General features: G+C 66.5%; 117 protein-coding genes, 3 tRNA genes and 1 pseudogene (1 of these 121 only partly in view). 61 read left to right on the top strand and 60 right to left on the bottom strand.

Annotation, left to right across the window (positions count from 1 at the left end; all coding sequences use genetic code 11):
• Positions 1–411: 411 nt before the first annotated feature.
• From mprA to QTN24_RS16160, 4 genes are all read right to left on the bottom strand, one after another.
• Positions 412–2040, bottom strand: coding sequence for an MprA protease, GlyGly-CTERM protein-sorting domain-containing form (gene mprA / locus QTN24_RS16175; protein ID WP_313838214.1), 1629 nt, complete (start codon positions 2038–2040; stop codon positions 412–414).
• A 123-nt stretch (positions 2041–2163) separates the two neighbouring features.
• Positions 2164–2640, bottom strand: a complete 477-nt coding sequence (locus QTN24_RS16170) for a hypothetical protein (RefSeq protein ID WP_313838213.1) — start codon at positions 2638–2640, stop codon at positions 2164–2166.
• A gap of 40 nt (positions 2641–2680) precedes the next feature.
• Positions 2681–4429, bottom strand: a complete 1749-nt coding sequence (gene recN, locus QTN24_RS16165; protein WP_313838212.1) for a DNA repair protein RecN — start codon at positions 4427–4429, stop codon at positions 2681–2683.
• Between the two features lie 42 nt (positions 4430–4471).
• The gene (locus QTN24_RS16160; RefSeq protein WP_124684803.1) at positions 4472–5389 is read right to left on the bottom strand and encodes an NAD kinase; all 918 of its coding nucleotides are present in this window, start codon (positions 5387–5389) and stop codon (positions 4472–4474) included.
• Positions 5390–5488: 99 nt separating this feature from the next.
• On the opposite strand from QTN24_RS16160, the gene hrcA reads away from it, so the two are divergent.
• The 3 genes from hrcA (at position 5489) to QTN24_RS16145 (ending at position 8188) form a co-directional block, all read left to right on the top strand.
• A complete protein-coding gene (gene hrcA / locus QTN24_RS16155; RefSeq protein ID WP_124684802.1) occupies positions 5489–6541 on the top strand; it encodes a heat-inducible transcriptional repressor HrcA in 1053 nt (350 codons plus the stop codon).
• A 113-nt stretch (positions 6542–6654) separates the two neighbouring features.
• Complete coding sequence (gene hemH, locus QTN24_RS16150) at positions 6655–7770, top strand: ferrochelatase (RefSeq protein ID WP_313838209.1); 1116 nt, start codon at positions 6655–6657, stop codon at positions 7768–7770.
• Positions 7771–7792: 22 nt separating this feature from the next.
• The gene (locus tag QTN24_RS16145; RefSeq protein ID WP_124684800.1) at positions 7793–8188 is read left to right on the top strand and encodes an RNA-binding S4 domain-containing protein; all 396 of its coding nucleotides are present in this window, start codon (positions 7793–7795) and stop codon (positions 8186–8188) included.
• A 67-nt stretch (positions 8189–8255) separates the two neighbouring features.
• Here QTN24_RS16145 and QTN24_RS16140 read toward each other — a convergent pair whose 3' ends face one another.
• Positions 8256–8411 (bottom strand): hypothetical protein, encoded by a 156-nt coding sequence (locus tag QTN24_RS16140; protein ID WP_172966083.1) that lies wholly within the window; start codon positions 8409–8411, stop codon positions 8256–8258.
• A 292-nt stretch (positions 8412–8703) separates the two neighbouring features.
• Here QTN24_RS16140 and grpE point away from each other — a divergent pair, with 292 nt between their 5' ends.
• Complete coding sequence (gene grpE, locus QTN24_RS16135) at positions 8704–9264, top strand: nucleotide exchange factor GrpE (protein WP_124684799.1); 561 nt, start codon at positions 8704–8706, stop codon at positions 9262–9264.
• 79 nt (positions 9265–9343) lie between these two features.
• Positions 9344–9778 carry a thioredoxin family protein gene (locus tag QTN24_RS16130; RefSeq protein WP_124684798.1) on the top strand — a complete coding sequence of 145 codons (435 nt, stop codon included), beginning with the start codon at positions 9344–9346 and terminating at the stop codon, positions 9776–9778.
• Here the strand turns inward: QTN24_RS16130 and QTN24_RS16125 are convergent, their stop codons facing one another.
• Entirely contained in the window at positions 9779–11089 is a 1311-nt protein-coding gene (locus tag QTN24_RS16125; RefSeq protein WP_409559038.1) for a phospholipase A, read from the bottom strand.
• Between the two features lie 144 nt (positions 11090–11233).
• Positions 11234–11665 (bottom strand): DUF1841 family protein, encoded by a 432-nt coding sequence (locus tag QTN24_RS16120; protein WP_124684796.1) that lies wholly within the window; start codon positions 11663–11665, stop codon positions 11234–11236.
• 91 nt (positions 11666–11756) lie between these two features.
• Here QTN24_RS16120 and QTN24_RS16115 point away from each other — a divergent pair, with 91 nt between their 5' ends.
• Together QTN24_RS16115 and QTN24_RS16110 are read left to right on the top strand one after the other, a co-directional pair.
• The gene (locus tag QTN24_RS16115) at positions 11757–12695 is read left to right on the top strand and encodes a DMT family transporter (RefSeq protein WP_313838202.1); all 939 of its coding nucleotides are present in this window, start codon (positions 11757–11759) and stop codon (positions 12693–12695) included.
• An 87-nt stretch (positions 12696–12782) separates the two neighbouring features.
• Entirely contained in the window at positions 12783–13370 is a 588-nt protein-coding gene (locus QTN24_RS16110) for a malonic semialdehyde reductase (protein WP_124684794.1), read from the top strand.
• A 73-nt stretch (positions 13371–13443) separates the two neighbouring features.
• On the opposite strand, the gene QTN24_RS16105 is transcribed toward QTN24_RS16110, so the two are convergent.
• The 3 genes from QTN24_RS16105 to QTN24_RS16095 are packed head-to-tail and all read right to left on the bottom strand — an operon-like array spanning position 13444 to position 16701.
• Positions 13444–14169, bottom strand: coding sequence for a Coq4 family protein (locus tag QTN24_RS16105; RefSeq protein WP_313838199.1), 726 nt, complete (start codon positions 14167–14169; stop codon positions 13444–13446).
• A gap of 31 nt (positions 14170–14200) precedes the next feature.
• Positions 14201–15169 carry an alpha/beta fold hydrolase gene (locus QTN24_RS16100; RefSeq protein WP_313838222.1) on the bottom strand — a complete coding sequence of 323 codons (969 nt, stop codon included), beginning with the start codon at positions 15167–15169 and terminating at the stop codon, positions 14201–14203.
• A gap of 5 nt (positions 15170–15174) precedes the next feature.
• A complete protein-coding gene (locus QTN24_RS16095; protein WP_313838197.1) occupies positions 15175–16701 on the bottom strand; it encodes an NAD(P)/FAD-dependent oxidoreductase in 1527 nt (508 codons plus the stop codon).
• Positions 16702–16776: 75 nt separating this feature from the next.
• Between QTN24_RS16095 and QTN24_RS16090 the strand changes: the two genes are divergently transcribed.
• Positions 16777–17397 carry a TetR/AcrR family transcriptional regulator gene (locus tag QTN24_RS16090; RefSeq protein ID WP_124684791.1) on the top strand — a complete coding sequence of 207 codons (621 nt, stop codon included), beginning with the start codon at positions 16777–16779 and terminating at the stop codon, positions 17395–17397.
• On the opposite strand, the gene nth is transcribed toward QTN24_RS16090, so the two are convergent.
• Both nth and rsxB read right to left on the bottom strand, forming a co-directional pair.
• Positions 17394–18038 (bottom strand): endonuclease III, encoded by a 645-nt coding sequence (nth, locus tag QTN24_RS16085; RefSeq protein WP_124684790.1) that lies wholly within the window; start codon positions 18036–18038, stop codon positions 17394–17396. The genes QTN24_RS16090 and nth overlap by 4 nt on opposite strands.
• Positions 18038–18862 carry an electron transport complex subunit RsxB gene (rsxB, locus tag QTN24_RS16080; RefSeq protein WP_313838195.1) on the bottom strand — a complete coding sequence of 275 codons (825 nt, stop codon included), beginning with the start codon at positions 18860–18862 and terminating at the stop codon, positions 18038–18040. Before rsxB ends, nth begins: the two co-directional genes overlap by 1 nt.
• A 201-nt stretch (positions 18863–19063) precedes the next feature.
• Between rsxB and QTN24_RS16075 the strand changes: the two genes are divergently transcribed.
• Positions 19064–19699, top strand: a complete 636-nt coding sequence (locus tag QTN24_RS16075; RefSeq protein ID WP_124684788.1) for a TetR family transcriptional regulator — start codon at positions 19064–19066, stop codon at positions 19697–19699.
• Between the two features lie 87 nt (positions 19700–19786).
• Here the strand turns inward: QTN24_RS16075 and QTN24_RS16070 are convergent, their stop codons facing one another.
• Complete coding sequence (locus tag QTN24_RS16070) at positions 19787–21034, bottom strand: polyhydroxyalkanoate depolymerase (protein WP_124684787.1); 1248 nt, start codon at positions 21032–21034, stop codon at positions 19787–19789.
• Between the two features lie 232 nt (positions 21035–21266).
• Positions 21267–22463 carry an amino acid aminotransferase gene (locus QTN24_RS16065; protein ID WP_124684786.1) on the bottom strand — a complete coding sequence of 399 codons (1197 nt, stop codon included), beginning with the start codon at positions 22461–22463 and terminating at the stop codon, positions 21267–21269.
• 207 nt (positions 22464–22670) lie between these two features.
• Here QTN24_RS16065 and uvrB point away from each other — a divergent pair, with 207 nt between their 5' ends.
• The 11 genes from uvrB (at position 22671) to iscX (ending at position 31468) form a co-directional block, all read left to right on the top strand.
• Positions 22671–24749: an excinuclease ABC subunit UvrB gene (gene uvrB / locus QTN24_RS16060; protein WP_313838190.1), complete on the top strand. Its 2079-nt coding sequence runs from the start codon at positions 22671–22673 to the stop codon at positions 24747–24749.
• Positions 24750–24871: 122 nt separating this feature from the next.
• Positions 24872–25093 carry a hypothetical protein gene (locus QTN24_RS16055; RefSeq protein WP_124684784.1) on the top strand — a complete coding sequence of 74 codons (222 nt, stop codon included), beginning with the start codon at positions 24872–24874 and terminating at the stop codon, positions 25091–25093.
• 33 nt (positions 25094–25126) lie between these two features.
• Complete coding sequence (locus QTN24_RS16050; protein WP_124684783.1) at positions 25127–25366, top strand: hypothetical protein; 240 nt, start codon at positions 25127–25129, stop codon at positions 25364–25366.
• 292 nt (positions 25367–25658) lie between these two features.
• Positions 25659–26213 (top strand): Fe-S cluster assembly transcriptional regulator IscR, encoded by a 555-nt coding sequence (gene iscR, locus QTN24_RS16045; RefSeq protein ID WP_124684782.1) that lies wholly within the window; start codon positions 25659–25661, stop codon positions 26211–26213.
• A gap of 74 nt (positions 26214–26287) precedes the next feature.
• Positions 26288–27508 carry an IscS subfamily cysteine desulfurase gene (locus tag QTN24_RS16040; protein WP_124684781.1) on the top strand — a complete coding sequence of 407 codons (1221 nt, stop codon included), beginning with the start codon at positions 26288–26290 and terminating at the stop codon, positions 27506–27508.
• Positions 27509–27562: 54 nt separating this feature from the next.
• The gene (gene iscU, locus QTN24_RS16035; RefSeq protein WP_061956036.1) at positions 27563–27964 is read left to right on the top strand and encodes a Fe-S cluster assembly scaffold IscU; all 402 of its coding nucleotides are present in this window, start codon (positions 27563–27565) and stop codon (positions 27962–27964) included.
• A gap of 81 nt (positions 27965–28045) precedes the next feature.
• Entirely contained in the window at positions 28046–28366 is a 321-nt protein-coding gene (iscA, locus tag QTN24_RS16030; RefSeq protein ID WP_124685157.1) for an iron-sulfur cluster assembly protein IscA, read from the top strand.
• A 105-nt stretch (positions 28367–28471) separates the two neighbouring features.
• Complete coding sequence (hscB, locus tag QTN24_RS16025; RefSeq protein WP_124684780.1) at positions 28472–28990, top strand: Fe-S protein assembly co-chaperone HscB; 519 nt, start codon at positions 28472–28474, stop codon at positions 28988–28990.
• Positions 28991–28999: 9 nt separating this feature from the next.
• Positions 29000–30865, top strand: coding sequence for a Fe-S protein assembly chaperone HscA (gene hscA, locus QTN24_RS16020; protein ID WP_313838184.1), 1866 nt, complete (start codon positions 29000–29002; stop codon positions 30863–30865).
• 47 nt (positions 30866–30912) lie between these two features.
• Entirely contained in the window at positions 30913–31251 is a 339-nt protein-coding gene (gene fdx, locus QTN24_RS16015; protein WP_124684778.1) for an ISC system 2Fe-2S type ferredoxin, read from the top strand.
• 22 nt (positions 31252–31273) lie between these two features.
• Positions 31274–31468 (top strand): Fe-S cluster assembly protein IscX, encoded by a 195-nt coding sequence (gene iscX, locus QTN24_RS16010; protein WP_124684777.1) that lies wholly within the window; start codon positions 31274–31276, stop codon positions 31466–31468.
• Positions 31469–31557: 89 nt separating this feature from the next.
• Here iscX and QTN24_RS16005 read toward each other — a convergent pair whose 3' ends face one another.
• The 4 genes from QTN24_RS16005 to prfB form a co-directional block, all read right to left on the bottom strand.
• Positions 31558–32211, bottom strand: a complete 654-nt coding sequence (locus tag QTN24_RS16005; RefSeq protein WP_313838182.1) for a glycine zipper 2TM domain-containing protein — start codon at positions 32209–32211, stop codon at positions 31558–31560.
• Between the two features lie 257 nt (positions 32212–32468).
• Positions 32469–34004: a lysine--tRNA ligase gene (gene lysS / locus QTN24_RS16000; RefSeq protein WP_124684775.1), complete on the bottom strand. Its 1536-nt coding sequence runs from the start codon at positions 34002–34004 to the stop codon at positions 32469–32471.
• Positions 34005–34053: 49 nt separating this feature from the next.
• On the bottom strand, positions 34054–34824 hold the full coding sequence (locus QTN24_RS15995; RefSeq protein ID WP_124684774.1) for an SDR family oxidoreductase: 771 nt from the start codon (positions 34822–34824) through the stop codon (positions 34054–34056).
• A 112-nt stretch (positions 34825–34936) separates the two neighbouring features.
• A protein-coding gene (gene prfB, locus QTN24_RS15990) for a peptide chain release factor 2 (protein ID WP_124684773.1) occupies positions 34937–36041 on the bottom strand; the annotation gives its coding sequence in 2 pieces (ribosomal slippage) (positions 34937–35959 and positions 35961–36041; 1104 coding nt in all).
• Between the two features lie 210 nt (positions 36042–36251).
• On the opposite strand from prfB, the gene QTN24_RS15985 reads away from it, so the two are divergent.
• Complete coding sequence (locus tag QTN24_RS15985) at positions 36252–36998, top strand: peptidoglycan DD-metalloendopeptidase family protein (protein ID WP_313838178.1); 747 nt, start codon at positions 36252–36254, stop codon at positions 36996–36998.
• A 40-nt stretch (positions 36999–37038) separates the two neighbouring features.
• Here the strand turns inward: QTN24_RS15985 and recJ are convergent, their stop codons facing one another.
• Positions 37039–38739: a single-stranded-DNA-specific exonuclease RecJ gene (gene recJ, locus QTN24_RS15980; protein WP_124684771.1), complete on the bottom strand. Its 1701-nt coding sequence runs from the start codon at positions 38737–38739 to the stop codon at positions 37039–37041.
• A 15-nt stretch (positions 38740–38754) separates the two neighbouring features.
• Positions 38755–39882 (bottom strand): hypothetical protein, encoded by a 1128-nt coding sequence (locus QTN24_RS15975; RefSeq protein ID WP_313838174.1) that lies wholly within the window; start codon positions 39880–39882, stop codon positions 38755–38757.
• Between the two features lie 105 nt (positions 39883–39987).
• Between QTN24_RS15975 and QTN24_RS15970 the strand changes: the two genes are divergently transcribed.
• The 4 genes from QTN24_RS15970 (at position 39988) to QTN24_RS15955 (ending at position 45485) form a co-directional block, all read left to right on the top strand.
• Positions 39988–41238, top strand: a complete 1251-nt coding sequence (locus tag QTN24_RS15970) for a lipoprotein-releasing ABC transporter permease subunit (protein WP_313838172.1) — start codon at positions 39988–39990, stop codon at positions 41236–41238.
• A gap of 19 nt (positions 41239–41257) precedes the next feature.
• Positions 41258–41977, top strand: a complete 720-nt coding sequence (gene lolD / locus QTN24_RS15965) for a lipoprotein-releasing ABC transporter ATP-binding protein LolD (RefSeq protein WP_253700121.1) — start codon at positions 41258–41260, stop codon at positions 41975–41977.
• A gap of 12 nt (positions 41978–41989) precedes the next feature.
• On the top strand, positions 41990–42817 hold the full coding sequence (locus tag QTN24_RS15960) for a TatD family hydrolase (protein ID WP_124684767.1): 828 nt from the start codon (positions 41990–41992) through the stop codon (positions 42815–42817).
• Positions 42818–42953: 136 nt separating this feature from the next.
• The gene (locus QTN24_RS15955) at positions 42954–45485 is read left to right on the top strand and encodes a DNA internalization-related competence protein ComEC/Rec2 (RefSeq protein WP_313838170.1); all 2532 of its coding nucleotides are present in this window, start codon (positions 42954–42956) and stop codon (positions 45483–45485) included.
• 4 nt (positions 45486–45489) lie between these two features.
• Here the strand turns inward: QTN24_RS15955 and QTN24_RS15950 are convergent, their stop codons facing one another.
• Positions 45490–46470, bottom strand: a complete 981-nt coding sequence (locus tag QTN24_RS15950; protein WP_313838168.1) for an SIS domain-containing protein — start codon at positions 46468–46470, stop codon at positions 45490–45492.
• A 349-nt stretch (positions 46471–46819) separates the two neighbouring features.
• On the opposite strand from QTN24_RS15950, the gene edd reads away from it, so the two are divergent.
• The 12 genes and pseudogenes from edd to ftsB all read left to right on the top strand — a co-directional run bounded on the left by edd (position 46820) and on the right by ftsB (position 59906).
• Entirely contained in the window at positions 46820–48712 is a 1893-nt protein-coding gene (gene edd, locus QTN24_RS15945) for a phosphogluconate dehydratase (protein WP_313838166.1), read from the top strand.
• Positions 48713–48856: 144 nt separating this feature from the next.
• Positions 48857–49380: pseudogene (locus QTN24_RS15940) on the top strand (gluconokinase).
• Positions 49381–49616: 236 nt separating this feature from the next.
• Positions 49617–51092 carry a circularly permuted type 2 ATP-grasp protein gene (locus tag QTN24_RS15935; RefSeq protein WP_124684762.1) on the top strand — a complete coding sequence of 492 codons (1476 nt, stop codon included), beginning with the start codon at positions 49617–49619 and terminating at the stop codon, positions 51090–51092.
• Positions 51093–51124: 32 nt separating this feature from the next.
• Complete coding sequence (locus QTN24_RS15930) at positions 51125–52084, top strand: alpha-E domain-containing protein (RefSeq protein WP_124684761.1); 960 nt, start codon at positions 51125–51127, stop codon at positions 52082–52084.
• A 76-nt stretch (positions 52085–52160) separates the two neighbouring features.
• Complete coding sequence (locus tag QTN24_RS15925) at positions 52161–52985, top strand: transglutaminase N-terminal domain-containing protein (protein ID WP_216643969.1); 825 nt, start codon at positions 52161–52163, stop codon at positions 52983–52985.
• A 134-nt stretch (positions 52986–53119) separates the two neighbouring features.
• A complete protein-coding gene (locus QTN24_RS15920; RefSeq protein ID WP_313838162.1) occupies positions 53120–53923 on the top strand; it encodes a peptidase in 804 nt (267 codons plus the stop codon).
• A gap of 130 nt (positions 53924–54053) precedes the next feature.
• Entirely contained in the window at positions 54054–54887 is an 834-nt protein-coding gene (locus QTN24_RS15915; RefSeq protein ID WP_313838160.1) for an alpha/beta hydrolase, read from the top strand.
• A 140-nt stretch (positions 54888–55027) separates the two neighbouring features.
• Positions 55028–56680: a CTP synthase gene (locus QTN24_RS15910; RefSeq protein WP_124684757.1), complete on the top strand. Its 1653-nt coding sequence runs from the start codon at positions 55028–55030 to the stop codon at positions 56678–56680.
• 27 nt (positions 56681–56707) lie between these two features.
• Complete coding sequence (gene kdsA / locus QTN24_RS15905) at positions 56708–57577, top strand: 3-deoxy-8-phosphooctulonate synthase (RefSeq protein WP_313838157.1); 870 nt, start codon at positions 56708–56710, stop codon at positions 57575–57577.
• Positions 57578–57677: 100 nt separating this feature from the next.
• Positions 57678–57968 carry a DUF1330 domain-containing protein gene (locus QTN24_RS15900; RefSeq protein WP_124684755.1) on the top strand — a complete coding sequence of 97 codons (291 nt, stop codon included), beginning with the start codon at positions 57678–57680 and terminating at the stop codon, positions 57966–57968.
• A 63-nt stretch (positions 57969–58031) separates the two neighbouring features.
• Positions 58032–59321, top strand: a complete 1290-nt coding sequence (gene eno / locus QTN24_RS15895) for a phosphopyruvate hydratase (RefSeq protein WP_124684754.1) — start codon at positions 58032–58034, stop codon at positions 59319–59321.
• Positions 59322–59564: 243 nt separating this feature from the next.
• Complete coding sequence (gene ftsB, locus QTN24_RS15890; protein WP_124684753.1) at positions 59565–59906, top strand: cell division protein FtsB; 342 nt, start codon at positions 59565–59567, stop codon at positions 59904–59906.
• Between the two features lie 75 nt (positions 59907–59981).
• Here the strand turns inward: ftsB and QTN24_RS15885 are convergent, their stop codons facing one another.
• From QTN24_RS15885 to QTN24_RS15875, 3 genes are all read right to left on the bottom strand, one after another.
• A complete protein-coding gene (locus QTN24_RS15885; RefSeq protein WP_124684752.1) occupies positions 59982–60380 on the bottom strand; it encodes a hypothetical protein in 399 nt (132 codons plus the stop codon).
• 152 nt (positions 60381–60532) lie between these two features.
• Positions 60533–61537, bottom strand: a complete 1005-nt coding sequence (locus QTN24_RS15880) for an Hsp33 family molecular chaperone HslO (protein ID WP_313838155.1) — start codon at positions 61535–61537, stop codon at positions 60533–60535.
• 39 nt (positions 61538–61576) lie between these two features.
• Positions 61577–62101 (bottom strand): gamma carbonic anhydrase family protein, encoded by a 525-nt coding sequence (locus tag QTN24_RS15875; RefSeq protein WP_124684750.1) that lies wholly within the window; start codon positions 62099–62101, stop codon positions 61577–61579.
• A 117-nt stretch (positions 62102–62218) separates the two neighbouring features.
• Between QTN24_RS15875 and QTN24_RS15870 the strand changes: the two genes are divergently transcribed.
• Positions 62219–63067 (top strand): ferritin-like domain-containing protein, encoded by an 849-nt coding sequence (locus QTN24_RS15870; RefSeq protein WP_313838153.1) that lies wholly within the window; start codon positions 62219–62221, stop codon positions 63065–63067.
• On the opposite strand, the gene QTN24_RS15865 is transcribed toward QTN24_RS15870, so the two are convergent.
• The gene (locus tag QTN24_RS15865) at positions 63064–64800 is read right to left on the bottom strand and encodes an AMP-binding protein (RefSeq protein WP_313838151.1); all 1737 of its coding nucleotides are present in this window, start codon (positions 64798–64800) and stop codon (positions 63064–63066) included. The genes QTN24_RS15870 and QTN24_RS15865 overlap by 4 nt on opposite strands.
• Before the next feature lie 154 nt (positions 64801–64954).
• On the opposite strand from QTN24_RS15865, the gene QTN24_RS15860 reads away from it, so the two are divergent.
• On the top strand, positions 64955–65848 hold the full coding sequence (locus QTN24_RS15860) for an alpha/beta fold hydrolase (RefSeq protein ID WP_124684747.1): 894 nt from the start codon (positions 64955–64957) through the stop codon (positions 65846–65848).
• 66 nt (positions 65849–65914) lie between these two features.
• Here QTN24_RS15860 and QTN24_RS15855 read toward each other — a convergent pair whose 3' ends face one another.
• Positions 65915–66991 (bottom strand): NAD(P)/FAD-dependent oxidoreductase, encoded by a 1077-nt coding sequence (locus tag QTN24_RS15855; protein ID WP_313838150.1) that lies wholly within the window; start codon positions 66989–66991, stop codon positions 65915–65917.
• Between the two features lie 124 nt (positions 66992–67115).
• Here QTN24_RS15855 and QTN24_RS15850 point away from each other — a divergent pair, with 124 nt between their 5' ends.
• The 7 genes from QTN24_RS15850 to QTN24_RS15820 all read left to right on the top strand — a co-directional run bounded on the left by QTN24_RS15850 (position 67116) and on the right by QTN24_RS15820 (position 73243).
• Complete coding sequence (locus tag QTN24_RS15850) at positions 67116–67961, top strand: 3',5'-nucleoside bisphosphate phosphatase (protein ID WP_313838218.1); 846 nt, start codon at positions 67116–67118, stop codon at positions 67959–67961.
• 30 nt (positions 67962–67991) lie between these two features.
• Entirely contained in the window at positions 67992–68627 is a 636-nt protein-coding gene (locus QTN24_RS15845) for an L-threonylcarbamoyladenylate synthase (protein ID WP_313838148.1), read from the top strand.
• A 122-nt stretch (positions 68628–68749) separates the two neighbouring features.
• On the top strand, positions 68750–69415 hold the full coding sequence (locus tag QTN24_RS15840; protein WP_124684743.1) for a site-2 protease family protein: 666 nt from the start codon (positions 68750–68752) through the stop codon (positions 69413–69415).
• A 49-nt stretch (positions 69416–69464) separates the two neighbouring features.
• A complete protein-coding gene (locus QTN24_RS15835) occupies positions 69465–70040 on the top strand; it encodes a class I SAM-dependent methyltransferase (protein WP_313838146.1) in 576 nt (191 codons plus the stop codon).
• 159 nt (positions 70041–70199) lie between these two features.
• Entirely contained in the window at positions 70200–71084 is an 885-nt protein-coding gene (dapA, locus tag QTN24_RS15830) for a 4-hydroxy-tetrahydrodipicolinate synthase (protein WP_313838144.1), read from the top strand.
• A 58-nt stretch (positions 71085–71142) separates the two neighbouring features.
• Positions 71143–72384: an outer membrane protein assembly factor BamC gene (gene bamC / locus QTN24_RS15825; protein WP_313838142.1), complete on the top strand. Its 1242-nt coding sequence runs from the start codon at positions 71143–71145 to the stop codon at positions 72382–72384.
• A gap of 70 nt (positions 72385–72454) precedes the next feature.
• Positions 72455–73243 (top strand): MBL fold metallo-hydrolase, encoded by a 789-nt coding sequence (locus QTN24_RS15820; RefSeq protein WP_313838140.1) that lies wholly within the window; start codon positions 72455–72457, stop codon positions 73241–73243.
• A 100-nt stretch (positions 73244–73343) separates the two neighbouring features.
• Here QTN24_RS15820 and QTN24_RS15815 read toward each other — a convergent pair whose 3' ends face one another.
• Both QTN24_RS15815 and QTN24_RS15810 read right to left on the bottom strand, forming a co-directional pair.
• Positions 73344–73580: a hypothetical protein gene (locus tag QTN24_RS15815; RefSeq protein WP_084003951.1), complete on the bottom strand. Its 237-nt coding sequence runs from the start codon at positions 73578–73580 to the stop codon at positions 73344–73346.
• A gap of 198 nt (positions 73581–73778) precedes the next feature.
• The gene (locus QTN24_RS15810; protein WP_313838133.1) at positions 73779–74987 is read right to left on the bottom strand and encodes a cupin domain-containing protein; all 1209 of its coding nucleotides are present in this window, start codon (positions 74985–74987) and stop codon (positions 73779–73781) included.
• 11 nt (positions 74988–74998) lie between these two features.
• On the opposite strand from QTN24_RS15810, the gene QTN24_RS15805 reads away from it, so the two are divergent.
• Positions 74999–75538, top strand: a complete 540-nt coding sequence (locus QTN24_RS15805; protein WP_124684737.1) for a peptidylprolyl isomerase — start codon at positions 74999–75001, stop codon at positions 75536–75538.
• A gap of 122 nt (positions 75539–75660) precedes the next feature.
• Here QTN24_RS15805 and QTN24_RS15800 read toward each other — a convergent pair whose 3' ends face one another.
• Together QTN24_RS15800 and mutS are read right to left on the bottom strand one after the other, a co-directional pair.
• Positions 75661–76713, bottom strand: a complete 1053-nt coding sequence (locus tag QTN24_RS15800; RefSeq protein WP_313838130.1) for a hypothetical protein — start codon at positions 76711–76713, stop codon at positions 75661–75663.
• A complete protein-coding gene (gene mutS, locus QTN24_RS15795; RefSeq protein WP_313838128.1) occupies positions 76710–79310 on the bottom strand; it encodes a DNA mismatch repair protein MutS in 2601 nt (866 codons plus the stop codon). The genes QTN24_RS15800 and mutS overlap by 4 nt, the downstream gene beginning before the upstream one ends.
• Positions 79311–79554: 244 nt before the next feature.
• On the opposite strand from mutS, the gene QTN24_RS15790 reads away from it, so the two are divergent.
• Positions 79555–80850 carry an integrase family protein gene (locus QTN24_RS15790; RefSeq protein ID WP_313838126.1) on the top strand — a complete coding sequence of 432 codons (1296 nt, stop codon included), beginning with the start codon at positions 79555–79557 and terminating at the stop codon, positions 80848–80850.
• Here QTN24_RS15790 and QTN24_RS15785 read toward each other — a convergent pair.
• From QTN24_RS15785 to QTN24_RS15745, 9 genes are all read right to left on the bottom strand, one after another.
• Entirely contained in the window at positions 80836–81051 is a 216-nt protein-coding gene (locus QTN24_RS15785) for a helix-turn-helix transcriptional regulator (protein ID WP_124684733.1), read from the bottom strand. The genes QTN24_RS15790 and QTN24_RS15785 overlap by 15 nt on opposite strands.
• Complete coding sequence (locus QTN24_RS15780) at positions 81051–81515, bottom strand: hypothetical protein (RefSeq protein ID WP_313838123.1); 465 nt, start codon at positions 81513–81515, stop codon at positions 81051–81053. The genes QTN24_RS15785 and QTN24_RS15780 overlap by 1 nt, the downstream gene beginning before the upstream one ends.
• Positions 81516–81517: 2 nt before the next feature.
• Positions 81518–82042: a hypothetical protein gene (locus tag QTN24_RS15775; protein ID WP_313838121.1), complete on the bottom strand. Its 525-nt coding sequence runs from the start codon at positions 82040–82042 to the stop codon at positions 81518–81520.
• Positions 82043–82044: 2 nt separating this feature from the next.
• The gene (locus tag QTN24_RS15770) at positions 82045–82185 is read right to left on the bottom strand and encodes a hypothetical protein (protein ID WP_313838119.1); all 141 of its coding nucleotides are present in this window, start codon (positions 82183–82185) and stop codon (positions 82045–82047) included.
• A gap of 131 nt (positions 82186–82316) precedes the next feature.
• Positions 82317–82616, bottom strand: a complete 300-nt coding sequence (locus tag QTN24_RS15765; RefSeq protein WP_313838117.1) for a hypothetical protein — start codon at positions 82614–82616, stop codon at positions 82317–82319.
• 10 nt (positions 82617–82626) lie between these two features.
• The gene (locus tag QTN24_RS15760; protein ID WP_313838115.1) at positions 82627–83244 is read right to left on the bottom strand and encodes a hypothetical protein; all 618 of its coding nucleotides are present in this window, start codon (positions 83242–83244) and stop codon (positions 82627–82629) included.
• A 26-nt stretch (positions 83245–83270) separates the two neighbouring features.
• Complete coding sequence (locus tag QTN24_RS15755; RefSeq protein ID WP_313838114.1) at positions 83271–84872, bottom strand: YqaJ viral recombinase family protein; 1602 nt, start codon at positions 84870–84872, stop codon at positions 83271–83273.
• A complete protein-coding gene (locus tag QTN24_RS15750; protein WP_313838113.1) occupies positions 84865–85926 on the bottom strand; it encodes a hypothetical protein in 1062 nt (353 codons plus the stop codon). The genes QTN24_RS15755 and QTN24_RS15750 overlap by 8 nt, the downstream gene beginning before the upstream one ends.
• A 106-nt stretch (positions 85927–86032) precedes the next feature.
• Positions 86033–86761, bottom strand: a complete 729-nt coding sequence (locus QTN24_RS15745) for a BRO family protein (RefSeq protein WP_313838111.1) — start codon at positions 86759–86761, stop codon at positions 86033–86035.
• Between the two features lie 617 nt (positions 86762–87378).
• On the opposite strand from QTN24_RS15745, the gene QTN24_RS15740 reads away from it, so the two are divergent.
• Both QTN24_RS15740 and QTN24_RS15735 read left to right on the top strand, forming a co-directional pair.
• Positions 87379–88236, top strand: a complete 858-nt coding sequence (locus QTN24_RS15740; protein WP_313838109.1) for an LPO_1073/Vpar_1526 family protein — start codon at positions 87379–87381, stop codon at positions 88234–88236.
• 2 nt (positions 88237–88238) lie between these two features.
• Positions 88239–88898, top strand: coding sequence for a hypothetical protein (locus QTN24_RS15735; protein WP_313838107.1), 660 nt, complete (start codon positions 88239–88241; stop codon positions 88896–88898).
• Here the strand turns inward: QTN24_RS15735 and QTN24_RS15730 are convergent.
• From QTN24_RS15730 to QTN24_RS15640, 19 genes are all read right to left on the bottom strand, one after another.
• The gene (locus tag QTN24_RS15730; RefSeq protein ID WP_313838105.1) at positions 88895–89341 is read right to left on the bottom strand and encodes a zinc-finger-containing protein; all 447 of its coding nucleotides are present in this window, start codon (positions 89339–89341) and stop codon (positions 88895–88897) included. The genes QTN24_RS15735 and QTN24_RS15730 overlap by 4 nt on opposite strands.
• A complete protein-coding gene (locus QTN24_RS15725) occupies positions 89338–91875 on the bottom strand; it encodes a DNA methyltransferase (RefSeq protein ID WP_313838103.1) in 2538 nt (845 codons plus the stop codon). The genes QTN24_RS15730 and QTN24_RS15725 overlap by 4 nt, the downstream gene beginning before the upstream one ends.
• A 71-nt stretch (positions 91876–91946) precedes the next feature.
• Positions 91947–92627: a hypothetical protein gene (locus tag QTN24_RS15720; protein WP_313838101.1), complete on the bottom strand. Its 681-nt coding sequence runs from the start codon at positions 92625–92627 to the stop codon at positions 91947–91949.
• Between the two features lie 20 nt (positions 92628–92647).
• Entirely contained in the window at positions 92648–92959 is a 312-nt protein-coding gene (locus tag QTN24_RS15715; RefSeq protein ID WP_313838099.1) for a hypothetical protein, read from the bottom strand.
• 12 nt (positions 92960–92971) lie between these two features.
• Positions 92972–93136: a hypothetical protein gene (locus QTN24_RS15710; protein WP_172966080.1), complete on the bottom strand. Its 165-nt coding sequence runs from the start codon at positions 93134–93136 to the stop codon at positions 92972–92974.
• Between the two features lie 79 nt (positions 93137–93215).
• On the bottom strand, positions 93216–93737 hold the full coding sequence (locus QTN24_RS15705) for a hypothetical protein (protein ID WP_124684715.1): 522 nt from the start codon (positions 93735–93737) through the stop codon (positions 93216–93218).
• 31 nt (positions 93738–93768) lie between these two features.
• A complete protein-coding gene (locus tag QTN24_RS15700; RefSeq protein ID WP_172966079.1) occupies positions 93769–94065 on the bottom strand; it encodes a nuclease domain-containing protein in 297 nt (98 codons plus the stop codon).
• Complete coding sequence (locus tag QTN24_RS15695; protein WP_124684713.1) at positions 94062–94502, bottom strand: XF1762 family protein; 441 nt, start codon at positions 94500–94502, stop codon at positions 94062–94064. Before QTN24_RS15695 ends, QTN24_RS15700 begins: the two co-directional genes overlap by 4 nt.
• Positions 94499–95020, bottom strand: a complete 522-nt coding sequence (locus QTN24_RS15690; RefSeq protein WP_313838095.1) for a DUF1367 family protein — start codon at positions 95018–95020, stop codon at positions 94499–94501. The genes QTN24_RS15695 and QTN24_RS15690 overlap by 4 nt, the downstream gene beginning before the upstream one ends.
• 5 nt (positions 95021–95025) lie before the next feature.
• Positions 95026–95277: a hypothetical protein gene (locus QTN24_RS15685; protein WP_313838093.1), complete on the bottom strand. Its 252-nt coding sequence runs from the start codon at positions 95275–95277 to the stop codon at positions 95026–95028.
• A 55-nt stretch (positions 95278–95332) separates the two neighbouring features.
• Positions 95333–95527, bottom strand: a complete 195-nt coding sequence (locus QTN24_RS15680) for a hypothetical protein (RefSeq protein ID WP_313838091.1) — start codon at positions 95525–95527, stop codon at positions 95333–95335.
• Complete coding sequence (locus QTN24_RS15675) at positions 95520–96002, bottom strand: hypothetical protein (RefSeq protein ID WP_313838089.1); 483 nt, start codon at positions 96000–96002, stop codon at positions 95520–95522. Before QTN24_RS15675 ends, QTN24_RS15680 begins: the two co-directional genes overlap by 8 nt.
• Positions 95999–96547: a DUF4406 domain-containing protein gene (locus QTN24_RS15670; protein WP_124684708.1), complete on the bottom strand. Its 549-nt coding sequence runs from the start codon at positions 96545–96547 to the stop codon at positions 95999–96001. Before QTN24_RS15670 ends, QTN24_RS15675 begins: the two co-directional genes overlap by 4 nt.
• Positions 96544–96897: a hypothetical protein gene (locus QTN24_RS15665; protein WP_124684707.1), complete on the bottom strand. Its 354-nt coding sequence runs from the start codon at positions 96895–96897 to the stop codon at positions 96544–96546. Before QTN24_RS15665 ends, QTN24_RS15670 begins: the two co-directional genes overlap by 4 nt.
• Positions 96897–97379, bottom strand: a complete 483-nt coding sequence (locus QTN24_RS15660) for a hypothetical protein (protein ID WP_313838086.1) — start codon at positions 97377–97379, stop codon at positions 96897–96899. Before QTN24_RS15660 ends, QTN24_RS15665 begins: the two co-directional genes overlap by 1 nt.
• Positions 97380–97389: 10 nt before the next feature.
• The gene (locus tag QTN24_RS15655) at positions 97390–97587 is read right to left on the bottom strand and encodes a hypothetical protein (RefSeq protein ID WP_313838084.1); all 198 of its coding nucleotides are present in this window, start codon (positions 97585–97587) and stop codon (positions 97390–97392) included.
• A gap of 41 nt (positions 97588–97628) precedes the next feature.
• Positions 97629–98540 carry a hypothetical protein gene (locus QTN24_RS15650; protein ID WP_313838082.1) on the bottom strand — a complete coding sequence of 304 codons (912 nt, stop codon included), beginning with the start codon at positions 98538–98540 and terminating at the stop codon, positions 97629–97631.
• Positions 98541–98680: 140 nt separating this feature from the next.
• Positions 98681–99445, bottom strand: a complete 765-nt coding sequence (locus QTN24_RS15645; protein WP_313838080.1) for an HNH endonuclease — start codon at positions 99443–99445, stop codon at positions 98681–98683.
• Positions 99446–99611: 166 nt separating this feature from the next.
• On the bottom strand, positions 99612–99995 hold the full coding sequence (locus tag QTN24_RS15640) for a hypothetical protein (protein ID WP_313838078.1): 384 nt from the start codon (positions 99993–99995) through the stop codon (positions 99612–99614).
• 107 nt (positions 99996–100102) lie between these two features.
• Here QTN24_RS15640 and QTN24_RS15635 point away from each other — a divergent pair, with 107 nt between their 5' ends.
• The 4 genes from QTN24_RS15635 to QTN24_RS15620 all read left to right on the top strand — a co-directional run bounded on the left by QTN24_RS15635 (position 100103) and on the right by QTN24_RS15620 (position 102103).
• Entirely contained in the window at positions 100103–100537 is a 435-nt protein-coding gene (locus QTN24_RS15635; RefSeq protein WP_124684701.1) for a hypothetical protein, read from the top strand.
• 7 nt (positions 100538–100544) lie between these two features.
• On the top strand, positions 100545–100739 hold the full coding sequence (locus tag QTN24_RS15630; RefSeq protein ID WP_313838073.1) for a hypothetical protein: 195 nt from the start codon (positions 100545–100547) through the stop codon (positions 100737–100739).
• 1077 nt (positions 100740–101816) lie between these two features.
• A tRNA-OTHER gene (locus QTN24_RS15625) sits at positions 101817–101891 on the top strand.
• A 138-nt stretch (positions 101892–102029) separates the two neighbouring features.
• Positions 102030–102103: transfer RNA gene (locus QTN24_RS15620), tRNA-Gly, on the top strand.
• Positions 102104–102108: 5 nt separating this feature from the next.
• Here QTN24_RS15620 and QTN24_RS15615 read toward each other — a convergent pair.
• Both QTN24_RS15615 and QTN24_RS15610 read right to left on the bottom strand, forming a co-directional pair.
• Complete coding sequence (locus tag QTN24_RS15615; protein ID WP_313838071.1) at positions 102109–102525, bottom strand: type II toxin-antitoxin system HicB family antitoxin; 417 nt, start codon at positions 102523–102525, stop codon at positions 102109–102111.
• Positions 102526–102591: 66 nt separating this feature from the next.
• On the bottom strand, positions 102592–102765 hold the full coding sequence (locus QTN24_RS15610) for a type II toxin-antitoxin system HicA family toxin (RefSeq protein WP_124684697.1): 174 nt from the start codon (positions 102763–102765) through the stop codon (positions 102592–102594).
• A gap of 91 nt (positions 102766–102856) precedes the next feature.
• Between QTN24_RS15610 and QTN24_RS15605 the strand changes: the two genes are divergently transcribed.
• The 7 genes from QTN24_RS15605 to QTN24_RS15575 all read left to right on the top strand — a co-directional run.
• Positions 102857–102932, top strand: a tRNA-Met gene (locus QTN24_RS15605).
• A gap of 163 nt (positions 102933–103095) precedes the next feature.
• On the top strand, positions 103096–103281 hold the full coding sequence (locus tag QTN24_RS15600) for a hypothetical protein (protein WP_313838068.1): 186 nt from the start codon (positions 103096–103098) through the stop codon (positions 103279–103281).
• 3 nt (positions 103282–103284) lie between these two features.
• Entirely contained in the window at positions 103285–103938 is a 654-nt protein-coding gene (locus tag QTN24_RS15595) for a putative metallopeptidase (protein ID WP_313838066.1), read from the top strand.
• 30 nt (positions 103939–103968) lie between these two features.
• Entirely contained in the window at positions 103969–104448 is a 480-nt protein-coding gene (locus QTN24_RS15590; RefSeq protein WP_313838064.1) for a DUF2280 domain-containing protein, read from the top strand.
• Positions 104405–105952, top strand: coding sequence for a phage terminase large subunit (gene terL / locus QTN24_RS15585; protein ID WP_313838063.1), 1548 nt, complete (start codon positions 104405–104407; stop codon positions 105950–105952). Before QTN24_RS15590 ends, terL begins: the two co-directional genes overlap by 44 nt.
• 15 nt (positions 105953–105967) lie before the next feature.
• On the top strand, positions 105968–107395 hold the full coding sequence (locus QTN24_RS15580; RefSeq protein ID WP_313838062.1) for a DUF1073 domain-containing protein: 1428 nt from the start codon (positions 105968–105970) through the stop codon (positions 107393–107395).
• 1 nt (position 107396) lies between these two features.
• Positions 107397–108081: the 5' portion of a phage minor head protein gene (locus tag QTN24_RS15575; protein ID WP_313838061.1), read on the top strand. 53 nt of this gene lie beyond the right edge of the window; the window shows 685 of its 738 coding nt (coding positions 1–685); it begins with the start codon at positions 107397–107399; its stop codon lies off the right edge, out of view.

Below are 108081 nucleotides of genomic sequence, written 5' to 3'. Positions count from 1 at the left end.
GGGGGGGGGGGGGGGGGGGGGGGGGGGGGGGGGGGGGGGGGGGGGGGGGGGGGGGGGGGGGGGGGGGGGGGGGGGGGTGGGGGGGGGGGGGGGGGGGGGGGGGGGGGGGGGGGGGGGGGTTTTTTTGGGGGGCGGGGGGTGCGGCGCCGCCCCCCCCCCCCGGCCCCTCTCCCGCGATGCGGGAGAGGGGAGACAACAATCTGTACTTGAGGAATTGCCCGATCCCACGGTCTTGCTCCCCCCTGCCGCTTGACCGGTAGCTTGCCCGACCCCACGGTCTTGCTCCCCCTACCGCTTGACCGGTGCTTGCCCGATCCCACGGTCTTGCTCCCCTCTCCCGCTTGCGGGAGAGGGGTTGGGGGTGAGGGCCAGCCGTCGAGCCGCGACGTGTTCACGCCGCAGCCCCCTAGACTACCCCCGCCGCCGCGTCACAAATCCCGCCAAGCCAATCCCCAGCAGCAGCACCGCGCTCCACGGCGCGAATGCGCCGCCGCCGCCGTCACCGCCGCTGTCGGCGGCCGACGACCCGGTCGATCCGGGGGCTGCGCCGGCGGTGGCCGGGTTCGGTGCCGCCGCCAGTGCCTGGTCGGCGTCGAGCAGGCCGGCGCCGCACTTGCCCGTGTTGCCGCTCGCCGTGCAATAGGTGCCGGCCGGATGCGGTCGAGCCGTGGCCTTGAGCACCTGCGTGACCTGCGCCGGCGACAGCGCCGGGTTGAGCGACAGCATCAGCGACACCACGCCCGATACCATCGGCGCGGCAAAGCTGGTGCCCTGCGAGCCGACGATGCCGTAGGTGGTGGGGCTGGCGGCGCCCGCGTTGGTCAGCGTGCGGATGAATGACTGGCCGCCCGTGCAGCCGGTGGCCACGTTGTTGTTGACGATGACCTTCGAGTTGCCGCAGCCGCCGCCCGGCGCGCTCAGCGCCACCTGCGGGCCCACGTTGGCAAAGCTGGCGTTCTCGCCGTCGTTGGCGTGGGCCGTTACGGCGATCACGCCTGAGCAGTCGGCCGGGGCCTCGACCGCGCCGGCCGAGTTGCCGGCCGCGGCCACGACGATCACGCCCGCCGCGTTCAGGTCGTTGACGGCCTGCTGCTCGATGGTCGAGCAGGTGCCGCCGCCCAGGCTGACGTTGACCACGCGCGCTGGCGTGGCGTTGTTCGGCACGCCCGGCACGGCCAGGCCGCCGGCCCAGCGCATGCCTTCGACGGTGTCCGACAGCAGCGCGCCGCAGCGGCCCGATACGCGCACCGGCTGGATCCGCGCGCTCCAGTCGACGCCGGCGATGCCCGACACGTTGTTGGTCGCCGCGCCCAGCACGCTCGCCACGCGCGTGCCATGCCAGGTGCTGTTGGTGGCGCCGCTGCCGTCGGGGCAGGTCGTGCCGGCCGGCACGTAGTCGCCCGGATCGGTCGGATCGCTGTCGCGGCCGTCGCCATCGGCTGAAACCGTGGTCGTCGAGATGAAGTCGTAGCCGGCCACAAGCCGGGGCGCCAGGTCAGGGTGCGGCAGGTAGCCCGTGTCGACCACGGCGATCACGATGCCGGTGCTGCCGCGCGAGCGGTCCCACGCGCGCGGCAGGTTGGCGCCGCCGACCACGGTGGCGGGCGCATTCATATAGACCTGGTTGGCAAATTCAGTGTCGTTGGGCACCGTGTCGTGCAGCCGCAGCCAGCGGTCGGGCACGGCGTCGGCCACGCGCGGGTCGTCGCGCAGCCGTTTTGCCACGGCGTCGGGCGTCTCGCCGCGGCTGTCCTTGACCGTGACGAGGTCCATGGTGCCGGCCATCGGCCGCTTGACCGACAGCGACAGGCCCGTGTTCGACGCCACCCGCTTCATGCGCGTGGCGCTGGCGTCGGTATCGAGCGACTGGCCGCCGTCGCGCCAGCGCACGATGTAGTTGCCGGTGTAGACCGGCGCCGGGCGCGCGGTGGGCGTGGTGTCCGCCTGCGCGGCGGGGGCCAGGCTCAGCAACGAGCCGACGACGGCCAGCAGCGCGGGCAGCCGGGACCGGTGGCGGGGATTCATCTGGGGGCGCGGCATCTCTGCTCCTGTGGAGTTCTGGTGATGCGGTTGCTACGGCGAACGGTGAATCGGACTTCGTCTGGGCGATCTTTCGGCGCTCAATGTCTCGGGTTGGTGCCTCCGGTCAGGTCAGCCCGCCGTCTACGGCTTGGGCATGTCCCGGCTGACCGGGCGGTCGCGATGGGGCCGCAGCAGGCGGTCCGGCGTGGCTGAGGTCACGCGCGGCGCGGCCTGCAGCGTTGCCACGGCCTGGTCCAGCGTCACGTCGGCCGATGCCGTGATGGCGGTGACCAGCCACGTGCCGCCCGACATCGGCCGCTTGACCACGTAGCGCACCGGACCGGGGATGGCGGCCAGCAGCTTGCCGGCATCCTCGGACACCGTCACCTCGGGCGGCGCGAACTGGACGAGGATGTCGCCGATGGCGCGGTCGTCGGTGATGCTGCCGCGCGGCGGCGCGAACGATTTCGACTCCGACGCGCAGCCGGACACCGCGCTCAGCGCGGTCAGCGTCACCGCGGCCAGCACAGTGGCGGCGGCGCGGCGCACGCCCGGGTGCAGCGGCTGCAGGCGGCGCAGGCAGTGGGGGCGGGGCAATGGCAGCTTGCCATGTGTCATCGGTTTCAAACTCCTGTTTCCGGATCGCCGTGGCATGGCGTCAGCCCGCCGCGCGGCGCGGCTTGCGGCCGCCGCCGTCGCGCGGCGCATTGGCGGCCTGGGCCGCCGTGCGGGCGCCGTGGGCCAGCCCCTGGGCCAGCATCTCCTCGGCATGTTGCATGGTTGTGGCAGTCACCGTGGCGCCGCCGAGCATCCGCGCCGTCTCGCTGACGCGGCCCTCGGCGTCGAGCACGCGGATGCGGGACCGCGTCACGGCGCCCGACTTGTCGGCCTTGCTTTCCTTGCTGACCAGCAGGTGCGTGCCGGCCTGCGCGGCCACCTGGGGCAGGTGGGTCACGCACAGCACCTGGCGCGACCGGCCCAGTTCCTGCAGCCGGCGGCCCACCACCTCGGCCACCGCGCCGCCGATACCGGTATCGACCTCGTCGAAGATCAGCGTCGGCGTGGGCGCGGCCTCGCTGGTGATCACCGAGATCGCCAGGCTGATCCGCGCCAGTTCGCCGCCGGACGCCACGCGCGCCAGCGGGCGCGGGCTCACGCCGGCATGGCCGGCCACGAGGAAATCCACCTGTTCGAGCCCGTGGCTCTGGCCTTCGTCCAGCGGGTGCAGCGCCACGGCGAACGCCCCGCCGGCCATCGACAGGCCCTGCATGGCGTCGGTCACGGCGGCCGACAGCGCGTCGGCGGCCACCTTGCGCGCGGCCGACAGGTGCTGGGCCAGCGTCAGGTAGGCGGCGCGCGACGCGGCCTCGCGGGCCAGCACCTTGTTGATGTCCTGCGCGGCCTGCAGGTCGTCGAGCTGCTGCCGGCGTGCCAGCAGTTCGTCGGCCAGCTGCTCGGGCGGCAGGCGGTACTTGCGCGCCGTGGCGTGCAGCGCCTGCATCCGTTCCTCCACGGCCTGCAGCCGCTCGGGATCAAGTTCGAGCCGGTCGACGTAGCGGTTCAGCGAATGCGCGGCTTCCTCGACCTGCACCAGCGCCGGTTCCAGCGCCGCCAGCACGTCGCGCAGCGCCGGGTCGACATCGGCCAGTTGCTGCAGCCGGTGCACCACGCCGTTCAGCACCGACGCCACGGCGCCGTCGGCCTCGGACAGCGCGTCCAGCGCGGCGCGGCTGCCGTCGATCAGGCCGGCGGCATGCGACAGCCGGTTGTATTCGGACTGGATCTCGTCCCACTCGCCCGGCTGCGGGGCCAGCTTGTCGAGTTCGCCCACCTGCCATTCCAGCCGCTCGCGTTCGAGCTGCATCTCGCGCGACTGGTGCTCCACGGCCTCGCGCTGCTTGACGCAGGCCCGCCACGCGCGCCACGCCTCGGCCACGGCGCCGGCCTGCTCGGTCAGCCCGGCGTGGGCGTCGAACAGCTGGCGCTGGGCGTCCGGGCGCAGCAGTTGCTGGTGCGCGTGCTGGCCGTGGATGTCGACGAGCTGGTCGCCCACCTCGCGCAACTGGGCCAGCGTGGCGGCGGCGCCGTTGATGAACGCCTTGCTGCGGCCCGACGCGTCGACGGTCCGGCGCAGCAGCACGGTGTCGTCGTCGCCGGCCAGTTCGCGGTCGGCCAGCCAGGCGTCGAGCGCGGCATGGGTGTGGAACGTGGCGCTGATGCCGGCCCGGGCCGCGCCTTCACGGACCACGCCGGCATCGGCGCGCTCGCCCAGCACCAGGGCCAGCGCATCGATCAGGATCGACTTGCCCGCGCCGGTCTCGCCGGTGAAGACGGTGAAGCCGCCGGTGAAGTCGAGGTCGAGCGTATCGACGATGACGAAATCGCGGATGGACAGGCTGCGCAGCATCTTGGACCGGGGCGTCAGGCGGAGGGGTTGGATACGGGCGGCTCAGAGCCGGTTGTCTTCGGTGGGGTACTCGTGCCAGTGCAGCTTCTTGCGCAGCGTGGCGTAGTAGTTGTAGCCCACCGGGTGCAGCAGGTTGACGGTCTTGGCCGAGCGGCGCACCACGATGCGGTCGCCCGGCAGCAGCGACGCCAGCGACTGCATGTCGAAGTTGACGCTGACATCGCGCGCGCTGGCCACCTCGATCGTCACCTCCGCGTCGTGCGGCAGCACGATCGGGCGGTTGGACAGCGCGTGCGGGGCAATCGGCACCAGCACCAGGCCGGACAGCGTGGGATGCAGGATCGGTCCGCCCGCGGCCAGCGCGTAGGCGGTGGAGCCGGTGGGCGTGGAGACGATCAGGCCGTCGGACCGCTGGTTGTACATGAAGTAGCCGTCCACCGAGACGGCCAGTTCGACCATGCCCGAGATGCCGGACCGGTTGACGACCACGTCGTTGAACGCCAACGCCGAGAAAATTACCCCATCGTCGCGGATCACGCGCGATTCCAGCAGCATGCGGGTCTCGGCCTCGTAGCGGCCGGCCAGCATCTCGGGCAGCGTGCGGGTGACGTCTTCGAGCGGGATGTCGGTCATGAAGCCCAGCCGGCCGTGGTTCACGCCGATCACCGGCACGTCGTGGCCGGCAAGCTGGCGGGCCAGGCCCAGCAGCGTGCCGTCGCCGCCCAGCACCACGGCCACGTCGGCCTCGCGGCCGATTTCCTCGGGCGTCAGCACCGGGTAGCCGGTCAGGCCGGTGGCCGCGGCGGTCTCGCGCTCGAACACCACGTCCTGGCCGTTGCGGGAGATGCAGGACGCCAGTTCCTCCAGCGGGCCTTCGATACCGGCGGTCGAATGCCTGCCCACCAGGGCGACGGTCTTGAACGGCGCGCGCGTGGCGCTGGGCTTGGAGGGGGCAGACATGGCGGGATTAGACCATACCGGCATGACCATTGCCAGCATCGGCAGGATCGGTGCGGCCGGCGCCCGAACGGGCCAGTTTTGATTAAAATCCGATGCATCATGGACGAACGTTCGAAAACCCTTCTCAAGACCCTGATCGAGCGGTACATCGCCGAAGGGCAGCCGGTGGGCTCGCGGACCCTGTCGAAGTACTCGGGTCTGGACCTGTCGCCGGCGACCATTCGCAATGTGATGTCCGACCTCGAGGAGATGGGGTTCATCGCCAGCCCGCACACGTCGGCGGGCCGCATCCCCACGCCGCGCGGCTACCGGCTGTTCGTCGACACGATGCTGACGGCGCGGCCGCTGGAGGGCCAGACCGGGCTCAGCGCCGAGCTGGCCGGGCTCAAGGACCAGATCCAGGGCCAGATGGCCAGCCAGCAACTGGGGCCGCAGCGGATGATCACGGCGGCGGCGCACACGCTGTCGAACCTGTCGCGGTTCGCGGGCGTGGTGATGACGCCACGGCGCGCGCAGGCGTTCCGGCAGGTGGAATTCATGCGGTTGTCGGACAAGCGCATCCTGCTGATCATCGTGAGCCCCGAGGGCGACGTCCAGAACCGCATCATCCAGACCGAGCTGTCCTACACGCCGGCCCAGTTGATCGAGGCGGCCAACTTCTTCAACACGCACTACGCGGGCATGAGCTTCGACGCGGTGCGCGACCACCTGCGCGGCGAGCTGCAGGCGCTGCGGCGCGACATGTCGTCGCTGATGCAGGCCGCCGTGGAAGCCGGCAGCAGCGCCATGGCCGAGGACAACACCGAGCAGGTGTTCATCTCGGGCGAGCGGCGGCTGCTGGAGGTGGAAGACCTGTCGTCCAGCATGGACAAGCTGCGCCGGCTGTTCGACGTCTTCGAGCACAAGACCAGCCTGCTGCAACTGCTGGACGTGTCCAGCCACGCGCAGGGCGTGCAGATCTTCATCGGCGGCGAAAGCCAGCTCGTGCCGCTGGAGGACATGGCCGTGATCACGGCGCCGTACGAGGTGGATGGGCAGATCGTCGGCACGCTCGGCGTGATCGGCCCCACGCGCATGGCCTACGAACGGGTGATCCCGATCGTGGACATCACGGCCCGGCTGCTGTCCAGCGCCCTGAGCCAGAACTCCTGACGCGCCGCCAGGGTCTGTACCCTGCGAGGCGGCGCCTCGCGGCCGCCCGCGTGCGTCCCCCGTCGTATGATGCGACTTGTTGCCAGCGCCCCGGCACCCGACCCGGAACCTCCATGACGTTTTCGCCTGAACCGGCATACCAGCACGGCCAGCCGCCGCGCACCGCAATCCTGCTGATCAACCTCGGCACCCCCGACGCCCCCACGCCCAAGGCGGTGGGCCGCTACCTGAAGGCGTTCCTGTCCGACCCGCGCGTGGTGGAAATCCCGCGGCTGGCGTGGCTGCCGATTCTGCACGGCGTGATTCTGCCGTTCCGCTCGCGGGCATCGGCCATGAAGTACGAGTCGATCTGGCTGCGCGAGGCCCATATGACGGGGTCGCCACTGCTGGTGCACACCGAGCGCCAGGCCCACGCGCTGCAATTGCTGCTGCACAAGCTTGGCCACGACGTGACCGTGGCCTGCGCCATGCGCTACGGCAATCCGTCGATCGACTCGGTCATGGAGGCGCTGCGCCGGCAGGGCACCGAGCGCGTGCTGGTGCTGCCGCTGTATCCGCAGTTCTCGGGCACGACCACGGCCACCGCGTTCGACGAACTGTTCCGCGTGCTGGCCGGCTGGCGCAACCAGCCGGAGCTGCGGCTGGTCAAGCATTTTCACGATCACCCGGCCTACATCGCGGCGCTGGCAGCCCGCGTGCGGGAATACTGGGCGGCGCACGGCCTGCCCGACTTTGCGCGCGGCGACCGGCTGATCCTGTCCTTCCACGGCCTGCCGCGCAGGCTGCTGGACCTGGGCGATCCCTACCATTGCGAATGCCTGAAGACGGGCCGGCTGTTGGGCGAGGCGCTGGGACTCCAGCCGGGCCAGTACCAGGTGACGTTTCAGTCGCGTTTCGGCAAGGCCGAATGGCTGCAGCCCTATACCGCGCCGACGCTGGTGGAACTGGGCAAGGTCGGCACGCAGCGGGTGGACGTGTTCTGCCCCGGCTTTCCGGCCGACTGCATCGAGACGCTGGAGGAAATCGCCATCGAAGGCCAGAGCGAATTCCGCGTGGCCGGCGGGCAGGATTTCCATTTCATTCCGTGCCTGAATGATTCGGAGCCGTGGATTGCCGGGCTGGCCGACATCGCGTTGCAGCATCTGCAGGGCTGGCCGCTGGACCTGCCGCATCCACATGAACTGGAGGCCCGGCGGACCCGGGCGCAGACGCGCGGCGCGGCGGCCTGACGGCGGCAGGAAGGAGAACACGATGCAAGTGGATTTCGACGCCGATGCGCGGATGCGGATCGACAAGTGGCTGTGGTGCGCGCGGTTCTTCAAGACGCGCTCGCTGGCGGCCGATGCGGTGGAGCGCGGGCGGGTGACGGTCAACGGCCAGCCGGTCAAGAATTCGCGCGAGGTAAAGCCCGGCGACACGGTGGTGCTGGACGCCCACGAGCAGCGCTGGGAGGTGGTGGTCAAGGGCGTGCCGGCGTCGCGCGGATCGGCGCCGATCGCCCAGACGACCTACGCGGAAACGCCCGAAAGCCAGGCCCGGCGCCAGCAGGAGGCCGACCGGCGGCGCCTGCAGCCGGAACCGGCGGCGCAGTTGCAGGGCCGGCCGACCAAGCGCGACCGGCGCCGCATCGACGACTTCAGAAGTTGATCAGGCAGGAAAGAAAACGCGGCGGGCCAGCCGGAGCGCTTGGCCTCGGCTGGCGGATGAAGAGGGGTCAGCGGACGTACTGGACGATGTAGTGCTTGAACACGGCCTTGCCGCTGCCATATTCGGTATCGCGCGGGGCGACCGCCTCTGACAGGCAGATGAAGGCCGTCATCGCCGACAGCGCGGCAATCAGGCATAACGTCACGACAGGCAACTTGTGCATGGTGAAGCGTCCCAAAGATGCACCAATGTGATCCACCTTCTTGCTCCCGTTATTTTTGTCATTTTTCCTGCTATGAATCTTAGTGTTTGCGTTGCAGCAAAGCAATAAACACCCGATGTCATGAAACGCCCCTTTGTAACGGCGTATTTCCGGGTCCCTGAGCGCGCACACCTTGAAAAAGTGGAACCGTGTCGCCATCTGCGGCTAGACTTGCCGGTTGGCATCCGATCCATCCCGTGGCCCCGTCGTTGCCTTGAGCGGCCGCGGTTTTAGCTATTTGATACGAATCGACATGGAAGAACAGAATCTGACGCCAGACCAGAACCCGCAGCAGGCGGCCAATGCCGCCGCGGCTGCGCCGGCGCCCGAGGCTGCGGCCGCCGGTGCTGACGAGATCGCACGCCTGACCCAGCAGGTGGCAGAGCTGGAAGCCAAGGCCAAGGAGCACTACGACATGTTCCTGCGCGCCACGGCCGAAGGCGAGAACATCCGCCGCCGCTCGCAGGACGAAGTGGCCAAGGCCCACAAGTTCGCGATCGAGAATTTCGCCGACAACCTCGTGCCCGTCATGGACAGCCTGCAGGCCGCGCTGGCCGACAACACCGGCGACCTGAAGAAGCTGCGCGAGGGCGTGGAGCTGACCGCCCGCCAGCTGGCCGCCGCCTTCGAGCGCGGCAAGATCGTCGAGGTGAATCCGGTGGGCGAGAAGTTCGATCCGCACCGCCACCAGGCCATCTCGATGGTGCCGTCCGAGCAGGAGCCGAACACCGTGGTGTCGGTGCTGCAACGGGGCTACACGATTGCCGACCGCGTGCTGCGTCCGGCGCTGGTGACCGTCTCGGCGCCGCGCTGACCGGCACGATGTGAATGGTTCGTACGACGCCCGGGGGCCGCAAGGCTGCCCGGGCGTCGTCGTTTCTGGAGATACCGCCATGGCGGACAACGCATCGCACACCGCATCAGACACCCAGGGCGACGCCCCGCACCTGGACCACCGCGCCTTCGACGCGCTGGCCATGCAGGCCGTGGATCCGGCCACCATCGACCCGGCCATCGCGTCCGCTGGCGACGACCTGGTCTGCGTGTTCTTCTGGGGCGTGGACTGCTTCAACTGCGAGATGGCCAAGAAGGCGATCCTGGCCGATCCGGACAAGCTGCGCGTGCTGAACCTGCGCTGGCTGCACACCAACGTCTACGCCCATCCCGAACTGGGCCGCCGCTTCGGCCTGCACGGCATTCCGGTGTTCATGTTCTTCCACCGCGGCAAGCGGCTGGGCCGCGCCACGGGCTGGCACGGCTACGGCCAGTTCGCGGCGGCGGTGGCCAATGCCCGGCTCAAGGCCGAGGGCAAGCCGCTGGCGGGCTGATCAGCGCGACAGCGCGTAGCCCACGCGGAACTGCCACGGCGTCTTCTGGTTGTAGTACAGCAGGCTCTCGCCGTAGCCGTAGAAGAAGCCGGCCATCAGGTAGCCGGCCGTGCCGGGCAGCAGCCGCGCCAGCGGGTAGGTGAGCTGCGTGTCGACGCTGCCATAGCCCTTGCGCGTGCCCTTGCGCAGCGTGGCGGCCACCTCCCACGAATCGGGCCGGCCGTAGGCGATGTTCAGGTCCATGTAGCCCCGGTAGTGGGCGATGTCCTCGTTGTCGCTCTTGCCCACGTAGGCGTACAGCTTGGGCGCCACGCGCCAGTGGAAGTCGGTCTGGTCCCCGAAATACATGGTCGGTTTGACGAACAGCGTGTTGACGGCGCGCGAGTTGTCGCCGTCGCGGCCGTTCGATTCGTGCTCGAAGCCGGTGGCGATCGACATCCGGCTGATCGCGCTGTTCTTCACGCCCGTGTCCGACAGGTAGTAGTACAGGCTGGGCCGGTAGTTCGTGTCCTTGAACGGGCGCGATTCGCTGGCCAGGTCCCACAGCGAGAACTGCGTGTAGGCGAAGTACAGGTTGTCCAGCACCGACTTCGACTTGGGGTCCTCGCCCTCGAAGATCCGGTACTTGAAGCTGATCTGGAACTTGGCGTTGGCGCCGTTGTGGCCGCCGAACATGATGTACATCGGCTCGTTGAACGACAGCCGCTGGGCGTCGCGCAGGTCGACCGGGGCGGGCGGCGGGGCGCCGCCGTCGGCGGTGACGATGGGCGTGACCGGCGTGGTGGCCGGATTGGCCGCCGGGGCTGGCGCGGTGGCGCCATCGGCGGGTGCCGCCGCCACCACGGGCGGCCGGGCCGGGGTCTCGCCCGGTACGGGCGCGCGGTTCAGCGTGACCAGGACCGGCGCGGCGTCGATGCCGGTGACGTCGATCCGCACCAGGCCGCGCAGCGTGGCGGGCCATTCGGCGGTGTAGCTGATGGTGCGGTTCTCGCCGCGCCGCAGGTTCAGGATGGCCGGGCCGCTGCCAACGCGCCGCAGCGTGACGCGCACCGGCGCGGCAAGGTCGCCCGAGACCGTGGCTTCGAGCGTATCGGGCACGGCGTAGCGGCGCAGGTCTTCGTCACCGGTGGCCAGCAGCGTCAGCGTGAGCGGCCGGGTGCCGTCGATCTGGCGCGGCGGCTGCAGCAGCGAGACGGCCGCCTGCGCGGTCATCGGCATGGCCAGCGCGCCAAGCGCGGCGGTGGCGGTCAGCGCGGACAACAGCGCGGCGGCGCGGCGGCTGCCCGCGCGCGGGGAGAGAGGGTAGGACATGGGACATCGGCACGCCGGCGCCGCGCGGCATCCACGGAGCGGGGTCCGGTGGCGCCGACGAGACGGGCAGGCGTGGCAAGGAATGGCAACCGGCAGAGATTAGCATGCGCCGCCCGCGCCGCTTGTCAGTGTGCGTCGGACAAATCAGCCTTTGGCGCGGCGCTGGATATCGTCGACGTAGGCCTGCCCGTCGGGCGGCATGCCGGTGCGCTGTGCGTTCCAGAGCATCTGGCCCAGCGCTTCCATGATCTCGTGCTGGGCGTCGTGCGGCGAGTCGAGCCGGCGGCTCAGCGCCTCGTAGGCGGCGCGGATGCCGGGCGGCTGGTCGATCGACACCTGTTCGGAGATCGACAGGTGCATCGCCAGGTGCAGGAACGGGTTGGTCTGGCCGGCCTCGGGCGTGTAGTCGCGTGCCAGGGCGCCTTCGGTGTCGTCAAGCTGGGCGTGGTACTCGGGATGCTGGTCGATCCAGTCGACCGCGATCGCCTCCAGCGGCGTCAGGACACTGCCCGCAACGCGCTTCTGCCACGCTTCGCAGAAGAACCGGCGGACTTCTTCTCTTGAGGGATTGAACATGATGGCCGCTATTGTAGTGCAGCGGTCCGGGCGCTGCCGGCCGGGCCCGGCGCGTGCGTAGAATGCGAGGTTTCGATCCCTTGCCGCCACCATGACCGTCTCTGCCGCCGCCGCCCGTGGCCAGGCCCGCGACAAGCTCGCGGGCGTGCTGCTGATCGCGCTGTCCGCCAGCGCCTTTGGCGCCATGGCCATCTTCGCCCGCTTTGCGTATGCGGCTGGCGCCGATGTCTACGGCCTGCTGGCGGTCCGGTTCGTGGTGGCGGCGGTGGCGATGGCGCTGGTGATGCGCGCGCGCGGGATCCGCCTGCCGCCGTGGCGCCGGGTGCTGGCGCTGGCGGCGATGGGCGGCATCGGCTACGTCGGGCAGTCGTACTGCTTCTTTACCGCGCTGAACCATGCCCAGGCCAGCCTCGTGGCGCTGCTGCTCTATCTCTATCCGCTGTTCGTGACGCTGCTGGCGGCGGTCTTCCTGAAGGAGGCGCTGACCACGCCGGCCGTGATCGCGCTGGTGCTGTGTTCGGTCGGCGCGGGGCTGACGGTGGGCGGTGGCGAAGGCGAGCCGATCGGCATCGCGCTGGGCGTGGCGGCGGCGGTGATCTATTCGGTCTACATCGTCGTCGGCGCGCGGGTGACGGCCGGCGTCAATGCCATCGCCACGACCACGGTGATCTGCACGGCGGCCGCGCTGGTCTATGTGACGGTGGGCATCCTGCGCAGCGGCGCCGGCGTGCCGCCCCAGTTCCCGGCCACGGCCGGCGGCTGGCTGGCGCTGGTGGCCATTGCGCTGGTGTCGACGGTGCTGGCCATCCTGACGTTTTTCGCCGGGTTGCAGAAGCTGGGCGCGGCGCGGGCGTCGATGCTGTCGACGCTGGAGCCCGTGGTGACCGTGGTGCTGGCCGCCCTGCTGCTGGGCGAGCACATCGGGCCGACGCAGGCCGTGGGCGGCGGGCTGATCGTGCTGGGTGTCCTGTGGCTCACACGGCGGGCCAGTGCTACGCCGCCGCTGGAGTCCGCCGACGAACGGAATTGAACGGCTTCGTCAAACCGGCTGTCTACGGCGACGCCCTGCTTGGGTACAATCGCGCCTTCTTCCTTCACAAAACCCGGAAACCGCGCAATGAAACCCGTCGATCAGGCCGTGATTGCACAATTGTTCACCGAAGCCCGCACCCATAACGTGTGGCAGGACAAGCACGTGGACGATGCCCTGCTGCAGCAGGTCTACGAGGCGATGAAGTTCGGCCCGACGGCCGCCAATGGCTCGCCGGCCCGCATCGTGTTCGTGAAGTCGGCCGAGCAGAAGGCCCGCCTGGTCGAGTGCGTGTCCGCCGGCAACGTCGAGAAGACGCGCTCGGCGCCGGTGACGGCCATCATCGCGTTCGACAACGCGTTCCACGACCAGCTTCCGAAGCTGTTCCCGCATGCCGACGCCCGCGCCTGGTACGCCGGCAACGACGAGAAGATTGCCCGCGACGCGCTGATGAACAGCTCGCTGCAAGGCGCCTACTTCATCCTGGCCGCCCGCGCGCTGGGCCTGGACTGCGGCCCGATGGCCGGTTTCGATGCCGACAAGGTCAACGCCGCGTTCTTCCCGGACGGCAAGTGGTCGGTCAACTTCCTGGTGAACCTGGGCTACGGCGACGCCGACAAGCTGCACCCGCGCCTGCCGCGCCTGTCGTTCGACGAAGCCTGCCGCATCGTCTGACCGGCCATCGCGCCATGGAAAAAGGCGACCCTCGGGTCGCCTTTTTTGCGTCCACGGACGATGGGTTGGTTGCTCAGGCCGTCCACGCCTGCATGGGGCTGCAGGCCAGGTAGCGCACCGGATCGGCAATGCCCAGCCGCGCGCGGGCCGCGTCCAGCGGTTCGTGCAGCAGCCTCTCGTAGTCCTCGCCCAGCAGCCAGCCGGCACTGCGGCCCCGGCGGTAGCCTTCCAGCACGGCCCGCGCAAAGGCCAGGCTGCGCGTCACGCGCCAGCTTTTCAGCGAGGCGGCGATGGCGATGAAAGCCCAGCCCTTGCCGCCGGTCTGCGCGTAGCTGAACGCCACGAGCGCGGCTTCGCCCAGGCTCTCGTCGGCACGGTAGCCGGTCAGCACGTGCCAGATGTCGTGCACGTCGCGCGTCCGGCGGCCAAACCACATGTAGGCGTCCTCGACGATCGGCTCCTGGTTCAGGTTCGACACCTTGGCCAGTCCGTCGGCGCTGTAGCCGGTGGCTTCCAGGAAGCCACGGTACGCGGCGCCCACCGTGCCCGGCGCGAAGCTGGCGATATAGGCCGGGTCCGATAGTTTTTCGGCCAGTTCGATGCGCTGGTAGGCCATGCGGCGGCCGTCGGGCGTGCTCAGCAGGCGGCTGTAGTTGCGCGGCATCGACGGCCCGTTCAGCGCGCGCATGATGCGGAACACCTGCTCGGTGTCGTTGCCATCGGCCAGCAGCTTGCGGATGGCCTGGAACGCGGTGGGAAGGTCGCGCCGGTACGGGTTGGAGCCTGTGGAGGTAGCCATGGACGGGTCCTTTCGGCGGGAGGGCGATGGGTCAGGCGGTGGCCGGCTCGCGCAGCCGGGCGGCGGCCGTGCGCACGAAATCCACGCTGGTGTCGATGGCCGTCACGGGCAGCATATGCCCGCCCGGCACCAGCGTCAGTTGTGCGGCGGGCACCCGGGCGACAAATGCTTCGCCGTTCTTGCGGTAGTCGAGGATGCGGTCGTCGCGGCCGTAGAGGATGCTCACCGGCACGCGCAGGTCGGCGTACTGCGCCACCAGCGGCGGCAGGCTGTGCGCGGCGCCGATCAGGTCTTCGGACGCGCCAAGGAAATGGCCCGGCCGCAGCGCCAGCAGGCCGCCGCCGCGCACGGGAAAGTCGGCCGGCACGGCGTCGGGGCCGAACACGATGTCCATGACCTGCGCGCGATTGCGGATCGACATCGGAATCAGCAGCGTCCACGCGATCAGCTTGCGCAGGGCAGGGCTGGGGATCGTCATGGCCTTGAACACCGGCGAGATCTGCTCGGGCGGGTGCGTCAGCGGCGCGATCAGCGCCAGGCCGCCCACGCGCTGGGGGTGGTAGGCGGCCAGCGCCAGCGCGATGGCGCCGCCGAGCGAATGGCCGACCACGAGCGGCTGGTGCAGCCCGAGCTGGTCGATCAGCGCCGCGAGCGTGTCGGCCTGGGCGCGCAGGTCGGCCGGGGCGCCAGCATCGCGCGTGGACCAGCCGGCGCCGGGCCGATCGACCGCCACCACGCGGAAGTCGCGCGCCAGCGGCGCGATCATTCCGTAGTCGAAGTTGGCAAGCTGGCCCGACAGGCCATGGACCAGCAGCACGGGCTGGCCCTGGCCCTGTTCGACGACATGCAGCCGGGCGCCCGGCACATCGACGAAGCGGCCCGTGGGCGGCAGCCCGGCCTCGATCTTGCCGACGGTGTGGCGCGTAAACAGGTAGAGCAGGGCAAGCAGGATCAGCAGCGCGGCGGCCAGCACGGCCACGGCGGCGATCAGCGTCGGCAGGAGGGTCAAGGTTGGGCCTCGGCGAGTGGGTCGTTGGGGGCGGTGGCCGGCACGGCGGCGGCCGGCGCGCGGGCAAAGCGCAGCACGCCGTCGTCGATGCGGCCATGGCGGATCGTCAGCATGTCCATCAGGTAATTCTGATACACGCGCCACGGCTTGCGGTGGCCCTGGCGCGGCAGCACCGACGCGGCGCGCTGCACGTAGCCCGACGTGAAATCCAGGAACGGCACGGCCTGCACGGTCGGATCGGGCGCGGGCATGGCGATGCGGTAGCCGCGGCGGTCCATGAAGCGCAGCAGCCGGCAGGCGTACTCGGCGGTCAGGTCGGCCTTGAGCGTCCACGACGCATTGGTATAGCCGAACGCCAGCAACAGGTTCGGCACGTTGCCAAGCATCATGCCCTTGTACGCGAGCGATTCCGACGGGCGGCGCGGCTGGCCATCGACGGTCAGGGCGATGTCGCCGAGCATGTTCAGCTTCAGGCCGGTGGCCACGACCACCACGTCGGCCGGCAGCGTCTGGCCCGATTGCAGCACGATGCCGTCGGCCGTGAAGCGCTCGATCTGGTCTGTCACCACCGACGCGCGGCCGTTGCGGAGTTCGCGGAACAGGTCGCCGTCGGGCACCAGGCAGACGCGCTGGTCCCATGGGTTGTAGCGCGGCGTGAAATGCGTGGCGACGTCGAAGCCCGGCGCCAGTTGCGCGGCAGCCATCTCCACCAGCCGCGCCTTGACCTTGGCCGGGCGGCGCCGCGCGAGCTGGAAGAAAAACATGCCGAGCAGCACGTTCTTCCAGCGCGTGGCGCGGTAGGCCAGCCGTTCGGGCAGCACGTCGCGCAGCTTGCGGGCGATGGCGTCCTCGCCGGGGCGGGTGACGATGTAGGTCGGCGATCGCTGCAGCATTGTCACGTGCGCGGCGGTCTCGGCCATCGCCGGCACCAGCGTGACGGCCGTGGCGCCGCTGCCGATCACGACCACGCGCTTGCCGGCATAGTCGATCGACGGGTCCCAGAACTGCGGATGGACCATCTGGCCACGGAAGGCGGCCTCGTCCGGGAAGCTCGGGCGGTGGCCCTCGGCGTAGCTGTAGTAGCCGGCGCAGACGTAGAGCAGGCGGGCGCGCAGGCGCTGGCGGCTGCCGTCGGCGGTGCGCTCGGCATCGACGGTCCAGCACGCCTCGGCGCTGTGCCAGGCCGCCGCGACAACCTTGTGCCCGAAGCGGATGTGGCGGGTAATGCCCGTCTCCTCGGCGGTCTCGCGGATGTAGGCCAGGATCGACGGGCCGTCGGCGATGGCCTTGGCGCCGCGCCAAGGCTTGAAGCGGTAGCCGAGCGTGTACATGTCGGAGTCCGACCGGATGCCCGGGTAGCGGAACAGGTCCCAGGTGCCGCCGATGGCGTCGCGCGCCTCCAGGATGGCGAAACGCTTGTCCGGACAGCGCTGCTGCAACTGCCGGGCGGCGCCGATGCCGGACAGGCCGGCGCCGACGATCAGCACGTCGAGGACATCGTCTTCGGGCGGGGGAGGGCGCATGTCAGGGACCGGGGGCGAGTGGGTATTCTGACAACATAGGTTGTCAGACGCCATCTGACAATAGGGAATGTCATAATGGCCGCCATGACCACCGAGCTCTCTCCCGCCCGCCGCTACCGCGGCGCCGAAGCCGAGGAGCGCCGCGCCCAGCGGCGCGCGCAGCTCATTGCCGCCGCCGTGCAGGTCTACGGCGAGCGCGGCTACCAGAACGCCACGGTCAAGGCCGTGTGCGAGGCGGCCGGGCTGACCGAGCGCTACTTCTACGAATCGTTCGCCAACTCCGAGGCGCTGCTGCTGGCGTCGTATGAAACGGTCACCCACCGGCTGCTGCAGACGCTGGCGCGCGCCGGGGACGAGGCCGGCGGCGACGGCGAGCATCGCGCGCTGGCCATGCTGCGCGCGTACTTTGGCGCGCTGCAGTGCGAGCCGCGCTCGGCGCGTGTGTTCCTGGTGGAGATCCGGGGCGTCAGCAAGCTCGTCGACGAGGCGCTGGCCGTCTCGCTATGCGATTTTGGCGCGCTGCTGGCCCGCACGCTGGCGCCGCCGGGCACGCCGGTCGACCCGATGCTGGCCGCCGGCGTGGCGGGCGGCGTGGTGCACGTGGCGCTGTACTGGATCCGCAACGGCCATGCGCCCGGCGTGGATGCCGTCGCGCAGACCGCGCTGCAACTGGCGCGGGTGCTCGGCCAGCGCTAGACGTTCGGCGCCGGCGTCTTGGGCCGGAATTCGCAGAGCGGCTCGATCGCGCAATGCCAGCACTCGGGCTTGCGCGCCTTGCAGACGTAGCGGCCGTGCAGGATCAGCCAGTGGTGGGCGTCGTGCAGGAATTCGGTCGGCGTCACCTTCAGCAGCTTCTGTTCCACCGCGTCGGGGTTCTTGCCCGGCGCCAGCCCGGTACGGTTGGCCACGCGGAAGATGTGTGTGTCCACCGCGATGGTCGGCTGGCCGAATGCCACGTTCAGCACCACATTGGCCGTCTTGCGGCCCACGCCGGGCAGCGCTTCCAGCGCCTCGCGCACGGGCGGCACCTTGCCGCCGTGCTGCGCCACGAGGATCCGGCAGGTTTCCATCACGTGCCTGGCCTTGGTCTTGAACAGGCCGATGGTCTTGATGTACTCGATCAGCCCGGCTTCGCCGAGATCGAGGATCTGCTGCGGCGTGTGCGCGACCGGAAACAGCTTGCGCGTGGCCTTGTTCACGCCGACGTCGGTGGCCTGCGCGGACAGCAGCACCGCGATCAGCAGCTCGAACGGCGAGCTGTATTCGAGCTCCGTCTCCGGATTGGGGTTGACCTCCCTCAAGGTCTCGAAAATGGCGAGGCGCTTCGCAGGATTCATCAGTGGGAATCGTCGGTATCGCTGGTATCGTTCCGGTCGGGCGTGCCAGCCAGGCCAAGCCTGGCGCGACGGGCTTCGGCAGCGTCGATCTGGGCCTGGACGGCCGGCGACACCTTGTCGGTGTTGCGCGGCTGCACGGCGGCGGCTTTCTGGCGCGCGCGTTCGATGGCGGCCTGGATGATCGCCTTCTTGCGCGCCTGGGCGGCCTGCTCGGCTTCGCTGGCGGCGGCTTCGGCCTGCAGCGCTTCGAGCTTGGCGGCGGCCTTGGCGGCCAGCCGCGCGTCGTTTTCCTCGCGCTCCCGCACCAGCCGGGCCTTGCGTGCGACGTAGCGCGCATGGGCCGCGTCGGCCTGGGCCTGCGACCACGCGGCCCAGCCGGTGCTGGCGCCGGTCACGGGAATCATGTCGATGCAGTCGACGGGGCAGGGCGCCACGCAGAGGTCGCAGCCGGTGCACCAGTCGGGCAGCACGGTGTGCATCTGCTTGGGGGCGCCGACGATGGCGTCGACCGGGCATGCCTGGATGCACAGCGTGCAGCCGATGCAACGCGATTCGTCGATGCGGGCCACGGCGCGCGGCTGTTCCACGCCGTGCGCGGGGTCCAGCGGCTGGGGCGGCGCATCGAGCAGCGCCGACAGCCGCACGATGCCCTGGGCGCCGCCGGGCGGACAGCGGTTGCTGGCCGCCTCGCCCACGGCCATGGCCTCGGCGTACGGGCGGCAGCCGTCGAACCCGCACTTGGTGCACTGGGTCTGCGGCAGCAGGGCTTCAAGGCGGTCCGCCAGGCTGGGGGCGCCGGCGGCGGGTGGGGAAGAACGAGTCACGACAGCAAGACTGCAAAGGGATTCGGGGGGGACGACTGTGGCGTCGGGCATGCCTCTATCGGGCGTGTGCGCGGCAAGGATTATCCCCGATTTCGCGGCAGTGCAGAAAAGGCGATCATGCCGCGTCACCCATTCGGGAGGGGAGCCCGGACGAGGTGGCGGGCTGTGCCATAATCCGCGCAACTGACAGATCAGATATTCATGTCGAACGAGCCAAAAACCAAGCGGGATCCAGAAGGCACGCGCCGGCGCATCATGGCCGCCGCCACCGAGGAATTTGCCAAGGGCGGGCTGGCCGGCGCACGCGTCGACCAGATCGCGCGCCGTGCCGAAACCAACGAGCGGATGCTCTATTACTACTACGGCAGCAAGGAAGGGCTGTTCCTGGCCGTGCTGGAAAAACAGTACGCCGAGTTCCGCGCCGCCGAGGAGCAACTGCACATCACCGACGAGGACCCCGTGGCGGCCGTGCGCACGCTGGCCCGCTTTGTCTGGGACTGGTACTACGCCCACCCCGAGTTCATCCGGCTGGTGAACAGCGAGAACCTGCACGAGGCGCGGCACCTGAAGAAATCGGCGCAGCTCCATCAGCTCATCAACCCCGTGGTGGACGTGCTGGCCGACATCATCCGGCGCGGCCAGGACCAGGGCGTGTTCCGCGACAACATCGACGTGCCGCAGTTCTACCTGACGATTTCGGCGCTGGGCTACTACGTGCTGTCGAACCGGTACACGATCAGCGCCGTGATCGGGCGCGACGTGGCGTCGGAAGAGGAGCACGCGCGCTTTGCCGAGCTGCACACCGACATGCTGCTGTCGTACCTGACCAACCGCTGACCGGCCGCTGACCGGTACCCGCCGCCGCAAACGAAAACGCCCGCGACTTCCACGTCGCGGGCGTTTTTGTTTTGCCGGGCCTGCCGGTCAGGCCTTCTCGGCCTTGCGGATGAAGTCGCGCAGCTCCGGGTAGATGTTCTCGCGCCAGCGGCGGCCCGAGAAAATCCCGTAATGGCCGCACTTCGGCGCGGTGATGTGGTGCTTCTTGGCCTTCGGAATGCCCGCGCACAGGTCGTGCGCCGCGGCGGTCTGGCCGGCGCCCGAGATGTCGTCGAGCTCGCCCTCGATGGTCAGCAGCGCGGTGCTCTTGATGTCCTGCGGGCGCACCGGCGCGCCGTCGATTTCCCACGTGCCATTGGCCAGCCGGAATTCCTGGAACACCTCGCGGATCGTATCGAGGTAGTACTCGGCGGCCATGTCCAGCACGGCGTTGTACTCGTCGTAGAAGCGCACGTGGGCCTCGGCGTCGTCGGCGTCGCCTTCCACCAGGCTCAGGTAATAGTCATAGTGCGACGACAGGTGGCGGTCCGGGTTCATCGCCACGAAGCCGGCGTGCTGCAGGAAGCCCGGGTACACCTTGCGGCCGTGGCCCGGGTAGTTGGCCGGCACCGTGTAGATGACGTTGTTCTCGAACCACTCGTACGACTTGTTCGTCGCCAGCGAATTGACGGCCGTCGGGCTCTTGCGCGCGTCGATCGGGCCGCCCATCATCGTCATCGTGCGCGGCGTCTTCTCGCCGGCCGACGCCATCAGCGAGATGGCCGCCAGCACCGGCACCGTCGGCTGGCACACCGAGATCACGTGCAGGTTCTCGGCGCCGATGTGGCGGATGAATTCCTGGATGTAGTAGATGTAGTCCGACAGGTGGAAGCTGCCGTTTTCCACCGGCACCATGCGGGCATCGACCCAGTCAGTCACGTAGACCTTGTGGTCCTGCAGCAGCGTGCGCACGGTGTCGCGCAGCAGCGTGGCATGGTGGCCGGACAGCGGCGCGCAGACCAGCACCACCGGCTCGTCCTTGAGCAGCTTGATGGTCTCCGAATCGTCCGCGTAGCGCTTGAAGCGGATCAGCTTGCAGAAGGGCTTTTCCAGCACGGCCTGCTCGACGATCGGGATGTCGCGCCCGTTGGAGCGCACGGCCTTGATGTCGAAGGAAGGTTTCTCGTACTCCTTGCCGAGCCGGTACAGCAACTCGTAGCCCGCCGCCATGCGGGGGGCACCCGGCAGCAGGGAAAGGGGGCTGAGGGGGTTTGTAAACGTCTTGGCGGTCGCCTGGGCCCACGCGGTCAGCGGGTTCAGCATCGAGCGCTGGAATTCATGCAGTTGGTAAAGCATGCCGGTACCTGTCTAGCCTTTCTTGTCGCGAGTGCTTGTCGCGCAACGATTATGCCCGCAATCGAACGATCGTGCTCTGCAGCATATGTCTTCAAGTTACTTCTTTAGCCGACGAAGACAATAGGACATTGGCGCTAATTCCGGATGACACTGGCTGACAGGAAAGAAAAAGGCGACCGGAGTGGCCTCCAGGTCGCCTTTGGCGTCCGACGCGCGCGTCAGGTGTTGCTTTTTAGTACACGGCGGCGATGGCGTTGACCACGGCGTCGATGTTGCGGCTGTTCAGCGCGGCCACGCAGATGCGGCCCGTGCCCACGGCGTAGATGCCGTGCTCGTTGCGCAGGCGATCCACCTGGTCCGAGGTCAGGCCCGAGTACGAGAACATGCCGCGCTGCGCCTTGACGAACGAGAAGTCGCCCGGCACGCCCTTGGCGGCCAGCTTGTCCACCAGCGCGTTGCGCATCAGCTTGATGCGGTCGCGCATCTCGCCCAGTTCCTGCTCCCACATGGCGCGCAGTTCCGGGCTGTTCAGCACGGTGGCGACCACGGTGCCGCCGTGCGTGGGCGGGTTCGAGTAGTTCGTGCGGATCACGCGCTTGATTTGCGACATCACGCGCTGGGCTTCTTCCTTGCCCGTGGTGACGATCGACAGGGCGCCCACGCGCTCGCCGTACAGCGAGAAGCTCTTCGAGAACGAGCTGGACACGAAGAACGGCAGGCCGGAGTCGGCAAACAGGCGCACGGCCGCGCCGTCCGGCTCGATGCCGTCGGCAAAGCCCTGGTAGGCCATGTCCAGGAACGGGATCAGGTTGCGTTCCTTGACCAGTTCCACCACCTGCTTCCACTGGGCCTCGTCCAGGTCCACGCCGGTCGGGTTGTGGCAGCACGCGTGCAGCACGACGACCGTGTTGGCCGGATACGACTTCAGCGATGCCACCATGCCGGCAAAGTTCAGGCCGTGCGACGGGGCGTCGTAATAGGCATAGTTGACCACCGGGAAACCGGCCGACTCGAACAGCGCGCGGTGGTTTTCCCAGCTCGGATCGCTGATGGCGACCGTGGCGTCCGGGTACAGGCGCTTCAGGAAGTCGGCGCCGATCTTCAGCGCGCCGGTGCCGCCAAGTGCCTGGGCCGTCACGACGCGGCCTTCGGCGATCAGTGCCGAGTCCTTGCCGAACAGCAGCGTCTGCACGGCCTGGTCATAGGCGGCGATGCCCTCGATCGGCAGGTAGCCGCGCGGGGTGGCGGTGGCCAGGCGGGCCTTTTCGGCTTCCTGCACGGCGCGCAGCAGCGGAATTTTCCCTTCGTCGGTGAAGTACACGCCAACGCCCAGGTTCACCTTGGTGGCGCGGGTATCGGCGTTGAACGCTTCATTCAGGCCCAGGATCGGGTCGCGCGGGGCCATCTCGACGGCAGAAAACAAACTCATTTGGGATCTCGTGGTCAGCTTTGTAACAAAACGGAGGGCGTAGAATGCTTCGAACTGCGCTGGCTGCGGCGGCGACTGGCTCCCGCATGACTGCCTCTCCTGACAAAACCTGACAGGAACCTCAGGCAAACTGGACTTGAACCGATCCGCGCAACCCCAAGATTCTAGCGTAATCCGCCCGCATTCCTCAGGTTTTTCCCTACGTTTATGACGAATCTCGCCGAAGTCGCCCCGCCCCTGGACGAAGACAAATTCGTCACGTTTCCGGGGTCGCCCTTCCAGCTTTACCAGCCGTTCCCGCCCGCCGGCGACCAGCCCGAGGCCATCCGCCAGCTTGTGGAAGGCGTGGAGGACGGCCTGTCGTTCCAGACGCTGCTCGGCGTGACGGGGTCGGGCAAGACGTTCACGATGGCCAACGTGATCGCCCGCATGGGGCGCCCGGCCATCGTATTTGCGCCAAACAAGACGCTGGCGGCCCAGTTGTACTCGGAATTCCGCGAGTTCTTCCCGCGCAACGCGGTCGAGTACTTCGTCAGCTACTACGACTACTACCAGCCTGAGGCGTACGTGCCGCAGCGCGACCTGTTCATCGAGAAGGACTCGTCGATCAACGAGCATATCGAACAGATGCGGCTGTCGGCCACCAAGAGCCTGCTGGAGCGGCGCGACACGATCATCGTGGCCACGGTGTCGGCCATCTACGGTATCGGCAACCCGAACGAATACCACCAGATGATCCTGACGCTGCGCACCGGCGACAAGCTGAGCCAGCGCGACATCATCGCCCGGCTGATCGCCATGCAGTACACGCGCAACGAGAGCGATTTCCAGCGCGGGACGTTCCGCGTGCGCGGCGACACGCTGGACATCTTCCCGGCCGAGCATGCCGAGATGGCCGTGCGCGTGGAGCTGTTCGATGACGAGGTGGATTCGCTGCAGTTCTTCGACCCGCTGACGGGCCGCGTGCGCCAGAAGATTCCGCGCTTTACGGTCTACCCGTCGAGCCACTACGTCACGCCGCGCGAGACCGTGCTGCGCGCCATCGAGAACATCAAGGTCGAGCTGCGCGAGCGGCTGGACTTCTTCTACAAGGAAAACCGGCTGGTCGAGGCCCAGCGGCTGGAGCAGCGCACGCGCTTCGACCTGGAAATGCTGTCGGAACTGGGCTTCTGCAAGGGCATCGAGAACTATTCGCGCCACCTGTCCGGCGCCCAGCCGGGCGAGCCGCCGCCGACGCTGGTGGACTACCTGCCGCCCGACGCGCTGATGTTCCTGGACGAGTCGCACGTGCTGATCGGCCAGTTGAACGGCATGTACAACGGCGACCGGGCGCGCAAGACCACGCTGGTGGAGTACGGCTTCCGGCTGCCGTCGGCGCTGGACAACCGGCCGCTCAAGTTCGACGAATACGAGCGCAAGATGCGCCAGGCGATCTTCGTCACCGCCACGCCGGCCGCCTACGAGCGCGACCATGCCGGCCAGGTGGTGGAGCAGGTGGTGCGGCCGACGGGCCTGGTCGACCCGGTGATCCAGGTGCGGCCGGCCACGACCCAGGTGGACGACCTGCTGGGCGAGATCCACGAGCGGGTAAAGGTGAACGAGCGCGTGCTGGTGACCACGCTGACCAAGCGGATGGCCGAGCAGTTGACCGAGTTCCTGTCCGAGAACGGCGTCAAGGTGCGCTACCTGCATTCGGACATCGACACGGTCGAGCGCGTGGAGATCATCCGCGACCTGCGGCTGGGCACGTTCGACGTGCTGGTCGGCATCAACCTGCTGCGCGAGGGGCTGGACATTCCCGAGGTGTCGCTGGTGGCCATCCTCGATGCCGACAAGGAAGGCTTCCTGCGCGCCGAGCGGTCGCTGATCCAGACCATCGGCCGCGCCGCGCGGAACGTCAACGGCACCGCCATCCTCTACGCGGACCGCATGACCGATTCGATGAAGATCGCGATCAGCGAGACCGAGCGCCGCCGCGCCAAGCAGATGGCGTTCAACGAGGCCAACGGCATCGTGCCGCGCGGCGTGGTCAAGCGGATCAAGGACATCATCGACGGGGTCTACGATGCCAACGACGTCAAGGCCGAGCTGAACGCGCAGGCCGAGCGCGCCAAGTACGAGGACATGAGCGAGAAGCAGGTGGCGCGCGAGATCAAGCGGCTGGAAAAGCAGATGCTGGACCACGCCAAGAACCTCGAATTCGAGAAGGCCGCCCAGGTGCGGGACCAGCTGGCCAAGCTGCGGGCCCAGGTGTTCGGGGCCGGCGCCGAGGGCGATCACATCTGAGCGCTGCCGGCCGCCGCAACCGGGGCGCGCCCCGATGGGCACGGTGCGCCACGGCATCCTATAGTGGTTAGGCAGTCGGCCCGAACGGGGGCGCGCCGGATCACGAACCTGAGGAGTGTGCCGTGGTGACACAGTTCGAATATGGGGGGTATGCGGTGGTCGCCCGGGCGGTTGCGCGGGCCGGCGGCGGTTTTGCCGGGGTGCTGACCATCGCGGACGCGTTCGGCGAGCCCGGCGGGCCGACGTTCGAAGTGGAAACCGGCGCGGCGGAGACGCCCGAGGCGGCCATCGCCCTGGCCGAGGCCGAAGCCATGCGAACCATAGATGCCGGCGAGGTGAGTTGATTCCGGACAGCCGGCACATCAGGAGACACGCTGATGTCCTACAGCAGTGAATGGAAGAAGAGGGTTTTCGAGACGCACGAGATCCAGGTGCTGGTGAAACCCCGGTCGCCGATCGAGTGGGACTACACGGTGCGGGTGTGCCGCAAGGGCACGAACATCCGGGCCGCCGACACGCTGGTCGAATCGTCCCCGCCATCGGAACACTTCAAGGCGCCCGAAGCCGCCGAGGCGGCCGGCTTTGCCCGCGGCAAGCAACTGGCGGAACGGCTATAGCGCACTCCCGGCGGGATGGGCTGCAAGTTGCCGAAGCGGTAGAATCCCGGGCCCGGACGGCCGGGATACCCGCAGGCGGGCGCCGACGCGCGCTGATTGGCGATACCTGATCGCCACTTTTGCCATGTCCCCGATCAAGCCTGAGCGCTTTCCATGGCCGTTCGGCCAGTATGGTTGCCCGGATCGTTATCGCAGGCGGAATAGTGCGTTGCTGGACAGGGAACTTGACTGATTTAGTCGGGATATCTTAAACTCGACCGAAATTCTCAAGTATTCCCTCTCCCCGAGCATCATGAGACTGACCACCAAAGGCCGTTTTGCGGTAACCGCCATGATCGACCTGGCCATGCGCCAGGATCAGGGCCCTGTCACCCTGGCAGGCATCAGTCAGCGTCAGAAGATCTCCCTGTCGTACCTGGAGCAGCTTTTTGGCAAGCTGCGCCGTCACGAGATCGTGGAAAGCGTGCGCGGTCCGGGCGGCGGCTACAGCCTGGCGCGCAAGGCCGAGGACGTGACGGTGGCGGACATCATCATCGCTGTCGACGAGCCGCTGGACGCCACGCAGTGCGGCGGGAAGGGCAATTGCAATGGCGACGACGGATCGGGCCGCTGCATGACCCACGAGCTGTGGGCCACGCTGAACCAGAAGATGGTGGAGTACCTGGATTCCGTGTCGCTGAAGAACCTCGTTGACCAGCAACGCGCCCGCCAGCCCGCCGTGCTGCACGACATGCGCGACGACGCCGCGCAGCAGCCGGTGACGGTGTCGCGCTCCAAGGCGGACAAGCAGGAAAAGCCGGCGCGCGCCCGCGTGGTCAATTCGGTGTTCAGCCTGGCACAGTCGTAAGCAAGGTTGCGGCACCTGCATTAAACTATCGGTAGGCAGTACGCGATTAGCGATCCCTATAAGGCAGTCATAAGATGAGCACCACCCCACATTTCCCGATCTACATGGATTACTCGGCCACCACGCCGGTGGACCCGCGCGTGGCGGACAAGATGATTCCGTACCTGCGCGAGCAGTTCGGCAATCCGGCCTCGCGCAGCCACGCCTACGGCTGGGACGCCGAGCGTGCCGTGGAAGAGGCGCGCGAGCAGGTGGCCGCGCTGGTGGGCGCCGATCCGCGCGAGATCGTGTGGACGTCGGGGGCAACCGAGTCGGACAACCTGGCCATCAAGGGCGCCGCGAACTTCTACTCGGGCAAGGGCAAGCACATCATCACCGTGAAGACCGAGCACAAGGCCGTGCTGGACACCACGCGCGAGCTGGAGCGCCAGGGCTTCGAGGTGACGTACCTCGACGTCAAGGACGACGGCCTGATCGACATGGACGTGTTCAAGCAGGCGCTGCGCCCGGACACGATCCTGGTGTCGGTGATGCTGGTCAACAACGAGATCGGCGTGATCCAGGACGTCGAGCAGATCGGTGAGATCTGCCGCGACAAGGGCATCATCTTCCACTGCGACGCCGCGCAGGCCACCGGCAAGGTCGGTATCGACCTGGGCAAGCTCAAGTGCGACCTGATGTCGTTCTCGGCCCACAAGACCTATGGCCCGAAGGGTATCGGCGCGCTGTACGTGCGCCGCAAGCCGCGCGTGCGGATCGAAGCCCAGATGCACGGCGGCGGCCACGAGCGCGGCATGCGCTCGGGCACACTGGCCACGCACCAGATCGTCGGCATGGGCGAGGCGTTCCGCCTGGCCCGCGAGGAAATGGCGACCGAGAACGAGCGCATCCGCATGCTGCGCGACCGGCTCTGGAACGGCCTGTCGTCGATGGAAGAGGTGTACCTGAACGGTTCGATGGAACACCGCGTGCCGCACAACCTGAACGTCAGCTTCAACTTCGTCGAAGGTGAATCGCTGATCATGGCCATCAAGGACGTGGCCGTGTCGTCGGGTTCGGCGTGCACGTCGGCGTCGCTGGAGCCGTCGTATGTGCTGCGCGCCCTGGGCCGCAACGACGAACTGGCACACAGCTCGATCCGCTTCACGGTTGGACGTTTTACGACGGAATCGGAAATCGACTACACCGTCGAACTGCTCAAGAGCAAGATCGGCAAGCTGCGCGACCTGTCGCCGCTGTGGGAGATGTTCAAGGACGGCGTCGACCTGAATTCGATCCAGTGGGCCGCGCACTGATCGCGACCTGCGTCACAACAAGAACCCCATAAAGATTCGTCAGAGGTAACCAAAATGTCTTACAGCAACAAGGTTCTCGACCACTATGAAAATCCGCGCAACGTCGGTTCGTTCGACAAGAACGACGACGCGGTGGGCACCGGCATGGTCGGCGCCCCGGCCTGCGGCGACGTGATGAAGCTGCAGATCAAGGTGAACGAGGCGGGCGTGATCGAGGACGCCAAGTTCAAGACCTACGGCTGCGGCTCGGCCATCGCGTCGTCGTCGCTGGTGACCGAATGGGTCAAGGGCAAGACCGTGGACCAGGCGCTGGAGATCAAGAACACCCAGATCGCCGAGGAACTGGCGCTGCCGCCGGTGAAGATCCACTGCTCGATCCTGGCCGAGGACGCCATCAAGGCGGCGGTCGAGGACTACAAGAAGAAGCACGGCGGCGCCGAGCAGAAGGCTGCCTGACAGCGGCCTGCCGCGTCAGATGGTTTGGTGTGGCCATGCGCGCTCCAGCATGCGCGCGTGGCGTTCGACAGCAAGGCAAAGATGATCACGATGACCGAAAAGGCGGCGAAGCACGTCGCCCGTTACCTGGAACGCCGCGGCAAGGGCCTGGGCCTGCGCCTGGGCGTGAAGACCACCGGCTGCTCCGGCCTGGCCTACAAGCTTGAGTACGTGGACGAGCTGCAGCCAGAGGACCAGGTGTTCGAGACCCATGGCATCAAGGTGATCGTCGATCCGAAGAGCCTGCCGTACATCGACGGCACCGAGCTCGACTTTGCGCGCGAAGGGTTGAACGAGGGCTTCCGCTTCAACAACCCGAACGTCAAGGACGAGTGCGGCTGCGGCGAGTCGTTCCGGGTCTGAGGGCCGGGCCTCGCCGCGGATCGGCTACCGATACGCGGCGCGGCGACACGACAAGGGGCGGCATGACCGCTCCTTTTTGTTGCGACTGTTTGGGAACCACGTGCTTTGAAAGACGATTTTTTCTCGCTGTTCGGGCTGCCTGCCCGTTATGAAGTGGACGAGGCCGCGCTGGACGCGGCCTATCGCACGGTGCAGTCGCAGGCCCATCCGGACCGCTTTGCCAATGCCGGCGACGCCGAGCGCCGCGTGGCCATGCAGTGGGCCGCGCACGCCAACGAGGCGTACCGCACGCTGCGCCAGCCGCTCAAGCGCGCCATCTACCTGCTGCACCTGCGCGGCGTGGACATCCAGGCCGAGAGCAACACGGCGATGGCCCCGGCCTTTCTGATGCAGCAGATGGAATGGCGCGAGGCGCTGCAGGACGCGGTGGACGCCCGCGCCGTGGACCGGCTCGACGCGCTGCTGCGCGAGCTGCGCCAGGAAAAGCGCGAGCGCCACGCCGCACTGGGCGCGCTGCTCGATGCCGGCGACGACGAGTCTGCCGGCGCCGCCGCGCGCCAGTTGATGTTTATCGAGAAGATCGAGCACGACGCCAGCGAGGCGATCGATCGGCTCGAAGATTAGAAGATTCCCATGGCACTGCTCCAGATTTCCGAACCCGGCATGTCGCCGGCGCCGCACCAGCGCCGCCTGGCCGTCGGTATCGACCTTGGCACCACCAATTCCCTGGTGGCCGCCGTGCGCAACAGCATTCCCGAAGTCCTGCCCGACGACGATGGCCGCGCGCTGCTGCCGTCGGTGGTGCGCTACCTGCCGGACGGCCGCGCCCACATCGGCTACAAGGCGCAGGACGAAGCGGTGCGCGACCCCAAGAACACGATCGTGTCGGCCAAGCGGTTCATGGGCCGCGGGCTGCGCGACGTCTCGAACATCGAGCACAGCCCGTACGACTTTGTCGACGCGCCGGGCATGGTGCAACTGAAGACCGTGGCCGGCATCAAGAGCCCGGTCGAGGTGTCGGCCGAGATCCTGGCCACGCTGCGCCAGCGCGCCGAGGATTCGCTGGGCGACGATCTGGTTGGCGCCGTGATCACGGTGCCCGCGTACTTCGACGACGCGCAGCGCCAGGCCACCAAGGACGCGGCCCAGCTTGCCGGGCTGGACGTGCTGCGGCTGCTGAACGAGCCGACGGCGGCGGCCATCGCCTACGGGCTGGACAACGCGGCCGAAGGCATCTACGCCGTGTACGACCTGGGCGGCGGCACGTTCGACATCTCGGTGCTCAAGCTGACCAAGGGCGTGTTCGAGGTGATGTCCACCGGCGGCGATTCCGCGCTGGGTGGCGACGACTTCGACCAGCGCCTGCTGTGCTGGATCGTAGAGCAGGCCGGCCTGCAACCGCTGTCGGCCGAGGACACCCGGCTGCTGATGGTGCGCGCGCGGGCCGCCAAGGAAGCGCTGTCGGCCAGCGACAGCACGGTCATCGACGCGGTGCTGACCACCGGCGAGATCGTGCACCTGCCGCTGGACGCGCAGACGTTCATCGACATCACGGCCCATCTGGTGCAGAAGACGCTGGCGCCGGTGCGCAAGGCGCTGCGCGATGCCGGCGTGACGCCCGAGGACGTCAAGGGCGTGGTGCTGGTGGGCGGCGCGACGCGCATGCCGGCGATCCGCAAGGCCGTGGGCGACTATTTCGGCCAGCAGCCGCTGACCAACCTGGACCCGGACAAGGTGGTGGCGCTGGGCGCCGCCATGCAGGCCAACCTGCTGGCCGGCAACCACGCGCCGGGCGAGGACTGGCTGCTGCTCGACGTGATTCCGCTGTCGCTGGGCGTTGAGACGATGGGCGGGCTGGTCGAGAAGATCATCCCGCGCAACAGCACGATCCCGGTGGCGCGCGCGCAGGAATTCACGACGTTCAAGGACGGCCAGACCGCGATGGCGATCCACGTGCTGCAGGGCGAGCGCGAACTGGCCAGCGACTGCCGCTCGCTGGCGCGCTTCGAGCTGCGCGGCATCCCGCCGATGGTGGCCGGCGCCGCGCGCATCCGCGTGACGTACCAGGTGGACGCCGACGGGCTGCTGTCGGTGTCGGCGCGCGAGACGCTGTCGGGCGTGGAGGCGTCGGTGTCGGTCAAGCCGTCGTACGGGCTGGCCGATGACGACATCGCGCGCATGCTGCAGGACAGCTTCCGCGAGGCCGAGCACGACATGAAGACCCGCGCGCTGGCCGAGGAGCGCGTGGAGGCCGAGCGGCTGGTGGAAGCCACGCGGCGCGCGCTGGAGGTGGACGGCGACCTGCTGTCGCCCGAGGAACGCGGCGCCGTGGACGCGCTGATCGCCCGCGTGACCGAGATTGCCACCGGCGACGACCATCGCGCGATCAAGGCCGCCGTGGAGCAGTTGTCGCACGGTACCGACGAGTTTGCCGCCCGCCGCATGGACCGCTCGATCAAGAGCGCGCTGGCCGGGAAGAAGGTGCAGGAACTGGGCTGAACGCCAGACCGCCACCACACGCGCCAAGCCTGCGAATAAGGATAGAAATGCCACAGATCATTGTTTTGCCCCACGTAGAGTTGTGCCCCGAGGGCGCCGTTTTCGAAGCCGGTAGCGGCACGACCATTTGCGACGCGCTGCTCGCCAACGGCATCGAGATCGAGCATGCCTGCGAGAAGTCCTGCGCCTGCACCACGTGCCACGTGGTGGTGCGCGAGGGGTTCAACTCGCTGGAAGACGCCGAGGAAAAGGAAGAAGACCTGCTGGACAAGGCGTGGGGGCTGGAGCCGAACTCGCGGCTGTCGTGCCAGGCCGTGGTCGCCGACACCGACCTGACCGTCGAAATCCCGAAATACACGATCAACCACGCCAAGGAAGGCCACTAAGGCCCGCGCGAGGAGTTATCCGATGAAATGGACCGATACCTACGACGTTGCCGCCGCGCTGTATGACAAGTTTCCCGATGTCGATCCGCTGACGGTGCGCTTCACGCAGTTGCGCCAGTGGGTGCTGGAGCTGGACGGGTTTGACGACCTGCCCGAACGCTCGGGCGAGAAGATCCTGGAGGCGATCCAGCAGGCGTGGATCGAAGAGGCGGCCTGACCGCCGCCCTGCGGCCCGCACCGGGCCTGCCCGAAAAAAAGCACGGCAGATCGCCGTGCTTTTTTGCTTGACCGGCGCGCGCCGGTGGATCAGCCGCGCACCAGCACCCCGCGCTCCAGGTGGACGCGCTCGCCCACCTCCACCCCCGGCGGGTTCTGGTACGTGAACGTGCGGCGCGTGCCGTCGTCCATCTTCACGCTGACGCGGTAGCTCTTGTCCTTGTTCAGCTTCTTCTCGGCGTAGTTGCCGCCGAAGCCGCCGGCTGCCGCGCCGGCCACCGTGCCAAGGATCCGGCCGTTGCCGCTGCCGATCTGGTTGCCGACCAGCCCGCCGACCACCGCGCCACCGAGCGCACCCAGGCCGCTGGTCGGCTTTTCAGCCTCCACCACCTGCACGCCCGTCACGCGGCCCGCCGTGTGGCTGGGCTTGGGCGCCTGCTGGGGCTCGGCCTGCGCTTGCTGGGCGGCGGGGGGCGGCGGCGCAGCGTCATAGGCAGGCGGCCGCGTGGTCGATCCCGGCGCCGGCTGCGTTCCGGCCGGCGGGTTCACGTTCTGACTGTAGTTCTGGCTATATTGCGATGCGGCCGGCTCGGCGTTCGGGGTGGCCTTGCCCACCGGCAGCACGCCGGTCACGGCCGCCACGGCCGTCAGGCTGGCAATCACCACCGCAATCGCCGCCGTCGCCACCAGCGGATGAATCCGCTGCGAAGGGGGGAGGGAAGGAAGCGTGTTCGGACCAGACATCGTCGAATCTCCAGGTTGCTGCAGCGACGCAGCTAATACTTGAAGTTTCTCCGATCAGCGGGACGATTTCCGTTCGATTTTGTAAGGGTTTGTTGCGCGGAAATCGCTTTGGAATCAGTGGGTTACGGCGGATGTCGGCGGGTGTCCGACGAGGGCCGCGTAACAATTGGGGGTGGTTACTGAATCCGCGATGGTTTGCTCCCCTCTCCCGCACGCTGTACAGCAGGCGGGCGAGGGGAGCAAAGAAAAACCCCCGCTCAATCCTCCCGCCGCAGATGCGGGAACAGAATGACGTCGCGGATGTTCGGGCTGTCGGTCAGCAGCATGACCAGGCGGTCGATGCCGATGCCGCAGCCGCCGGTCGGGGGCATGCCGTATTCGAGCGCGCGGATGTAATCGGCGTCGAAGTACATCGCTTCCTCGTCGCCGGCGTCCTTCTGCTCCACCTGCTTGCGGAAGCGTTCGGCCTGGTCTTCCGGATCGTTCAGCTCCGAGAAGCCATTGGCAATCTCGCGGCCCGTGATGAACAGCTCGAAGCGCTCGGTGATGCCGGGCTGGGTGTCGGACCCGCGCGCCAGCGGCGAGACCTCGACCGGGTAGTCGACGATGAAGGTCGGTTCCCAGAGCTGCGACTCGGCCGTTTCCTCGAACAGCACCAGTTGCAGCGTGCCCAGGCCGGCGTTCAGGAACTGGGGCGCGCTGGTGTTGATCTTGAACTTGTCCTTCAGTTCGGCGCGCAGGAAGGCGGCGTCGGCCAGTTGCGCGTCGGTGTACTCGGGCGCGTATTTCTGGATGGCCTGGCAGATCGTCAGGCGGTGGAATGGCTTGCTCAGGTCCAGCTCGCGGCCCTGGTACGTCAGCACGGCGCTGCCGCTGGCGTCCACGGCGGCCTCGCGGATCAGGTTCTCGGTGAAGTCCATCAGCCAGCGGTAGTCCGTGTAGGCGGCGTAGAACTCCATCATCGTGAACTCGGGGTTGTGGCGCGGGCTCACCCCCTCGTTACGGAAATTGCGGTTGATCTCGAACACGCGCTCGAAGCCGCCGACGATCAGCCGCTTCAGGTACAGCTCCGGCGCGATGCGCAGGAACATCTGCATGTCCAGCGCGTTGTGGTGCGTGATGAACGGCTTGGCCGCCGCGCCGCCCGGAATCGGGTGCAGCATCGGCGTTTCCACTTCCATGAAGCCGGCGTCGGCCATGTGGCGGCGCAGCGACGACATGGCCTTGGTGCGGGCGCGGAACGTGTCGCGCGTCTCCGGCGAGACGATCAGGTCGACATAGCGCTGGCGGTACTTCATCTCCTGGTCGGCCAGGCCGTGGAACTTGTCCGGCAGCGGGCGCAGGCTCTTCGACAGCAGGCGCAGCTCGCGCACCTGCACCGACAGCTCGCCCTTGTTGGTGCGGAACAGCTCGCCGCGCGCGCTGATGATGTCGCCGAGGTCCCAGTGCTTGAACGCCGCGTAGACGTCCTCGCCCACCTTGTCGCGCGTAATGTAGAACTGGATCTGGCCGCTGCCGTCCTGCACGGTGGCAAAGCTGGCCTTGCCCATCACGCGCTTGAGCATCATGCGCCCGGCGATCGACACCTCCACGGGGCTTGCCTCCAGCGCGGCCTGGTCGGTCTCGCCGTACTGGGCGTGCAGCGCGCCGGCCTGGTGCGTCGGGCGGAAATCGTTCGGGAAGGCCACGCCTTGCTCGCGCAGGGCCTGCAGCTTCTCGCGCCGCTCGGCGATGATCTTGTTCTCGTCTACGGCAGGCGCGTCGGCGGCGGGCGTGCGGGTCGGTTCGGTCATGATGTCAGGTTCGGCCGCGCGGGACGTGTGCCCCGCGCGATGGGTCGGTTCAATGGTTGCGGATGTCGTCGAGCTCGGTCTGGCCGAAGTCGGGGCGGTCCAGGTAGGCGGCGATGCGCTGCGCGACGTCGTCCGGCGAAGCGAGCTGCTCGTTGGCCTTCAGGTCGCGGAAGCGCTGCACCTGCGCAAAGTCGGCGCCGCGGATGGTTTCCTGCATGCCGGTGTCCACCACGCCCGGGGCCAGCGCCACGGCGCGCACCGCCCGGTCGCCCGGCAGGCCCGCGTATTCGGCGTTGACCGAGCGGATGAACATGTCCAGGCCAGCCTTGCCGGCGCAGTAGGCGCTCCAGCCCTGCACCGGGTTGCGGGCCGCGCCCGACGAGATCGCCAGCACCTTGCGCGGGCAGTCGAAGCGCGCGGTGGCGTCGATGAACGCGCCGGTCATCGTCATCGGCGTGACCAGGTTGGTCTGCAGGTGCGGCACCAGCGTGTTCTCGTGCAGCGCCGTGATCGGGCCGATCGGCTCGACCACGCCGGCGTTCAGGATCAGCGTCACGCTGGCCGGGGTATCGTCCACGGCCTCCAGCACGCTCGCCAGCCAGCCGGCCGACGGGCCGGGCTGCGACAGGTCCTGCAGGTGCCACGCCACCGGCACGCCGCTGGCCGCGGCTTCGCGTTCCAGGTCGGTGTTGCGGCTGCGGGCCACGCCGATGACGCGGTTCCCCGGCTTGAGCAGCGCGCGCACCAGCGCGGCGCCCAGGCCGCGCGAGGCGCCGGTGACGATGTAGAGGTGGGTGGAGCGGGGCGATCCGTTGGACATGGCGAGGACCTGTTCGAATGAGACAGCGGCTTCGGGGGTGGAGACTCTGGGTTGTCGTCGCACCGCCCCGCCGGCTTGGGGGCCGGCGGGCGGGGCTCGGGGTCTTGCGGCGTTACAGGCCCTGTTTCAGGCTGGCCTCGATGAACGGGTCGAGGTCGCCGTCCAGCACCTTCTGCGTGTTGGACATTTCCACGTTGGTGCGCAGGTCCTTGATGCGGCTCTGGTCCAGCACGTACGAGCGGATCTGGTGGCCCCAGCCCACGTCGGTCTTGCCGGCTTCGAGCTTGTCGGCCTCGGCCTGGCGCTTGCGCATCTCGTGCTCGTAGAGCCGCGATTTCAGCATCGACATGGCCTCGGCACGGTTGCGGTGCTGCGAGCGGTCGTTCTGGCACTGCACGACGATGCCGGTTGGGATGTGCGTGATCCGCACGGCCGAATCGGTCTTGTTGATGTGCTGCCCGCCGGCGCCCGACGCGCGGTACGTATCCACGCGCAGGTCGGCCGGGTTGACCTCGACCTCGAACGAGTCGTCCACCTCGGGGTAGACGAACACCGACGAGAACGACGTGTGGCGCCCGCCCGACGAATCGAACGGCGACTTGCGGACCAGGCGGTGCACGCCGGTCTCGGTGCGCAGGTAGCCGAACGCGTAGTCGCCCTCGATCTTGATCGTCGCGCTCTTGATGCCGGCCACGTCGCCTTCGGACTCTTCCAGCACCTCGGCCTTGAAGCCCTTGCGCTCGCAGTACTTCAGGTACTGGCGCAGCAGCATCGACGCCCAGTCGCACGCCTCGGTACCGCCCGCGCCGGCCTGGATGTCGATGAACGCGTTGGCCTGGTCCATCTCGCCCGAGAACATGCGGCGGAATTCCATGTCGGCCACGATGGCCTCGAAACCCTGCACGTCGGTCTCGATCGACACCAGCGTGTCGTCGTCACCTTCCTCGCGCGCCAGCTCGAACAGCTCGTCGGCGCCGCTCAGGTCGTCGGTGAGCTTGCCGAGGGTCTGCACCACGGCTTCCAGCGCCTTCTTTTCCTTGCCCAGGTCCTGGGCGCGCTTGGGGTTGTTCCAGACGTCCGGGTCTTCCAGCAGTCCGTTGACTTCGTCTAGGCGGTTTGCTTTGACATCGTAGTCAAAGATACCCCCGTAGATCTTCCGTCCGGGAACGGAGATCGGAGATGGCACCGGAGATGGCGTTGAGGCGTTCTGCTTCCATGGAGATTCCTAGATTCTGCGCTTGCAAAACACGGAATTATAGCGGATCGGCGGCCCGATTCCGCCGCCGCCTGCACGATGGGCGGCACCTTTTCGCTGAACTGTTCGGGAGGCGAACTGTCTGTTGCCAGACATTGGTGGCCGGCAGTTGCCGATTTTTGGTGTGACTTCGGCGACAATGGCGGCCACGATCAGGAGTTTCCCCGTACGCATGACAGGAATCCACGCAGTCCATCCCCACGCCCGGCACCGCCCGGGCGCCCGCCGCCGTGTGCTGGGGCGCCTGGCGGCGCTCTCGCTGGCCGCCGCGCTGGCCGCCTGCGGCACCACGCCCAGCGAGCCGGCGCCCGAGGGCTACTACCGCGTCGAGCGCGGCGACACGCTGTACTCGATCGCCCGGCGCCACAACCGCTCGGTGTCCGAACTGGCGCGCTGGAGCAACATTTCCGATACCAGCCAGATCGAGGTCGGCCAGCTTGTCCGGGTCAAGCCGCCCGCCGGCGCCGGCATTTCGGCGGCCAAGGCCAACGACCGGCCCGCCACGCCGGCCACGCCGCCGCGCGGCACGGCGTCCGAGCCGGCCCCGTCCCGGCCGCCCGCCAGCGCCATCCGGCTGCAATGGCCGGCCGACGGGCGCGTCACGGGCAGTTTCTCGCCCCCGGCCGAAAAGGGCCTGCGCATCGAGGTACCGGCCGGCGGCAAGGTGCGCGCCGCCGCGCCGGGCTGGGCCATCCATGTGGGCACGCTGCGCGGCTACGGCCAGCTGGTCATCATCAAGCACAACGACGACTGGCTGACCGTCTACGGCAACCTGGACCGCCCGCTGGTCAAGGAAAACGACCGCGTGGCAGCCGGTCAGGACATCGGCAGCATGAGCCGCGCCAGCGAACTGCACTTCGAGGTACGCGGCAACGGCAAGCCGGTGAATCCGGCAAGCTATCTGCCGCCGAGGGGGTAGGCGGGTTGGCCGCCCTTCGTTGAGGTTGGGGACGTAATCCCTACTGCGCGTGTTCCACCACCAACTGCACGCGCGTCACGCCGTTGAACGTGTTGTTGTCGAGCCGGTAGGCGACCAGTGCGCTGGCGCCGTCCAGCGCGTCGGCGTGGTTGAACCAGATCGCGTCGAAGCGCTGGCTGCCGCGCCCAAGCTGCAGCTTCAGGTGCTTGCCCTTGAGCACGGTCTGGCGCAGCACCTCGAATTCGCCCGAGAACGTCGGCGGCGGAAAGCCCTGGCCCCACACATGGCCCTCCAGCAGCGTCACGAATTCCGGGCTGAAGCAGGCGTCCTCGATGTCGCCGTCGGTCTCGATCACGCGGGCAAGCTGGTCGTCGTTGAGCCATTCGCGGCCGACGGCCTCGAAGGCCGCCACGAATGTGTCGAAATGCTCGGCGCGGACGGTCAGCCCGGCCGCCATCGCATGGCCGCCGAATTTCACCAGCAACCCCGGATGGCGCTTGGACACCAGGTCCAGCGCGTCGCGCAGGTGGAAGCCCGGGATCGAGCGGCCGGAGCCCTTGATGTGGTCGTCGTCCCCGCGCGCGAACGTGATGGTCGGGCGGTGGTATTTCTCCTTGAGCCGCGACGCGACGATGCCGATCACGCCCTGGTGCCACGTCTCGTGGAACACGCTCACCGTGTAGCGCGACGCCGGGTCCAGCCCGTCCAGCGGCTGTTCCAGGATCTGCAGCGCCTCCTGCTGCATGCCGGCCTCGATGTCGCGCCGCTCGCGGTTCATCCCGTCCAGTTCCTGGGCGATTTCCCACGCGCGGTTGGCGTCGTCGGTCAGCAGGCATTCGATGCCCAGTGACATGTCCGCCAGCCGCCCGGCTGCATTGAGCCGCGGGCCCAGCCCGAAGCCCAGGTCGAACGTGTTGGCGCGCGCCGCCTCGCGGCCGGCCGCCCGGAACAGCGCGGCCACGCCCGGGTGCATGCGCCCCGCGCGCATCCGCTTGAGCCCCTGCGCCACCAGGATCCGGTTGTTCGTGTCCAGCTTGACCACGTCAGCCACGGTGCCCAGCGCCACCAGGTCCAGCAGCGTCTGCAGCGGCGGCTGCGTGTCCTTCGTGTAGACGCCGCGCTGGCGCAGCTCGGCGCGCAGCGCCAGCAGCACGTAGAACATCACGCCCACGCCGGCCAGGTTCTTGCTCGGGAATTCGCAGCCGGGCTGGTTCGGGTTGACGATCACGGCCGCGTCGGGCAGCACCGCGCCGGGCAGGTGGTGGTCGGTCACCACGACGTCGATGCCGCGCGCATTGGCGGCCGCCACGCCGTCGACGCTGGCGATGCCGTTGTCGACCGTGACGATCACGTCGGGCTGCTGCCGGGCCGCCAGTTCGACGATCTCGGGCGTCAGCCCGTAGCCGTACTCGAACCGGTTCGGCACGATGTAGTCCACGCGCGCGCCCAGCATGCGCAGGCCGCGTACGCCCACCGCGCAGGCGGTGGCGCCGTCGCAGTCGTAGTCGGCCACGATCAGCAGCTTGCGGCCCGCGGCGATGGCGTCGGCCAGGTAGGTGGCCGCGTGGCCGATGCCTTTCATCCGCGACGGCGGCACCAGTTCCGGCAGGTCGGTGGCCAGTTCGGACGGATGCAGCACGCCGCGCGCCGACAGGATGCGGGCCAGCGTGGGATGCAGGCCGGCCGCGGCCAGCACGCCGGCGTGTTCGTGGGAATGGGAGCGAATGGCGATCCGGGTCATGTCTGGATAAGTCGGTCAGGCGGCCATGGCCAGGTTCGAAAGCAGCGCACGCCAGTCGCCCCGGGCACCCATGCCGCGCCAGAACTTGCGCAGGTCGGCGCGCGTGACGGTGAATTCGGCAAAGTGGTTTTCCCCGCCCAGCACCAGCGTGACGGCCTGGAGCTGGCCGGCGGCCAGCGCGTCGAGCACGGGCTGGAACCAGTCGGCATCCAGCGCGTGCATCTGGTCCAGCCACAGGCCCCAGTCCGATGCGATATGGGCCTGCGTGGCGCCGTCGAGCATCACCATCGCGCTGCCGCCGGCGGCGTCCAGCGCGGCAAAGCGGGCCGGCGCCGGGCCCGTCCGGCTGCCGGCGGCCAGCGCCAGGCCGGCCATGAACGGGTCGTCGGTCAGCACCGTGTCGGCCAGCTTGCGCGCCGTGCCGGCCCGGCCGCCGCCATGGAGCCAGACCGAGTTGACCGGCAGCTCGCCGGCGTCCTCGCGGGCCGCGTTCACGGGATGGGCGTGCCAGGTCATCTGGATCTCGTTCTGCAGCCGGCGCCAGTCGCGGGCGCGCGGGCCGGCCTGCATCCAGATGTCGATGTTGCGGCCGGTGGCGCGCACCGGCGTGGTGGCTTCCAGGTCGCCGAACACGTCGGCCGGCACGTACCAGCGGGCCGGGTGGGGCGCCTCCAGCGGGATGCCGGTCTCGGCCATCAGGTCGGCAATGGCGGCGCGCAGCGCGTCGGCCTCGTCCGGGCGGATGGCGATCTGGTCTGGATGCAGCAGCACCAGGTGGTCGCGCGCGGCATGGATGTGCACCGGCTGCAGGCAGGCCCAGCCGGCCGGGGCGGCATCGGACGCATCGGGCGTGGCCGGCAGACCGGCGGCGGCGCGGTCGGCCAGCCGCATAAAGGGCGCAGTCGGCACCCGGGCCGTGTCCAGCCCGGCACGGGCGGCCAGCCAGCGTTCCTGCGGCAGCGATCGCAGGTACGGGTCGTCGTGCGTTTCGCGGGGTCCCGGGGTGGCGCGCGTCAGCAACTTTCCGAGCGCGGGCAACTCCAACTGGCGCAGCAGCGCGCCGGGGACGACGTCGTCCGTGGCGTCGTCGCCGGCGCCAGGCGGGACGGAAAAGGGCACAATCAGGGTCAGGTGCGTCATCATGGTTCGCGAGATTGTAAACTTCCGGCTGGCTGGCGCCAGTTTTCCGTCACCCGTGACAGGGTAGACTGCCGCCCGGCGCATTCCCAGAACAACAGGACTCTCCTCTTGAACTTCCCCTACGAGTGGCAGATCGGCTGGCGATATACCCGCGCAAGCAAGCGGGCCAGCCGCAATACGTTCATTTCGTTCATCTCGATGATCTCGATGCTCGGCATCGCCCTGGGCGTGGCTGCGCTGATCGTCGTGCTGTCGGTCATGAACGGCTTCCAGAAAGAGGTGCGCGACCGCATGCTGTCGGTGCTGTCGCACATCGAGGTCATCGGCGCGGCCCCGCTGCAGGACTGGCAGAAGACCGCCGCCGAGGCCGAGCGCAACAAGGAAGTGGTGGGCGCCGCGCCCTACGTGTCCGCCCAGGCCATGCTGACCCGCGACGACGCCGTGCGCGGCGTGCTGCTGCGCGGCGTGGACCCGGCGCAGGAGCCGAAGGTGTCGGACATCGGCAGCCAGTTCCGCGCGGGCAGCATGAACGCGCTGGTGCCGGGCGGCTTCGACATCGCGCTGGGCAGCGAACTGGCCAGCGCGCTGGGCGTGCGCGTGGGCGACAAGGTCACGCTGGTGGCGCCGCAGGGCACCATCACGCCGGCCGGCATCCTGCCGCGCCTGAAGCAGTTCACCGTGGTCGGCATCTTCTCGTCCGGGCACTACGAATTCGACAGCGCGCTGGCGCTGGTCAACATGGAGGACGCCGAGGTGCTGTTCCGCCAGAACGGCCCGTCCGGCGTGCGGCTCAAGCTGCAGGACATGCAGCGCGCCCCGCAGGTGGCCCAGGAACTGGCCGGCACCATGAGCGGCGACCTGTACCTGCGCGACTGGTCGCGCCAGAACCGCAACTGGTTCGCGGCCGTGCAGACCGAGAAACGCATGATGTTCATCATCCTGACGCTGATCATCGCCGTGGCGGCCTTCAACCTGGTGTCGACGCTGGTCATGACCGTGACCGACAAGCAGGCCGACATCGCCATCCTGCGCACGATGGGCGCCCAGCCGCGCTCGATCATGAAGATCTTCATCGTCCAGGGCGTGGCCATCGGCTTCATCGGCACGGTGCTGGGCGTGCTGGGCGGCACGCTGATCGCCACCAACATCGACGTGATCGTGCCGTTCATGGAACGCCTGCTGCACGTCCAGTTCCTGCCCAAGGACATCTATTTCATCAGCGAACTGCCTTCGGACCCCCGCGTGAACGACATCGCCACGATCGGCATCATTTCCTTCGTGCTGGCCACGCTGGCCACGCTCTACCCAAGCTGGCGGGCCGCCCGCGTGAACCCGGCGGAGGCGCTGCGCTATGAGTGACACGACGCTGATCCGCGAGATGGAGGCCGCCGCGCCCGCCGGGGCGGCGCCGGCCGGCGGCACGCCGGTGCTGGTGGCCGAGGGCCTGACCAAGCGCTTCCGCCAGGGCGGGCTGGACGTGGACGTGCTGCGCGGCGTGGACATCCGCATCGACGCCGGCGAGAAGGTGGCCATCGTCGGGGCGTCCGGCTCGGGCAAGTCCACGCTGCTGCATGTGCTGGGCGGCCTGGACAACCCCGACGCGGGCCGCGTGGCGCTGCTGGGCAAGCCGTTCACGGCGCTGCGCGAGAAGGAACGCAACATCGTGCGCAACCGCGCGCTGGGCTTCGTCTACCAGTTCCACCACCTGCTGCCCGAGTTCACGGCGCTGGACAACGTGGCGATGCCGATGCGCATCCGCGGCCTCAACGAGCAACCCGCCCGCGACGCCGCCCAGGCCATGCTGGAGCGCGTGGGGCTGGGCGGCCGGTCCAGGCACCGGCCCGGCGAGCTGTCTGGCGGCGAGCGCCAGCGCGTGGCCATTGCGCGCGCGCTGGTGGGGCAGCCGGCCTGCGTGCTGGCCGACGAACCCACTGGCAACCTCGACGACCACACGGCGGGCGGCGTCTACGATCTGATGCTGGAGTTGTCGCGCACGCTGGGCACCAGCTTCGTGATCGTCACCCACGACATGGACCTGGCCGGCCGCTGCGACCGCGTCTTCCGCCTGCGCGACGGCCACCTGCATCCGGAACGCTGACCCGGCCGGCCCATGTGGATCGATACCCACTGCCACCTCGATGCGGCCGAGTTCGACGCCGACCGTGACGCCGTGATCGCGGCCGCCACGGCGGCGGGCGTCTCGGGCATCGTGCTGCCGGCCGTGGCGGTGGCCAACTTCGACGCCGTGAGCGGGCTGGCCCAGCGCCACGCGCACTGCGTCTACGCGCTGGGCATCCATCCGCTGTGCACGCCCGGCGCCGGCCAGGCTGACCTGGACGCGCTGCGCGCCCGCGTGGCCGCGGCCATCGACGACCCGCGCCTCGTCGCCATCGGCGAGATCGGGCTCGACTTCTTCGTGCCCGGCCTGGACGCCGCGCACCAGACCTGGCTCTACACCGAGCAGCTCAAGATCGCCCGCGAATTCGACCTGCCGGTGCTGCTGCACGTGCGCAAGTCGCAGGACCAGGTGTACGCGGGGCTGCGGCGGGTGGGCGTGCGGCAGGGCATTGCCCACGCGTTCAACGGCAGCCACGAGCAGGCGCGCCGCTATGTCGAGCACGGCATGAAGCTCGGCTTTGGCGGCAACGTCACGTTCTCGCGGGCGCGGCAGATCCGCCGGCTGGCGGGCGAACTGCCGATCGAGGCCATCGTGCTGGAAACCGACGCGCCCGACATCGCCCCGGCGTGGCTGTCCGACGACCAGTTCGGCGAGCAGCACAAGGCGCGCAACACGCCCGGCGAGGTGGCCGGCGTGGCGCGCGTGATGGCCGACCTGCGCGGCCTGCCCGAGCGCGAACTGGCCGATGCCATGTGGCGCAACGCCGTGGCGGCCCTGCCACGGCTGGCCGCCTTTGCCGACGTGATGGCGCCGCGCTGAGCGCGTCTTTCCTCCTTCTTCCTCCGTTTTCCCGCCGTTTTAACCTGTTGACACATCGCCGCAGCAGACGGACACGTTTTGCCGTGTGCCGGCGCGGTACAACTACGCCCGTTGTTCAACCGGTCGGAGGGTTTCGATGCGCGTGGTGCTGCTGGCGTTGGTGGCGGGCTGCTGGCTGCTGCAGCAACAGGCCGAACTGCCGGCGTCGCGCGCGTGGTGGATCGGCTGGGCCGTGGCGGCCATGCTGGCGGGCGCGCTGCTGGTGCGCGGACGCCCGGCCTGGTGGCGTCATGCGCGCTGGGCGCTGGTCATCGCTCTGGCCGCGCTGGCGGCCTTCGGCTGGGCCGCGTGGCGCGCGGAGCTGCGCATGGACCGCTGGCTGCCGCCGGACCTGATGGCGCGCGACCTGGTTGCCGAGGGCGTGGTGGCGGGCCTGCCCGACGACGCCGGCCATGGCACGCGGTTCCGCTTCGACGTGGCGCGCTGGGACGACGATCGGGCGCAACGCGCCGGCGTGTCGTCGGTCATGCTGACGTGGCGCGATCCACCGGAACGGCTGGTGCCGGGGCAGCGCTACCAGCTGACGGTGCGGCTGCGGCCGCCGCGCGGGCTGGCCAATCCGCATGGGTTCGACTACGCGTACTGGCTGCTCGCCGAAGGGATCGACGCCACGGGCTACGTGCGGGAGGGCCAGCCAGCCGGGGGCGACGACGGCGCGCTGCCGTGGATGGTCCGCGTCGCGGCGTGGCGGGCGGCCGTGCGCGACCACCTGCGCGCGGCGATGCCGGCCGATGCGCGGTACGGGCCGGTGCTGGTGGCACTGGTGATCGGCGATCAGCGCGGCATCGCGCAGGCCGACTGGGAGGTGTTCCGGCGCACCGGCATCTCGCATCTGGTCAGCATTTCGGGCCTGCATATCACGATGGTCGCCGGGGCGGCCGGCGCGGTGGCGCGCGGGTTGTGGCGACGGTCGTTCGGCCTGGGCGGCGTGCTGCGGCGGCCCTTGCCGCTGCGCTGGCCGGCGCAGCAGGCCGGACTGGTGGTGACGGTGCTGGCCGCGCTCGGCTATGGCCTGCTGGCCGGCATGCAGATTCCGGCGCTGCGGACGGTCACGATGCTGATCGTGGCGGCCGTCGCGCTATGGAGCGGCCGGGCGCCGCCGGTGTCGGTCGTGCTGGCGTGGGCGGCCGGGGTGGCGGTGGCCATCGACCCGTGGGCCGTGATGTCGCCCGGCTTCTGGCTGTCGTTTGGCGCCGTGGCGGTGATCTTCTTCCATGCGCGGCGGCCGGAGGCGGGCGAGCGGGAAGCGGCGGGGCAGGAGGCGCGGGGCGGCGGGGCGCCTGTCATCGGCCAGGGCTTCGGCGGGTTCGTCGCGCGCTGCTGGCGGCGGATTGTCCGGGCACTGGTCGAGGCCGCGCGGGCGCAGTGGGCGGTGACCGTCGGGCTCGTGCCGTTGACGCTGCTGCTGTTCGGGCAGGTGTCGGTGGTCTCGTGCCTGGCTAATGCCGTGGCGATTCCGGTCGTCAGCCTGTTCGTGACGCCGATGGCGCTGGCCAGCGCCGTACTGCCCGCCGACGTGGCGACGATGCTGCTCGGCGTGGCCCACGCGCTGCTGGCATCGCTGGTGGACGGGCTGGCGTGGCTGGCGGCGCCGTCATGGGCGGTATGGGAAGCCGCACAGCCGGGCTGGCTGGTCACCGGGCTGGCGTTGGCCGGTGTGGTGGTGCTGCTGACACCGGGCCGGGTGCGGCTGCCCCGGTTGCGGGCGAAAGCGGGCGGCCGGGCCCTGCCGCGCTGGCCCGGTGCGGTACTGATGCTGCCGATGTTGCTCGGCGGGCGCGACGCCATCGCGGAAGGGGAAATGCGGGTCACCGCGCTCGATGTCGGGCAGGGCACCGCCGTGCTGGTCGAAACACGCCGGCATGCGCTGCTCTATGACGCGGGGCCGTCCTACGTATCGGGCGCCAGCGCGGGCGCGCAGGTCGTCGTGCCGTACCTGCGTGCCGTCGGCGTGCGCCGGCTGGACATGCTGATGGTCAGCCATGAGGACGCGGACCACGCGGGTGGCGTGCTCGATGTCATGCGTGCGGTGCCGGTCAGCGCGCGCCAGACCGCCGCTGCGCCCGGTCACCGGCTCCTGACCTTGCCGGGACGGCCGTGGGTGCCTTGCGTTGCCGGGGCAGGGTGGGTGTGGGACGGCGTCCGGTTCGACGTGATGCATCCCACGGCGGAAGACCTGACGCGCGCGACGCTGTCGAGCAACGCCAGAAGCTGCGTCCTGCGCGTGGCAACGGCCCACCGCAGCGTGCTGCTGACGGGCGATATCGGCGTGAACGAGGAGCTGGGGTTCATCGCCCGGGCGCCGCCGGCCCAGGTGCGGGCCGACGTGCTGGTCGTGCCGCACCATGGCAGCGGCACGTCGTCGCATGTGGCGTTCCTGCGGGCCGTCCAGCCGGCGGTGGCGGTCTTCCAGCTCGGATTTGCGAACCGCTACCGGCATCCGCGCGAGGACGTCTGGCAGCGGTACGGGCGTGCCGGCATCGCACGGTACCGGACCGACGAAACCGGCGCGGTCACGATCGTCACGGATGGCGACGGGCTGCGGGTGGTGGCGTATCGGCAGCATGTCCGCCGCTACTGGCGCGACCGGCCGCCGGCGCCGCGTTGAGAGGCTAGTCGACCTTGGCGGGCGTCCTGCCGCGCCGGGCGGACGGGGCCGGGGACGCCTTGGATGCTGGCTTGGGGGATTTCCTTGGGGCGCGCGTGGTGGCGGGGGTGTCGGTGTCCTCGGGCTGCGCGGCCAGCGGGGCCGGTTCGGCGCCGGCGATGCGGCGCTCGCGCAGGTGGGCCTTGGCGCGCTGCAGGCCGGCGGCGACAGACTCCGCGCGTTCCAGCGCCACGCCGGCGGCCAGCACGTCGCCGAGGACGAGGTGGCAGATGCGCGAGGTCATCGGCGTGTAGACCTCGCTGTCCTCCTCGACGTCGGAGAACACGCAGACGTCGGCCAGCCGGGCCAGCGGCGACCCGCTGTGGGTCAGCGCCAGCACGCTGGCGCCGCTGCCACGGGCCAGCGTGGCGGCGGCCAGCATGTCCCAGGTACGGCCGCTGTTGGATACGAGCACGGCCACGTCGCCGGGCCGGAGCAGGGCGGCGGACATGCTGAAGACGTGCGAATCGGAGTAGGCCGTGGTGGGAATGCCCAGGCGGAAGAACTTGTGCTGGATGTCGAGCGCGACGATGCCGGAGTTGCCGCAGCCGTAGAACTCGATGCGCCGGGCGCTGGCCAGCAGGCGGATCGCGTGCTCGATCTGGTCGCCGGACAGCGCGTTGCGCACGCTCATCAGCGTGGCGATGGTGCGGTCGAACACCTTGCCGGCGATGTCGGCCGGGCGGTCGCTGGCTTCCACGTCCTGGTGGACGAACGGCGTGCCGCCGCCGACGTTCTGGGCGAACTGGAGCTTGAATTCCTTGAAGCCGTCGTAGCCCAGCGCGGCGCAGAAGCGGGCGATGGTGGGCTGCGAGACGCCGGCGCGCTCGGCCAGTTCCGGCATGGTCAGGCGGATGACGCTGGCGCCGTGGCGGGCCACATAGTCGGCCAGCCGGCGTTCGGACGGGCGTAGCGTGTCGTAGACGGCGAGGATTCTGTCGCGCATGGTGAGGGTCGGACGGGAGGTCGTGCGTGGGTGTCGTACCGGGCTTCTGGTTGTACCGGGCTTCGAGCTTCGGCTTCTCGGCTTCGCTTCTCGGCTTCGGTGGCAGCCCTGAATTTTGTAGAGATTCTACACATTTGAATCATGAAATCGAACCATTGTTGCGTGACGTCGCCCTCGGGATTTACCCGGATTCCGCTGGAATTTGCGCGTATAACGCCATGTCGCCGCCGAGCCAAGGCTTCCGGGCGCCTCCCGGCCGTGGCTATAATGTAGAAAATCTACAGATTCGGACGGCCTGCCGCCTGCATTGACTGCCCGTCCGGATCGCCCCACGAGGACCCATTCCGCCATGACCCAAGCCGCCAGTGGCAATGTCCGCGCCGAAATCTCGGCCGTGACCCAGCGCATCATCGAACGTAGCCGCACCAGCCGCGCCGCCTACCTGGCGCGCTGCGCGCGCGCGCAGCAGGACCTCGGGCCGCTGCGCGGCATGTCGTGCGCCAACCTTGCCCATGGCTATGCGGCGCTGCCGGCCGACGACAAGCTCAAGCTGCGCGTCGAGCATGCGCCGAACCTCGGCATCGTCACCGCCTACAACGACATGCTGTCGGCGCACCAGCCGTACGAGCGCTACCCGGCCGTGATCCGTGAGGCCGCCCGTGCCGTGGGCGCCGTGGCGCAGGTGGCGGGCGGGGTGCCGGCCATGTGCGACGGCATCACGCAGGGCAATGCCGGCATGGAGCTGTCGCTGTTCTCGCGCGACGCCATCGCCATGGGTACCGCCGTGGCGCTGTCGCACAACACGTTCGATGCCGCGCTGATGCTGGGCGTCTGCGACAAGATCGTGCCCGGCCTGCTGATGGGCGCGCTCCAGTTCGGCCACCTGCCGGTCGTCTTCGTGCCGGCCGGGCCCATGGCGTCGGGCCTGTCGAACAAGGAAAAGGCGCGCGTGCGGCAGCTCTACGCCACGGGCCAGGTGGGCCGGGATGCGCTGCTGGAGGCCGAATGCGCGGCCTACCACGGCGCGGGTACCTGCACGTTCTACGGTACCGCCAACAGCAACCAGTTCCTGATGGAAGTCATGGGCCTGCACATGCCGGGCGCGGCGTTCGTGCATCCGGACAGCGGCCTGCGCGATGCGCTGACCACGGCGGCGGCCCAGCGGGCGCTGGCGCTGATTGCCCGCGGGCGCGAGTACACGCCGCTGGCGCAGATCGTCGACGAGCGCGCCATCGTCAACGCCATGGTGGGCCTGCTGGCCACGGGCGGGTCGACCAACCATACGATTCACCTGGTCGCCATGGCGCGGGCGGCCGGCATCCTGATCGACTGGAACGACTTCGACCAGCTCTCGGCCGTGACGCCGCTGCTGGCGCGGGTCTATCCCAACGGGTCGGCCGATGTGAACCACTTCCACGCGGCCGGCGGCGTGGCCTTCGTGATCGGGCAACTGCTGGACGCCGGGCTGCTGCACGAGGACGTCAACACCGTGGTCGGGCGCGGGCTGGCCCGCTATACCGAGGAACCGGTCATGACCGACGGCAAGCTGCGCTGGCGCGACGGGCCTACCACGAGCGGCGATACCGCCGTGCTGGCGCCCGCGTCGGCGCCGTTCTCGGCCGAGGGCGGGCTGCGGCTGATGGCCGGCAACCTCGGACGCGGCGTGATCAAGGTCTCGGCCGTGTCCGACGAACACCGCGTGGTCGAGGCGCCGGCGCGCGTCTTCGATTCGCAAGAGGCGCTGCAGGCCGCCTTCGAGGCCGACGAGTTGAACCGCGACGTCGTGGCCGTGGTGCGCTTTCAGGGGCCGAATGCCAATGGCATGCCCGAACTGCATCGGCTGACGCCGGCGCTGGGCGCGCTCCAGGATGCGGGCCACAAGGTGGCGCTGGTGACCGACGGGCGCATGTCCGGCGCGTCCGGCAAGGTGCCGGCCGTGATCCACGTCGGCCCCGAGGCGCTGGCCGGTGGCCCGCTGGCGCGCGTGCGTGACGGCGACATCATCCGCGTCGATGCGGTGGCCGGCACGCTCGAACTGGTGGGCGACGCCGCCGCGCAGCAGGCGTTCGCGGCCCGTCCGGCCGCGCCGGCACCGGCCGACCCGTTCGCGGATTTCAGCATGGGTCGCGGGTTGTTCGGCCTGTTCCGACGCCACGCCCGCATCGCCGAGGAGGGCGGCAGCGCGCTGGACCTGTCCGAGGCCGACGCGGCTGTCCAAACGGGCGCCGCCGTCGCACAATAGGCGCCGTCAGGCGCCGGCTTTCTTCAGAAACTTCGTATTCCCCGGCCAGGGCGTGCCGGGGCACCGCCGTGCCGCGTCGCACGTGGCCGGCGGCTACCGACAAGGGTGGCAACACCACCCGACACCATGTTCGATGGAGCAGACATGATCTATATCCTGATGGGCGTTTCCGCAGCGGCAAGACCACGGTCGGCCAGTTGCTGGCGCAGCAACTGCACTGCGGCTTTCATGACGCCGACAGCTTCCACAGCGAGGCCAACAAGGCCAAGATGCACGCCGGCGTGCCGCTGACCGACGAAGACCGCTGGCCGTGGCTGGACGCCATGCGCGCGGCCATCGACACCGCCCGCGCCGAAGGCCGGACCCACGTGTTCACCTGCTCCGCGCTGCGCCAGGCCTACCGCGACCGCCTGACCCCGCCCGACGGCGGCGTGACGTTCGTGTTCATGAAGGGCGATGCGGCAACGATCGGCAGCCGGCTGTCGGTCCGCTCGGACCATTTCTTCAACCCGGCGCTGCTGCAGAGCCAGTTCGACACGCTCGAAGAACCGCACGACGCGCTGGTGCTGGACATCCGCCGCCCGCCCGAGGCGCTGGTGCAGGACATCTTGACCAAGTGTCCGCCGGATTCGGTGTCGTGCGGGAGAGGGGAGCAAGCCAGGCCGTAGGGCCTGCCACCCCCACCCCCTGGCGCGCATCTTGCTAAACCGTTCCGCGTACCCCCAACCCTGCCAGATGCATGCCCCTTGCGGGTTTGGCCGGTACGGATATGCTTCAAGCGTCGACTCGACGAGGCATCGATAACAAGGGCGGCTGGCGGTATGGCCGTGCGGGACGGGACCGGTAGCTGGCTGGCGGCACGGCCCGGGCGGCGGGCGCCCACATCCACGAAGGAGCGGCCATCATGGCGGCGCGGTTTTTCGACGAGATGCTGGAAGGGCGGGAGGACGGCACGGTGCCGGCCATCGAGGCCGGGCAGGCGTTGCCGCAGGGCGCGGTGCGGCCCCATTACCGGAGCTTTGCCGACTGGCTGGGCCGGCAGTCGGCGGCGACGATGGACAACAAGCGTGCCGAGGCCGACCTGATCTTTCGCCGGGTGGGCATCACGTTCGCGGTCTACGGCGACAAGGACGAGTCCAACAGCGGCACCGAGCGGACCATTCCGTTCGACGTGATCCCGCGCGTGTTCCCGGCCAGCGAATGGGCCACGCTGGAGCGCGGCCTGCGCCAGCGCGTGGCGGCGCTGAACCGGTTCATCCACGACATCTACCACGGGCAGGACATCATTCGCGCGGGCGTGATCCCGCCGGACCAGATCTACAACAACGCCCAGTACCGGCCCGAGATGCTCGGCATCGACGTGCCGCGCGACATCTACGCCCATGTGGCCGGCATCGACGTAGTGCGCGCCGGCGAGGGCGAGTTCTACGTACTGGAGGACAACCTGCGCGTGCCGTCCGGCGTGTCATACATGCTGGAAAACCGCAAGATGATGATGCGGTTGTTCCCGGACCTGTTCGCGCGCAACCGGGTGGCGCCCGTGGCCCACTACCCGGACCTGCTGCTCGACATGCTGCGCAGCGTGTCGCCGCAGAACATCGCCGATCCCACCGTGGTCGTGCTCACGCCGGGCATGTACAACTCCGCCTACTTCGAGCACGCCTTCCTGGCCCAGCAGATGGGCGTGGAGCTGGTGGAAGGCAGCGACCTGTTCGTCGACGACGACCACCTGTACATGCGCACCACGCAGGGCCCGCAGCGCATCGACGTGATCTACCGCCGCGTGGACGACGACTTCCTGGACCCGCTGGTGTTCCGGCCGGACTCGGCGCTTGGCGCCGCCGGGCTGCTGTCGGTCTACCGGGCCGGCAACGTGACCATCTGCAACGCCATCGGCACGGGCGTGGCCGACGACAAGTCGATCTATCCGTACGTGCCGGACATGATCCGCTTCTACCTGGGCGAGGAGGCGATCCTGTCCAACGTGCCGACCTACATGTGCCGGCGGCCGGACGACCTGCAGTACGTGCTGGACCACATGGCCGACCTCGTGGTCAAGGAAACGCACGGCGCGGGCGGCTACGGCATGCTGGTGGGGCCGGCGGCCACGAAGGCCGAGATCGACCAGTTCCGCGAAGTCGTGAAGGCCCGCCCCGAGCAGTACATCGCGCAACCCACGCTGGCGCTGTCCACGTGCCCGACCTATGTGGAATCGGGCATCGCGCCGCGCCACATCGACCTGCGGCCGTTCGTGCTGTCGGGCAAGGAGGTACGCATGGTGCCCGGCGGCCTGACGCGCGTGGCGCTGCGCGAGGGGTCGCTGGTGGTGAATTCGTCGCAGGGCGGCGGCACCAAGGACACCTGGGTGCTGGAGCGCTGATCCATGACCGCCGACCGCCGGGAGAACCTGCCATGCTGAGCCGCACCGCCGACCACCTGTTCTGGATGGCCCGCTACACCGAGCGCGCGGAAAACACCGCGCGGATGCTCGACGTCAACTACCAGACCTCGCTGCTGCCGCAGTCGGCCGAGGTGGCCGAGCAGGGCTGGTGGGCGATGCTCGACATCTCCGAGCTGACCCGCGCCTACGACCACAAGTACGGGCTGCTGCACCGCGACGACGTGATCGACTTCATGGTGCGCGACATGACCAACCCGTCGTCGATCATGAGCTGCCTGCGCGCGGCGCGCGAGAACGCGCGGGCGGTGCGCGGGTCGCTGACGACCGAGGTCTGGGAGACCATCAACACCACGTGGCTGGACGTCCAGCGCATGATCGCCGATGGCGAACTGCGCGACGACCCGTCGCGCTTCTTCGAATGGGTCAAGTTCCGCTCGCACCTGGCGCGCGGCGTGCAGTTCGGCACGATGCTCAAGGACGACGCGTTCCACTTCATGCGGCTGGGCACGTTCCTGGAGCGGGCCGACAACACGGCGCGGATCCTCGACGTCAAGTTCCAGGCGTCGGCGCGCGAGCACGGCGACCTGGACCCGAACCGCGAGCAGAACGACTTCTACCACTGGGCCGCCGTGCTGCGGTCGGTCTCGGGCTTCGAGGTCTACCGCAAGATCTACCGTGCCGTCATCACGCCGCAGCGCGTGGCCGAGCTGCTGATCCTGCGGCCGGACATGCCGCGCTCGCTGGTGTCCAGCCTGGACGAGGTGGTGGCGATCCTGGCGCTGGTGCGCAACCAGCAGTCGGCCGAGACCGAGCGCCAGGCTGGTAAACTCCACGCCGACCTCAAATACGCGCGCATCGACGACATCTTTGCCGTCGGGCTGCACGCCTTCCTGACCAGCTTCCTCGAACGCATCGGCGACCTGGGCAACGGCATCAGCCAGGACTTCCTGGTGCCGCTGCTGGCGGCCTGAGCGCGACCCGGGTGCCGGGCACGCCACGTCGCTGGCCGGCAGGGCGGCAAGGCGTGCCATGTGCGCGATACGCAACGTGAAATACAAGATCCACCACAACACCGTCTACCGATACACCGAAGCGGTCCGCCGCAGCGTGCATGAGCTGCGGCTGGCGCCGCGTTCGGGGCCGCTGCAGTCGGTCGAGACGTGGCAGCTTTCGGCGCCGGGCAACCTGTCCGAGGCGCGCGACGGCTTTGGCAACATCGTCCACAACTTCACGATGACGGGCCCGGCCCATACGATCGCCATCGCGGCGTCGGGCGAGGTGGAGGTGACGGCGGGCGAAGGTGGCGACCACCGCGCATTCGTCGATGTGCCTGTGCCTGGCGAGTCGCGCGTGTCGCCGCTCTACTTCATGGCCGGCACGCCACTGACCGAGGCGCCGGCCGACATGCGCGCGTTCGCCGCACCGTACCTGGCGGCCGGCCACGACGCCCCGGCGCTGGTGGCACTGGCCGGCGGCATTGCCGACCGGGTGCGCTACCAGGCCAATACGACCCATGTCGGCACGTCGGCCGCCGAGGCGTTCCGCGAAGGCAGCGGCGTCTGCCAGGACCAGGCCCAGGTGATGGTGGCGGCCTGCCGGGCGCTCGGCATCCCGGCGCGCTATGTCAGCGGTTACTTCTACGACCCGGCCGCCACGGCGCTGGCCAGCCACGCCTGGGCCGACGTCTGCCTGGACGCGGCGCAGGGCCTGTGGTGCAGCATCGACGTCACGCACCGTTGTGTGACGGACGCGCGCCATGTGCGGCTTGCCGTGGGGCGCGACTACGCGTCGGCCGCACCGATCCGGGGCATCCTGGAAGGCGGCGCCGGCGAGACGCTGGAAGTCGATATCTCGATCACGCCCGTTTCCTGACGGTTGTTCCGCCCGCTCCGGGGGCGGGCGCCGGGCAGAATGTCCGCGCGCCGTTCAAACGCTTGACCCCTAGGGCTTCCCCATTTCCGCGACCGGCTAGAATGCAAGCTTGCCGTCGCCAACCATTGATACTCATGACGTATTGCGTAGCCATGCGGCTCGATGCCGGCCTGGTATTCCTGTCCGATTCCCGCACCAACGCCGGCGTGGACGCCATTTCCACGGCCCGCAAGATGACCGTCTTCGAGGAACCGGGCGACCGCGTGCTGGTGCTGATGACGGCCGGCAACCTGGCCATCAGCCAGTCGGTGCGCCAGTTGCTGGCCGAGGCGCGCGACGAGAATCGGTCGCTCTGGACGGCCCGCGATATGTTCGAGGCCGCCTCCATCGTCGGCGACGCCGTGCGCGCCGTGCACAAGCGCGACGCCCACGCGCTGCGCGAGGCCGGCATCGACTTCAACGTCAGCATGATCTTTGGCGGCCAGATCCGTGGCGAGCGCCACCGGCTGTTCAACATCTACGCGGCGGGCAACTTCGTCGAGGCCACGCCCGAGACCTGCTATTTCCAGATTGGCGAGGCCAAGTACGGCAAGCCGATCGTCGACCGCGTGGTGTCGCCGTCGCTGCCGCTGGGCGAGGGCGCCAAGTGCGCGCTGATCTCGATGGATTCGACGCTGAAGTCGAATATCTCGGTGGGCCTGCCGCTGGACCTGCTGGTCTACGAGACCGATTCGCTGCGCGTGACGCGCTTTGTCAACATCGACGAGAAGAACGCCTACTTCCGGATGATCCGCGACACCTGGGGCCATCGCCTGCGGCAGGTCTTTGGCGAAATCAGCAACCCCGAGTGGGACGCCACCCAGCCGGCCGAATTTCCGCTGGCCCGCGATGACGTGGACCGCTGGGGCCAGCCGGTGCGCGCGCGCCGCGAGCGGTAGGGCGGCCGGCGGCCGACGCCCGGCGGGTAGAAGGATTCCCCTACGCGCCGGACGGGGCGGGGGCCCCGAACGGCGCGGGCGCGGCATTACACTCTGCGGCGATCCTTATCTTCCCGACGCCATCGCCCCCATGCGCGACCTCCTGCTGTTCTCCCATGCCAACGGCTTCCCCGTGCCGACCTACCGCAAGCTGTTCGGCGCGCTCGAAGATGAATTCGAGATCCGCGCGGTCGAGCGCTACGGCCACGACCCGCGCCTGCCGGTCACGCGCGAATGGCCGAACCTCGTCGAGGAACTGTTGCGCGAGATGGCGCAGGCCCGTCGCGGCGGCGACGATCCGCGCAAGGTCTGGCTGGTCGGCCATTCGCTGGGCGGCTTTCTGTCGCTGATGGCGGCACTGCGCGATCCCCGGCATGTGCGCGGCGTGGTCATGCTCGATTCGCCGATCATCGCCGGCTGGCGGGCGTCGCTGCTGCGGGCGTCGCAGGTGCTGGGGCTGGACGAGAAACCCAGCCCGGCGGCGGTGACGAAAAAGCGCCGCACGCACTGGCCCGATGCCGAATCGGTCTGGACTCACTTCCAGGCCAAGCGCAACTTCCAGGTCTGGGACCCCGACGTGCTGCGCGACTATGCCGAACACGGCACCGAGCCCACCGGCCGCGCCGCCGAACGGCGCCTGCGCTTCGACCGCGACGTCGAATACCGGATCTACCGCACGCTGCCGACCAGCCTGGGCCGCCGCGTGGCGGAAGGCGCGCCGGTGCCGGTGGGCTTTGTCGCCGGCACGCGTTCGCGCGAGGTGCGGCAGGTGGGGCTGGGCGCCACGCGCAGGCTCGTCGGCGAGCGCCTGCGCTTTGTCGAAGGCGGCCATCTTTATCCGATGGAACGCCCGCTGGAGACGGCCGGCGTGGTGCGCGACCTGATTGGCGGAATGCGCCAGGCCGAAGGGCAGGCCGGGCGCTGACGGCGGCGCGGCGCGGCCGGGCGGCGCATGCGCCGCAGGCGGCCGGGCAGGGGCCCCGGGACACCCTGTTGTCACAAATTCCGGGTCGGCGGCGCTCGGGCTCTCATGTATAATCCCGATTTCCCCGGCAAGCTCGGTTTATGACCAAATTCGTCTTCGTCACCGGTGGCGTCGTCTCTTCTCTCGGCAAGGGCATCGCTGCTGCTTCGCTCGCGGCCATTCTCGAGTCGCGCGGCCTCAAAGTCACCCTCCTCAAGCTCGATCCCTACATCAACGTCGACCCCGGCACGATGAGCCCCTTCCAGCATGGCGAGGTGTTCGTGACCGAGGATGGCGCTGAAACCGACCTGGACCTTGGCCACTACGAACGCTTCGTGTCGGCCAAGATGCGCAAGTCGAACAACTTCACGACGGGCCAGATCTACGAGTCGGTGATCCGCAAGGAGCGCCGCGGCGAATACCTGGGCAAGACCGTGCAGGTCATTCCCCACATCACCAACGAGATCCAGGCGTTCGTGGAACGCGGCGCGGCCGCTTCGCACGACGGCAAGGCCGACGTGGCGCTGGTGGAAATCGGCGGCACGGTCGGTGACATCGAGTCGCTGCCGTTCCTGGAGGCCGCGCGCCAGATGAGCCTGCGCCTGGGCCGTAACCACTGCGCGTTCGTGCACCTGACGCTGGTGCCGTTCATCGCCAGCGCGGGCGAGCTGAAGACCAAGCCGACCCAGCACTCGGTGCAGAAGCTGCGCGAGATCGGTATCTCGCCCACGGCGCTGCTGTGCCGCGCCGACCGCCCGATCCCGGACGACGAGCGCGCCAAGATCTCGCTGTTCGCCAACATTCCGCAGGACGCCGTGATCTCGGTGTGGGATGCCGACAGCATCTACAAGATCCCGCAGATGCTCAACGAGCAGGGGCTGGACCGCCTGATCTGCGAGGAACTGCGCCTGGACCCGAAGCCGGCCGACCTGTCGATGTGGCAGAAGCTGGTCAACGCGCAGGAAAACCCCGAGCACGAGATCAAGATCGGCATGGTCGGCAAGTACGTCGACCTGACCGAGTCGTACAAGTCGCTGATCGAGGCCCTGCGCCACGCGGGCATGCACACGGCCACGCGCGTCAATATCGAATACATCGATTCCGAGGAACTGGAATCGGGCCACCTGGAAGTGCTGCAGCCGCTGGACGCCATCCTGGTGCCGGGCGGCTTCGGCAAGCGCGGCACGGAAGGCAAGATCCGCGCGATCCAGTATGCCCGCGAGAACAAGGTGCCTTACCTGGGCATCTGCCTGGGCATGCAACTGGCCGTGATCGAGTTTGCCCGCCACGTGGCTAGCATGGCCGATGCCAACTCGACCGAGTTCAACCTGGAGACCGAGCACCCCGTGGTGGCGCTGATCACCGAGTGGGTGGACCGCGAAGGCAAGGTCGAGCAGCGTTCGGCCGAGTCCGACCTGGGCGGCACGATGCGCCTGGGCGCCCAGCGCGTGCCGGTGCAGGCCGGCACCAAGGCCGCGCAGATCTACGGCGCGGAGGTCAACGAGCGCCACCGCCACCGCTACGAGGTGAACAACCACTATGTGCCGCAGCTGGAAGCGGCCGGCATGGTGATCTCGGCGCGTACCCCCACCGAGAACCTGCCGGAAATGATGGAGCTGCCGGCGTCGATGCACCCGTGGTTCGTCGGCGTCCAGTTCCACCCGGAATTCACCTCGACGCCGCGCGACGGCCACCCGCTGTTCAAGGCGTACGTGGAAGCCGCGCTGGCCGCGCAGCAACGCAAGGGCGCCTGACGCCGCGCGACGAAGGAGAGAGAAGCCATGAAACTGTGCGGATTCGATGTCGGCCTCGACAAGCCGTTCTTCCTGATCGCCGGCCCCTGTGTCATCGAGTCCGAGCAAATGGCACTCGACACGGCCGGCCAGTTGAAGGCCATCACGGCCGAACTGGGCATCCCGTTCATCTACAAGTCGTCGTTCGACAAGGCCAACCGGTCGTCGGGCAAGTCGTTCCGCGGCCTGGGCATGGAGAAGGGCCTGGAGATCCTGGCCACGGTCAAGCGCGAGATTGGCGTGCCGGTGCTGACGGACATCCACGAGATCGACGAGATCAAGCCCGTCGCGGCCGTGGTGGACGTGCTGCAGACGCCGGCCTTCCTGTGCCGCCAGACCGATTTCATCCGCGCCTGCGCGCAGAGCGGCCGGCCGGTGAACATCAAGAAGGGCCAGTTCCTGGCGCCCCACGACATGAAGAACGTGATCGACAAGGCCCGCGACGCCGCGCGCGAAGCCGGCCTGGCCGACGACGTGTTCATGGCGTGCGAGCGCGGGGTCTCGTTCGGCTACAACAACCTGGTCTCGGACATGCGCTCGCTGGCGATCATGCGCGAGACCGGCGCCCCGGTGGTGTTCGACGCGACCCACTCGGTGCAGTTGCCGGGCGGCCAGGGCACCAGCTCGGGCGGCCAGCGCGAGTTCGTGCCGGTGTTGTCGCGGGCAGCCGTGGCCACCGGCGTGGCGGGCCTGTTCATGGAGACCCATCCGGACCCGAGCAAGGCGATGTCGGACGGTCCGAACGCGGTGCCGCTGTCGCGGATGAAGGAACTGCTGGCCGTGCTGAAGGACCTGGACACCCTGGTCAAGCGCGCCGGCTTCCTGGAAGACAACTTCGGCTGGCCGACCTGCGCCTGACCCAGCCTGCAGTACCCGCCGCCCGCGCCCGCCGCGGGCGGTGTCGCTTCCGGCGACGCGCCGGTATCGAAAGACAATACAAAAGATTCGGAGATAGCGTATGGCCGCCGGCCTTATCATCGCGTACGTCGACGTGACCGACCCCCAGCAGTACGAGCAATACAAGGTGCTTTCCACGCGCGCCATGCAGGCGCACGGCGCGGAGGTGCTGGTGCGCGGCGGCCGGACCGAGCCGCTGGAGGGGGATTGGGCGCCGACGCGCGTGGTCGTGCTGAAGTTCCAGAGCTACGAGGCCGCCAAGGCTTTCTACGACAGCGAGGAATACCTGGCGGCGCGCCGCTCCCGCGAGCACGCGGCAAAGATGAACATGATCGTCGTGGAAGGCGCCTGAGACTTCCACCCGTCATCTTGCACGTAGAAGATTCACGAAGATTCAACAGTCCTGAGAGGAAATATGAGTGCAATCGTAGATATCATCGGTCGCGAGGTGCTGGACTCGCGCGGCAATCCCACGGTCGAGTGCGACGTGCTGCTGGAGTCGGGCGTGATGGGCCGCGCGGCCGTGCCGTCGGGCGCATCGACGGGCTCGCGTGAAGCTATCGAACTGCGTGACGGCGACAAGTCGCGCTACCTGGGCAAGGGCGTGCTGAAGGCCGTCGAGCACATCAACACCGAAATCTCCGAAGCCATCATGGGCCTGGACGCGTCCGAGCAGGCGTTCCTGGACCGCACGCTGATCGAGCTGGACGGCACCGAGAACAAGGGCCGCCTGGGCGCCAACGCCATGCTGGCCGTGTCGATGGCCGTGGCCAAGGCCGCCGCCGAAGAGGCCGGCCTGCCGCTGTACCGCTACTTCGGCGGTTCGGGCGCCATGCAGATGCCGGTGCCGATGATGAACATCGTCAACGGCGGCGCGCACGCCAACAACAGCCTGGACATCCAGGAATTCATGATCATGCCCGTGTCGCAGACCAGCTTCCGCGAAGCCCTGCGTTGCGGCGCCGAGGTGTTCCACGCGCTCAAGAAGATCCTGGCCGACAAGGGCATGTCCACGGCCGTGGGCGACGAAGGCGGCTTCGCGCCGAACTTCTCGTCGAACGAGGAATGCCTGAACACGATCGTCCAGGCCATCGAGAAGGCCGGCTACAAGGCAGGCGAGGACGTGCTGCTGGCGCTGGACTGCGCCGCGAGCGAGTTCTACCACGAGGCCGAGGACGCCTACGCGCTGGAAGGCGAGGGCCTGAAGCTGTCGTCGACGCAGTTTGCCGACTACCTGGCCAACCTGTGCGACAAGTTCCCGATCGTGTCGATCGAGGACGGCATGGCCGAGGGCGACTGGGAAGGCTGGAAGACGCTGACCGACAAGCTCGGCAAGCGCGTGCAGCTGGTGGGTGACGACCTGTTCGTGACCAACACCAAGATCCTGAAGGAAGGCATCGAGAAGGGCATCGGCAACTCGATCCTGATCAAGATCAACCAGATCGGCACGCTGACCGAGACGTTCGCCGCCATCGAGATGGCCAAGCGCGCCGGCTACACCGCCGTGATCTCGCACCGCTCGGGCGAGACCGAGGACAGCACCATCGCCGACATCGCCGTGGGCACCAACGCTGGCCAGATCAAGACCGGCTCGCTGTCGCGCTCGGACCGGATCGCCAAGTACAACCAGCTGATCCGCATCGAGGAAGACCTGGGCGACATCGCCACGTACCCGGGCAAGAGCGCGTTCTACAACCTGCGCTAAGCCCCGGCGCGCGGGTGGCCTGGCCGCCCGCACGCATGAAAAACGCCGCTGCCGGATTGCCGGCGCGGCGTTTTTTTCATCGAAGCTGTGGCGATTGTGCCGATGGCGGACGGCCGGCGCACCGTTGTTGCGCTTTGTAGCGTCTTTTGTTTTGCAATCTTCGGCCGCTTGATGGATCATTGGTGCCCATCGGAAACGTCCGACACGCCCTGACACGCCCTTTCCCTCGCGGCTTTTGCTCCGATGCGCCTGATTTCCCTGCTGCTGTTCGTGCTGTTGCTGGCCATTCAGTACCCGCTCTGGCTGGGCAAGGGCGGCTGGCTGCGCGTCTGGGACCTGAACCGCCAGGTGACCGAGCAGGCCACGCACAACCAGGGCCTGAAGCTGCGCAACGCCAAGCTGGAAGGGGAAGTGAAGGACCTGCAGGACGGCACCGGCGCCATCGAGGAACGGGCCCGCTACGAACTCGGCATGGTCAAGGACGACGAGGTGTTCGTCCAGTTCGTCGCCCCGGCGCCGAAGGTCAGCGCCACGCCGCCGCTGCCGCCGCCCGCGAATTCCGTCGCCGGACGCGGCGGCCACTAGCCACCAGGGCCACCAGAGCTACCTGGCTGGCGGACCGCTGCCGGCCCCGCCTCCTCCATCAAACCGGTACGCCGGTTACCACCAGCCGTACGGGTAGCCGCCCCAGCCGTAGCCGCCGTAGCCCGGTGTGCTGAATCCGACGCCGGCGCCCCAGCCGCTCCCCCATCCGCCCCCGCCCCATCCACCGTAGTAGAGACTCATGCTCGTGTTCGGGTAGGCGTACGCCGCGCGGCTCCATGCCGCAGCCTGCTGCTCGCTGGCCATCACGGCGGCCTGCTCGCGCAGGATCTGCTGGTTCAGCGTGGCCAGCCGCTCGCGCTCGGCGTCGTTGAGCGGGGCGGGCGGGGTGGACCCCGGCGCCAGGCGCGCCGTGGCGGGCACGCCGTTCACATCGCGCGGCACCGGCGCCGCGCAGCCGGCCAGCACGGCCGCGCCGACGGCCACGGCCAGCAGGGAAGGAAAGATCGCAGTCATGTCGGACTCCGTTCGGCGGCCGGAAAAGCGGGCCTGCCATCGCCAAGCATGCCATTGGACCCGGCGGACCGGGTGTGTGGTTCCGTACGGTGCGCCTGCCTGGCCGATGGTGGGCGCCGGTCTGCCGCATTGCGGAAACGGCGCCGGCCAGGTCAATGCTGCTGCTTCGCCCCGTCGCCGGCACCGGTTGCCACCGGCGACGTGAACAGTTGTGCCGCGTCCACCGGGTCGAACGCATAGCGCTGGCCGCAGAAGTCGCAGTGGATTTCCACCTCGCCGCGCTCGGCGATGATGCCTTCGATCTCGTCCTGGCCCAGCGTCTGCAGCATGCCGGCCACCTTGTCGCGCGAGCACGAGCAGGCGAAGTGCGGCGTCATCGGCTCGAACACGCGCAGGCCGGCGTTCTGCAGTTCTTCCCAGAACAGGCGGCGCAGCAGCGTTTCGGGCGATTCGGCCAGCAGTTCGTCTTCCTTGAGCGTGGCGCCAAGCTGGCAGGCGCGGTCCCAGGTGTCCAGGTCCTGCGGCTGGCCTTCGTCGGTCAGCGCGCTGCCGGTCTCGCCGATGCCCGCGCCGGCCGTGCCGCCATAGGCGGGCAGCTTCTGCAGCAGCATGCCGGCCGCTACCTGGTCGTTCGAAGCCAGCCACAGGCGCGTGTCGAGCTGTTCGGACGCCTTCATGTAGTGCTCCAGCACCTCGGTCATCGTCGCCAGCGGGCCGTGCTCGTCGGCCAGCGGCACGATGCCCTGGTACGGCTGCTGGCCCGGCAGCTTGTCCTGCGGGTCCAGCGTGATGGCGAAGCGGCCCTTGCCGTGCACGTTCACAAGCTGCTTGAGCGTGGCGTCGTCGGGCACCTCGGCGCCCTCGGCCAGCTTGGCCGCGGCGCGCAGCGACAGGTCGGACAGGCATTCCACCACCAGCATCCGCACCGGGCCGTCGCCGTGCAACTGCATGACCAGCGCGCCGTTGAACTTCAGGTTGGCCGACAGCAGCGCCGCGGCCGCCATCATCTCGCCCAGCACGCGCCGCACGGGCAGCGGGTAGGCGTGGCGGTTCAATACCTCTTGCCACGAGGCCTCCATGCGGACCAGTTCGCCACGCACGGGGGCGGCGTCGAACAGGAATTTCTGGAGCGTATCGGGATTCTGGGAAGCGGTCACGGTTCTGGTCTGTCGGTTGAAAGTGGCGGTCGGCGGGGGTCAGCCGATCCGCTTCAGTTGTGTCTTGTAGACGGCCTGGCGCCGGGCATACGTCTCGGCGTTGCGGTACAGGTTGGCCACGTCGTCGTCGGTCAGTTCGCGCACCACCTTGGCGGGCGCGCCCAGGATCAGCGACCGGTCCGGGAACACCTTGTTCTCGGTGATCACCGCGCCGGCGCCGACCAGGCATTCCTTGCCGATCACGGCGCCGTTCAGCACCACGGCCTGGATGCCGATCAGCGAGCCCTCGCCGACGGTGCAGCCGTGCAGCATGGCCTGGTGGCCCACGGACACCTTGTCGCCCAGCGTCAGCGGCCGGCCCGGATCGGTGTGCAGCACAGAGCCTTCCTGGATGTTGGTGTCCTCGCCCACGACGATCGGCTCGTTGTCGCCGCGGATCACCACGCCCGGCCAGGCACTGGCACGCGCCTTGAGCGTCACGTTGCCGATGATGGTGGCCTCGGCCGCCACATAGGCATCCTCGTGAATGGACGGGGCGATATCGCCGAGCTGGTAAAGCGCCATGGGGTCTCCTGCTGAATGTGCGTAATTGGGGATGGCCGCCCCGATTAAAAGAGCCCGATGGGGGCCGGACCGGTGCCGGCGAAGCTCTACAATGGCGGCTTCCCGAATTTTACGCCTATGCCAGTGATCGCACCCGCCGACATCGCTGAAGCGCCACATTCCGCACGCCGGCAGGCGCTGGACGTGCTGTGCATGACCGATGCCCGCGCCAAGGCCGCCGCCGCGCGGGCGCTGTACGCCCGGCTGCAGGCCGGCCAGGACACCATAGTCGATCCCGATGAAGTCCTCGTGGCGGCGCCCGGTGCCGTGCCCGGCCGGCCGGCGCGCCCGGAGCTGGTGCCGCCGATGCGCGTGGAGCGCCGCCGGTCCATCCACACCACGGCGGGCCGCGCGAACATGATCCACGCGCTGTGCCACATCGAGTTCAATGCCATCAACCTCGCGCTGGACGCCGTCTGGCGCTTCGCGGGCATGCCGCCCGACTACTACCGCGACTGGCTGCGCGTGGCCGACGAGGAGGCGTACCACTTCACGCTGCTGGCCGACCACCTGGAGACGCTGGGCGCCACCTATGGCGACTTTCCGGCGCACAACAGCCTCTGGGAGATGACCGACAAGACGTCCGGCGACGTGCTCGCGCGCATGGCGCTGGTGCCGCGCACGCTGGAGGCGCGCGGGCTCGATGCCTCGCCGCCGGTGCGTGCCAAGCTGGCCGAAGCGGGCGACGCCGCCGCGGCCGCGATCATCGACATCATCCTGCGCGACGAAGTGGGCCACGTCGCCATCGGCAACCGCTGGTACCGCTGGCTCTGCGCCGGGCGCGGGCTGGAGCCGGTAGCCACCTACGCGCGGCTGGCCGAGCAGTACCAGGCGCCCAAGCTGCGCGGCCCGTTCAATCTCGACGCCCGGCGCGCGGCCGGGTTCGACGACGCCGAACTGGCCTGGCTCGAAGCCTCGGCCGGCTAGCCGGCGCGCTGCGCGGCCTGCTGCGCGCGCTCCTGCTCCATCAGCCGCAGCACGCGGCGCTGGATCTTGCCGGTGGTGGTCATCGGCAACTGGTCGATGAACTCGATGGCCTTGGGGTACTCGTACGGCGCCAGCTGGCCGCGCACGTGCTGCTGCAGCTCGGCCACCAGCGCCGCGTCGTTGTCGAACGACCGCGCCACGGCCGGCGTCAGCACGATGAACGCCTTGACGATGGCACCGCGCTCCGGGTCCGGCGACGGCACCACGGCGCAGTTCGATACGGCCGGATGCTTGAGCAGGCAGTTCTCGATCTCGCTGGGGCCGATGCGGTAGCCCGACGACTTGAACACGTCGTCGGCGCGGCCCTGGTACCAGAGGTAGCCGTCGGCGTCGATGCGCGCCAGGTCGCCCGTGCGGCACCAGCGCAGCCCGTCGTATTCCGAATACTTGCCGGCCGTGGCGGCCTCGTTCTTCCAGTAGCCCAGGAAGAAGACCGGGTCCGGATGGCCGTGGATGTCGGTGGCGCAGACCGCCACCTCGCCGTCCTCGCCGGGCGGGCAGGGCCGGCCGTCCTCGTCGATCACGGCCACGCGGTGGCCGGGGTAGGGGCGCCCCATCGATCCCGGCCGCGCCGGCCAGCCGAGCCGGTCGTCGTCGTACTGCGCCGTGCAGTTGCCCACGATGTAGTTGATCTCGGTCTGGCCGAACATCTCGTTGACGATCACGCCGAGCGCGTCGCGGCACCACGAGAACACGGTTTCGCCCACGGCCTCGCCGGCGCTCATGATTGCGCGCAGCTTGAGATCGTATTTTTCCGAAGGCGCCGGGCACGCCTTCATCATCTGCTTGAGCGCCGTGGGAAACAGGAACGTGTTGGTCACGCCGTACCGCGCCAGCAGCTCGAACGCGCGCTCGGCCGAAAACCGGCCCTGGTAGCCGACGATGGGCCGGCCGAAGTAGAGCGCCGGCATCAGCGCATCCCACAGGCCGCCGGTCCAGGCCCAGTCGGCGGGGCTCCAGAACACGTCGTCGTCCTGCGGATACCAGTTCTGCGAGCAGACAAAGCCGGTCAGGTTGCCGATCAGCGCGCGGTGCGGGATCAGCGCCCCCTTGGGCGGCCCGGTGGTGCCGCTGGTGTAGATCAGCACCGCGGCTTCGTCGGCCTTGGTCTGCTCGGCCGTGAAGGCGGGCAGTTGCGCGGCCAGCAGCGCATCCCAGTCCAGGTCGCCGCGCCCGGTGGCGTCGCCCACGCCGATGATGGTCTGCAGCGTCGGGCAGTCGGGGCGGGCGGCCAGCAGGTTGTCGATCGACGTCTCGTCGGCAATGGCCACGCGCGTCTCGCTGTGGTCGATCCGGTAGGACAGCGCCTCCGGGCCGAACAGCATCGACAGCGGCATGGCGATGGCGCCAAGCTGGTACACGGCCATGCCGGCGATCACGGTCTCGATGCGCTGGGGCATGACGATGGCCACGCGGTCGCCGCGCTGGACGCCCAGCTCGCGCAGCGCGCGCGACAGCCGGTTGGCCTCGGCCTGGATATGGGCGTAGGGGTATGCCGCGCGGCGCCCGTCCTCGTGCTCGGTGTACACGGCGATGCGGTCGGCCGTGGCGGGGTCGCGCGCCCAGCGGCCGCAGCAGACTTCGGCCAGGTTGAAGAACTCGGGCACGTTCCAGTGGAACGCGTCATGCAGCGCGTGATAGTCGTCACGGCGCGTGGCCGGCAGGGCGGTCATGCGGTTGTCTCCAATGTTCTCGATCGTCCGGCGCGCCTTTCGTAGCCGTTTGGCTATAATCCGGCGAGCGAACGATCGTTCTATTTTTATCCGGGCCGCCGCGTGGCCAAGGCTGCGCGCGCATCAGAAGACCCGGGCACAGAGGGTAGACACCATGACCATCACGGAAACTTCGCGTTCCGAATTTATCACGCTGCGCGGCCTGCGCACGCACGTCCGCCACTGGGGCCAACCCGGGGCGCCCAAGCTGTTCATGCTGCACGGCTGGATGGACGTGGCCGCGTCGTTCCAGTTCCTGGTCGACGCCTTCACGCGCGACTGGCACGTGATTGCGATGGACTGGCGCGGGTTTGGCGAGACCGACTACCCCACGCGCTACCCGGGCACCGGCTCGTACTGGTTCCCCGACTACGTGGCCGACCTGGAGGCGCTGCTGGACCACTACCAGCCCGACGGGCAGGTGGACCTGGTGGGCCACAGCATGGGCGCCAACGTGGTGTGCATCTACGCCGGCGTGCGGCCCGAGCGGGTGCGGCGCGTGGTGGACCTGGAAGGCTTCGGCCTCACGCGCACCCGCCCCGAGCAGGCGCCGGGCCGGCTGGCACGCTGGCTGGACGAACTGCGCACGGCGCCGGAACTGAAGACCTACGAGAGCGAGGCCGCCGTGGCGGCGCGGTTGCAGAAGACCAACCCGCGCCTGCCGGACGACCGCGCGGCGTTCCTGGCCGCGCACTGGTCGCGCCGCAACGACGCGGGCCGCTGGGAAATCCTGGGCGACGCAGCCCACAAGATGACCAACCCCACGCTGTACCGCATCGACGAGATCATGGCGATCTGGGCCCGAGTCACCGCGCCGGTGCTGCACGTGGAAGCGCGCGATTCGGCCACGCTGGCCCATATCGCCCACAAGCAGAGCATCGAGGAGTTCAAGGAACGCTTCCGCGCCTTCCCGGACTTCCGCGAGGTGTTCGTCGACGACGCCGGGCACATGCTGCACCACGACCAGCCAGCGGTGGTGGCGAGGTTGATCGAGGAATTTCTGGCGTAAGTACGATCTTCGCCAGGTTTGTTTCCCTTTCCCGCACGGCGGGAGAGGGAAGCTGAACCCAATCCCTCACCCGTGCGTCAGCTTTTCCTTGAGCGCCGCGTTGTTGCTCGTGTGCACGTGCACGAGCGCCTTGTCGGGGAAGGCGTAGTGGTAGGCCTTGCGCAGGGCCAGCGCGGCTTCGTGGAAGCCGGAGAGAATCAGTTTCTGCTTGTTCGGATAGACCGCGATGTCGCCGGCCGCGAAGATGCCGCGGCGGGACGTTTCGTAGGTGGTCGTGTCGTCGATCTGGATGCGGCCGGCGCGCATGGCCAGGTCCCAGTGAGCGATGGGGCCGGGCTCGGAAACCAGCCCGTACAGCGCCACGAGTTCGTCGGCCGGTACCGTGTGGTCGCCGTCGCGGGTCTTGATGCCGGCCTCGGTCAGCGCGCCTGACGCGTCGGTCTGCAGGCTGCCGAGCATGCCGACGACGAAATCCATCTCGCCGGCGTCCACGGCCGCGCGCATGGCGGCCACGGTGTGGTCCGCCGCGCGAAAGCCCTCGCGCCGGTGCAGCAGCGTGACGCGCGCGGCCACGCCGCGCAGGGCCAGCGCCCAGTCCAGTGCCGAATCGCCGCCGCCGGCCACGATCACGCGCTTGCCGGCAAAGCGCGACAGGTCGCGCACGGCGTAGTGCACGTGGCGGTCTTCCAGCGCCGCCGCCTCGGGCAGCGACACGCGCTGCGGCGCGAAGGCCCCGGCGCCGGCGCAGATCAGCACCGCCGCCACGTCGAACCGCTTGCCGCCGTCGGTTGTCACCAGCAGCCGCGGATGGCCGTCGGCGCCCGTGGTGTCGCTGACCGACTGCGCGCGCTGTCCGAAATACATGGGCTGGGCAAACGGCGCGCATTGTTCGAGCAGCCGGTCCACCAGTTCCTGCGCCAGGCAGCCCGGCACGGCCGGGATGTCGTAGATCGGCTTTTCGGGATAGAGCTCGGTGCACTGGCCGCCGGCGCGGTCCAGCACGTCGATCAGCTCGCACCTGAGCCCGAGCACGCCGGCCTGGAACGCCGCGAACAGGCCCACGGGGCCGGCGCCGACGATCAGCACGTCGGTCTGGATGGTTTCCGGGGTCGGGGTGGCGTGGGCGCTGGGCGTGGAGGACATGGGGGAACAGGCGGTCGAGGCGGTTGCAACAAGGCCCCCATCATACCGCGCGGGTTGCCGCAATCCGGACACGCCACCGCTGGCGGCAGGGCTAAAAAACCCTGCCGGGAGTAGAATGGCAGCCATGCAAAATGCCCACGCCATCAACGCCGACCTGCACTGCCATTCCACCGTGTCCGACGGGATGCTGCCCCCGTCCGAGGTGGCCGCGCGGGCGCATGCCGGAGGCGTGGCGTTCTGGGCCCTGACCGACCACGACGAGGTGGGTGGCCAGACCGAGGCGCGCGCCGCCGCCGAGGCGCTGGGCATGCGCTACGTGCCCGGCGTCGAGATTTCCGTCACCTGGGCCGGGCAGACCGTCCACATCGTCGGCCTGCAGATCGACCCGTTCAACGCCGACCTGATCGATGGCCTGGCACGCACCCGCGATGGCCGGGCCCGCCGCGCGCAGGACATCGGCGAGGCGCTGGCGAAGGTGGGCATCCCCGACGCCTACCAGGGCGCGCTGCGCTACGTCGGCAATCCGGACCTGATCTCGCGCACGCACTTCGCGCGCTGGCTCGTGGACGAAGGCCGCTGCAAGACCATCGGCGACGTGTTCAGCGAGTACCTGTCCGAGGGCCGGCCGGGTTTCGTGCCGCACCGCTGGTCGTCGCTGGCCGAGGCCGTGGGCTGGATCCGCGGCGCCGGCGGCATCGCCGTGATGGCCCACCCGGGCCGCTACAACTACACGCCGCTGCAGCACGACGCGCTGTTCGACGAATTCACGCAGCTCGGCGGCCGCGCCGTCGAGGTGGTGACCGGCAGCCATACCCCCGACCAGTTCCGCCGCTATGCCGACGTGGCGCGCCACTACGGCCTGCTGGCCTCGCGCGGGTCGGATTTTCACGGTCCCGGCGAAGGCCGCGTGGAAATCGGCACGCTGCCCCCGCTGCCGTCGGACGTGACGCCGGTCTGGCACGACTGGTAAGCTGATCCGTCCCGACTTTCCGCGCCCTCCATGTCCCAGTATTTCGAGATCCATCCCGACAACCCCCAGGCGCGGCTGGTCAAGCAGGCCGCGCAGATCCTGCAGAAGGGCGGCCTGATCGCGCTGCCCACCGATTCCAGCTACGCGCTGGCCTGCCAGCTCGACGACAAGTCGGCCGTGGAGCGGCTGCGCCGGCTGCGCGGCATCGACGAGAAACACCACCTGACGCTGATGTGCAGCGACCTGTCGGAACTAGGCAACTTCGCCCGGGTCGATAACCGCCAGTACCGGTGGATCAAGGGCGCCACGCCGGGGCCGTACGTGTTCATCCTGGAAGCCACCAAGGAAGTGCCGCGGCGGCTGTCGCATCCGGCCCGCAAGACCATCGGCGTGCGCGTGCCCGGACATGCGATTCCGCTGGCGCTGGTGGCCGAACTGGGCCAGCCGCTGATTTCCGCGACGTTGCAGATGCCCGGGGACGAGGCGCCGATGAACGAGCCGTCCGAGATCCGCGCCCGGCTGGAAAAGCAGCTCGACCTGGTGATCTGCGGCGGCCCGGCGCCGGCCCAGCCGACCACCGTGATCGACCTGACCAGCGGCGAGCCCGAACTGGTGCGGGCCGGGCGGGGCGACGTCGAGCGCTTCGGCCTGACGGCCGCCGCCTGATCACCTGATCCCGCAGCCGTGGCGCGCCATGTTTCCGTCGGCCCGCCATTTTTGATACATACCGCACACCCGCAAACATGCCGGACAGCCTTGCGCGCCGGCGGCCCGATAGAATAGCCCGCATGGATTCCTCGATCGTCCAGACCCTCGCCGTATATGCGCTGCCCGTGCTGTTCGCCATCACGCTGCACGAGGCCGCCCACGGCTACGTGGCCAAGTATTTCGGCGACAACACCGCCTGGCTGCTGGGCCGCGTGAGCCTGAACCCGGTGCGCCATATCGACCCGATCGGCACCGTGGCCGTGCCGCTGCTGCTGTATTTCCTGACGGCCGGGCAGTTCGTGTTCGGCTTTGCCAAGCCGGTGCCGGTGGTGTTCAGCCACCTGCGCAACCCGCGCTGGCACGGCATGTGGGTGGCGCTGGCCGGGCCGGCCAGCAATATCGCGCAGGCGTTCCTGTGGGCGCTGGTGGCCGTGGGGCTGGCGCTGGCCCAGGTGCAGGAGCCGTTCTGGGCCCAGATGGCGCGGGCTGGCATCCTGGTCAACGCCGTGGTGGCCGCGTTCAACCTGTTCCCGATCCCGCCGCTCGATGGCGGCCGCGTGCTGACCGCATTCCTGCCGCAGTCGATGGCCGCCGCCGTGGCTCGCATCGAACCCTATGGCATCTTCATCGTGCTGGCGCTGGTGGCCGCGGGCGTCATCACGCGGATCTGGATGCAGCCGGTGATGACCGCGCTGCTGTCGCTGGTGGAGTTCATGCTGCGGCCGGTGCTGATGATCCTCCAGTAGCGGCATACCCGCCGCCCGCCGTTTCCCATATCCCGATCCTTCGCCGCGCATGACCCCGACGCATCCGCCACTTGCCGCGCCTTCCCCCTGGCTGACCCGCTGGACCCACCTGATCCGGCCCGGCGGCCGGGTGCTCGACCTGGCCTGCGGCAGCGGGCGCCATGCCGCCTGGCTGGCCGGGCAGGGGTTTGCGGTGCTGGCCGTGGACCGCGATGCCGACGCCGTGGCGGGGCTGCCCGCCGGCGTGCAGGGGCGCGTGGCGGACCTGGAGCAGGGCACGTGGCCACTGGCCGATGACGGCCCGTTCGACGCCGTGGTGGTCACCAACTACCTCCATCGCCCGCTCTGGCCGCACCTGCTGGACGCGCTGGCGCCGGGCGGTGTGCTGGTCTACGAGACCTTCGCAGCCGGCAACGAGACGGTCGGCAAGCCGTCGCGGCCCGATTTCCTGCTGCGGCCGGGTGAATTGCTCGATGTGGTGCGCGGCCGGCTGCGCGTGGTGGGTTACGAGGACGGCACGCTGGAATCGACCCGCACCGCCTTCGTCCAGCGGCTGTGTGCCGTGCGGGAGGCGGCGGGCGGCCATTCCGACGGCGCGCCGCCGCGCTACCGGCTGCCCGGCTGAGGCGCCGGGGGCGCACCGCGCGGGGCGGCGCCGCTGTCAGCGAGACGGCCCCGCCACACGTTACGCCCGTTAACGTTTTCCCTCATTGATAGGGGGTCCGGAGCCCCTGACGGTTCCGGTACAATCCCGGTTGTCCGAATTTCCCGAATTCCCTGAGATATGACACAGATTACCGGCAGCATCGTGGCCATCGTCACCCCGATGCATGAGGACGGCAGCCTGGACTACCCGGCCCTGCGCAACCTCATCGACTGGCATGCGGCGGAAGGCACCGATGGCATCGTGATCGTGGGTACCACGGGCGAGTCGCCGACGGTCAACGTCGACGAACACTGCGAGCTGATTCGCGTGGCGGTGGAGCAGTCGGCCGGCCGCGTGCACATCATCGCGGGTACGGGTGGCAATTCCACGCGCGAGGCGATCGAGCTGACCGCTTTTGCCAAGCGGGTGGGTGCCGATGCGTCGCTGCAGGTCGTGCCGTACTACAACAAGCCGACCCAGGAAGGGATGTACCGCCATTTCCGCACCATCGCGGAAGCCGTGGACCTGCCGGTGGTGCTCTACAATGTGCCCGGCCGTACCGTGGCGGACATGAGCAACGAGACGATCCTGCGGCTGGCACAGGTGCCGGGCATCGTGGGCGTGAAGGAAGCCACCGGCAACATCGACCGGGCCGCGCAGCTCATCAAGGACGCGCCCGAGTCGTTCGCGGTCTACAGCGGCGACGATCCGACGGCCGTCGCACTGATCCTGCTTGGCGGCAAGGGCAATATCTCGGTGACCGCCAACGTGGCGCCGCGAAAGATGCACGAGATGTGCGCGGCCGCCCTGAAGGGCGACGTGGTCACGGCCCGCCGCCTGCACATGGAACTGATCGACCTCAACCGCGCGATGTTCGTCGAGGCCAATCCGATCCCCGTGAAGTGGGCGCTCCAGCAGATGGGCAAGATGGGTGGCGGTATCCGCCTGCCGCTGACCCCGCTGGCGGAAGGCCAGCACGAAACCGTGCGCCGCGCGCTGGCAGCGGCCGGCCTGCTGGGCTGAGATTCGCCGGCTGAACGTTCGGCTATTCGCCGATTCTTGAAACCAGGATTACGTGTCAATGAAACAGAAGCTTAACCGTCGCGGCGCGACGCAGGTTCGCCGTGTCGCAGTGGTTGCGCCCATGCTGGCGCTGACGCTGATTGCCGGCTGCAGCAGCATCAACGAGGCCATGCAGCCCGACAAGATCGACTACAAGTCCCAGGGCAAGAAGACCGCTTCGCTGGATATTCCGCCGGACCTGACGAAGCTCGAAGGCGATCGCCGCTACACCGTGCCCGACGCCGCGGGCACGTCCACGCTGTCGAACTACCAGCAGGCCACCAAGACCCGCGAGGCCGAGCCGGCGACGAACGTGCTGCCGTCCACGCAGGGCATCCGCATGGAGCGCGACGGCAACCAGCGCTGGCTGGTGATCAGCAACGGCATGCGCGCCGACCAGCTCTGGGAGTCGCTGCGCGGCTTCTGGCAGGAAAACGGCTTCCTGCTGACGCAGGACTCGCCGCAGACCGGCATCATGGAAACGGACTGGGCCGAGAACCGCGCCAAGATTCCGCAGGACATCATCCGCAACACGATCGGCAAGGTGTTCGATGGCCTGTACTCGACCTCCGAGCGCGACAAGTTCCGCACCCGCGTGGAGCGGGCCCAGAACGGCCAGCTGGAGGTGTTCATCAGCCACCGCGGCGCGCAGGAACAACTGACCGGCGTGGACAAGTCGACGACGGTCTGGACGCCGCGTCCGGCCGATCCGGAACTGGAAGCCGAGTTCCTGTCGCGCCTGGCCCAGCGCCTGGGCGTGCAGAAGGAACAGGCCACCCAGATGGCCAAGAACCCGACGCCGGTGGGCAACGCCGCCGCGCCGGCACCGGCACCGTCGGCCAGCGCCACCGGCATCGGTGCGGCTGCCGCCACGGGTGCCTCCGGCGACGCCGAAGGCAAGTCTTTCCTGAGCCAGGTCAATGGCACGCCGGCGCTGCAACTGCCGGAGCCGTTCGATCGCGCCTGGCGTTCGGTCGGCCTGTCGCTGGACCGCGTGAACTTCACGGTGGAAGACCGCGACCGCGCCCAGGGCCTGTACTACGTGCGCTACGTCGATCCGAAGCAGGCGGTGGACGATCGCGGCTTCTTCTCGAAGCTGTTCACCAAGGCCAACGACGGCAAGACCGCGAAGAAGTATCGCGTCTCGCTGAAGGGCAGCGGCACGGGCACCACGGTCACCGTGCAGAACGACGCCGGCCAGCCGGAAAACACCGAAGTCAGCAAGCGCATCCTGTCGCTGCTGGACGAACAATTGCATTGATGTTCGTTTTTTGTTGCAATTCGATGCCGACGGCGCCCGCCGTCGGGCATCGCCCCCGGCGAGCGCATCGATGATGCGCTTTGCTTTTTTGGGCAGCGGCAGCGAGGGTAACGCGCTGCTGATCGAGGCTGGCGAGGGTGTCTCCGTGACGCGCGTGCTGCTGGACTGCGGCTTTGGCATCAAGGAGACGTCGCGGCGGCTGGAGCGGCTGGGCGTCTCGCCCGATGACCTCGACGCCGTGCTGGTCACGCACGAGCATGGCGATCACGTAGGCTCGGCCTACGCGTTTGCCGCGCGCCACAAGCTGCCCGTCCACACGAGCCACGGCACCTGGCTGGCCACGTCCCACATGCGCGGCGCCGACCAGGCCGACGTGCGCGTCTGCTGCGCCGACCATGTCTTCTCGGTAGGCGGGCTCCAGATCCATCCCTATACGGTGCCGCACGATGCGCGCGAGCCGCTGCAGTTCGTGCTGACCGATGGCGACGCGCGGCTGGGCGTGCTGACCGACGCCGGCATGGAAACGCCCTATGTGACGGCGCGGCTGGCCGGCGTGCACGCGCTGGTGCTGGAATGCAACCACGACCGGGACATGCTGCAGAACTCGGCCTATCCGTGGTCGCTCAAGCGGCGGATCGGCGGCGATTTCGGCCATCTGGCGAACGATATCGCCGGCAGCATCCTGTCGCGGGTTGCCCACACGGGGCTGTCGCGCGTGGTGGCGGCGCACCTGAGCAAGCAGAACAACACGCGGGAACTGGCGGCCGGCGCGCTGGCGGCGGCGCTGGGAGTCTTGCCTGAGGAAATCCTGATCGCGGATCAGGAGGAAGGGCTGGGCTGGCAGCCGGTGCGGGCATAATCGGCGTGGCCGCCGGCGCCGCTAATGTGGAGGCGTCAGATAATCGCCCAAACAAAAAGCCGACCCGAAGGTCGGCTTTTTGTTTTTCGGAAAGATCCGATTACTGCTTGGCAGCCGGAGCCGAAGCGTCAGCAGCCGGGGCCGATGCGTCAGCGGCCGGAGCCGAAGCGTCAGCAGCCGGAGCAGCGGCCGGAGCCGATGCATCAGCAGCCGGAGCAGCAGCGGCCGGAGCCGAAGCAGCCGTGTCAGCGGCCGGAGCGGCAGCTTCTTCCTTCTTGCCGCAAGCGGCCAGGGCAACAGCAGCCAGCAGGGATGCGATCAGGAGAGACTTCTTCATTGTTCGTCCTTTAACTTTTAATAAAACGAAAACAGGCGATGAATAATTACCGGTAATTATCGCTCTTGTGCTGCAAATATAGGCTCTCCCGGGTGCCGACAGTGCAGTGGTCCACAGTACTAGCCAGCGGGCGATTATATCCGCGTTTTCCCGCCTTGTGTACAGCGAAAATATGCCGGTTCATTCTGTTACGCAAAATTACACACGTGCCGGCGCAAACTGCAACCAGCCCTCCATGGCCCAGTCATGGAACGTGTCCATGAGATCCGGAAGCGCCGCGCACGCGGCCACTTCCGTGGCCGTCAGTTGACGGTGGTCAGCCAGCCTGCGCAGCCATTTTGCTAGCGGCGGGGGCGGCTCGTAGGCTTCGCCGTTCAGGAAGAAGTGCGTGCGATCGTATAGCGCTATGGAAGCCGGAGCAAGGACCACGCCATGCGCCTTGGCCAGCTTCGTGTACTGCTTCAGGCTGATTTCGGTCACCTCGTCGAACTGCACCGACGGCTTGGGCTCCGATAGGTACGACCCCAGGAACTCGGACACCATGCCCGCGTTCCACTTCAGCGACTGCAGCCGCTCGGCCACGGTCTTGGCAAGCCCGGCCGGCAACTGTGCCGGGGTGGCCGTGGCGGCCTCGCCGGCATCGGCGTAGCGGCCATCGAGCCCCTCGTTGTGTTCCACCGTCTCCGAAAGCCACGCCAGGAAGTGCCCGGCCAGCTCGCGATAGGCGGGCGCACGGAAGCCGATGGAGGCGGTCATGCATTCGCCCTCGGCGATGCCGTCGTGCGCGTACTGCGGCGGCAGGTACAGCATGTCGCCCGGCTCCAGCACCCACTCCTGCTCGGCGCTGAAGTCCGACAGGATTTTCAGCGGCATGTCGGGGATCAAATCGAGCTTGGTCTGCGACGAAATGCGCCAGCGGCGCCGGCCCGATACTTGCAGCAGGAACACGTCATACGAATCGAAGTGCGGACCCACGCCGCCGCCGTCGGTGGCGTAGCTGATCATCACGTCGTCGAGCCGCGCATCGGGCACGAAGCGGAACTGGCTCATCAGCTCGGCCGCGGCCCGGCTGTGCAGGTTCACGCCCTGGACCAGCAGCGTCCACTTGCCAGTCTTGCGTGACGGCAGGTTGTCTTCGGCGAACGGGCCATGTTCGAGCTTCCAGCGGTTGCGAAAGTACGACACCAGGCGTGACTCCACGTCGTCGCGGTCGGCCAGTTCGAAAAGCGCTTCGCGCGACACAGGGGGCACGATTCCGGGCACGGCCTGTCGAATCAGCAACGGTTTGCGGTGCCAGACGTCGCGCATGAAGGCCGCGGGCGTCATGCCCCCGAGCAGCGTGAGCGGTGCGTCGGGATCAAGGGGGCCCGCAGGCAGGGCCTGCGCGTATAATGCGGAATCGCTCATGGAGTCAAGAATTGAAAATCGCTAAGAACACGGTGGTGTCCGTTGTGTACAAGCTGTCGGACGCGCAGGGCAATCTCATCGAGGAGTCCGATGAGCCCATGGTCTACTTGCACGGCGGGTATGATGGCACGTTCCCCAAGATCGAGGAAGCGCTGGACGGCCACGACGCCGGCTTCCAGACCGAGCTTCAGCTCGAGCCCGAAGACGCGTTCGGCGACTACGACGCCGAACTGGTGAAGGTGGAGCCGCGCGACCGTTTTCCCGAGCCGCTCGAAGTGGGCATGCAGTTCGAGGGCGTGCCCGAGGACGGCGACGACGAAGATTCCATCATCTACACGGTGACCGACGTTGCCGAAGACAAGGTGGTGCTGGACGGCAACCATCCGCTGGCCGGCATGGCGCTGCGCTTCTGGCTCAAGGTGTCGGAAGTCCGCGAGGCCACGAGCGAGGAAGTCGAGCACGGCCACGCGCATGGCGCCTCGGGCATCGAGGTCGTTGACGAGGACGAGGAAGAAGGCGGCGAGGGCAACAGCCCGCGCACGCTGCACTGAACCCGTCGAGCGATACGCGACAGGTCATCGCGAACACGAGAAAAGCCGGCTCCCGCCGGCTTTTTTCATTGCTGCGCGCGTGACGCAGGTCAAATCCGGCGGGGTGCCCGTCCGCCGCCTCGTCAATTCGTCCGCGGCCCGTCTTCCAATGCCACCTGGAACACCGACTTCGTGCCGGGCGTGACGGTCAGTTCCACCCAGCGCGACGGGTTGCCGATCGGCAGCGCCACGCGCGTGAAGTTGCCGACGACCTTGCCGGCGGTGTCGCGCAGCGGCTTGTCGACGCTGAAGCCGCTGTCGCTGGCATGCACCAGCAGCACCTGGCCGGCGTACTTGGCCGACAGGTCGCGTAGCTGGCGCTTGAATTCGAGATAGCCGTCGCGCGTGCCGCGCCGCAGGAAGCCGTCGAGCAGCGTCGGCCTGCCGCGCTTTTCCCAGCCGTTGCCGAACTGCGGGTCGGCATGCACCACCACCAGCACGCCCGCCAGGTCGCGCTGGCCCGCGATCGAGAACGCGCGGCCCAGCCACTGGCGATTGGCCTCGCGCCGGTCCTCGAACTCGCCGTTCCGGCCGCCTTCGCTGCGATAGTGGTTGTTGTCGCCGGGCAAGTTGAGGCCGACGACCAGCACGTTGCCGATCATCAGCCGCACGTTCTCGCGGAAGCTGCGGAACATCGCCTGGTCCGACTGGCGCACCACGGGCAGCGTGCGGCGGCCAAGCGTGGTGTCGGCCGGAAAGTACAGCTCGCGCAGCCGGTTGAGCCGCTCCACCGCATCGAACTTGCCGTTGACGGGCTTGTGGCATTCGGCCCAGTCGGTCTCGCCGGGCACGAACAGCAGCGGCGCAGGCGCGTCGTCCAGCACCCGCAGCCGCGCGCTGAGCACCGGGTCCGCGCACGATTCGGTGTCGCCCTTGATGCCGCCGGCGTGGACGATCAGCGCCACCTTCTGCGACGCCATCTGTTCGAACAGCGCGGACGTGTCGGCTTCGGCCGTCGGCCACTGCGGCACGTCGGCGATCAGCGCCATGCGCGTCACCGGTTCCGCCGCCGCGGCGGGTGGCGCGACCTTGCCGGCGCGCGCCGCGTGGACCGCCACGGGCGCCAGCAGGCAGGCGCCGCAGGCCAGGGCCACCAGGGCCCGGGCCGCGCGCGCGGGGCGGAGGGTGGGTGTCATGCGTTGCGCGTGGGGGCTGCCAGCGCCTTGAGCCGGTACAGCGCCTCCAGCGCGTCGCGCGGCGACAGGCTGTCCGGGTCGATCTCGGCCAGCGCATCGAGCGCGGCCGCGTGTTCGGCGGCCAGGGCCCCGGCCAGCTCCGGGGCTTCGTCGTCGTCGAGCGGCGTGGCCGGAGCCGCGAACAGGTCCATCTGCGGCGTCGGCGTGGCGTCCGCCGACTGCTGTTCCAGCCAGGCCAGGTGCTTGCGCGCGGCGCGGATCACGGGCTGCGGCACGCCGGCCAGTTGCGCCACCTGCAGGCCGTAGCTCTGGCTGGCCGGACCGTCCTGCACCGCGTGCAGGAACACGATGCCGTCGCCATGTTCCACGGCGGACAGGTGGACGTTTGCCGCCTGCGGGAATTCCTGCGGCAGTTGCGTCAGCTCAAAGTAGTGGGTGGCAAACAGCGCGTGGCTGCGGTTGTGGGACAGCAGGTGGCGGGCAATCGCCCACGCCAGCGCCAGGCCGTCGAAGGTCGACGTGCCGCGCCCGATCTCGTCCATCAGCACCAGGCTCGACGGCGTGGCGTTGTGCAGGATGCCGGCCGCCTCGGTCATTTCCACCATGAACGTCGAGCGCCCGCCGGCCAGGTCGTCGGCCGCGCCAATGCGCGTGAAGATGCGGTCGATCGGCCCGATCACCGCGCGCTGCGCCGGCACCCAGGCGCCCACGCAGGCCAGAAGCACGATCAGCGCGGTCTGGCGCATGAACGTCGACTTACCGCCCATGTTCGGGCCGGTGATCAGCAGCAGCTTGCGCGCCTCGTTGAGCTGGCAGTCATTGGCGATGAACGCCACCGATTCGGCCGCCAACTGGCCTTCCACCACGGGATGGCGGCCCTGCGCGATGTCGATCACGTTCTCGGCCACGCGCTCGGGCTGGCTCCAGTCCAGCGTGCGCGCCCGTTCGGCCAGCGTGGCCAGCACGTCCAGCCGGGCCAGCGCGGCGGCCACGCGCTGCAGGGGGCCGATATGGGGCAGCAGGGCCTGCAGCAGCGCGTCGTAGAGCTGTTTTTCGCGTGCCAGCGCGCGGTCCTGCGCGGACAGCGCCTTGTCCTCGAACGCCTTCAGCTCCGGGGTGATGTAGCGCTCGGCGTTCTTGAGCGTCTGGCGGCGCCGGTAGTCGTCGGGCACCTTGTCGGCCTGGCCGTTGGTGACCTCGATATAGAAGCCGTGCACCCGGTTGTACTCGACGCGCAGGTTGTTGATGCCCGTGCGCTCGCGTTCGCGGGTTTCCAGTTCGATCAGGAACTGGCCGCAGTTTTCCGAAATGTCTCGCAGTTCGTCCAGTTCGGCGTCGTAGCCGCGCGCGATCACGCCGCCGTCGCGGATGACCGACGACGGTTCCTCGGCCACCGCGCGCTCCAGCAGCGACAGGCACGCCTCCGGGATGTCCAGCTCGTCCATCGTCTGCGCCAGCAACGGCGATTCCTGGGCGGCGCTGACGCTGGCCTGCACCGTCGGCAGCGCCTTGAGCGTGTCGCGCAGCGCGGACAGGTCGCGCGGCCGGGCCGACAGCAGCGCCAGCCGCGCCGTCACGCGCTCGACGTCGCAGAGCTTGCGCAGCGCCGCGCGCACGGCGTCCGGGTCCTGGGCGATCAGCGCGCCGATGGCCTGCTGGCGCGCACGCGGCAGCGCCGGGTCGCGCAGCGGGTGGTGCAGCCAGTGGCGCAGCGCCCGGCTGCCCATGGTCGTGGAGCAGGTGTCGAGCAGCGAGAACAGCGTCGGCAATTCACCGCCGCGCAGCGTCTCGGTCAGTTCGAGGTTGCGCCGCGTGGCGGTGTCGAGCCCGACGAACTCCGATTCACGTTCGACGGTCACGCCTTGCACGTGGCGCAGCGACTGGCCCTGCGTCGTGGCGGCGTAGTTGAGCAGCGCGCCGGCGGCCCCCAGCGCCGCACCGAGCCCGGCGCAGCCGAACGGCTCCAGGCTGGCCACGCCGATCTGCTCGCGCAGGCGACGGGTGCCGGCGTCCTGGTCGAAATGCCATTCGGGCAGCCGCGTGCGGGCGCAGGTGGGAGCGGGCAGGTCGATGCCATCGGCATAGAGCAGTTCGGCCGGCCGGATGCGCTCCAGCTCGCGCGACAACTGCGCCGCGTCGCATTCCATCAGCCGCAGTTCGCCGCTGGCCAGGTTCAGCCACGCCAGCCCGACCTTGCCCACGCCGCGGCGCAGCGTCTGCTGGTGCACGGCCATCAGGTAGCTGTCCACCTTGTCGGGCAACAGCGCGGCGTCGGTCAGCGTGCCGGGCGTGACGATGCGGACGACCTTGCGCTCCACCGGGCCCTTGCTGGTGGCCGGATCGCCAATCTGCTCGCAGATCGCCACCGATTCGCCCAGTTTGACCAGCCGCGCCAGGTACTGGTCGACCGAGTGGAACGGGATGCCGGCCATGCGGATCGGCACGCCGCCGGACTGCCCGCGCGACGTCAGCGTGATGTCGAGCAGGCGGGCGGCCTTCTCGGCGTCGTCGTGGAACAGTTCATAGAAGTCGCCCATCCGGTAGAACAGCAGCGTGTCCGGATGGTCCGCCTTGATGCGCAGGTATTGCTGCATCATTGGGGTGTGCGTCTCTTTGGCAGTCTTCTTAACTGCTTGATCTGCCTCGGTTTTCGCCCGCAATCCCTTTGTGGGGGCGGTTCCTACGACTTTTGGCTCGATCTCGCCAGCCACATCAACACTCGTCATTGCTAGCCTTCACTCCAGTCTGCGGCGTAGGTTTTTGGCGTATCATCTAAAAAAACCTACGCCGCATCGCATCCATCCCTTTGCGGCAAAACCTACGCCGGGGAAAACCTACGCCATGTACTTCGACGCGCGCGCAGCCAAGCTGCTCAAGCCCGGGGAGCATATGACAATCGCCGACCATCCTGGTCTGCGTCTCGAATGCACCGTCACGCGGCGGACCTGGATCTACCGCTACAAGTCGCCCATCGACGGGAAAATGAAGCAGTCGAAGATCGGCGCCTGGCCGGCGATGTCTCCGGCCGCCGCCATCGTCGAATGGGAGCGGCTGAGGGCTGTGCGCGATAGCGGCCGGGACGTCGCCGCCGAGAAAAAGGCAGCGCGAACCATGGCGCGGTCGGTATCGGAGGGCAGTTTACCCCAGCCGGGCCCTTATACAGTGCGCCGGCTGTGCGATGACTTCCTTGTCGGTCACATTGAGCGCAAGAGAACAGCCAAGGGAGCAAAGGAAGTCCGTCGAATGTTCGACACAATGCTGGGGGACTTCGCCGACCTGCGACCGGAGGAGGTGACAAGGGCGCGCGCATTCGACCTCCTGGACTCGCATGCCCATATCCCGGTCCAGGCCGCGAAGCTGCGCTCGGAACTGGGCGCCGCCTGGGACTATGGCCTAGATTCAGGCCGGCTCGATCCGGCCATTGCCAACTGGTGGCGACAGATCATGCGCGGCCGGCTGCAGAGCCGCGGCAAGATGATCGAAGGCAAGCCGATCGGCGAGGTAAAGCGGGTACTTTCGGAGGTTGAGGTAGGAGAGTTGATCCGCTGGTTGCCGAACTTCAGCCGGGTCGTGGCCGACGTCCTAACGCTCTATCTTTGGACCGGGACGCGGGGCTCCGAGATCGTCAGCATGGAAGCGGGCGAGATCCAGGAAGAGTCCAGTGGCCTTTGGTGGACGATCCCGAAGGAAAAAACCAAGAACGCGAAGAGGGCGGGCGCGACGGACTTGCGCGTGCCGCTGTTCGGTCAAGCCGAGCAAATTGTCAGGCGTCGGCTTGCGGTTGCAGGAAGCGGCTACCTGTTCCCATCAAGATTCGGCGGGTCGATCGAACAAAAAGCGATCCAGACGGCGGTGTTCTATCACCAGCCTTACTCTAAGACTCGTCCGAAGGCCAAACGAGCCCGGCTAACGGTCACGCACTGGGCCCCGCATGACCTTCGGCGGACCGTCCGAACGATTCTCGCTTCCATGGGCTGCCCAAATGAGGTTGCGGAGTCGATCCTCGGGCATATGCTTCCCGGCGTACAGGGTGTTTACAATCGGCACACCTACGATAAGGAGCGGCACGAGTGGCTGGACAAGCTGTCCGCCAGGCTTGAGGCGCTGGCGTCAACTCGACCATCAGCCGCGCCGTGATGTGTTGGCGGGAGGAGGGAGGTCTGATACGGGCCGTGTTTCGGCCCATTCTTCGACCTCCCGCGTCAACCAGGCGACGCGGCGTCCAGATAACACCCGCGGTTTCGGAAACTTCCCTTCGCGCACCAACTTTTCCAGGCTTGTGTCTGACAGGCTAACGGCGGCTGCGGCCGCGTGCCGATCAAGATAGATCGGTTTCATCAAACTGCACCTCCAATCCATGCTGCGGCCGGGTCGCGGTGCGGCACCCAGGTTGCAGCCCATTTTGCATGGGCGTTGAGTACCTCGGCGCGCGCGATCTCAGCGAAATCACTGCCGTCGTTCTCGGCCTTCTTTCCTCGCATGCCGCCAGTCCAATAGGGTTCCGGTCTGGGCACGTCATTCAACTGGCCGGCAGCATACGCGGGCTGACCTTTACGCCATGTAGCGACGTAGATTTGCCCATCTTTGTGGAGCTTTTTAATTGCGGCGAACGATCCGTCGAGCCCGATATCGATGCGTCGCTGAAGTTCGGCGCGCGTCAAGCCGCCAGCTCCGACTGACGCGAACGCTTTCATCGCCTCGCCGGCCAGCCGTTCGAGTTCTTCGCCGATCGCCGCAGGGCGCCGAAGGCGGTTCGTTCCAAATACTGTCTTGCCCGGCTCGCGGGGTCTCCTCTTGGACATTCCTACTCCTCCAGATTCATTGCTTCCGCGACCTCGCGCTTGATGGCTAGGCGGACGGCGGTACCGCCTTCCCTGGCGCCCATCTCGTAGCACCGGTCGTGGGCCAGCCCTTTGCATTCGTCGGGCATGATGGCGATGTGGGCTGCCGCCTCCAAAGCTTTGAGCACGCGTGCCCGCTCGCTCGCGTGGGCGGAAGCCATTGCGTTGATCAGTTCGGCCAACCGGCCTGTCATCTGGGAAAGCGTCGCGGCGATATCCGCGCGGACGTACTCGACGCCGTCTGGCACCGGAGTCAAGCTGACACCGGAACCGCCCACGTAGATGCGCTCCGCCGCCGGGTTGTCGTCTACAGGCGTGGAGTCAATCGCCACATTCAGGCAGTGGGCGATGTACCGGGCGGCTGCCACTTTCTTGTCGAGCGACGCGAACTCGCCCTCCACGGAAAGCCGGACATCGGGCAGCAGGCGGGCATGCACGACGTCGCCGCGCTCGTCCGCGAGCCAATGGCCGGTTGCCAGGCTCTCCATGATCAGTGGCCGCAGGGGGGCGTTTCGCCGTCGATGACTTCTGCGCCGCAGCCGATGCAGCGCTTGGTCGGCTCGGATGCCGGTTCTTCCGGCAGGGATAGGTCCGGGGTGATCCAGTCCTTGAGGTCCGTTGTGTGGTTCATGGTATATGTTCGTTGAGTGTGCAAATCGCACACATGTTAGCCAATGCGGCGAAAAATAAAGGCGGCAAGAAGCAGGGCGAGCACCAACCCGTAAAGGGCGCCGGCAATAACTGCTCTGACGTCGGCCGCTTTCACAGGTAGCCCCTCGACTCCGTCCAGCGATCTTCCCCAAATGCATAGGCGAGGTCCGAGCGGGCATCGTCTTCTCGATCCCTCCACGCGCGCAGGGCGGCATCTGCGAGCTCGTCTTCGTCCAGGTCGTCCACGCAAACCGGCTCACCAGCATCAGCCTGCTTGATGATCGCGGCTTGGTGGATAGAGAACGATTCCGGCTCGGGCGGCGATACGTCGCCGGAGTAGCCGGCGTAGTGGTAACCGGTCACCTCGACCTTATGGCCGTCGAAGTCGAATGTGAGTCGAGTGAGGTTCATGGCCTAATTCCTAGATCGGAAGGCGGTACTGTCCGGGCCCGGTACGCGACACCAGCGTGCGGAGCAGCGTTACGACCTCGTAAAGCAGCGTGAACAGCGGGTCGGCCGGCAGGCCCTCCGAACTGGTCGTATTGGGTTCGGCGCTCTGGTCAGGATCTGCGGGCGCAGGCGCCCGCTCATCCAGCCAGGCGCGCGGAACGTAGTAGACCGGGTGCTCGCCCGCCCCTGCGATGTTCTCCAGCGGAATCTCGTTCGCCATGCACAACTGGAGTTCCTTCGCCTTGTCGTGTGGCGAAGGCAGGCCGAGCCGGGCCAGTGCCTCGCTGGGCGGTACATGCGTGTTGCCGCCGCGTCGGGCGATCGCTCGGGGGCCGGCGTTCGGTCCCTTGCGCCACACCATGACTGCCACCTTGCGCCGGCCGGTCGCGCCGTCGTACGTCTTGTCGCCCGGGGCATGGACTACCCCGGTCGTCTCCAGGTGGCGGAGGGCATTGGTGATCATGGATGGCTTGTGCTCCGGCATACGTTGGGCAAGCACGCGCACGTTGAAGTCAGGCGGAAGGTCCTCGAAATGGTCCCGCATGATGCTGCGCGCGCATTCGATGTACTCGGGCGTTCTTCTCTGCATGGTCTGTCTTCCTGTCAGGGATGCGGTTAGGCGGCCTGCTTGTGAAGGGCTGCCTCGATATGACGGGTCAATGCTGCGCAGATCAGCTCGAAGTCGCTTTCGTGGTAGAGCCGTGCGGCTTTGTCCGTCGCTGCATGCTTGAACCCGAGCGAAGCCAGACCTTCCGCCGTCAGCGTGATGGGTGCGAGTCGCTCGTTGATCTGGCCCAAGCGGAGTGTTGGGGCGCTGGTCGGGGCCGAACGTGAAACGACCGGGCGAGCGACAACGATCGGCGATTGGTCGAGCGGTCGCGGCGTCGCCGTTTCGATAATCGGCTGCAGTTCTGCCTGAGCCTTCGCCTTCTCCTCGTCTTTCCGCTTGTGCTCGGCAATCCGTGTCGTCACTGCCAGTTGGAAGTCTTCGACCGGCTTCTGAATCAGCGTCTGCAGGTCCCGAAACAGGAAAGCGTGTTCGGCGTGCGGCTTGTACCAGTCCAGCTTCGCGCGGAGATCCTTGGCGGCCGCATCGGCGGCGATCTTGCCGTTTGCCAAGGCCGTGTCGAGCTTGTCGTAAAGGCTGGCGATGGTCTTCAGTCCCTTGATCGCGCCCAGGAAGTCGGGAGCCTGGACGACGATGCTCACCTCGCCCAGCTCGGCATTCAGCGCAGCAACGTGCGCCATGTACTTCTGGCGTCGTTCGGCGACGGCGTTTTCCTTGATCTGCTTTTTGCGCTGTTCGACCAGCTTGTCCAGCGCAAGCCGTTTGTCACGGAGTTGGGCCTTGATGTGGTCGACCGTGCGCATCAGTTCGTCGATACTGGCGGTTTGCGCGATGGCCGCGTTCTTCGCTACTTCGAGGTTGTCCTCGGCTTCCTTACAGAACTTGACCGTCGCGTCGGCCTGGACGAAATCTTCGTCCGTCTTCAGGTCGGTTTTGATGTTCGCAATGAACGTCTCGGCAGCGCTACGGAACGCCGGCAGGTTGCTCGCGATGACTTCGCCTCGGATCTGGACAGCCAGCGCGGGCAGCGCGATCATTGCCTCGGCCTTGGGCTTCACAGGGATGTCGACGGGCACGTATTCGGCGAGATCCTTTTCGAACTGCGCCCAGCCGGCGATGATGCGCTCTTGCCACGCCTGGTCCGGATGGACCTCCATGTATTCCATGTTCTCGCGGGTGCCGTCAGAGACGACGAAGATCACCCGCTTGGCGTCATGCACCAGCATGATTTGTTGGCATTGGGGCTGATACTCGTCCGGCAATACCTTGGCCCGCACCGAGGCGGCCAAAGCCTCGTTCCATTGCTTATGCTCGAACGCGGTTTCGTCGTCCAACGTCAGGCCGTCGCAGGACGCAGACAGTAGCCCCAGGGATCGCGTCACCGGGTACAGGTCCTGCCCGATGATTTCTTCAATGATCGGGCGAGCCAGCGCTTCGACTTCGTGGCCGTAGTCCAAAATATTCGTCTGTACCCAGTCGCTGAACTCCTGCGGCGTGCCGGTGTGCTTCATATGAAGCAGTTCGTTGCGCTTGACCTTCGTCGAAATGCCGAGCATGGCTGCCGCTTCGCTGGCGCCGAACTTCGTCAGGCGGAACTGAGCCCATTCATCAGTTCCCTGGACCAGGCTGTGTGTGATGCGCTCAGTCATTCTCGTGGCTCCAGCTATCGATGGTGTTCTTCTGGTCTTCGGTCAGCTTTTCCTTCGTCTCGATCATCGCGATCAGGTCGGCCGGCGTCTTCTTCTTGTCGAGGATCAGCTTCCGCCACTCCGGCGTCTTTTCCTTAAGACGCTCGTCGCTGCACACAGGGGTCACCTTGGTTTCCGGCTTCTTCTCGTCGCCGCTGTTGCCCCCGGCGTGCTCGGCCTTGTTTTCCATGACGGACTTCCAGGTGGCTTCTCCATCCCGGATTGCGCCGTAGATACCCCGGAGATCGACGAGTTCGGTCGGGGAGCAACTGTCCAGGGCATGACCCAAGTAGGCCACCAGATCGGACGCCTTCACCCCGATCTCGGCGAAGGCATCGGCAATGCGCTTGCGCTCTGCGTCGGGATCTTTCGCCGCCTCGTCCATACGGATGTCCTTAATGATCCGCTCGGCTTCGTCCTGCAGATCCCCGGGGACGATACGCAACCCAAGCGTCCGAATAGCCTTGGAAATCTGTGCCGCGCGCTTGTTGAGCAGGTCGTCGTCGTTGGCCGGCACCGTGTACGTCATCTTCCCGTAGCTGTTCTTGCGGGCCGAGATGTAGCTGCCGTCATCCATCGGCTTCGAGCGCTCCACGGTCTTGGACACGCGGACGTCGAGCGGGTAGGTCAGGTTCGACTCCAGGTCGGTCACCGAGACGCGATGGACCTCCTTGCTGTCGTCCTCGAAGATCATGGTCGTTTCGACCAGGACGTTCGTCATGCAGCGCAGCGCCACCTCGACGAAGCGGATGCCGAGCCCTTCGACGCCTTGGCCGATCGGCTTGCGGTAGTAGGCGCTCTTGTTATTGGCGAATGACGGCCGGCGGCACTCGCGCAGGAGCGTCTGACGGACCTGGTCCCAGTCGCGCGGCCGCTGCATGGCCATGACATAGCGGGCTTCGACCATGGCCTTCGCCTGGGCCGCTACTGCCGTGGACGCGGTCTCGACGAGCGCGGTTGTGGTGGTTTGGGCGCCGAATTCGTTTCGGGTGGCCAGTGCGGTTCCAGTGTTCATCTTCTCCTCGCAGGCGGTTTGCTAACTGACATGCACATACATTAGCAAAAGAATAACGCATGCGCAAGTGGGATTCAGCGCCGCGCAGAGCGCGACGCCAAATTAATCAGTGGAGTTGAATCAGGGCAGGGCTGCGGGCCGTCAGCCACGCGGCGTGGCCAATCGTCCCGAAGAAGCCGCAGTAGTGGCCTTTGAGGATGTGGAAATCCAATGGGCCGTGGTCGACCGGCGCATCTATGAACGCAGCTCCGTTGATGAACTGGAACCGTTTCATGAACGACTCCAGAATCAGGGGGATGTAGCTGCTGTCCGGTTTGCGCGAGGTGTTGTTGCTGAGGAACGCCAGGTAGGCGAGGGCCATGGATCGGCCCTTCTCGTAACCGGCAAAGTAGTCGCCCTCCAGGGGCAGGCACCAGAAGCGGAAAGGGGAGTTGACGTCGATGAACGGAAGCGACAGGAACTCGGTCGGCGTTGCCACCTTCCTCTCCGACGGCGCTGCCGGCGTCTCGTAGCGCCCCGTCTTCCGGATGGCCGGCAATACCTCAGCCGTCACCCATTTGCGGAATTGGCGTGCCTCCGGCTTGCGGCTGCGGAGGACTGCAGAGTAGAGACCTGATTCGCTGATGACCGTCATTGACTGGTCGCCGCCAGGGGTGGGCACAATCTGCCTACCCTTTTCGTCATCATCCAGCATACGGGTCATGTCCTTTGCGGACAGGTATTCCAGCAGCGTGGAAACATCGGACGCGACGAACCACGGCGTGCCGTAGACCATGACGACGCGAACAGCCTGGGTACCGGTGAAATTGAAGGAAAGAAGGCGGGGATCAGCCATGATTGACTCCTTGTAGCGGGTTGTTTCCGCCGCCCCGACGCCAATCGGGGTGGTGGACCGAACGAGGTTGGCGTACCGGTACAAGGAACCGGCGAGCCTTTCGGCTCCCTCGCCCGGCCCACCATAGGAGTGCCAAGCGATGCGAACAAAAAAGCCGCGACCTGACGGCGCGGCTTTATGTGCGCCTTGTATCCGGGACGCCAATCCCGTATCGCTGTTGTCTCAGCGATGAGCAAAGGTTAGCCACGCGACGCACGAGTGTCAAGCTTCATTTTATGCTAACACGTTAGCATCTCTACGCGCAACACTTTGCGTCGGTAGAATTCAAGCCGATGGTTGGATCTGAAGATTGGATTGAGTAGGTAAAAAAAGGGGAAGGGATGCGTCTACTTCTGCGCATGGTACTTGCCGCTGCCTTCGTGGGGAGCATTGCATGGGCTATCTCAAAGCCCGCATGGGACTCAATCTTGGCGGCGGTGGTGGCATTAGGTAGCCTTCTGGCGGAACTCGCCTCGAGACGTGTTGCGGACAGGGCCATTACGCAGTCTCAGAAGGTCGGGAATGATGGCACCGGCATGCAAGCGGGCGGTGACATCAAGATAGGGAAGTGAGGAGACATGTTTGGGGACAAACAGAGCCAGAGTGTAGGCCCGTACGCGCTTGCGATCCAAGCGCAGGGTGACATTAACATCCAGGGCGCTTCCCCGGAGCACATCGACCAGATGGTTCGACTCTTCTTGGACTACAACTTTCCCAAGCTTCGTGACGAAGCTCTGGCGATCGCGCGAGATTATGTCGAGCAGTTCGGGAAGCAGCTCAAAGAATCGCTGATCGCTAAGAGAGAGAGCATCGACGTCGGAAAATTGGTGCTACCGGACGTACAGGCAGGAATTAATGACGCCGTCCTGGCAAGCGCTCGTCTCGGCTCGAAAGCAAATCCGGAGATTCTGTGCGAACTAATAACTGAGCGGCTTAGGCCGGGAGACGACCAGTTCAAAGACATCGTCATTGCAGCTGCCATCAGGGTCGTTCCACAACTTACCTCGCCTCAGGTGGCGATGCTTGTGCTTTTGCATAGCGTTCTTGAGGTGGAAATCAAGAAGGATGAGCTTTTTTTTCCATCGCTCGATGCATATGCCTTGGCCGTGATGCCGTTGTGTGAACCCATATCTGAGTTGTCTCGCGCGCAGCGAAGCCACGCTGAGGCCGTAGGAGTGTGCGCAGGTCCTCAAAGTTCTTTCAAGTTCGATATCTATTCAGCTTTGTACGAAAAATACAAGGGAGAAGGGCTAACAGAACTCGTAACTTTCAAAACTGCAATTTCGGAGCAGGCGCCGATCTTCTCGCAGCTTCTCGATATCTATGAATCACAAAGGCTTTTCACGCTAAGGCCAACGAGTGTCGGTTCTGCGATTGCCATAGCAAGGCTGTCCACTGTGATGGACGGTCTGCAGATGGACGCTTGGATTAATTGATCATGGACGCCACCACCCAAGCCTTCGTCACCGAGATCGTTTCCAGGCGCATCGCCGAGAACTGGCTTTACTGGCTGCTTTTCTTGGCGGCCTCATTCCTCGCGGCGTTCGCTGGAGCATACATAAAGCGGCGCGCTGAGAACCTCGCGACGCGCGACGATTTCGAGGAGCTAAAGAGGCAGCTAGCGCAGAACACGCGCGTCACCGAGGAAATCAAGGCGGAAATCGGGCATGCGGAGTGGAAGGCGCGGGAGGCAAATTCACTCAGGCGTATCAAAGTTGAGGAGCTCGTCCGCTATGTTTTGGAAGAGCAGGAAAGAACGAATTCCTACTTCAGGGAAAGTATTGTCGGCAAGGCATCGGAGATGAATACCTCGAGCGCCGATGCGGCTTGCAGCATAGCTTCCCTTTATTTTCCGAACCTTCGCATTCCGGTCTACGCGTTTGCCCAGCAGGTTTATGTAATGGTTCAAGACGCCGCAGGTATTCAGTACGATGTCTCTATGGCAATTTCACAAGGCCGGCTCGATGATTATAGGATGCACACCGAGCAGGCGAAACTAAAATTTTCCGACCATTGCCAAGCGCTAGCGACATTAAGAGCGGAGGTTGAGACGGTAGCGCGTGCTGAAATGGACGCACTGCTTTACGTCGAGCGTTAAGCCGCCTTTCTCGCCAGCTCCAAACAAGCCGTAACCGCCCGCTGGCACATCGGCACATCGAACCGGCCGATCTCGCACTCCTCCTCCTGGATTCCGAGGCGAGCGGCAAGCCAGCGGACGGCGTCGGCCTTAGTCATGTGGCCGCTCTGCCAGATGCCGCTGAATAGCTGCTTGGCCCAGCCTCGGGCCTGGCGGGTGGCGGAGTCGGCCAGCGTCCCGCGCGGAATGCCGGTGCCGGGATACATGTCGATGTAGGCCCCGCACTCTTTGTTGCCGCAGAGGAAGATCCACGGCCAGTCACCGTGCGGTCGGCCGTAGATCTCGCTGTTCTTCACGATCGATACCCGGGCTTGGCACCATGGGCAGTGCGTCGGCGCTGGCAACGGGGCTTTCACGCGGCGCACGGCCCGGTGGTCGGGATTCCAGGGGGTGAGGGCGGTCATGCTTCCTGCTCGATCTCGTCCACATCAAACAGGGTCGGCATGCTGAACTCTCGCTCTGCGGATTTCAGGTAATGCACCTGGTCCAAAAAATAGGTCGGGTTAAGTTCCGACCCACCCCCGCGCCGACCCTTCAGGATTGCTCGATAGGGGACCGTTCCTAGGCCACAGAACGGGTCATATACCAGCTCATCCTTGTTGCTGTATCGTTCAATCAGGCGGTCTACGATGTCGAATTGTAGTGGGCAGATGTGCTTCTCGACCGAGCGCTTCGCCTGCTCGCCATTGAGCGTCAGCATGCGTGTTACATCGTGCCATACGTCAGGATGATGAGATCCCGGTGCTAGGCTCATGAACGTGGAGGGAAGGGCGCCGCGGGCCTCCAGTTCTTCGCCGATGCGAACGTGGAAATCGTAGTCGTAGACGGAGTCGAGGCTGAACTTCGTGAAAACGCTGGCCAGCTTGTCCGGACCCAGCGCCGCAAGTTCTTCGGCCGTGATTTGGCGGTTGCCGCTCGATCTCCAGAATGCATGGGCGTCTACCTGCCAATGAGCGCGTGTGTATTCCTCTTTGGTCTTCTTCACTGGGGAATCCGCGTAGCCTTTCGACCGGTCCGTCTGAGGCTTTCGGAATAGCACAATGTACTCCGGCGATCCCACGCCCATCTTTGTGCCGTCTTTGCACTGCTCCGACCAGCCCAGGCGGTACGTCTGGTTATTTTCTCGGACAACGTCAGTAACTACGGTGATTAGTCCCATGTAGTCGAAACCATGCTTGCGGCCGTGCATGATGGCTTCGCAGTGGAACGGGCTGACGGTGGGCGCCCCGGCCCCTGTTACGTTGCCAAACAGAATTCGGTCTTTAACGTGGCAAGCATAGATGCGGCCAGGCTTCAGGATACGCAGCAGCTCCGGCGTCAGATAGTCCATCTGCGCCCAAAAGTGATCATTACTTTCGGTGTGGCCAAAGTCGTTGTAGCTAGGGCTGTACTCGTAATGGTTCGCGAACGGGATAGACGTAACGATCAGGTCGACGTGATTCTCCGGCAAGCCTCTGGCTTCCTCCACGCAATCATTGTTCGCAACGGTGAAGCGCTCGCCTTTGACTTCAATCCGCTCGATACCGATCGATCTAGCAAGCGTCTCCTGCATCGCAAGTTGATTGAGGCCGTATTTCTTGATGATGTCGGTCATGTTCTGCACCATTTCTTCGTGTTGTGCCCACTTCTGCTGCAGGGTTCTGAGTACCTCGCGCTCCGCTTCGCTGTAGACGATGTCGATGCGGACGCGATGCGGTTGCTGGAAGCGCTGTACCCTGTGGATGGCTTGGATAAAGTCGTTGAATTTGAACCCGATCCCGGCGAAGATCTCGCGATGACAATGGCGCTGGAAATTGCAGCCGCTGCCGGCGATGACCGGCTTTGTCGACAACAAGCGGTAGGCTCCGTTACCGAAGTCGATGATTCGTTGCTCGCGCTCGTCCAGATCTTGGCTGCCCCATACGCTGACCACGTCTGGGATTGCCTGCTGGATCGCGTGGCGTTCAGACTCCAGGTCATGCCAGACCACGAAATGATCTTCTGGCGCCTCGTCGATGATTTCTGCGACCTTGGCCACGCGCGCCGGCAGGCTTTCCCGCTTTTCCGCCGCCGCAGCGCTTAGACCGAGCGCAGGATCCTGAAACATCAGCACTTGGCCGTCGCGGTCCTCGCCGGCCTTCGCGTAGTCGGTAGGGACTTCGTGGTACCGGACATCCAGGTCTGGCAGGTCATAGCCCTCGTCGGAGTAGCCGAGGTCGCTCGGAAACTGAATGAAGACGGCCCAGCTTGAAACCCAAAGCCAAAATTCCTCTTCCTTGTGCGGGTACAGGGTGAGATTTCCGGCCTTCTCGCTGTCGCGTTGGAAGAATCGCGTCAAGGCTTGGCCAGTGTCCATTACACCCAGAAAGCCGGCGTAATGGATGAGTTCTTTAAAGCGATTCGGGCTCGGTGTGGCTGTATTGACCAGCTTGAAACGGACGCCTTCGAACAATGGCAAGAATTCCTGATAGGTCTTGCTGCCAAAGCTGCGCAGTACGCTGGCCTCGTCCAGGCTTATGGCCGTGAATAGTGAAGGGTCCAGCTTGCCGTCACGCACCGTCTCATAGTTGGTCAGGTAGAAGGCGTGGTCGTCGGTCATTTCCGCCACGCTGCGGATGAACCTGATTTCCATGCCCAGCATCGCCGCGTCGCGGATTAACTCTTGGCGTACACCAAGCGGGCAGACGACCAGGCCTGCGCCGCCTGCAGCGCTGAGTATCTGGCGCAGCCATTCGCACTGCATGACGGACTTGCCAAGACCGAACTTGGCGAAGATGGCGCGATTCCCGCCACGCACCGCCCACCGAACGATGTCCCGTTGGTGGTCGAACAGGATCGGATGCAAGTCGGATGGCTCCACAGCGAAGCCGTTGAACGACGCCATTCTTATCTTGGCGCGGAGGAATTCTTCGTAGCGGGCTGTCAAATATCTCGCGGATCTGGCTTGGGTGCAGGTCATGGATGAAACTCAGGCGGAATAGAAATGGCGGCGCCCCGGCGGGGGGATGCAGAGCACCGCAAAAGGGGGGGTCAGAACCGGTACTTGAGCATTAGCGTCGTGGTGCTTTTCCAGATGGGAAAAGTCGGGTCGCCGCGCGTCTTGTTGAAGTAGTGGAGGGCGGCAACGCTGAATCCGCCGCGGCCGATCGACACGCCCACGACCGGCGCAACCTGGATCCGACTGTCGCTAGCAACATTCAGGGTCTGCGGCTCGCAGGTCTTGCACGGAGGCACGTCATAGACCGTGGCGTGCCACGTAGGCCGGAAGATGTAGGCGCCGGCTTCGAGACCGAACCGCCATCCCATGTAGGTGTAGTTCGGCTCGATGGTCAGCTTGATGCCTTGGTTGTGCCCGTTGGCCACGTACCGTGACATGGCGTAGCACTCGCCGAAGCACGTCTTGTTGACCTTGTCGTAGTTGCTGTCGACCGGCGTCGCAATGGCGTCCGAGTGGACGTTGCCCATATAGACGTAGCTCGCGTGCCAGTCGATGCCGAAGCGGCCGTTCTGGTAGAAGTTGTCTGCGAGACCGGCCTCGAAGGCGGGGGCGTTCAGGTCCAGTGTGTGCGGGAAGCCTTCCTGGTACCACATCATGTTTCCGCGCGTGGTGTATCGGGCGACGCCCGCTCCGACCTCGAAGTCCAGGGCATGGGCGGCCAGAGGGAACAGCGTCGACGCAATCAGCGCCACGCTGAGGAGCAACTTCTTCATTTTTCTTCTCCTGGGAAGACTCAGTGGTGCGCTTCGGACACGCGTTCGCGGTAGTCAGAGCGGGCGTTGCGACGATCCTCGGCGGCGGCCGTGATCACGAAATCGACGTTGTCGGCGATGACCTGCTCGGTGAACTTGGCGAGTTCGCCGGCGATTGCCAGATTCACCTGGCGCAGGTGCTCGACCAGAGGGATGCCCGGCTTGGCTCGGGCGTGGAAAAGCTTGACGAGGTTGCCCAACACCGCCAGTGCCGTATCGCCGTCGACGTACTCCTCGATGGCGCCGGCGCGCAGGTTGTATTCGATCTCGTCCTCGGCTTGGTAGCGGTCCACGGCCGGCTCCGATCAGTGCAGGTCGGCGCGCCGGATCGAGACGATCTCGCCGTGGCAAACGCCTACCTGCTCCATCAGGTCGATGGCCGCTTCCTGAGCGTCGTCGCGGTCGAATGCGGCAACGTCGACGCGCATCGTGCCGAGGCTCGTTGTGAAGGTGACCTGGTAATTGTTCATCTCGCGCTCCCTGTTTGCTAACGTATGTGCACACTGTAGCAAACAGATAACACGTGTGCAAGAACATTAGCAAAAGAAATTACGGCAATATCAGGCCAGCCCCCACAAAGTAGGGGTCGAGCGCGTCGAAAAATTGAGCGGTGACCGCCTGCATGGCCGATTTCACTGCGGGTTCGTATCGTTGGATGGTTCTCTTATGGACGCCGATCTTCTCTGCGATGCGTTCGCAGGACATGCAGCGGTGTTGGCCGAACTCGATGTGCCGGCGCATCAGCAAGAAGCGCATCCGGTTGTTTCGAATCGCTGTTACTTCGGCGAGGTGTTGGTCGAGGACGTGATTGCCGGCCTTTCGCTCGTGGTCTTCCCAGGAGTAGGCGGCCCAGCAGTAGGCGCTGAGCAGCTCCGGCAGGTTTTCCACGTGCCCGCGGATCATGGCGGCTTGGGCATGCTGGTCCTGGATGCTCAGGTCACCGTCGGCGCTCTTGTTTGTAGCGCTGGCGCCGGCCATGGCGCGTTGGGCGTCAGACACCTTGCAAATCGGTTGCTGGGGCAGGGCATACGCCCAGCGCAGTACGGCGTCCGTGTCCCGGAATACCTTCATTCATCTCTCCCGTCGAAATACGTTCTGTGGCTCAGATCAGACCTTCGCACGCCAGGATCACGAGCGATCGGATGTGACCGGTCATCCAATCGAGGTCTACTTCCTCTTTTGTCATGCCTGGGGGGCGAGGGCGCTGGCCGTCATAGACTGCGTCGCAGGCTGTGCAGGCATAGGCGCCGCACAGATCGAGCGCCTTGATGCTCAGGCCCTTGCCGCCGGCCGAGCCGCGGTAGTGGGACCAGATCGTGTGGGTCGGGTCGAAGGTGCAGACGCCAGCGATACGAACTTGGCAGTCCTTTCCGTTGGCGGATTTGCGGATCTTGCTCACTGCGCTTCCCATCTCAGCTTGCCCTGCGTCGGGTGCGTATCCACGCGCGGTCTACTTGGGCAACTCCATGTGCCGCCATCCGTCTGCGCGACGACATGCCAACCAGCTGCGCGAAGGGACGCGCCGCCCTCCTCAGGAAGGGTGTAGGTGATCAATTTCTGATAGCCGAGCGCGCGGGCCGCTCGCCAAGCCGCGGCATAGAGCATCGAACAGGCGTTCTTCGTGCCGTCTGTGCAGCACCTGTTCACTTCCAATGTCCAGCCATCATCTAGCGCGCGAGAGACCGGCCGACCGATCAGCGCGACACCGGACACTGCGGCATCGGTTGCGACAGCCACGCAGAACTTCGTGCCAGCGACGGGCTTATGGTGGCGGTGGTGCTGTGCGACAAACGCATTCGCCTCTGCAAAGGAGATTGGTACGACGCGTAGGGTCATCGCTCGAACTCCGCAAGCACTGCCTCAACCGCTTGCTCGGCTGCGTCCGGCTTCAGCGCCGGCCACAGGTAGCGCTGCGCATGCGGCGTGCGCAGGAACGCGACGGCCGCCTCGTGAAACTCGCGCATCTCGCCTTCTTCAAGCTTGGCGTACGAAATCGACTTCGGTACAGGGAACACGCCGCCCTTCGCGCCAGGCATCCACGTCACGTGTCCGGCGCCAAGCTTCAGCCAGAGGCGGAACTGCTCAAAGTCTTCGATCCGCTCTTGAGCTTCGAATACACGCTGTTCGAGTGCCATATGGAATCGGTGAAACGGCCCGCTGCGCGCCTTGTGCGTGATGATCTCGACCATCTCGCCCGGCTCCAGGCTGAAGAGGCCGTTGACGAACCGGCGCCATTGCTTCCGACCCTTCTCCCCAAGTCCGTCCACGGCTCCGAAGAGCACGCGTCGAGCTGCCTCCCGGTCTGGCTGCGAGATCTCGGCCGTTGGCATCCGCACGAGGGTGATTTCGCTCATGGCCTTTACTTCGCGTGAGGCGCCTTGGCGCTGTTGCCGCGCCATTGGTGACGCACGTCCGGCGTTCCTTCCGGTCTGGGATCGGGGAATACCTCCTCGACGTCGTCTTCGCCAAGCTTGCCGCCGGCTGTCAGCGACCAGGCCACGCCGGCGGCTACCCCGACAATGAGCAGGAGCCACATCAGTAGCTTCAGGCCGAATCCGAAGGCAAAGCCGACGGCGACCAAGGTGACGGCGACTACGATGTTCTTTTTCACAGCGCTCCTTACATCACAAAGGTTGTAAATTCCGCTTACAACGTATCGGTTGTACTCACTTCCGCTTGCCCGACTCGCGCCAAGCGCCGGCGTACCCCTGCAGCCAGTTCTCGTTCAGGACGGTGCCGGGCGGGTAGGGGTTGAAAGCGAAGCCCTTCGGCATGGCATGCATGCACATGGCCTGCCCACGCTCGAAGGCCGCGGCACCTTCTTGCTCGACGCCGGGGAGGGCGATCAGGGGATCAGGCATCAGCGCGCTCCATCTGGTGGAGGGCCGTCAAAGCCACAGCCAGCGCCGACCATGCGTGCGACGTCACGCCGTAAAGCGGGCCCGGCTGCTTCTTGGTGCCGATCTGCGGCGTCTTGCCGGCGCCGGTGCGCGGGAATAGATCGACGATGGCTTGGCGAACATTGGCGTCTTTGGCTTGAGTCGTGCCGCAAAGGTGCAGCTTCACGTCGCGGCGGTAGACCAGGCGAACTTCGTTTGGCGCATGCCATGCCTGGACGAAACGGCCGATCCACACGCAGGTTTCGAACACCTCGCGGCCAACCGCCATGCCGTAGCTCGCGATCATTTCCATTGCCAGAGCGTCGGCCGGCATGTGGCCGATCTCCATCAGCATCAGATCGTTCGGCTTGACGCCTGCGCCGAGAATGCCGCGCTCGGGGTGATAGAGGCACCAGCCGCTTTCCGTCGTGCCTGGATCGATGGCGAGGATCGTCATGCCGGCACCTCGGTTGCGAGGATTTTTTCGCGCACGCGCGCGACCGCCGCTTCGATGGCCTCAAGCCCGCCAATGTTGGCGAACGTGAAGACGGCGAGCGTTTCCCCTTCTTTGGCGGGTTCGTTGCGATCTCGGACAACCCCCATCCCCTGGCCATCGTTACCGAACCACAGAGCTGGCAGGCCGCTCCACACAGCGTCGCCGACCTCGATCTTTCCGTGACCCATGGCGATGATCGGAAAATCAGCAGTGACCATCGGGACGTCATGGAATTCCTGGAGTCCGAGCTTCCTCGCGATGTGCGCTTCCAATGACGCGCCGCGCGAGTTCTCCCATCCAGGCAGCAGATAGATGGCGTCACACGTCACCAGTTCGCGGATGTCGGCCCGCATGCAAGTAAGCCAGCCTGCAGACGGGTCAGCGTTGATTTCTGCTGGGTTGACGACGTCGTAGCCTTCCGCGCGAAGGCGCTCGGCGGTGGCGTGAAACAAGGGGAAATTGAGTTCCGGAATCCCCGTCATCGGACCGGCGACGTAGATCCTCATGCGTACCTCGCAAAGGGAGCTTCTTCGGCGATCCGCCAGTGCGAGAACACGTAGGCTTCGTAGCCGCGCATGTCGCCTTTGTGGCGGTTGCGCTCGACCTCCTGCTCGCTGATCGTCGGCGCCCAGTAGACGACGTCGCCTGCAACGTCACGACCCTTACGGAGTAGGGCGGACTCAGAGGCGCGGTTGGCGATCTTTGCCAGCTTCTCCGGCGTTGAGCCGAAGCGGGCTACCAGATCCGCAAGGGTGAACTGCTGGCCGGCGTGCGATACCAGCGCGTCGACGATCTCGATCTGACGCACGGTTCGGGCGCGGTCGGCCTTCGCGGTTCTCATGACGGGGGACGGCATCAAGCGTTCTCCTTTTCGACTCTGAATACGTGTTCCGGGTTGGCTTTGCGGCGGTTCATCTCGCGCAGCACGGCGGACATCTGCGCTTGTGTTGCGATTTCGAGCTGCTGGTCGTGGAGATCGATTGCCTGCTCAATCGCCGCGATTCCGGGGCCGTCCAATCCCCATTTGCCGGTGCGCTCGGCACGCGCCTTACAGCGCATGACGGCTTCCTGGCCTGCAATGGCGATGCTTTGGTATTCGCGCCCTACGCCGATCTCCGACAGCAGCATCGACAGGTTCATCGCGACGGCCAGGCACTCCACGTCAAAATCCGATCCCTTTCCTTGCGTCAGCGCCGTCAGGGATTGGTGGGCTACCAGTGAGACGTCTTGCTGCTTGTCGACCGCCATCGGCAGTCGCGCGGCGAATGCGTCGACGATCGCTCCGGGATTGATATGCTTCGGCCGGTACTGCTTGCGAGGGCGCTTGCTTCGAGCCATGACAGGGACCTCAACGACGGCTTGCCCACTGGACCCGTTTGTCGACGAGGTCCTGAGAAAGGCGCTCAAACTTGTCGCATTCAATCTCTCGGTCGAATGCGCGGAACTTGCCGGCTTGGGTATCCTTCTCGCAGTGACCCCAACCGAGCCGCGCCATCGCGGGATCGCTCTTGAGGTTGCAGCTTTGGCAGGTGAGGCAGGTCGACATGGCTAATTACAAAACGAAACGCTAACACGTTAGCATGATAGTCAAAATGAGGCGCGTTGTGGACGCTTTTCGTATCCGCCGTTAGGCAAGAGCTTCGGCGCGACGCCAAAGAACAACTTGAACACGCGTTCGTACTCCAATTCGTTCCGCCTCGAAGCGGCCGACAGTTCGCGTTCGATGAGTGCATCGTCCCCGTGCTTTTTGATCACGCGCAGCCGGAACCACAGGTAATGCTCGCCTTCTTGCTGCTCCAGGCCGTGGCGCTTCGCCATTTCGGCAACGCCCGCCGGTGACGCAGCCCAATCTCCCGAAGTGGGCGGCGGACCTCCTGGCGTCTGTCCCGGGGCCACGCGCCCACGGATCTTTCCCCAGTCTTCCCGGATGGCGGTCATGAAAGCGTCGTCCCAGTCGATGTACTGGTAGCCGTTCGCGCGGCATTTGCCGACAAACGATTCGAGGTGGGCGTCCAACTGGCCATGACCTTTCTCGGCTGCCCAGCGCCTTACCCGTTCGCTGATAGCGAAGTTGTCCGGCAAGGAAACCTTGGCAGGCTTGGCTGCTTTCGGCGCTTTTGGCTTTTTCGCCGCCGGTTGCGTAGAGGGGGCCGCGGTAGCGGGAGGGGCGGAGCCCTTTACACAATCAGGAATCAGAGAATCAGGAATCAGAGAATCAGGGGGATTTCCACCGTTCGTGTTTGGTGAGCTAACGGTGGCATCACCGTTAATCTCATGTTCCTTTGTGAAACAATGACTTACGTCGTCCCGCTCTTCGAAAGCAGGGAGGTCGGATGCTTTCTCGGTATGGTGGGGAGACTGATGCCGCTTGAAGTTCAGGATCTCGATGGCGGCGATTCCCCGAGCAACGTATCGTCTAACGAAACCACACCGTTCCAGTTTCGTGAGTTCACCGTGTACGTCGCAGTCGTAGTAGGGAAAGACTTCGGCCTTGATCAAGCGGGGCTTGTCTTCAAGTCGACCTTCCTTATCGGCGAGGCACCACAGCCCCGCAAACAGTAACTGGCAAATGGGGCCTAGGTCGGCCAGCTCGTAGTTCTTAAAGAACCCTGGCTTGATATTCCGCGCTCGAGCCATGATCAACCCCAGTTCAGGATCTCGTTCCGGAACTCGGTCCAAGTCCGCACGGTTCGCGCCAGATCCTTGATCGCATCGACAGAAACGCCGGCCTCCACAGCGTCAATCATCATTGTCATGGCTTGACGATCATCGCAATAAGCCAATCGATTGCGGAGTATTCCTCGCGCGTAGTAGAGGTCACGCATGTACTCTGGCTGGGATGCCACGCGACAAATTCCGCTAATCTTCGACCATGCCATCTGCACGGAGGCTTGCGTTGCCGCGCCGTTCTCATCGTAATCAAGATACTGACGCGCCGAAGTTTCAATTGCGTCCAAAACCTTAATCAGCCCGAATTCTTTGAGCCACTTCCGAAGGTCGTTTTGCCCCTTTTCGTTGGGCCTCCATCCCACGGCCGAGGCCACCCAGGCCGACTCGGCCTTGGCCAACGAGTCCTCGTCGATTTGCTTCAGTCCATCGCGCCACTGGAGCATCATTTCAAGCTGTTCCCGGCGCTCGTTCAGTTCTTCGAGCTGCGCCCGCTGCTTGGCGACCACGGAATCATCCGACAGAAGTCGGTCCGATTTCCCCGCATTGCAGTCTCTGCAGGATGTGATCAGGTTCATGATGTCGTCCTCACCCCCCTTGCTTACCGGGTCGATGTGGTCGATTTCCAGGACGATTTCGGGCGCGCAGTTACCGCAGTACTGGCACTTGAATGAGTCGCGCTTGAAGACTTCAAACCTAAGCTTTTTGCCCAGGCCTTTTCGACGTGTTGCTGCCATAAAACCTCCCAACTCCGCAAAAGACGCGATCGGCAGGACGGGCGGAGGAGTTCCGTCTTTTCGGGAGCGACCCTAGCCTCACGCTAAGCATACGGGCACGCTTCCTGCCCGATTGATCGGTGATGCACGAAAGCGACGCACACATGTATGCATGCGTCAAAGTTTGTCAGGATTCGGCTTCGGCGGCGGCTTGTTGCCCGCGTTTGCTGAGTTCCGCGGTGAGGGCCTCGGGCAATCCCTTAGCGTCCTCGGGCCGGAGTTCCGTAGACGGAAGGTCCGCCGGCGGAGGGTCGTTGTCCACCTTGCCGCGCAGCTCCGGCATCTGGTCGAGCAGCTTGAACTCGGCAAAGGTGCCCTTGGTGGCCGCTTCCAGCCGTTTCGCCAGGTCGCGGCCCAGCTTGCCGCGGCTGTGCGAGATTCGGATCGTGCTCATGCTGGTCTTCGCGCGCTTCAGGACCAGCGCTCTGTACTCGCGTCGGCGCTCTCTTTCGCCCGAGGTGATGTCGGAACCGTTGATGCGCGTGGCTTCCAGCCATTCCCGGAGGTTCATTTCGCGTCCTTTCCTTGTTGATAGAGACGCTAATAGTTTAGCAGGAGTAACGGGTTAGCTAGACGAACATGTGTTGACAGCGATGCGGTGACACATACAATAGCGAAATGGACATCAAAACTATCCGCAAACTGAACGTGCGCCTGCTGGAGCGGGATATCGGTAGCCTCTCCGGACTCGCCCGGATGGCAGGCACGTCTCAGTCATACCTGTCGCAGTGCGTCGGGCCGGCCGCGATTCGATCCATTGGTGACGAGATGGCCCGCCGTCTCGAGCACGCCATGGGGAAACCGTTTGGATGGCTAGATGAACTGCACACGGACGAGAGCGAAATTCTGCTCGCCCGTAGGGTCTATGATCGTCTGCTGACGGTGCCGAGCAACAAGCTCCGCGCCATCGCGGAGTTGCTGGACGTCCGCACGGACGATGTGGAGATGCCCGTAGACGAGGCGACTGTTCAACAAGGGAATCAAAAACAAACGGGACGGGTCATTACCCTGGAAGACGATGGAAAAACCAAGAAGCAGCGAAGCGGTAAGTGAGGGTGTCATGGTCCTGGAGCAATTGCTCGAGGACTTCAAAGCCGGGAGGGTCGGCGGCGTTGTGCTGACCTATCAGACAGCCGACGGCGCTAGCAAACACCAGTTGATGGGTGAATTTGCTGACGACCTGTTGGCGGCATGCAACCAAGTGAGGAAGCTGGATGTGGCATTGAACCGCCATTTTTTGCGCCCCGACAGCTAACATGTGTGCAAAGTGTTTGCATATGTGCGCCGAGTTTGCTAAGATTCGGCTAGCTTAGAGACTGGTCACCCGAACCAAATGAAGCGACCCCCAGCAGAGCCCGGCATTGTCCGGGCTCTTGGCGTTTCTGGGACGGGCTCTGCCCATTCTGCGCGGCCCTCAAAAGCCAAGAGCCCCACGGCGGTGGGGCTCTCGTCTTGTTCTGGTCTGGTGGTTCTGGCGCGGGAGGGCAACCCCCGGGCTCTTCCGGATTAGCGCGCGACCCGTGCGCCAGGTACTTGGGGTCGCGCGCGGGCTCTTCTTTTCTGGCACCCGGGCGCCGGCGGTCTTCTGGCGCTGGATGACGTGTAGAGGGCGTTGTTCATAGGCTGTGCTCCTTGTCGGGTGGGCTATGAGCGACATGCTAATGCATGTGCCGTTTGCGCGAACTATAGCGCAACGATTAGCAGAAGGCAAACTACTTTTCTGCGGCGGAGGCGTTCAGCCGTTGGTAGAAGCCTCAGAAGAAGGCCGGGAGAGCCCGGCTCTCTCACGTTTGGCGGTGTCCGCGTGCTAGGCGCGTGAGCATCCGAGCGATGGTCGGGGACGCCCTGACGCCGCCAACCTTGAGGGATAGCGCAGAGATGCGCTGTGGCATGGCAACGCCTTGGAGGCCATGGACCGCAGGAGCTGGCAGCGGACGCATTCGTGCGATTGACCGCGGGTGACCTGAGCACGGGTCGGAAGGAAGGCTCCCTCAATCTGTACGCGGCCCGCAGGGGCGGCGAAGCGGTCCCCTTAACACGGGACGCCGGGCGCAACCGGCACCTTCACGCATGAGACCTGATGCCCGTGCTAGCCGGGCGCGGCGCTCCCGCCAGGTTTCAGTCGTGAGGGGAAGTAAAGCCGATGCGGGTCTGAGATAATTCGACCTCAGCATGCCGGGATTGGCGCCGGCCCCTCAACAAATGCGCTGGGCAATCCGGGTTGCGACTGAGCGGCTGCTGTTTGGTGCATGGAGCCGCAATCCTTAACTGCGGTGACGGGCGGAGAAAATTAGCGTGCCGCCGCTTGGCTCCCGTTAAAGAGCCGCCTCACGCATGGCGTAGCTCAGTCGGTAGAGCCGAGTGCGATAGTTGCGAAGGGTCGTTGGTTCAAATCCAACCGCCAGCCGTGAGGGCACGACTTACCCGGATGCGAGGTGCGGCCAGACCGCCAGCGCGCCGGGGCCTCAATGCCCAAGACCCTATCTCGGACCTGCGTGCCGGTGATGGAACAGGCTGACGGCCGGGAAAGTACCGGCACGATTTCGCGGGCTTGGCCGAGTGGCTAGGCTGCAGCCTTCCAAGCTGTCCACGCCGGTTCGATCCCGGCAGCCCGCTCCACGGTGTTACGCGACGACAACGTCCAGGTGCTTGCCCAGAACAGCCAGCGCCTCGCCAATCCGGTCGATCTTCGTGGTGTGCTCCAAGTTGATGAGGCGATTCACTTCCTGCTTCGTCGTCCCCAGTCGTTCAGCCAAGTCGATAGGACGGATACCTTGCGTGACCATCTCGTTCAGCAAGAGCACCTTAGCGGCGACGCTCGGTGGAAGCGCGACAAGCTGCTCCCCTTTGCGAGCCTTCGAGGGTGCCGGAACCGCGCGCTGGTCGTCGAAGTAGAAGTCCATCGCAGTTAGAAGCGCGTCGGCAGCCATATCGAGAGCTTCCGCCTCGGTATCCCCTTGAGTGATCGCCTCGGGGATATCGCGGAAGGTTACGACGAAGCCGCCTTCGGATGCAGGTTCCAACAGTGCCGGATATTGCATGGTCTCAGTCCTCAGTTTCTGGTTGTGAGGTGAAGCGAGTGGGACAAGCCCCTTTCGGGGCCGCCCTCACTTAAGTCCGAGTTGTTTCTTGATCGCCTCGACTGTGCCGGTCTTCAACTCCGCAGCATGTCTTGGCACCACCGTTTGCTTGCCGTTCAGTGAGACCTTCAGGTGTTTCTTACCCTGCTTGAAGGTCGCGCCTTGATCGGCTAGCCAACGGACAAACTCACTTTGCTTCACCGCACCTCCGTTGTTTGTTGCGACGAATGAATAGTAATCAAAAAAGATTACCGTAGCAAGAACTTTCGTAATCTTTGTTGTGTACCGATTTTGCGGAATAGCTCAGCGGTAGTAGCGACGGGCTCATAACCCGTAGGTCGGTGGTTCGAGTCCACCTTCCGCAACCAGCGTCGTCTCCTCCCGGCGTGCTTGCACGTCTTGCCCGCTTCGGCGGGCCTTTCTATTCCTGAGGTGTGCCCATGTGGGGAATGACTTACGCCGGCTACTGTGTCGGTCTGTGGTTGCTCATGTGTGGCGTACCAATGTGGCCGAAGAACGACCGTTGATGCGATGGAACTGACCGAAGCACTCCGCATCGCTCAGGCCGCGCTGCTCGATACGCCGGGGATTGTGCTGAACCGCAAGACCGGGCTGGCTCACGTTCTGCCGGGTGCGGCGGATGACCTGTACGCTCGGGTGGACGCCTACAACCTATTGGCGCGGCATGTCGCGGCCCTTGAGGGCTGCGGGAAGTAACCCATGGCCAAGACGAAGACCCAAAAGGCTGGCAGGCCGATGCCCCCAGCGAACATGGGGGAGTGGGATGGGACACGATGGGGCCCGCTTTACGTGCCGGTTCCCGCGCTGAACGACTGGGTGCACGCCAACATCCTCCGGGACGGTGCGCCACTGTACAACCCGGACCACGATCACCTGGCCCATGCGGACGTTGGGTATCTCTGGGCTGGGGAGCCCAACAAGAGCAAGATGCGCAAGATCATCGGACAGACGGAGGAAGTCGTCTTCCGGGTGGGCCGATGGCAGCGCGGGCGCCAAGAGCAGCAGCTATCGGAGTGGTTCGGCCGTGTGCCTGGGTGGTTGATCACGCTCGACGCCTCATATTGCGCCACATGCACGGACGCTGAATTCTGTGCGCTCATAGAGCATGAGCTCTACCACATCGGTCACGACCTCGACGACTTCGGGTCGCCGCGCTTCACGAAGGAAGGTTTGCCCAAGCTGGCCATGCGTGGTCACGACGTGGAGGAGTTTATTGGGGTGGTACGCAGATACGGCGTTGGCCATTCCGATGGGGCTCTGGCGCGGCTGATCGATGCCAGCAACGCGGCGCCTGAGGTGGCTCGCTTGAACGTCGCTAGGGCATGCGGCACATGTTTGTTACGTGCCGCATAGCTTTTACTCCACTTTTACTGATCGCTCTCTATGGCAACGCTTAACGATGACGTGAAAGCGTTCATTGTGCAGGCGCTGGCGTGTTACGACACGCCGAGCCAAGTAGTGGACGCCGTCAAGGAAGAATTTGGCCTCGAAGTTAGTCGGATGCAGGTGCAGGCATACGACCCGACCAAGGCGCAGGGTAAGGCTCTAAGCCAAAAGTGGCGGGACGTCTTCGCCGCGACCCGTGACAGCTTCGTTAAGGCGACGGCCGAGATTCCAATCGCCACCCAGGCGTATCGCCTCCGGGTGCTGAATCGACTGGTGTCGAAGGCAGAGAAGCAAGGGAACATGGGCATGGTCAGCCAGTTGCTCGAGCAGGCGGCCAAGGAAGCGGGGGGCGCCTTTACGAACAAACAGCGCGTGGAGCACACGGGCAAGGATGGCGCGCCGATCGAACAGCGCACCGCGGTGGTGAACGAACATGAGGTCAGAGCCGCCGTCGACAAACTCGAATCAGAGTATTGACCCCGCCGTCGAGCGGGTAGTCCTGAAGCGCAAGTGCGAGCGCGACCATCTTTTCTTCAGCCGCTACTTCTTCAAGCATCGGCAGGCCATCAAGTTCCGCGTGAACTGGCACCACGTGTTGATCGCCGACACGGTGCAGCGCGTGATCGACGGCACGCTAAAGAACGTCGTCATCAACGTCCCGCCGGGTTCGTCGAAGACTGAGCTTGTCGCCATCAACCTGATCGCACGCGGCCTAGCGCTGAACCCGCGCGCGCGCTTTCTGCACATCTCGTACTCGGACGATCTCGCCCTCCTGAACAGCGAGACGGCGCGCGACATCGTTGCATCGGACGAGTTCCAGGCTCTGTGGCCGTTGAAGGTCGCGGACGATGCGAAGTCTAAGAAGCGCTGGAACGTGCTGGTCGACGGAAAGAAGGCTGGCGGCGTGTATGCAGTATCTCTCGGCGGCCAGATTACCGGTTTCCGGGCCGGTCACATGGCCGAAGGCTGGCAGGGTGCGCTGATCATCGATGACCCGCTGAAGGTGGAGGACGCCTACAGCAAGACGAACCGCGACAAGGCGAACCGCAAGCTGCTGTCCACGGTGAAGAGCCGAAAGGCCAACCCGGACACGCCGATCATCGTGATCATGCAGCGGCTGGCCGAGGAAGACCCGACCGGCTTCATCAAGGCCGGCAAGGTGCCGGGCGAATGGGAGTTCATCGAGATCCCGGCGCTAATTACCGATGACTACGTTGCGAAGTTGCCGGAACGGGTGCGGGCGCTAGTCGAGTGCGACGAGCAGGATGAGGATGGGCGGTACAGCTATTGGCCCTACAAGGAGCCATTGCATGACCTTCTGGCATCGGAGAAGGCCGACGCCTATGTCTTCAACGGCCAGTACATGCAACGGCCGGCGCCTCTGGGCGGCGGGATCATCCAGAGCGGCAAGTTTCAACGCTACAGCGTTCTACCTCAGCTGCGGTATCGAAAGATCTACGCGGACACGGCCCAAAAGACCGCGGAGCGCAACGACTACAGCGTCTTCGAGTGCTGGGGTTACGGCTACGACAACCGCATCTATCTGCTGGACCTGATACGCGGTAAGTGGAAAGCGCCGGATCTGAAGCAACGCGCAATCGACTTCTGGAACAAGCACGCCGCGATAGGAGCAGATGATCCTAACGCTCCAGTGCTACGCCAGATGCGCGTAGAGGACAAGGCTAGCGGTACCGGATTGATCCAAGAGATCGAGGCGGACGGCGGCATCCCGATCGAAGGCATCGAACGTACGAAGGACAAGTTGACCCGCGTCATGGACGTGGTCAGCCATATCGACGCAGGTAATGTCTGCATCCCCGAAGATGCGCCCTGGGTGAGCGATTTCACTACGGAGTGCGACGGATTCACCGCCGACGACACGCATATGCATGACGATCAGATCGATCCGATGGTGGACGCGATCAATGACATGTTGGGCGGTGCTAAGGACTTGTCTGTGTGGGCCAAGCTGGCCGGCTAACTAGGATTCTCCGACATGAGCAAAAGGAAGGGGAACCCCACCCGTACCCAACCGGCTTCGACGGTGCGCACCACGGACTCGTTTGCCAACTTTCAGGCCCGCTTGGGGTGGGGCGCAGACAATCTGTCCTCCGCATCGCAGTACACGCTGAGCTATCAGAGCCGGAATCGGATCTGGTTGGAGGCGGCGTACCGCGGCAGTTGGATCGTCGCCAAGGCCGTCGATGCCATTCCGGAAGACATGACGCGGGCCGGCATCGAGATGTCCGGCATTGATCCTACCGAGATCGGACAGATCGAGCGAGACTTTCAGCGCCTGAAGCTGTGGGATGCACTCTGCGACAACGGGAAGTGGGCGCGGCTTTACGGCGGATCGATCGCAGTGATGCTGGTGGATGGTCAGGACACGTCGACCCCGTTGCGGCCTGAAACCATTGCTCGCGACCAGTTCAAGGGCCTCGCAGTGCTAGATCGGTGGATGGTCAATCCTCCCGTCGGCGAAGTCGTGAAGGAGTTCGGGCCGGACATGGGCCAGCCGCTCCACTACGACGTCATGCCTGGCATTCACGCGTTGTCGGGGAAGCGAATCCATTACAGCCGCGTGCTGCGGATGGAGGGCGCAGACCTGCCCTATTACCAGAGGGTGAGTGAGAACGGCTGGGGACTATCTGTGCTGGAGCCGATGTGGGACCGCCTCGTCGCCTTCGATAGCGCAACAGTCGGTGCCGGGCAACTGGTCTACAAGGCTCACCTGCGGACGATCAGTATCGAGGGCTTGCGCGAAATCGTCGCCCAAGGCGGTCCGGCGTTGGCTGGCCTAAAGGCGATGATCGAATTCATGCGCGCCGGCCAGACCAATGAAGGCATTACGGCTATCGACGCCGAGGACAAGTTCGAGGCGCATCAATACTCGTTCTCCGGCCTGTCCGACATGCTTATTCAGTTCGCGCAGCAGCTCTCTGGCGCGACCGGCATCCCGATGGTCCGTTTGTTTGGGCAATCGCCCGCCGGTCTGAATGCCACAGGCGAGGGCGACATGAAGCAGTACCACGAGAACATCAAGCAGCAGCAGGAGCGCCGCTTGCGCAACGGGCTGTATCGACTGCTCTCGGTCATTTCGATGTCGACACTCAGGAAGCCCTTGCCTGCTGAGTTTCAGTTCGAGTTCCGCTCGCTTCAGGAGACGTCGGAAGGCGAGAAGGCCGACATCGCGCAGAAGAAGACGACAGCAGTGATCGAAGCGCATGACTCCGGGCTCATTGACCGGCAGACCGCGATGAAGGAGCTGAAAGCCTCGGCCCCTGTCACCGGTCTGTTCGGCAACATCACGCCGGAGCAGATCGATGCGGCCGAGGAAGAAGACCCGCCACCTCCGGACCTGACGTTGCCAGACCTGCCGACGGCGACCAAAGACTCGTTCCTCAAACGCTTCCTGAAGCGCTGATATGGCACTGCCAACAAAGAAGCGGCGGGGTAACCCGGTGAAGACGAAGGCCGTCGAGCGACGCTACGCCACCAGCCTTCGGAAGATCGCCGCGCACTGCGGGACGATCATCAACGGCTTCGCGCCTGGTGATCCTACTGTACTGCCGACGATCACTCACCTGCTGGACGCCTACTCCACTGTGCTTCACGGGTGGGCGGTCCAGACTGCCAGCAACATGCTGATGGACGTTGCTCTCCGGGACGAGAAGAACTGGCGCGAGCATGCGCGAGACTTGTCCCGGGGCCTGCGCGAGGAGATCAAGAGCGCGCCGACCGGGCAGGCCATGAGGAAGCTTCTGGCTGAGCAGGTTGATTTGATTCAAAGCATCCCGCGCGAGGCGGCAAAGCGGGTCCACAGACTGACGCTTCAAGGCATTGAGAACTCGGCCCGGGCGAACGTGATCTCCAAGGAGATTCGGCGCTCTGGCGAGGTGGCGAAGAGCCGGGCCGACCTGATCGCGCGTACTGAGGTATCGCGCACCGCGACCGTGCTGACGCAGGCCCGTGCCGAGCACATCGGATCGGAAGGCTACATCTGGCGCACGTCAGGCGATGGAGACGTTCGTCATTCTCACAAAGAGATGGAAGGCAAATTTGTGCGCTGGGACAGCCCGCCGACGCTGGATGGCATGACGGCGCACGCTG

It is taken from the genome of Cupriavidus sp. SZY C1, from assembly GCF_032190535.1.
GTDB lineage: Bacteria > Pseudomonadota > Gammaproteobacteria > Burkholderiales > Burkholderiaceae > Cupriavidus > Cupriavidus pauculus_C.
Note: the sequence above shows the minus strand (reverse complement) of the source record. Positions and strands in the feature narration are given on the sequence as shown.

Coding starts and splice junctions, on each gene's coding strand:
- mprA (WP_313838214.1), bottom strand. CDS start 2,040: ATGCCGCGCCCCCAGATGAATCCCCGCCACCGGTCCCGGCTGCCCGCG.
- QTN24_RS16170 (WP_313838213.1), bottom strand. CDS start 2,640: ATGACACATGGCAAGCTGCCATTGCCCCGCCCCCACTGCCTGCGCCGC.
- recN (WP_313838212.1), bottom strand. CDS start 4,429: ATGCTGCGCAGCCTGTCCATCCGCGATTTCGTCATCGTCGATACGCTC.
- QTN24_RS16160 (WP_124684803.1), bottom strand. CDS start 5,389: ATGTCTGCCCCCTCCAAGCCCAGCGCCACGCGCGCGCCGTTCAAGACC.
- hrcA (WP_124684802.1), top strand. CDS start 5,489: ATGGACGAACGTTCGAAAACCCTTCTCAAGACCCTGATCGAGCGGTAC.
- hemH (WP_313838209.1), top strand. CDS start 6,655: ATGACGTTTTCGCCTGAACCGGCATACCAGCACGGCCAGCCGCCGCGC.
- QTN24_RS16145 (WP_124684800.1), top strand. CDS start 7,793: ATGCAAGTGGATTTCGACGCCGATGCGCGGATGCGGATCGACAAGTGG.
- QTN24_RS16140 (WP_172966083.1), bottom strand. CDS start 8,411: ATGCACAAGTTGCCTGTCGTGACGTTATGCCTGATTGCCGCGCTGTCG.
- grpE (WP_124684799.1), top strand. CDS start 8,704: ATGGAAGAACAGAATCTGACGCCAGACCAGAACCCGCAGCAGGCGGCC.
- QTN24_RS16130 (WP_124684798.1), top strand. CDS start 9,344: ATGGCGGACAACGCATCGCACACCGCATCAGACACCCAGGGCGACGCC.
- QTN24_RS16125 (WP_409559038.1), bottom strand. CDS start 11,089: ATGTCCTACCCTCTCTCCCCGCGCGCGGGCAGCCGCCGCGCCGCCGCG.
- QTN24_RS16120 (WP_124684796.1), bottom strand. CDS start 11,665: ATGTTCAATCCCTCAAGAGAAGAAGTCCGCCGGTTCTTCTGCGAAGCG.
- QTN24_RS16115 (WP_313838202.1), top strand. CDS start 11,757: ATGACCGTCTCTGCCGCCGCCGCCCGTGGCCAGGCCCGCGACAAGCTC.
- QTN24_RS16110 (WP_124684794.1), top strand. CDS start 12,783: ATGAAACCCGTCGATCAGGCCGTGATTGCACAATTGTTCACCGAAGCC.
- QTN24_RS16105 (WP_313838199.1), bottom strand. CDS start 14,169: ATGGCTACCTCCACAGGCTCCAACCCGTACCGGCGCGACCTTCCCACC.
- QTN24_RS16095 (WP_313838197.1), bottom strand. CDS start 16,701: ATGCGCCCTCCCCCGCCCGAAGACGATGTCCTCGACGTGCTGATCGTC.
- QTN24_RS16090 (WP_124684791.1), top strand. CDS start 16,777: ATGGCCGCCATGACCACCGAGCTCTCTCCCGCCCGCCGCTACCGCGGC.
- nth (WP_124684790.1), bottom strand. CDS start 18,038: ATGAATCCTGCGAAGCGCCTCGCCATTTTCGAGACCTTGAGGGAGGTC.
- QTN24_RS16075 (WP_124684788.1), top strand. CDS start 19,064: ATGTCGAACGAGCCAAAAACCAAGCGGGATCCAGAAGGCACGCGCCGG.
- QTN24_RS16070 (WP_124684787.1), bottom strand. CDS start 21,034: ATGCTTTACCAACTGCATGAATTCCAGCGCTCGATGCTGAACCCGCTG.
- QTN24_RS16065 (WP_124684786.1), bottom strand. CDS start 22,463: ATGAGTTTGTTTTCTGCCGTCGAGATGGCCCCGCGCGACCCGATCCTG.
- uvrB (WP_313838190.1), top strand. CDS start 22,671: ATGACGAATCTCGCCGAAGTCGCCCCGCCCCTGGACGAAGACAAATTC.
- QTN24_RS16050 (WP_124684783.1), top strand. CDS start 25,127: ATGTCCTACAGCAGTGAATGGAAGAAGAGGGTTTTCGAGACGCACGAG.
- iscR (WP_124684782.1), top strand. CDS start 25,659: ATGAGACTGACCACCAAAGGCCGTTTTGCGGTAACCGCCATGATCGAC.
- QTN24_RS16040 (WP_124684781.1), top strand. CDS start 26,288: ATGAGCACCACCCCACATTTCCCGATCTACATGGATTACTCGGCCACC.
- iscU (WP_061956036.1), top strand. CDS start 27,563: ATGTCTTACAGCAACAAGGTTCTCGACCACTATGAAAATCCGCGCAAC.
- iscA (WP_124685157.1), top strand. CDS start 28,046: ATGATCACGATGACCGAAAAGGCGGCGAAGCACGTCGCCCGTTACCTG.
- hscA (WP_313838184.1), top strand. CDS start 29,000: ATGGCACTGCTCCAGATTTCCGAACCCGGCATGTCGCCGGCGCCGCAC.
- fdx (WP_124684778.1), top strand. CDS start 30,913: ATGCCACAGATCATTGTTTTGCCCCACGTAGAGTTGTGCCCCGAGGGC.
- iscX (WP_124684777.1), top strand. CDS start 31,274: ATGAAATGGACCGATACCTACGACGTTGCCGCCGCGCTGTATGACAAG.
- QTN24_RS16005 (WP_313838182.1), bottom strand. CDS start 32,211: ATGTCTGGTCCGAACACGCTTCCTTCCCTCCCCCCTTCGCAGCGGATT.
- lysS (WP_124684775.1), bottom strand. CDS start 34,004: ATGACCGAACCGACCCGCACGCCCGCCGCCGACGCGCCTGCCGTAGAC.
- QTN24_RS15995 (WP_124684774.1), bottom strand. CDS start 34,824: ATGTCCAACGGATCGCCCCGCTCCACCCACCTCTACATCGTCACCGGC.
- QTN24_RS15985 (WP_313838178.1), top strand. CDS start 36,252: ATGACAGGAATCCACGCAGTCCATCCCCACGCCCGGCACCGCCCGGGC.
- recJ (WP_124684771.1), bottom strand. CDS start 38,739: ATGACCCGGATCGCCATTCGCTCCCATTCCCACGAACACGCCGGCGTG.
- QTN24_RS15975 (WP_313838174.1), bottom strand. CDS start 39,882: ATGATGACGCACCTGACCCTGATTGTGCCCTTTTCCGTCCCGCCTGGC.
- lolD (WP_253700121.1), top strand. CDS start 41,258: ATGGAGGCCGCCGCGCCCGCCGGGGCGGCGCCGGCCGGCGGCACGCCG.
- QTN24_RS15960 (WP_124684767.1), top strand. CDS start 41,990: ATGTGGATCGATACCCACTGCCACCTCGATGCGGCCGAGTTCGACGCC.
- QTN24_RS15955 (WP_313838170.1), top strand. CDS start 42,954: ATGCGCGTGGTGCTGCTGGCGTTGGTGGCGGGCTGCTGGCTGCTGCAG.
- QTN24_RS15950 (WP_313838168.1), bottom strand. CDS start 46,470: ATGCGCGACAGAATCCTCGCCGTCTACGACACGCTACGCCCGTCCGAA.
- edd (WP_313838166.1), top strand. CDS start 46,820: ATGACCCAAGCCGCCAGTGGCAATGTCCGCGCCGAAATCTCGGCCGTG.
- QTN24_RS15935 (WP_124684762.1), top strand. CDS start 49,617: ATGGCGGCGCGGTTTTTCGACGAGATGCTGGAAGGGCGGGAGGACGGC.
- QTN24_RS15930 (WP_124684761.1), top strand. CDS start 51,125: ATGCTGAGCCGCACCGCCGACCACCTGTTCTGGATGGCCCGCTACACC.
- QTN24_RS15920 (WP_313838162.1), top strand. CDS start 53,120: ATGACGTATTGCGTAGCCATGCGGCTCGATGCCGGCCTGGTATTCCTG.
- QTN24_RS15915 (WP_313838160.1), top strand. CDS start 54,054: ATGCGCGACCTCCTGCTGTTCTCCCATGCCAACGGCTTCCCCGTGCCG.
- QTN24_RS15910 (WP_124684757.1), top strand. CDS start 55,028: ATGACCAAATTCGTCTTCGTCACCGGTGGCGTCGTCTCTTCTCTCGGC.
- kdsA (WP_313838157.1), top strand. CDS start 56,708: ATGAAACTGTGCGGATTCGATGTCGGCCTCGACAAGCCGTTCTTCCTG.
- QTN24_RS15900 (WP_124684755.1), top strand. CDS start 57,678: ATGGCCGCCGGCCTTATCATCGCGTACGTCGACGTGACCGACCCCCAG.
- eno (WP_124684754.1), top strand. CDS start 58,032: ATGAGTGCAATCGTAGATATCATCGGTCGCGAGGTGCTGGACTCGCGC.
- ftsB (WP_124684753.1), top strand. CDS start 59,565: ATGCGCCTGATTTCCCTGCTGCTGTTCGTGCTGTTGCTGGCCATTCAG.
- QTN24_RS15885 (WP_124684752.1), bottom strand. CDS start 60,380: ATGACTGCGATCTTTCCTTCCCTGCTGGCCGTGGCCGTCGGCGCGGCC.
- QTN24_RS15875 (WP_124684750.1), bottom strand. CDS start 62,101: ATGGCGCTTTACCAGCTCGGCGATATCGCCCCGTCCATTCACGAGGAT.
- QTN24_RS15870 (WP_313838153.1), top strand. CDS start 62,219: ATGCCAGTGATCGCACCCGCCGACATCGCTGAAGCGCCACATTCCGCA.
- QTN24_RS15865 (WP_313838151.1), bottom strand. CDS start 64,800: ATGACCGCCCTGCCGGCCACGCGCCGTGACGACTATCACGCGCTGCAT.
- QTN24_RS15860 (WP_124684747.1), top strand. CDS start 64,955: ATGACCATCACGGAAACTTCGCGTTCCGAATTTATCACGCTGCGCGGC.
- QTN24_RS15855 (WP_313838150.1), bottom strand. CDS start 66,991: ATGTCCTCCACGCCCAGCGCCCACGCCACCCCGACCCCGGAAACCATC.
- QTN24_RS15850 (WP_313838218.1), top strand. CDS start 67,116: ATGCAAAATGCCCACGCCATCAACGCCGACCTGCACTGCCATTCCACC.
- QTN24_RS15845 (WP_313838148.1), top strand. CDS start 67,992: ATGTCCCAGTATTTCGAGATCCATCCCGACAACCCCCAGGCGCGGCTG.
- QTN24_RS15840 (WP_124684743.1), top strand. CDS start 68,750: ATGGATTCCTCGATCGTCCAGACCCTCGCCGTATATGCGCTGCCCGTG.
- QTN24_RS15835 (WP_313838146.1), top strand. CDS start 69,465: ATGACCCCGACGCATCCGCCACTTGCCGCGCCTTCCCCCTGGCTGACC.
- dapA (WP_313838144.1), top strand. CDS start 70,200: ATGACACAGATTACCGGCAGCATCGTGGCCATCGTCACCCCGATGCAT.
- bamC (WP_313838142.1), top strand. CDS start 71,143: ATGAAACAGAAGCTTAACCGTCGCGGCGCGACGCAGGTTCGCCGTGTC.
- QTN24_RS15820 (WP_313838140.1), top strand. CDS start 72,455: ATGATGCGCTTTGCTTTTTTGGGCAGCGGCAGCGAGGGTAACGCGCTG.
- QTN24_RS15815 (WP_084003951.1), bottom strand. CDS start 73,580: ATGAAGAAGTCTCTCCTGATCGCATCCCTGCTGGCTGCTGTTGCCCTG.
- QTN24_RS15810 (WP_313838133.1), bottom strand. CDS start 74,987: ATGAGCGATTCCGCATTATACGCGCAGGCCCTGCCTGCGGGCCCCCTT.
- QTN24_RS15800 (WP_313838130.1), bottom strand. CDS start 76,713: ATGACACCCACCCTCCGCCCCGCGCGCGCGGCCCGGGCCCTGGTGGCC.
- mutS (WP_313838128.1), bottom strand. CDS start 79,310: ATGATGCAGCAATACCTGCGCATCAAGGCGGACCATCCGGACACGCTG.
- QTN24_RS15790 (WP_313838126.1), top strand. CDS start 79,555: ATGTACTTCGACGCGCGCGCAGCCAAGCTGCTCAAGCCCGGGGAGCAT.
- QTN24_RS15785 (WP_124684733.1), bottom strand. CDS start 81,051: ATGAAACCGATCTATCTTGATCGGCACGCGGCCGCAGCCGCCGTTAGC.
- QTN24_RS15780 (WP_313838123.1), bottom strand. CDS start 81,515: ATGTCCAAGAGGAGACCCCGCGAGCCGGGCAAGACAGTATTTGGAACG.
- QTN24_RS15775 (WP_313838121.1), bottom strand. CDS start 82,042: ATGGAGAGCCTGGCAACCGGCCATTGGCTCGCGGACGAGCGCGGCGAC.
- QTN24_RS15770 (WP_313838119.1), bottom strand. CDS start 82,185: ATGAACCACACAACGGACCTCAAGGACTGGATCACCCCGGACCTATCC.
- QTN24_RS15765 (WP_313838117.1), bottom strand. CDS start 82,616: ATGAACCTCACTCGACTCACATTCGACTTCGACGGCCATAAGGTCGAG.
- QTN24_RS15760 (WP_313838115.1), bottom strand. CDS start 83,244: ATGCAGAGAAGAACGCCCGAGTACATCGAATGCGCGCGCAGCATCATG.
- QTN24_RS15755 (WP_313838114.1), bottom strand. CDS start 84,872: ATGACTGAGCGCATCACACACAGCCTGGTCCAGGGAACTGATGAATGG.
- QTN24_RS15750 (WP_313838113.1), bottom strand. CDS start 85,926: ATGAACACTGGAACCGCACTGGCCACCCGAAACGAATTCGGCGCCCAA.
- QTN24_RS15745 (WP_313838111.1), bottom strand. CDS start 86,761: ATGGCTGATCCCCGCCTTCTTTCCTTCAATTTCACCGGTACCCAGGCT.
- QTN24_RS15740 (WP_313838109.1), top strand. CDS start 87,379: ATGTTTGGGGACAAACAGAGCCAGAGTGTAGGCCCGTACGCGCTTGCG.
- QTN24_RS15735 (WP_313838107.1), top strand. CDS start 88,239: ATGGACGCCACCACCCAAGCCTTCGTCACCGAGATCGTTTCCAGGCGC.
- QTN24_RS15730 (WP_313838105.1), bottom strand. CDS start 89,341: ATGACCGCCCTCACCCCCTGGAATCCCGACCACCGGGCCGTGCGCCGC.
- QTN24_RS15725 (WP_313838103.1), bottom strand. CDS start 91,875: ATGACCTGCACCCAAGCCAGATCCGCGAGATATTTGACAGCCCGCTAC.
- QTN24_RS15720 (WP_313838101.1), bottom strand. CDS start 92,627: ATGAAGAAGTTGCTCCTCAGCGTGGCGCTGATTGCGTCGACGCTGTTC.
- QTN24_RS15710 (WP_172966080.1), bottom strand. CDS start 93,136: ATGAACAATTACCAGGTCACCTTCACAACGAGCCTCGGCACGATGCGC.
- QTN24_RS15705 (WP_124684715.1), bottom strand. CDS start 93,737: ATGAAGGTATTCCGGGACACGGACGCCGTACTGCGCTGGGCGTATGCC.
- QTN24_RS15695 (WP_124684713.1), bottom strand. CDS start 94,502: ATGACCCTACGCGTCGTACCAATCTCCTTTGCAGAGGCGAATGCGTTT.
- QTN24_RS15690 (WP_313838095.1), bottom strand. CDS start 95,020: ATGAGCGAAATCACCCTCGTGCGGATGCCAACGGCCGAGATCTCGCAG.
- QTN24_RS15680 (WP_313838091.1), bottom strand. CDS start 95,527: ATGCCTGATCCCCTGATCGCCCTCCCCGGCGTCGAGCAAGAAGGTGCC.
- QTN24_RS15675 (WP_313838089.1), bottom strand. CDS start 96,002: ATGACGATCCTCGCCATCGATCCAGGCACGACGGAAAGCGGCTGGTGC.
- QTN24_RS15670 (WP_124684708.1), bottom strand. CDS start 96,547: ATGAGGATCTACGTCGCCGGTCCGATGACGGGGATTCCGGAACTCAAT.
- QTN24_RS15665 (WP_124684707.1), bottom strand. CDS start 96,897: ATGCCGTCCCCCGTCATGAGAACCGCGAAGGCCGACCGCGCCCGAACC.
- QTN24_RS15660 (WP_313838086.1), bottom strand. CDS start 97,379: ATGGCTCGAAGCAAGCGCCCTCGCAAGCAGTACCGGCCGAAGCATATC.
- QTN24_RS15655 (WP_313838084.1), bottom strand. CDS start 97,587: ATGTCGACCTGCCTCACCTGCCAAAGCTGCAACCTCAAGAGCGATCCC.
- QTN24_RS15645 (WP_313838080.1), bottom strand. CDS start 99,445: ATGGCAGCAACACGTCGAAAAGGCCTGGGCAAAAAGCTTAGGTTTGAA.
- QTN24_RS15640 (WP_313838078.1), bottom strand. CDS start 99,995: ATGAACCTCCGGGAATGGCTGGAAGCCACGCGCATCAACGGTTCCGAC.
- QTN24_RS15635 (WP_124684701.1), top strand. CDS start 100,103: ATGGACATCAAAACTATCCGCAAACTGAACGTGCGCCTGCTGGAGCGG.
- QTN24_RS15630 (WP_313838073.1), top strand. CDS start 100,545: ATGGTCCTGGAGCAATTGCTCGAGGACTTCAAAGCCGGGAGGGTCGGC.
- QTN24_RS15615 (WP_313838071.1), bottom strand. CDS start 102,525: ATGCAATATCCGGCACTGTTGGAACCTGCATCCGAAGGCGGCTTCGTC.
- QTN24_RS15600 (WP_313838068.1), top strand. CDS start 103,096: ATGGAACTGACCGAAGCACTCCGCATCGCTCAGGCCGCGCTGCTCGAT.
- QTN24_RS15595 (WP_313838066.1), top strand. CDS start 103,285: ATGGCCAAGACGAAGACCCAAAAGGCTGGCAGGCCGATGCCCCCAGCG.
- QTN24_RS15590 (WP_313838064.1), top strand. CDS start 103,969: ATGGCAACGCTTAACGATGACGTGAAAGCGTTCATTGTGCAGGCGCTG.
- terL (WP_313838063.1), top strand. CDS start 104,405: ATGAGGTCAGAGCCGCCGTCGACAAACTCGAATCAGAGTATTGACCCC.
- QTN24_RS15580 (WP_313838062.1), top strand. CDS start 105,968: ATGAGCAAAAGGAAGGGGAACCCCACCCGTACCCAACCGGCTTCGACG.